Source organism: Micromonospora rhizosphaerae (genome assembly GCF_900091465.1).
GTDB classification, from domain to species: domain Bacteria; phylum Actinomycetota; class Actinomycetes; order Mycobacteriales; family Micromonosporaceae; genus Micromonospora; species Micromonospora rhizosphaerae.
In genome coordinates this window covers 2249036-2360925 of sequence record NZ_FMHV01000002.1, presented here as the reverse complement: position 1 = coordinate 2360925, position 111890 = coordinate 2249036, and the positions used below count along the sequence as shown (strand labels likewise).

Sequence of the window (111890 nt, the reverse complement as noted above, 5' to 3'; positions counted from 1 at the left end):
CCTCGGTGGTGATCTCCGTGACGCTGCCCGGCAGCAGCACGATCCCGTTGGTGCCGCCGACCTTGGCGTACTCGGAGATGAAGACCGACTGGTCTGGGAAGATGTTGCCCTCGTCGCCATGGATGTCGTTGAACTGCCACAGCCCATCGTCGAGGAAGCAGGGCGGCCCGGCGATCGGGAAGACGTGGTCGGCCTTCAGGTCGTCGATGTAGCGCCAGGTCCGGTCGAACTGCCGGTCCCGCTTCTGCTTGCCGAACGCGGTCTTCGCCGCCTGCGGCAGCTCGTAGACCATCGGGTACCAGATCGCGCCGGAGAACTGCAGCATGTGCGCGTGCACGTGGCCCAGCTCGGCGAAGACGCTCAGGTCGGTCGGGCGGGCGTCGTTCTGGTTGAGCAGCCGTACGCCGTCGTACTCCACCCACAGCGACGAGTCACCGATCGGGCCGTCGGTCGGGCTGGTCAGCGCCTGGATCATGATCTTCAGGCCGCCGCGCAGCTCCACCACCTGCTCGTTCGGCGCCCTGAGGAACCTGGTGAAGCCCAGCTCCCGCAGCTCGTCCTCCATCTCCGAGGTGGGGAACTCGGGGAGCAGGACGGTCGCGTCCTTCGACACGAAGTCACGCAGGTGCTTCGCGTCGAAGTGGTCGCGGTGCAGGTGGGAGACGTACAGGTAGTCAACCTGCCCGAGGGACTCCCAGTCGAGCTGGGAGTTGTCGGGGAAGGGGAACCACGAGGCGAAGTAGGCGGGATTGACCCACGGGTCGCACAGGATGCTGCCCGCGGCCGTGTCGATCCGCATGCTGGCGTGTCCCGTACCGGTCACTCGCACCGCAGTCCCCCTCAAGAAGGCAATCAAGGCGTACGTGAAGACGCTACCGGAGGCAGTGTGGTCGCCGACCCGCGACGGCGGTAGTGCCCTTCCGCCCCGCCGGAGACGGGTCCAACGGCCCCGGCGCTCAGGCCCCGGCCGGCCCCGTCCAGCGCCGCCGCGCCGGCGCGGCGGAGCGCCAGCGCTCCATCAGGCCTGGGATCTCGTCGACCGGGGCGGCGAGGTTCACCCCCTGCTCGCCGCCGACCTCGTGCTGAGCGTTCTGGGACACCCGGCCCTCGCTGCAGCAGGAGCAGATCATCCGGACCCCGCTCGACGGCTCGGCCGCGTAGCCGTGCGCGTCGAAGAGTGCGGCCAGGGCCCGCACGTCCTCGGCGTCGCCGACCACCGTCAGCGACGAGGTGGGCAGCTCGGACGCCCGGAACAACAGCAGTTCGTCGAAGACGGAGTACGTCCGGCCAGCGACCTCCCGCTCCCCGTTCGGGGCCCCGTCGTGCACCACGATCTCGCCGAACCGGCGCCCCGACTCCGGCGTCGGCACGTTCAGCACCCGCGCGCGGGCCGGACAGAGCCGCAGCGCCCAGACCACCTCGCCGCCGCTGCCCGGGTTCAGCCGGACCGGGGTGACCCCGTAGTCGCCCATGATCTCGCCGTCGCCGTCGGGGACCGTCAGGCCGTAGCCCCGCCAGGCGTTCCGGGCCGTGGCCCAGTCCTCCATGATCGTGGCCGCGATGCCGAGGTTCCAGAACGCCGGGTCCTGGGTGCCGGGCTCAGCCCGCGCCGCCGCCTCCCGGCCCAGCTCGTCCGCCTTCGCCCAGTTACGCAGGAACTTGTGGGCCAGCGCCGCGTCGTACCACCAGACCCCGGCCCGAGAATGGTCCGGATACCGCCGCGCCAACCGCTCCAGCAACTCACCGGCCACCGGCCAGTCCTCCGCGTCCCACGCCTGGTACGCCCTCTTGAGCAGTTCGCGGTCGTCCGCGCGGGTCATGCGTCCCCCATCAGGTCGGACCCTGCGCCGTGCCCGGCACGGGGCGTGCCAGACTAACCGGAGATCCGATCGCGAGGGAAGGACCGACAGTGGCAGGAAGCGAGCCGGTAACCGCGCCAGATCAGCACAAGCCCGGACACCGCAGGTCCGGACGGATCGGCGCGGTGCTCACCGCGCTGGCGCTGTTGGCGATGCTCTGCGGCAACCACCAGGGCAAGGTCGAGGACATCTGGCTGGTCGGGATCGCCGTGCTGCTGCTGGCCATCGTCATCGGCGACGTGGTGCTGCGCCGCAACGGCCTGCGGTCCTGACCTGCGGCAGACCGGCCCCGGTCGAGCGCCGACAGGAACGCACGAGGGCCCGCCCCCGGTCGGGGGCGGGCCCTCGTCGTCCTACCAGCTCAGCGGCCGAAGAGGATGTCCTGCACGTCCTTGAGCGCGGCGTCGACCTCGGCCTCGAAATAGCCGCCCTGCACCAGGCCGAAGCGCAGGGTGTCCAGGTCCTTCGGGTGGACCGGCATCGGGTTGCGGCCCTGCATGCCGCCGAGCAGGCTCTCGAAGAACCGGTCGACCTGGTCCGGGTCGTACCCGCTGCCGAAGCGACGCACCTGGAAGCTGCGACGGATCTGGTCCACCCGGTAGAGGTCGCTGCCGGGCGGCCCGGCCATCGGGGGGCCGACCATCGGCGGACCGCCCACGGGCGGGCCGGCCATCGGCGGGCCGGCCATCGCGGGGCCACCGCCCATGCCCTGCTGCGGCAGGTGCGGCGGACCGGCCGGGCCACCGCCGCGCAGGTCCCGATCGGGCATCCGCATCTCGGCGGTCATGTCCGGCCGGCCGTGCCGGCCGGCCTCGAACCCGTCGAAGCGCTGCTCGTCCGGGCCGTACCCGCCCGGGCCCGGCGGCAGGCCGCGCGACGGCGGGCCGCCGTGGCCCATCGGGGCGCCCGGTCCCATCGGGCCGGGGCCGCCCGGGCCGCGTGGGGCGTCGTAGCCGCCGCGAGGACCGTCGTACCCGCCGGCGAAGGCGCCGGTCGGCTCGTCGTACCTGCCGTAGGGCGGGCCGGCCTGCGCCGGCATGGCCCGGGGCGGCATCGGCGGCTGCGGCACCGGCGAGAGACCGCGGTCGTCCCGCATCGGGGGGCCGAGCCGATCGGCCATCCGAGGGTCGCCGCCCCGACCGCCGGGGCCGCGCTCCTCCAGCTCGGCGAGCTGCCGCTCGACGCGGTCCAGGTGCAGGTCGACCTGCCACTCGTCATAGCCGTTGAAGCGGACCCGGAAGACGACGTCGTGGACCTCCTGGGAGGCCACGGGGGCGCCGATCGGCTGGCCGGCAAGTGTCGCCTCGACCCGGTCCAGGAAGGCGTCCACCTCGTCGACCTTGTATCCCCGGCGGAGCGCCTTGCGCCGGAAACGCTGACCCTGACTCGCCACTATGTCTCCTGGTCTCGTTCGCTACGCCCGGTCACGCCGTTGCTTCGCGCGGCGGGTCGGTGTCCCTGTCCTCGGCGGCAGCGAGCTGCCCACACGCGCCGTCGATCTCGCGTCCCCGGGTGTCCCGCACCGTGGTCGACACCCCGGCGTCGCGCAACCGCCGGACGAACTCCCGCTCGACCGGCTTCGGGCTCGCGTCCCAGCGGCTGCCCGGAGTCGGGTTGAGCGGGATGAGATTCACGTGGGCAAGCTTGCCGGCCAGCAGCCGCCCGAGCAGATCGGCTCTCCACGGCTGGTCGTTCACGTCCTTGATCATCGCGTACTCGATCGACACGCGACGCCCCGTCCGAGCCGCGTAGTCCCATGCCGCGTCCAGCACCTCGGACACCTTCCAGCGCTGGTTGACCGGGACGAGTTCGTCGCGCAAGTCATCATCGGGGGCGTGCAGCGACAACGCAAGAGTCACTGAGAGGTCTTCGCTGGCCAGTCGGCGGATGGCCGGAACCAGGCCCACCGTGGAAACGGTGATGTGCCGCTGGGACAGGCCGAGCCCCTCCGGGGCCGGGGCGACCAGCCGGCGGATCGCCGCGATGACCCGCGTGTAGTTGGCCAGCGGCTCGCCCATGCCCATGAAGACCACGTGGGACAGGCGCGGCGGCGAACCGGCCACCGCGCCGGAGGCGGCCACGCCGGCGAGGTAGACCGCTTGGTCGACGATCTCGGCGGTGGAGAGGTTGCGGGTCAGCCCGGCCTGGCCGGTGGCGCAGAACGGGCAGGCCATGCCGCAGCCGGCCTGGCTGGAGATGCAGACGGTGACCCGGTCCGGGTAGCCCATCAGCACGCTCTCCACCAGCGAGCCGTCGTGCAGCCGCCAGAGCGCCTTGCGGGTGGCGCCGTCGTCGCAGGCCAGCTCGCGCACCGGGGTGAGCAGGGTGGGCAGCAGCGATTCGGCCAGCCGCTCCCGGGTGGCGGCCGGCAGGTCGGTCATCTGCGCGGGATCACGGACCAACCGGCCGAAGTAGTGGTTGGAGACCTGCTTGGCGCGGAACGCCGGCTCCCCCAGCTCGGCGACGAGCGCCTGCCGCCCCGGCAGGTCCAGGTCGGCAAGGTGCCGGGGAGGCATCGCGGGCCGGCGGCCGCGGGCGTCGGGGTCTACGGAGATCAAGGGCAGGCTCGTCATAGCGCGTCCAGTCTGACACGCCAGGAGCGGAGCGCAGCCGTCCGTAGGTGCCGAATCGGCCCCGACCGCGCGGAGGACTCGGGCCCACGGACGTGATTCATGCCTCAGTTCACCACCGGCACGAAGACCGCCAGCAGCAGGTACGCGGTCGGCACGGCGAAGAGGATCGAGTCGAGCCGGTCCATCAGGCCACCGTGCCCGGGGAGCAGGTTGCTCATGTCCTTCACCCCGAGGTCCCGCTTGATCATCGATTCGGCGAGGTCGCCGACGACCGCCGCGCAGGAGATCGCCACCCCGAAGATGGCACCCCACCACAGTGGCACGTGGAAGAGCAGCCAGATCAGCACGGCACTGCCGGCGGCCGCCGCCGTGACCGAACCGGCGAAGCCCTCCCAGGACTTCTTCGGGCTGATCGAGGGTGCCATCGGGTGCTTGCCGAACGCGACGCCGGCCGCGTACCCGCCGGTGTCGGAGAGGACCACGGCGACCAGGGTCACCAGCACCCGCAGGTGCCCGTCCCCGGGGACGGCGGCCAGCATCGCCGCGAAGCCGCCGAGGAACGGCACGTAGACCGCGATCAGGGTGGCCGCGGTCAGGTCGCGTTGATAGTTGCCCGGGCCGTCGCCCAGCCGCCAGATCATCGTGCCGAGCACGGTGACGAGCAGACCGAGGCTCAGCGCGTCCGGGCCGGCGAACCAGGCCAGCCCCACGGTGAGCACGCCGCCGGCGATCAGCGGCACCAGCGGCGGGTGCGCGCCGCCGCGGCGGACCGCCCGGGACATCTCCCAGGTGCCGACCGCCACGGCCGCGGCGATCACGCCGAGGAACGCCGGCCGGTAGAAGAAGAGCGGCACCAGGATCGCCGCGCCGAGGGCCAGTCCGACCGCGATGGCGGCCGGCAGGTTACGCCCGGCGCGGCCGGTCGGGGCCTGCTGGGTGGCCGGCCGGTCGGCGCTGGCCCGGCGTCGGCCGCGCTGGCGCCGGCCCGGCGGCCGCTCCGGCTCCGGGTCCGGCTCCGCCCGCACCGGCGCGATCTGGGCGGTCGGGTACTCGTCGTCCCGCGCGTCCGGGTGGGCCCGGCCCGGCTCGCCCCAGAAGCGGTCCTGACCCGGGTGGCCCGGGGTCTCGTCCCGGCCGGGATACCACCGGTCGTCGCGGCCGCCGTTCCGGTATCCCCGGTCGTTGTGGTCCCGGCCCGGAGGCCCGTCGCCGGGACCAGGTCGCTCGTCGTACGGGCCGGGTCGTCGGCCGTGCGGCGCGGCGTACCGGTCGTCGTCCGGCCGGGGCCGGGCATACGGGTCGCCGGTCGGGCGGACGCGCGGGTCGGCGTACGGGTTGGCCGTGGGCCGGGGGCGGCCATGCGGATCGGCGTACAACTCGGGGTTGTCGCCCGGTCGCCGCCACGGCCCCGGTCCGGGCTCAGGCTCCGGCCAGGGCGGCGCGGACGGGCGGTCCGGCCGGTCCCAGCCGTGCGGCTCGGTGCCGCCGTAGGGGTCGAGGTGGGACATCACGCACCGAGCGGAGCCGGTACGAGTTCCACCACATGACGCAAGACCAAGACATTCCCCTACAGGCGCGACTGTTCCGGTTGACCGGCCCGACGGCCGGCCGATCCCCGCCGTTCATTCGGTGGTGGTCGGGAATCGTGCCGAGCCTACTGCACCCGGGAACCCGGCACGGCGGACGATGGCCCCGGACGACGAAGGCACCGGCGTTCCACCACCTCGGAAGGCGGCGGCACACCGGTGCCACGGCAGGTCGTCGTGCGGGCTCAGACCTCGAGCAGCTCGTTCTCCTTGTGCTTGACCAGCTCGTCGACGGTCGCGACGAAGCGGTGGGTCAGGTCGTCGAGGTCCTTCTCGGCGCGGCGGCCCTCGTCCTCGCCCACCTCGCCGTCCTTGACCAGCCGGTCCAGCTCCTCCTTGCCCTTGCGGCGGATGTTGCGGATCGCCACCTTGGCCTCCTCACCCTTGTGCCGGGCGACCTTGATCATCTCGCGGCGGCGCTCCTCGGTCATCTGCGGGAGCAGGATGCGCAGCTGGTTGCCCTCGTTGTTCGGGTTGACGCCGAGGTCGGAGTCGCGGATCGCCTTCTCCATGGCGTTGATCTGCGAGTTGTCGTACGGCTTGATGATCACCATGCGCGGCTCGGGGATCGCGATGGACGCCATCTGGGGCAGCGGCGTGGGGCTGCCGTAGTAGTCGATGACGACCTTGGAGAACATGGCGGCATTGGCGCGACCGGTGCGGATGGCGCCGAACTCCTCCTTGGCGTGCTCGATGGCACGCTCCATCTTCTCCTCGGCCTCGAGGAGGGTGTCGTCGATCACCGGTCTCCTCGCCTCCTTCTGTTGCTCGTCGTGGGCTCTGTGTCGTTTCGGAGGACCGCTGCCGTCGGCAGGGCCGGTCAGGCGGTGATCAGAGTGCCGATCTTCTCACCGCCGACGGCCCGGACGATGGTGTCGTCGCCCTGCGCGCCGAAGACCAGCATCGGCAGGCCGTTCTCCATGCAGAGGCTGAACGCCGCGGCGTCGGCCACCCGCAGGTTTCGGCGCAGCGCCTCGGAGAAGGTGATCGAGTCCAGCTTGCGGGCCGTGGGGTCGACCCGGGGGTCGGCGGTGTACACCGCGTCCACGCCGTTCTTGCTCATCAGCACCACGTCCGCGCGGATCTCCAGCGCCCGCTGGGCGGCGACCGTGTCGGTGGAGAAGTACGGCATGCCGGCGCCGGCGCCGAAGATCACCACGCGGCCCTTCTCCAGGTGCCGGATCGCCCGCAGCGGGATGTACGGCTCGGCGACCTGGGCCATGGTGATCGCCGTCTGCACCCGGGTCTCGATGCCCTCCTTCTCCAGGAAATCCTGGAGGGCGAGGCAGTTCATCACCGTGCCGAGCATGCCCATGTAGTCGGCCCGGGCCCGGTCCATGCCGCGCTTCTGCAGCTCGGCGCCGCGGAAGAAGTTGCCGCCACCGACCACCACGGAGACCTGCACGCCGCGCCGGACCACGGTGGCGATCTGCCGGGCGATGGCCTGTACGACGTCCGGGTCGACGCCGATCGCGCCGCCGCCGAAGACCTCGCCGGAGAGCTTCAGCACCACCCGGCGAGCCCGGCCGGGCGGTGGGGCGGTCGGATCATCCGCCGCCAGGCTCCGGTCACTCACAACCTGCGTCATCCGACCCGCCCTTCCAGTCGCGCACCTCGCGTGCGCCGCGTACCGCATACCTGCCGCTGCCGACCCTATGCGACGAGGAGGCCGCGGTGCCTGTCATGTACACCGGCGGCCTCCTCGTCGACGTTCCATGCCCACGAACGCGTCATGCGCCCGATCTGGCGGCTCAGGCCTGGCCGACCTCGAACCGCAGGAAGCCGGTCACCTCGATGCCGGCCTCGGCCAGCACCTGCTTCACCGTCTTCTTGTTGTCGGCGACCGACGCCTGCTCGACCAGGACGAAGTCCTTGAAGAAGGCGTTCACCCGGCCCTCGACGATCTTCGGCAGCGCCGCCTCGGGCTTGTTCTCCTCGCGGGCGGTCTGCTCGGCGATGCGCCGCTCGGACTCGACGACCTCAGCCGGGACCTCGTCGCGGTTGAGGTACTTCGGCCGCATCGCGGCGATCTGCATGGCGACACCGCGGGCGTCCGAGTCGAAGGCCTCCTCGTCCGCCGTCGACCGGCCGGCGCTCGCCGGGGCGGCGGTGTACTCGACCAGCACGCCGACGGCCGGCGGCAGGTCCTGGCTCTTGCGGTGCAGGTAGACGGCGGTGTTGCCGTCCAGCCGGGCGAACCGGTTGAGCACGAGCTTCTCGCCGATCTTGGCGGACTGCTCCTGGATCAGGTCGGCGACCGGCTTGCCGTCGATGCTGCTGGCCAGCAGCTCCTCGGCGGTCCGCAGGCCGCTGCGCTCGCCGTGCTCGACCAGCTGCTGCGCCAGTGCGATGAAGGCGTCGTTCTTGGCGACGAAGTCGGTCTCGCAGTTGAGCTCGAGCAGCGACTTGCCGGAGTGCGCGATCAGGCCGTTGGCGGCGGTGCGGCCGGCCCGCTTGCCGACGTCCTTGGCGCCCTTGACGCGCAGGATCTCGATGGCCTTGTCGAAGTCGCCCTCGGCCTCGGTCAGCGCCTTCTTGGAGTCCATCATGCCGGCGCCAGTGAGGTCGCGGAGCTTCTTGACGTCCGCGGCGGTGAAGTTGGACATGACTCTCTCTTCGGTGTTGAGACTGCGGTGGGATGGTCTGGCTGCCGGGTTACCCGGATCCGGGCGGATTGTGCCCGGCGGATCCGCCGCGCCCCGCCGCCCGTGAAAACGGACGGCGGGACGCGGTGCGATCACTCCGCGGTGGCGGTCGCCGGCTGCTCCTCGGCCTTCTTCGGCTCCTCCAGCAGCTCGCGCTCCCACTCGGCCAGCGGCTCGTCGGCGCCGACCTGACCCGGCTCCGGCTTCTCCTCGGCGCCCCGGCGACGGCCGGAGCGGGCGATCAGACCGTCGGCGACGGCGGCGGCCACGACCTTGGTCAGCAGCTCGGCCGAGCGGATGGCGTCGTCGTTGCCCGGGATCGGGAAGTCGACCTCGTCCGGGTCGCAGTTGGTGTCGAGCACGGCGATCACCGGGATGCCCAGCTTGCGGGCCTCGTCGACGGCGATGTGCTCCTTCTTGGTGTCGACCACCCAGACCGCGGCCGGGAGCTTCTGCATGTCCCGCAGGCCACCGAGGGTGCGGGTCAGCTTGTCCTTCTCGCGGGAGAGCTGCAGGGTCTCCTTCTTGGTGTAACCGGCGGCGGTGCCGCTCAGGTCACCCAGGGCCTCCAGCTCCTTCATCCGCTGCAGCCGCTTGTACACCGTCTGGAAGTTGGTCAGCATGCCGCCGAGCCAGCGGTGGTTGACGTACGGCTGGCCGACCCGGGTCGCCTGCTCGGAGATGGCCTCCTGGGCCTGCTTCTTGGTGCCGACGAAGAGGATGGTGCCGCCCTCGGCCACGGTGTTGCGCACGAAGTCGTACGCCTTCTCGATGTAGTCGAGGGTCTGGCGCAGGTCGATGATGTAGATACCGTTGCGCTCGGTGAAGATGAAGCGCTTCATCTTCGGGTTCCAGCGCCGGGTCTGGTGCCCGAAGTGGACACCGCTCTCGAGCAGCTGGCGCATGGTCACGACGGCCATGGTGGGGTACTCCTTGCGATCCCTGGTTGTCCCGCCCGGCCGGCGGCCGGGCGTCCTGGCGCCCGGTCGCCGGCCGTGGCGGGCCCGACATGATCGGGACCAGGGAGGCCGTCGCCCCACGGGAAACCGTGGAAAGGGCGCGCGAGGTCGACCGCGCGAGGCGGTCGCCAGTTGACCAGTGTACGCCCCTGCTCTCCCCGCCAGCCCCCGGGTGGAAGGAAGGGCCACCTCCTGCCGCATTTCGCCCTAAAAGGGGCACCGCTGGACGACGGTGGGCGGTTGGTCGGCGCGGAACGGCCGGTGGGCCGGACGGCACTCAGCCGGCGGCGAGCGCGGCGGCCACGAAGAGCACCAGGCCGACGGTCAGGTACGCCGTCGGCGGGCGGAGCCAGCCGCGGGCGCCCTCGGCGAGGGCGAGCCCGCCGGTGCGCAGCCCGTACAGGCCGGCGGCGAAGATCGGCAGCCCGGCCACCAGGAAGGTGCCCACCACGACGTTGGGCGCCGAGACCGGGTCACCCACCAGCCCGTTGAGCAGGACCCGCACGGCGGGAAGCTCGAAGACCAGCACCAGCAGCGCCAGGAGCGCGGCCAGCGCCGGCCGCCGGGTCCGGTAGACGCCGTCGCCGGCCGCCGGGGCGTCCGGGCGCAGCGGGACCGCCGGCATCGGTCCGGTGGGCATCTCGAGCGGGTGCGGCATGGGGCCACCCGCCACCTCCGGCCCCGCCGTCGGGCCGGCCGGTCGGTCCCCGACGATGATCGGCGTCGGACCGGTGTGGGCCGGCTCGGCCGGGCGGGATGGCTCGACGATCGGGTAGCCACCACGGGGCCCGGGCCCCGCGTCGGGCACCCGGTCCGCGCCGAGCGGGTCGGCGGTTCCGAAGCGTCCCGAGTCGCCGTAACCGGCGGCGGCCGGGTCGGCGTGGCGGCCCACCTCGGAGCCGCCGCGCTGCTCCGGGATCCGGAAGTCGTCGTCGCGGTAGCGCGGGTCTCCCCCGCCGGTCCAGTCCGGCTCGCCGTACCCGCCGTCGCTCCAGCGCGACCCCTGCTGATCTTCGGGGAAGCTCCTACGTCCGTCCACGTCCGGCACCGTATGCGATCCGACTCCACGCGCGCCATCCGCCGGAAGGAGGCGCAACCGGTCGAGGCGGCACGAAGAGGACCATCATCGGTGCCCGATCCACGACGGCCGCCCGTCGGGTAGCACATCGCCAGCATGATCGTCGGCCCGTCCACAGGTCGCCCGGTTGTCCACAGATCCGGGCTCCGGGGCGGCCGGTCCGGCCCGGCGGGGCGCACCGTGGCCGCCATGACGAAGCAGAACCAGGCCGTCGGCGGGTACGGCGAGCGGTGCGCGATCCGGCACCTGATCGAGGCGGGACTGCGCCCGGTCGCCCGGAACTGGCGGTGCCCGGACGGAGAGATCGACATCATCGCCTGGGAGGGCGAGGTGCTCGCCTTCTGCGAGGTGAAGACGCGCCGTACGGGCGACTTCGGCAGCCCGGCCGAGGCGGTCGTACCGGCCAAGGCGCGCCGGCTGCGCGGCCTGGCCGCCCGGTGGCTGGCCGAGACCGGCACCACCGCCGACGAGGTGCGTTTCGACGTCCTCTCGGTCCACCTCTCCGGGGCCGGCGCGGCCCGGGTCGAGCATCTCAAGGGCGCGTTCTGAGATGGACGGCGCGGCATGAGCTACGCCAAGGTGCTCTGCGTGGGCCTGGTCGGGGTGACCGGGCACGTGGTGGAGGTGGAGGCCGACCTGGCGCCGGGACTGCCGGCCGTCGCCATCTCCGGCCTGCCCGACACCGCACTACACGAGGCCCGGGACCGGGTCCGCGCGGCGATCGTGAACTCCGGGCAGAAGTGGCCGAACCGCCGGATCACCCTCAACCTGCTGCCGGCCACCCTGCCCAAGTTCGGCTCCGCGTTCGACCTGGCCATCGCCACCGCGTTGCTCGGCGGCGCCGGGGAACTGCCGCTGCTGCCCCTGGAGCGGGTGGTGGTCCTCGGTGAGCTGGGGCTGGACGGCAGCGTTCGACCGGTCCGCGGTGTCCTGCCGATGGTGGCCGCCGCCGCCCGGGCCGGTCTGGAGCGGGTCATCGTGCCGGTCACCAACGCGGCCGAGGCGGCGGTGATCCCCGGCGTCCACGTCCGCGCGGTCGACACCCTGCACCGGCTGGTCAGCTACGTACGTGACGGCACACCGCTGCTGGAACCACCGGCCACCGGCCCGGCGCCGCGGGCGAGCGGGCCGGATCTGGCCGACGTGGCTGGCCAGGGGCTCGGCCGACGGGCGTTGGAGGTGACCGCGGCGGGCGGCCACCACCTCGCCCTGCTCGGGCCACCCGGCGCCGGCAAGACCATGCTGGCCGAGCGCCTTCCGTCGATCCTGCCGGAACTGGACGACGACGCCGCGCTGGAGGTCACCGCGCTGCACTCGATCGCCGGGCTCCTGCCCGGGGACGGGCGACTGCTGCGCCGTCCGCCGTTTCAGGCCCCACACCACACCGCCACCGTGCCGGCCCTGGTCGGTGGCGGTTCGGGGCTGGCCCGACCGGGCGCGGTGTCGCTCGCCCATCGTGGGGTGCTCTTTCTCGACGAGGCGCCCGAGTTCAGCAAGAGCGCGCTGGAGGCGCTGCGCCAGCCGCTGGAGCACGGCCGGATCCGGCTCGTCCGCACCCGGGGCGGCACGGAGTACCCGGCGGGGGTGCAGCTCGTGCTGGCGGCCAACCCCTGCCCGTGCGCGAAACCGGCCGGCGACACCCAGTGCGAGTGCAGCCCGTTGACCCGGCGGCGCTACCTGGGCCGGCTCTCCGGGCCTCTGCTGGACCGGATCGATGTGCAGGTGACCCTGCTGCCGGTGCGCGCGGCCGAGCTGATGGAGACGGGCGGGGCGAACGAGTCGTCGGCCACGGTCGAGGCCCGGGTGGCCAAGGCCCGCGCGGCGGCGGCCGGGCGGTGGGCCGCCATCGGCCGCCGGCTCAACGCCGAGATTCCCGGCCCGATTCTGCGCCGGGTGCCCTGGCGGTTGCCGGGCCGTGACACCGCCGAGCTTCGCGCGCGGCTGGACAGCGGGTCGCTGTCCGCCCGCGGCTTCGACCGGATCATCCGGGTGGCGTGGACGATCGCCGACCTGGACGGGCGGGACCGGCCGGATCAGGAGGACGTACGGGAGGCGATCGGACTGCGGACGGGAGAGGGAGCATGAACGTCGCCGAGAGGGCCGGCACGGAGGCACGCGCGGAGGACCGGCTGGCCCGGGTGGCGCTGACCTGGCTCACCGAACCGGGCACCTGGTCGGTGCACCGGCTGGTCGAGCGGCTCGGGGCGCCGGCCGCCCTGGCGCTGCTCCGCGATGGAGGTGCGCCGGAGGAGAAGCTGCGGGCCACGGTGGCCGCCCGCCTCACCGCCGGTGACCCACGGGTCGAGGCGGCGCGGGCGCTGGAGCGGGCGGACCGGCTCGGCGCGCGGGTCATCACGCCGGACGACGCCGAGTGGCCGATTCAACTCGAGGACCTGCGTCGACTCGCCCTGTCCGGCGCCAGCCGCCGGGTGGACACCGAGACCGCCCCCCCGCTCTGCTTCTGGGTACGCGGTGCCTGGCCGTTGGCCGAGGCGATGGAACGGTCGGTGGCGGTCGTCGGCGCCCGGGCCGCCACGCCGTACGGCGTGCACGTCGCCACCGAACTCGGGTACGGCCTGGCCGACCGGGAATGGGCCGTGGTCTCCGGGGGGGCGTTCGGCATCGACGCGGCCGCCCACCGCGGCGCGCTGAACTCCGGCGGGGTGACGGTGGCGGTGCTGGCCTGCGGGCTGGACCGCCCCTATCCGATGGGCAACACGGCGCTCTTCGACCGGATCGCCGAGACCGGTCTGCTGGTCAGCGAGTGGATGCCCGGCGAGGCGCCGCTGCGCCCCCGGTTCCTGATCCGGAACCGGGTGATCGCCGCCGCCACCCGGGGCAGCGTCCTGGTTGAGGCGTCAGCGCGGAGCGGGGCGACGCAGACCATGCGCCGCGCGCTGGCCATCGGCCGACCGGGGATGGTGGTGCCCGGTCCGGTCACGTCGGTCATGTCGGTCGGCGCCCACGAGCTGCTCCGGGACGAACCTGGGGCCCGCCTGGTCACCGGGGTCGCGCACGTGCTGGAGGAGGTGGGGCGGATCGGGGCCGACCTGGCCCCGCCGACCCGCGGCCCGCGGCGCCCCACCGACGAGCTCGACGACGAGGCGGCCCTGGTGCTGGAGTCACTGCCCCGCCGCGGTGTCCGATCCCCGGACGCCGTCGCCGCCCGGGCCGGGGTCAGCGTCCGGATCGCGCTGCGCAAGCTGTCCCTGCTGGAGGAGCTGGGGCTGGTGGTCCGCCGCGACGGCGGGTACGCCCTCGGCCCGCCATCGGATCGGGGTGCGGCTGATACGGAACCGGGAGGCCCTGCGGCACCCGAATGACGGTGGCGGACGTCGCCCGTCCACGGACAGGCTTGAGCCGGCCGGGGCTACGGTCGACTCAGTCCCCCTCGAAGCGGATCTCCACGTCCCGATTGGTCAGGCATCGCCTGGCGAGCAGTGTGATCCGGCGGACCTGGTCGACCTCGGCGGGCTCCCGGGCGACCTCGGTGAGGCAGCGCAGTTCCGTGATCAGCTGCGGCGCCGCCTCGGCGCCGACCACCAGCTCGCCGAGCGGGTCGACGCGGTCCAGCAGTGGCGTAGGGCCCCCGCCCCGCACCCGCTTGAGCAGGTCCAGCAGCACGTCGTCGGGATCGGGCACCACCTCGGCCGCGACGTACGACGGACGGCGCTGGCCGGGACCGGCCCGAACCAGTCGGTAGAGGACGGCATCCACACCCACGATCGGTCTCCTCCTCCGGTCGGCGTCACCTCGTCCGGGATCGACGCCCCTCCGTCCGCCCTCCGAGATCACCCCGGCCGGTACGCGTCCGGGGCGGCGTCGCCACCGTCCCCTTCGTACAAACAGTCTCCCCTGTTCGGACCGTTGCCTGCCAGCCCCGACGGCGTGCCGCGTCCACGTCGTAACCCGGGATCCTGTCCCTCGGCCGGCGCGGACGTAGGCTGAGCCGGTGCCGGCCGACAGCAGGATCACGACGCACCGCCCGGCCACCGGAGCCAGCGGGCCGCTGGTGACCGATCAGGCCCGCTGGCCCACGACCGGCGTGGGGCCGGGAAGCGCGAGTCGCGCCAGCGGAGCACCTCTTGCCGACCAGGTCGGCTGGCCCACGGCGGGCGTGGGGCCACGAAGCGGGAGTCCGCGGTGAGCGGCGGGGAGCGTCGCGGCACCCGAGCCACGCACGAGGCGCTTCCCCCGGCGATGCGGGAGGCGGTGGACGAATTCGCCGATCACCTGGCCCGGGTGCGCAACCGCTCGGCGCACACCGTCCGGGCATACGTCACGGACCTGGTCTCCCTGCTCGACCATGCCGTCCGGATGGGCTGCGCCGAACTCGCCGAGCTGGACCTGACGGTGCTGCGCAGCTGGCTGGCGAAGCAGCGGACGATGGGCGCAGCGCGGACGTCGCTGGCCCGCCGGGCCGCCTCGGCCCGTACCTTCAGCGCCTGGGCCCACCGCTCGGGCCTGCTGCCAACCGACGTGGCCGCCCCGCTGGCCAGCCCGAAGGCGCACCGCGAGCTGCCCACCGTGCTCCGCGCCGACCAGGCCGCCGCCCTGCTGGACGCCCCAGCCGTCGCGCCGGCCGTCGACCCGCGGGAGGCGGGTCCCGATGAATCCGCGACGCCCTCGGCCGCCGGGGCCGAGCACGATCCGGTCCTGCTGCGGGACCGGGCGCTGCTCGAACTGCTCTACGGCACCGGGGTACGGATCAGCGAGGCGTGCGGCCTGGACGTCACGGACGTCGACCACGGCCGCCGGGTGGTACGGGTCTTCGGCAAGGGCGGCCGGGAACGGGCCGTGCCGTACGGGGTGCCGGCGCAACGCGCGCTGGACGAGTGGCTGCGCCGGGGCAGACCCGAGCTGGTCGGCCCGGACTCCGGGAACGCGCTGCTGCTGGGCGCGCGCGGCGGGCGACTCAACCCGACCACGGCCCGGCGGATTGTCGCCGGCTACGCCGAGGCGGCCGGCCTCCCCAGGACCAGCCCGCACGGGCTGCGGCACTCGGCGGCCACCCACCTGCTGGAGGGCGGGGCGGACCTGCGGGCGGTGCAGGAGCTGCTCGGCCACTCCTCACTGGCCAGCACCCAGATCTACACGCACGTCTCGGTGGAGCGGCTGCGGGCGGCGTACCGGCAGGCGCATCCGCGCGCCTGACCGACCGGACCGGCCAGGGGGCGGCCGAGCTGATACGGCCATCACCGGGGCCGAACCGGGCCAGCCCCGACCGCGGCGCCGGACCGAGTACGTCGGCCGCCGAATCCGGGCGGCAGGCCTGCGTGGGAGCGTCCGGTGAACCGCAGGTTGATGATCGACGGCGGGCTACGATCTGCGAATGACGGTCCCGCAGCCGCCCGAGCCGATCCCCGGGGCTCGGCTGCTCTTCTCGCTCGATCCAGCGGTAAGTCACCTCAACCACGGATCGTTCGGCGCGGTCCCGATCGGGGTGCAGCGGGCCCAGCAGCGGCTGCGCGACGAGATGGAGGCGAACCCGCTGCGCTTCTTCGCCCAGGGCCTGGTCGACCGGATCGCTCACACCCGCCGGCACCTGGCCACGTTCCTGGGCGCCGACCCGGACGGCACCGCGCTGGTGGGCAACGCGACCACGGGGGTGGCCGTGGTGCTCCAGTCGCTCGGCCTGCGCCCCGGCGACGAGGTGGTCACCACCGATCACGGGTACGGCGCGGTCGGCTTCTCGGTGGAGCGGGAGTGCGGGCGGACGGGAGCGGTGTCCCGGACCCTCCGGGTGCCGCTGACCGCCAGCGACGAGGAGGTGGTCGAGATCGTCCGCACCGGCCTGCGCCCCGGCCGGACCAGGCTGCTCGTCATCGACCAGATCACCTCGGCCACTGCCCGGCTCTTCCCGACCGCCGCGATCGTCGGGGTGGCCCGGGAGCAGGGAGTGCCGGTGCTGGTCGACGCGGCGCACGCCCCGGGCATGCTGCCGATCACCGTGGCCTCCGTCGGCGCCGACTTCTGGGTCGGCAACCTGCACAAGTGGGCGTACGCGCCCCGCGGCACGGCCGTGCTGGTGGTGGCGGAGCCGTGGCGGGAGCGGATCCAGCCGCTGGTGGTCTCCTGGGAGCAGGACAGCGGCTTCCCCGCCCGCGTCGAGTGGCAGGCGACCCTGGACTACACCCCCTGGCTGGCCGCCCCGGTCGGGCTCTTCACCCTGCGCAGCCTGGATCTGGACCGGGTACGCGCGCACAACGCCGCGCTCGCCGCGTACGGGCAGCGGGTGGTGGGGGACGCGCTCGGGGTGGCGCCGGCCGACCTGCCGGAGCCCGGCGGACCGACGGTGTCCATGCGGCTCATCCCGCTGCCGCCCGGCGTCGCCACCACGATGGACGCGGCGACGGCGCTGCGGGCCCGGATCGCGGACCGGCTCGCCGCCGAGGTGGCGGTGATGGCGTGGAACGACCGGGGCTGGCTACGCCTCTGCGGCCAGGTCTACAACAAGCCGGACGAGTACGACCGGCTGGCCGTGCGGCTCTCTGCGCTGCTCGCCCAGGGCTGATCGCCCGGCCGGCCGCGGTCGCCGCTCCGGCGGGCTCGGCGGCCGCCGAGGCGTCGAGCGGGAGCAGCCGGACCGCTCCGAGGCCGAGCAGGGCCAGGGGGTCCAGGTACTCCTCGCCCCGGCGCAGGCCCCAGTGCAGGCACGCCGCCGCCGGGCAGTCGGGGTGCCCGGCGAGCAGGGTGCCGATCGGCGTTCCGGCGGTGACCCGGGCGCCGACGGCCAGTCGGGGGCGTACCGGTTCGTAGGTGGTCCGCAGCGCGCCGGCGTGCCCGACCGTGACCACCGGACGCCCGGCCACCATGCCGGCGAAGAGCACCACGCCCGCGCCGGCCGACCGAACCTCGACGCCCGGGACGGCGGCCAGGTCGACGCCGCGGTGACCGGGCAACCACGGCCGCGGCGGCGGATCGAACCGGCGCACCGGCCGCGGCACACCGGCGAGCGGCCAGCGAAACGCCGACCCGATCTCCGGGTAGCTTCCCCCCGCCGCCGAGATTCCCCGCGGCGCGATCGCGACCTCGATCGACATGGCCGAGACGGGCATGGGGCCGGACGTCGTCAGGGCCGCCGCCGGACCGGAAGCCGCCGGAACGACCACCGGACCGGACGCCGCCGGAAGGGTCAGCAGGAGGAAACAGAGGGCCATCGCGGCCGACCTCGGCAGTGTTCGCACGGCGGCAGCCTGCTCCCCAGAGCGCTGACCGCGCCACCACCGGCACCGCCGATTGTGGACGATGCTCCAGCTGTGGACACGCCTCGGCAGGAGAGTGGATCTGCTATGGGCCGTACGGCCACGCGGCGTGGTGTAGTCAGTGGCAGAAGCCGCCGTGAGCGATATGCGGCATATTTATGCCTCCGAGGCCTATCGCTCACTCGTTCAGGCAGCGCGGCCGGCGCTCGACCGGTTCGGTCGGATGCGTCAGCCGCCGAATCCGGAGTCTGCGGGAAGGGAAATGTCCGGCTTTTCGAGCTCTTCGACATTGACGTCCTTGAACGTCATTACCCGGACATTCTTGACGAAGCGGGCAGGGCGGTACATGTCCCATACCCAGGCGTCGTGCATCTCGACCTCGAAGTAGACCTCGCCGTCCGAGTTGCGCACGTGCAGGTCGACCTGGTTGGCCAGATAGAAGCGGCGTTCCGTCTCCACCACGTAGGAGAACTGGCGGACAATGTCGCGGTACTCCCGGTAGAGCTGCAGCTCCATCTCGGTCTCGTACTTCTCGAGATCTTCCGCGCTCATCGCACTCCGCCTTCCATGACCACATCTTCCCCCACCGGCGCCGGAGGTCGAGCCTGCTCGCCCAACGCCACGCCGACGGTACCCCCTGGCGCGCCGGATCGCCCCATCGCCTCATCCACGCCGATAACCGCCGGTCGTCGCCACCTGGCCGGCCGCCCGTCCCGCCCGGAGACCGCGGCGACGTTCACGTACGAGAAGCGGTGTTCCGCACAGGGGCCATGCTCCTGCAGGGCGGCGGTGTGCTCGGTCGTGATGTAGCCCTTGTGCTCGCTAAACCCGTAGCCGGGGTAGCGGCCGTCCAGCTCCACCATGATCCGGTCCCGGGTGACCTTGGCCAGCACGCTCGCCGCCGCCACGCAGGCGGCCACCCGGTCGCCCTTCCAGACCGCCAGCCCCGGCACGTCCAGGCCGTCGACGCCGAAGCCATCGGTCAGCACGTACTCCGGCCGGGTGGTCAGCGAGGCGAGGGCCCGCCGCAGCGCGGCCACGTTGCAGACGTGCAGCCCACGCGCGTCGACCTCCTCTGCGGGGATGACCACCACCGCGTACGCCAGGGCGCGCGCGACGACCTCCTCGTAGACCCGCTCCCGGTTGGCCGGGGTGAGCAGCTTGGAGTCGGCCAGCCCCTCGATCTCGCCACGCCGCCCCTCGGGCAGCACCGCCGCGGCGGCCACCAGTGGACCGGCGCAGGCGCCCCGGCCGGCCTCATCGGCGCCGGCCACGTGCCGGAAGCCGCGCCGCTGCAGCGCCCGCTCCAGCGCGTAGAGCCCAGCCTCGCGGCGCACCACGGTACGCGGGGGCGTCAGCATGCCACGCTCCCGTCACCGGCCGACCGGTCCGCCGCGAGCGCCCGGGTGAGCACGACCGGCAGGTCCTCCGGGTAGTACCGCTCCTCGGTGTGGGCCAGCTCGGCCAGCGACCACCACCGGTGACCGGAGACGCTGGCCCGTTCGATCTCGTTGAAGCCCGCGGTGTCCACCTCCCAGGCAGGCACCCGGACGATGAAGAACTCCTGCTCCTGCCGGTACCAGACGCCGTCGAACGGGAACTCCACCGTCTCGGACCACACCGGCACCCCCAGCTCGTCCGGGGTGAGCCGCAGGCCGGTCTCCTCGGCCAGCTCCCGGGCCGCCCCGTCGGCCGGGCTCTCCCCCGGGTCCAGCCCGCCACCCGGGGTGAACCAGTAGCTGTGGCCCGGTCGGGCCGGGTCGGTGCCGGCGAAGAGCAGCACCCGGTCGGCCGCGTCCACGAGCAGCACCCGGGCCGCGCGGCGGGGGGTGTAGACGGTCACCGCCCAAGCCTGCCAGATGCGTCCGGCGAACGCCCACGCCCTCCGGGGTCAGGGATTGGGGATCGCCGCGAACTGCTCCGGCACGGTGAGCCAGGTCGCCCGGTTGACCGGCCAGAAGATGGTGAAGGCCCGGCCGACCACCTCGTCCTCGGGGATGGTGGCGCTGGTCATGTCGTGGCCGGACTGCTGCCAGTGCTCCAGCGAGTCGCCGGAGGCTTCCCGGTGGTCACCCATGACCCAGAGCCGCCCCTGCGGGACGGTGATGTCGAAATCCTGGTCGGCCGGCTTGTTCCCCGGATAGAGGTACGGCTCGTCGAGCCGCTTGCCGTTGATGACCAGCTTGCCCGCGTCGCAGCAGATCACGTGGTCGCCGCCGACCCCGATCACCCGCTTGATGAAGTCCTCGCCCTCCGGGTTGCCGCTCCACTCGGTGGGCGCCTTGAAGACGATCACCTCGCCCCGGTGCGGCGCCCGGAAGTCGTACACCAGCTTGTTGACCAGCACCCGATCGTCGATCTGAAGAGTGTTCTCCATGGACGGGGAGGGGATGAAGAAGGTCTGCAGCACGAAGGCTCGCACCAGCACTGCGACCAGGATCGCCACACCCAGGAGGACGGGCAGTTCCTTCCAGAAGGAACTGCGCTGCTTATCGGTCTGCTCGTCAATCACGGGAGGAGCCTACGTTGCCGGGCGCGCCGGCGTCGCCCGGAAGCCGCGAGAACGGAGAGTGCCGCCGTAACCGGGAGAATCAGGACGACACCCCCCAGCGGGTCGGGGTCGACCGGAGCGGGCCCGGCCGGCGCCGCGGTGGCCCGGGGCAGGTTGGCGAAGGTGTCCGGGACCGACAGCGTGGTCCACCGCTCGGACGGCCAGACGATCATGAAGGCCCGGCCCACCACGTTGTCGATCGGCACCGGGCCCTGGCAACGGGCGTCCTGGGAGACCAGCCGGTGGTCGCCCATCACGAAGATCTGCCCGGGTGGCACGACGACCTCGGTGAACTGCCGGGACCGGCACTCCTTCGCGTTCGGCGGGAGCTCGGGCGGCGAATCCTCCGACACGTACGCCCGCTCGTCGAGCGGTGCGCCGTTGACCACCACCCGGCCCTGGTCACAGCACCAGATCTTGTCCCCGGGGACGCCGATCACCCGCTTGATGAAGTCCTTCTCACCCGGGCGACTGACCCCGACCAGGTCGCCGAGCGTGCGGCCCACCTTGCCGGCGAACCCGGGCTCGGGCTCCTGCACCTCCTGGGCGACCCACCGGTCGGTGCCCCGGAAGACCACCACCTCGCCCCGGGCCGGGTCCCGGACGTCGTAGACGACCTTGTTGACCAGCACCCGGTCGCCGATGAGCAGCGTGTTCTCCATCGACCCGGAAGGGATGAAGAAGGCCTGGAGCAGGAAGGTGCGGATCAGCACCGCGAGGCAGAAGGCGATCACCAGGAGGAGGGGCAACTCCTGCCAGAGGGGCATCTGCCGACGGGTGCGCCGGGCCCGCCGGCGCCACGGATCGACGGTGCCGTCCTCGTCAAGCATCTGCACCATGCCACTCTCCGGTCCGCGGAAACGACACTACCGCCCGGGAGTCTCGGCTGAGACCCCACGGGCGGTAGTGGACATCCGCTGCCGCGAGACGAGTTCGCGGCGAACGCTGCCCTGCTGCGCCCGTACGACCAGCGTAGTGTGCTCCGGTCGGTACGACATCCGCGCAGGTCAGGCGGCGTGCCGAGCGGAAAGTCAGCTGGGCTGCTTCTCGCGCAGCTCCTTGATCTTGGCCTTCTTGCCGCGCAGCTCGCGGAGGTAGTAGAGCTTGGCGCGTCGCACGTCACCGCGGGTCACGATCTCGATCCGGTCGATCGCCGGGCTGTTCAGCGGGTAGGTCCGCTCCACACCCACCCCGAAGCTGACCTTGCGGACCGAGAAGGTCTCGCGCAGACCGTCACCCTGGCGGCGGATGACGACGCCCTGGAAGATCTGGACACGGGACCGGTTGCCCTCGACGACCCGCGCGTGCACCTTCACGGTGTCACCGGCACGGAAGTCGGGGATGTCGACCCGCTTCGACTGGGCGTCAAGGGCGTCCAGGATGTTCATCGCTGTGTCCTCGTGAGGCTCACGGCGCACCGTCACTCGGTGCGCGGATGGGTGATTCTGACCCCCGGGTGGTGGCCGGCCGGACCGACCCCGGTCGAGGGTCCTCGCAGCCGCCCGCGGCGCGGACGGATGCGGCAACCCCTCTACTTTGCCACATCCCCCGGCGGCAACTGAAATCCGCCCCGGTCCAACGCGGCCCGGTCCCGCTTGTCCAGGCTCTCCGGGTCCAGCGCGGCGATCATGTCGGGCCGCCGCACGGCCGTCCGGAGCAGCGCCTCGTCCCGCCGCCAGCGGGCGATCCGCCCGTGGTCGCCGGAGCGGAGCACCTCCGGCACCTCATTCCCGCGCCAGCTCGCCGGCTTGGTGTACATCGGGGCCTCCAGCAGCCCGTGCGCGTGCGACTCCTCCTCCAGCGAGCCGACGTTGCCGAGCACCCCGGGCAGCAGCCGGGTGACCGCCTCCAGGATCACCAGCACCGCGACCTCGCCGCCGAAGAGCACGTAGTCGCCGATGGAGACCTCGGTCACCGGCATTCGGGTGGCGGCGTGGTCGAGCACCCGCTGGTCGATGCCCTCGTACCGGCCGCAGGCGAAGAGCAGATGCGACTCGGTGGCCAGCTCGTACGCCATGGCCTGGGTGAACCGGCCGCCGGCCGGTGACGGCACCAGCAGCCGGGGCGGGGTCGCCCCCGGCGGAGCGAGCGCGTCCAGCGCCTCGCCCCAGGGCTCCGGCCGCATCACCATCCCGGGCCCGCCGCCGTAGGGCGTGTCGTCCACCGTGCGGTGCACGTCGTGGGTCCAGGTCCGCAGATCGTGTACGGCCAGCCGCAGCGTCCCGTTCGCCCGGGCCTTGCCGATCAGCGACAGGTCCAGCGGGGCGAAGTACTCCGGGAAGATCGACACGATGTCGACGCGCATGCGGGTGCTCCAGCGGCCTAGAGATCGAGCAGACCGCCCGGCGGGTCGACCACGACGCGACCGCCGGCGAGATCCACCTCGGGAACGATCGCCTTGACGAACGGGATCAGCGCGGTACGCCCCTCGGGGCGACGCAGCACCAGCAAATCGGAGGCGGGGGCGTGGTCGATCGCGGTGACCTCGCCCAACCGCTCGCCGGTCGGGGAGACCGCGGTCAGGCCGACCAGCTGGTGGTCGTGGAACTCCTCCGGGTCCTCCGGGGGCGCGACGTCCTCGCTGTCCACACCGACCAGGGTGCCGCGCAGCGCCTCGGCGACGTTCCGATCCAGCACGCCCTCGAAGGTGACCAGGAGTCGCTCCTGGTGCCAGCGGGCCGACTCGACGGTCAGTTCGGCCGGAACCCGGTACGGCACGCCCGGCCCGGGCGCGGCCGGAGCGACCGCCCCCGGCTCGGTGCGCAGCACCGACCCGGGGGCGAATCGTGCTTCGGGCTCATCGGTCCGCACCTCCACGGTGACCTCACCGCGGATCCCGTGCGGCTTACCGATCCGGCCGACGATGAGCAGCATCAGTACGAGTCGACGATGTCGACGCGCACCCCGCGCCCCCCGATGGAGCCGATCACCTGGCGCAGCGCCTTGGCGGTCCGGCCGGACCGCCCGATCACCGTGCCCAGGTCCTCGGGGTGCACGCGGACCTCGAGCCGCTTGCCCCGACGGGAATCGACCATCCGCACCCGGACGTCGTCCGGGTGGTCGACGATGCCCTTGACCAGGTGCTCCAGGGCGGGACGCAGCGCCATGTCAGGCCTGCTCGCCGGACTCGGCACCGGTCTGCTCCTCGGCCGGCGCCTCGGCGGCCGGGGCCTCGGCCTTGGCGGCCTTCTTGGCCGGCTTGGCCGGGGTCTCCGCCAGGCCCGCGGCGGCCTTCGCCTCGGCCTCGTACGCCGCCTTGCGGTCGGCCCGCTCCGGGGCGACCTTCAGCGGCGGCGGGGCCGGCAGGCCCTTGAACTTCTGCCAGTCACCGGTCTTCTCCAGCAGGCGCTGAACCGCCTCGCTCGGCTGCGCGCCGACGGACAGCCAGTACTGGACCCGGTCCGACTTGACCTCGATCACCGAAGGCTCTTCCTTCGGCTGGTAGACCCCGACGAACTCGATCGCCCGGCCGTCGCGCTTGGTGCGCGAGTCGGCGACGACGATGCGGTACTGCGGGTTGCGGATCTTACCCATCCGCAGGAGCCGGATCTTTACGGCCACAGTTCTTTCGCTCCTGTTGCGATCTCACCAGCCCCGAAGGGGCGGTGCACGGGTGAGCGCCGACCGGCACAGTGGGGTTGGGCCGGAGACTGCTCGGTGGACTGGCGACGTGCCCGGGTTAGAGGGCGCCGGACGCGCGCCGGATACCAGCGAACCATTCTGCCAGATCCGGCGCCGATCTCTCACACCGGACCCGGACACGTCATCCGGGTCGGTACCAGAGTGACGGGGGACATCGTCAGCGGACCGGCGGGCGGTCCCATCCCGGCGGAAGCTCGTCCGGTATGTCCCAGTCCCCCGGCGGAGTGAAGTCGCACCAGGTGCCGTCGAAGGGGAACTCCCCCGCCTCGGCCAGGGCGATCACCCGCTCCCCCTCGGCCCGCACCGCCTTCTCATCGGTCACCCAGTAGTCGTCCGGGAAGGCGAGGCGCTCGACGAACTCCTCCTCGTCCTTCCACTCCCAGCTCAGGTCGGGCCGGACGACCACATCCAGGTCCTGGTCCACCAGGTCCACCCCGGCCACCGGGCCGTCGTCCCAGCGGACGCCCGGCTCCTCGAGGTTGACGTACCAGTTGCTGAACCGGCCCTGCGCGTCCCGGAACCACCAGACCGAGTGGGCCGCGCCGGTGGGCAGGAATTTCAGCACCGGCGGCCCATTCCACCGGCCCTGCGCCAGCCGGTAGGACAAGGTGATCCACTCGGCGAACGGCATCGCCCGCATGCCCAGTCCCGCCTCGGTGACCTCGTGCGCCACCGGCGAGTCCCGAGCGACCCAGAGGAGCAGGCCACGCTCGTCGTCGAGCACCACCCGGGCCGACCGAACCCAGCCGATCCGGCCGTGCCGCACGTTCCGGTGCATGATCAGCCGACCTGGCGCGAACCGGGCCGCGGGACCGCCGGGACGCACGTCAGTAGGCGCGGGCCAGGATGGCGACCAGGTCCGGCTCGTCCTCGGAGTCCGGGACCGACCCGTCGGCGCGAAGCAGGCAGCGCACCGTGACGCCCTGGGCGTTCGCCTCGGCCTCGCCCTGCGCGCCGACCGCCGACCACGGCACCCGGGCCCAGCCGGTGGCCGCCGCCTCGATCGCCTCGGCGAGCGTGGACACCTCCACGGTCCGCGACTCGCGGTGGGCCAGTGCCTGGTCGTGCAGCGCCTGCTGGTCGGCGTCGAGGGCCGCCAGCACCGCGCCGACCACGTCGGCCACCGGCACGGGGGACTTCGAGCCGTCCGTACGCCGGACCACGACCGCGTTGCCGGCGGCCAGATCGCGGGGGCCGACCTCGACGCGTACCGGATAGCCGCGCAGCTCGGCGTCGACGGCCCGGCGGCCGAACGGGGTGTCGGTGCGGTCGTCGAGCGCCACCCGGACGCCGGCGTCGCGCAGCGCGTCGCAGAGTTTTTGCGCCGCCTCGGCAGGGCCGCCAGGGCCCTCGCCATCCTTGACCACCATCACGTACGCCTGGACCGGCGCCAGCTTCGGCGGCACCCGCAGGCCGTTGTCGTCGCCGTGGCACATGATCAGGCCGCCGAGCATCCGGGTCGAGGTGCCCCAGGACGTCGTCCAGGCGTGCTCCCGGCCGCCCTCGGCCGAGGAGTAGGTGATGTCGAAGGCCTTGGCGAAGTTCTGCCCCAGCTCGTGGCTGGTGCCGAGCTGCAGCGCCTTGCCGTCGCCCATCATGCCTTCGCAGGTGTAGGTGGCGGTGGCACCGGCGAAGCGCTCCCGGGCGGTCTTCAGGCCGACCACCACCGGGATGCCGAGCACGTTGACCATCAGGTCCTCGTACGCCTCGTGCAGGATCCGCCGCGCGTAGGCCCGCGCGTCCTCGCGCGTGGCGTGCGCGGTGTGTCCCTCCTGCCAGAGGAACTCGCTGGTGCGCAGGAAGATCCGGGGGCGCAGCTCCCAGCGGACCACGTTGGCCCACTGGTTGAGCAGCAGCGGCAGGTCCCGGTACGAGTCGATCCACTTGGCCATGAACTCGCCGATCACCGTCTCGCTGGTGGGGCGCACCACCACGGGCTCGGCGAGCTGCTTGCCGCCAGCGTGGGTGACCACCGCCAGCTCCGGCGAGAAGCCCTCGACGTGCTCGGCCTCGCGCTTGAGGTAGCTCTCCGGAATGAAGAGCGGGAAGTACGCGTTCTCCGCGCCAGCCGCCTTGATCCGGGCGTCCATCTCGGCCTGCATCCGCTCCCAGATGGCGTAGCCGGCCGGTCGGATGACCATGGTCCCCCGGACCGGGCCGTTGTCGGCCAGCTTCGCCTTGGCGATCAGGTCCTGGTACCAGCGGGGAAAGTCCTCCGCACGGGGAGTGAGCACGCGTGCCATGACCGCACATCCTATGCGCTGCGGCGGCACCGCCCGCGCCCGGGCGCGGCGTCTGCCGTCCGGGTCCGTGTCCCCTTGTCGCTCTTGTCCTCTACTGGGCGCCCTGCCCTGCGATGCGACCAGGCTGCGACCCGTTCGCGACCACCTCGCTCCAGGCTGCGAAAAACGACCGGCGAACCGCCGGCACCACCGCAGGAGGAAGCGATGAACACACCGATCAGAGGCGGCCTCGCCGCACTGCTCGCGCTGGGCGCCGGCGTCGGCATGGCCGGGCCGGCGTACGCGGACACACCCGACCAGGAGAGAACCGTGATCCACTCGAGCCTGATGTGGGGGGACTGCGGATCTGTGACGGGCGGCGGCATGATCGTGGCCGAGGCCACGACCTACCTGCACTGGACCATCTTCCAGCAGGATGGCGAGTTCGTCCGGTGGGTGAGGCAGGGGTCGATGGACGCGGTCCTCCACGGGCCGCGGGGGGACGTGCTGTTCAACAAGGTCTGGCACGGGACCCTGGATGCCGGGAACATCGTCGAGGGCGAGGTCCGCGACATGTACCTCATCCCCGACCGGCCCACTTTGGTCCAAGCGGGCCGCTACGTCGTGGACCTGAACACCTCCGCGGCGGAGCTGACCCCCGGCCTCGGAGACCCCCATCGACCGCCGGCTGGGGAAGTGTGCGAGGCCATCGGCTGACGGACGATCACCCGCTTCAGCCAGGGACCGTAGACTTCCGCCACGATGAATGAGCTGCGGGACTCGGCACGGCAACGGTTGCGGGACGCCATCGTCGACGCCGCTCGCACGCAGACGGTCGCGGTCGGCTGGGACGCGGTCCGGATGGGTGCCGTGGCGGCCGCCGCCGGGGTGAGCCGGCAGACCGTCTACAACGAGTTCGGTAGCAAGGCGGGGCTGGCCGACGCGCTGGCCCGGCGCGAGGTCGACCGGTTCGTCGCGGCGGTCCGCGCGGCGCTGGACGAGCACGGCGCCGACGTCCGGGCCGGTGCGTACGCGGCCATCTCGCACACCCTGACCGAGGCGGCCGGGAACCCGCTGATCAAGGCGATCCTGACCAGCGCGCGGGGCGGCGCGGACGAGCTGCTGCCCTACCTGACCACCCGCTCGGAACTGGTGCTGGCCGAGGCCTCCGGCGCGCTGCTGGACTGGGCGAGGGTCCAACTGTCGACGGCCGAGCCGGCGGCGCTGGCGTTCGCCGCCGACTCCATCGTGCGCCTGGTGGTGAGCCACATCGTGCTCCCCCAGGCCCCGCCCGACCAGACCGCCGCGCGCCTGGCCGACCTCGCCCTGCATCTCTTCCTCACCGCCACCACCCCGACCACCTGACCCCCGACCGCCCAGGCATCCGTCTGCGTCGATCACGAAGTCGTTGTCACCCACGTCGGCGTGTCGTGACAACAACTTCATGATCATCGGCATCGGTCGGGGCGGCGGCGCTGGGGAAAGGGCAGTCAGCGGATGGGGCGGCCGCGGAGGACGATGCGGGACGGGGTGCGGACCACGCGCAAGTCGCGGCGGGGGTCCTCGGGGTAGACCACGAGGTCGGCGAGGCCGCCCTCGACCAGGCCGGGGAAGCCGAGCCACTCGCGGGCGCGCCAGGAGGCGGCGGCGAGGACGTCCACCGTGGACATGCCGGCCTGCTCGTGCAGCAGCAGCATCTCCTCGGCGGCCAGCCCGTGGTCGATGCCACCACCGGCGTCGGTGCCGACGTAGATCGGCACTCCCGCCTCGTGCGCGGCCCGGACCACCTCGGGGAAGCGGTCGCGCAGGGCGAGCATGTGGTCGGCGTACCCGGGGAACCTGGCGCGGGCCTGGTCGGCGATGCCGTCGAAGGTCTGAATGTTGATCATCGTGGGGACCAGCGCGGTGCCCTGCCGCGCCATCATGTCGATCATGTCGAGGCTGAGGCCAGTCCCGTGCTCCACCGAGTCCACCCCGGCGCGCACCATGATCTCCACGGCCGACTCGGAGAAGGTGTGCACCGCGGCGCGTACCCCGGCGGCGTGCGCGGCCCGGACGGCGGCGGTCATGGTGTCGGCGTCCCAGGCCGGCGCGAGGTCGCCCACGCCGCGGTCGATCCAGTCGCCGACCAGCTTGACCCAGCCATTGCCGGCGGCGGCCTGCTCGGCCACCGTCGCGGCCACCTCGGCCGCGCCGACCTCCACCCCGATGTCCCGCAGGTAGCGCTTGGGCGGCGCGACGTGCCGGCCCGCGCGGGCCAGTCGCGGCAGGTCCGGCGCGTCGTCGAGTTCCGGGTACGGGTACGGCGAGCCGGCGTCCCGGATCGCGAGCACCCCGGCGTCCCGGTCGATGCGGGCCAGTTCGCGGGCCTGGTGGAGGGAGGTGATCGGCACGCCGCCGCGCCCGATGCCGATGTGGCAGTGGGCGTCGGTCAGGCCGGGCAGCACGAAGCCACCGTCGACGATCGTCTCCGCCCCGGGCACCGGATCGAAGGTCACCCGGTCGCCGACCAGCCAGAGATCCCGGACCTCGTCGTCGGGCAGGAGCACACCGCGCACATGCAGAGCCATGTGCACAGTCCTACCGGATCACGCTCCGTCGCGACCAGCCCGGCCCGCGCGGTCCGCGCCGGCGAGCGATCTGCGGCATGTCGGGGGATCAGCGAGGACTGACACTCCGACATGCCGCATCTCGAGCGGCAAAACGGTCAGCGGGGGCGGTTCTCGCCCTTGCCGAGCTTGTTGAAGTCGATCTTCGGCAGCTTGAAGCCCGGAGGCAGGCCCTGGCCGCCGGCCAGGTCGCCGGGGTCGAGGCCCGGCGGGAGCTGCGGCATGCCGCCGGGGAAGCCCCCCGGCAGCCCGGCGCCCGCGCCGCTGCGCTGCCGGCCGCCCTTGGTGCCCTTGCGCTTGTTCTTCGGGCTCTTGGTCGCCTTGCGCCGGCCGCCGCCGGGCAGGCCCATCATGCCGCCCATCTGCTTCATCATCTTCTGCGCGTCGGCGAAGCGGTTGAGCAGCTGGTTGACGTCCATCACGGTGACGCCCGAGCCGTTGGCGATACGCGCCCGGCGGGAGCCGTTGATGATCTTCGGGTTGGTGCGCTCGCCCGGGGTCATCGACCGGATGATCGCGGTGACCCGGTCGAAGTGCTTGTCGTCCAGCTCGGCGAGCTGGTCCTTCATCTGCCCCATGCCCGGCATCATGGCCAGCACGTTGGCGATCGGGCCCATCCGGCGGACCGCGATGAGCTGGTCGAGGAAGTCCTCCAGGGTGAACTGCTCGCCGCCCATCAGCTTGGCGGTCATCTTCTCCTTCTGATCGGCGTCGAAGGCCGCTTCGGCCTGCTCGATCAGAGTGAGGACGTCGCCCATGCCGAGGATCCGGCTGGCCATCCGGTCCGGGTGGAAGACGTCGAAGTCCTCCAGCTTCTCGCCGGTGGAGGCGAAGAGGATCGGCTGCCCGGTGACCTCCCGGACCGACAGCGCGGCGCCACCGCGGGCGTCGCCGTCGAGCTTGGAGAGGACCACGCCGGTGATGCCCACGCCGTCGCGGAACGCCTCGGCGGTGCGGACGGCGTCCTGACCGACCATCGCGTCGATGACGAAGATGACCTCGTCCGGGTCGACCGCGTCGCGGATGTCGGCGGCCTGCTGCATCATCTCGGCGTCGATACCGAGGCGGCCGGCGGTGTCGACGATGACGATGTCCCGGGCGGCGCGCTTGGCGTGCTCGATCGAGTCGCGCGCCACCTGGACGGGGTCGCCGACACCGTTGCCGGGCTCCGGGGCGTACACCTCGACGCCGGCGCGGCCACCGAGCACCTGGAGCTGCCCGACGGCGTTCGGGCGCTGGAGGTCGGCGGCGACCAGCAGCGGCTGGTGACCCTGGGCCTTGAGCCAGCGGGCCAGCTTGCCGGCGAGGGTGGTCTTACCGGAGCCCTGGAGGCCGGCGAGCATGACCACGGTCGGCGGGTGCTTGGCGAACTGCAGCCGCCGCCCCTCGCCACCGAGGACGTTGATCAGCTCCTCGTTGACGATCTTGACGATCTGCTGCGCCGGGTTCAGGGCCTGGGAGACCTCGGCGCTGCGGGCCCGCTCCTTCACGTTCGCGATGAAGCCCTTGACCACCGGCAGGGCGACGTCGGCCTCCAGCAGCGCCATGCGGATCTCGCGCGCGGTGGCGTCGATGTCGGCGTCGGTGAGCCGACCCTTGCCGCGGAGCTTGGTGAAGATCCCGGACAGGCGGTCACTCAAGGTGTCAAACACACGAACATCCCGTTTGTCAGTGTTTCGGCGGGCACAAACTGGCCGGCACGCACAAGGCCGGCCACCCGCAAGGGTAACCGTCGGACGTCGCCACTGCTTCCCGCCGGCCCGGCCGCCCGTCCGGCCACCGTCTCAAGATCGCGGTGGTCACGGCCGCAGGATCACGACTCGACCAGTCCGGACTGGTATGCGAAGACCACCAACTGGGCCCGGTCCCGGGCACCCAGCTTCACCATCGCCCGGCTGACGTGGGTACGCGCCGTGGCCGGGCTGACCACCAGCCGGTCGGCGATCTCGCCGTTGCTCAGCCCCTCGCCGACCAGCCCCACCACCTCCCGTTCCCGGTCGGTGAGGGTGCCGAGGCGAGGGTGCGGGCGGGGCACCCGGGCCGGCCGGGTGGCGAACTCCCGGACCACCCGCCGGGTCACCGACGGCGACAGCAGCGCCTCCCCCTCGGCGACCAGCCGGATCGCCCGCAGCAGGTCGGCCGGGCGGGTGTCCTTGGTGAGGAAGCCGCTCGCCCCGTGGCGGAGTGCGTCGAAGACGTACTCGTCCAGCTCGAACGTGGTCAACACGATCACCCGGGTGCCGGTCAGCTCGGAATCCGCGACGATCCGCCGGGTCGCCTCGATGCCGTCGATGCCCGGCATCCGGACGTCCATCAGCACCACGTCGGGGCGCTCCCGCCGGGCCAGCTCGACCACGCTCAGCCCGTCGGCCGCCTCGCCCACCACGGCGAGGTCGTCCTCGCTCTCCACCAGGGCGCGCAACCCGATCCGGACCAGGTCCTGGTCGTCGGCGAGCAACACGGTGATCATTCAGCCTCCTCCACCGGCAGTGTCGCGTACACCCGGAAGCCCCCGCCGGGGACGGCGCCGGCGGTGAACGAGCCGCCCAGCGCGGTGACCCGCTCCCGCATGCCGGCGAGCCCGTACCCGCCGGCCTGCCCCGGCCCGGCGACCGGCCCACGGCCGGTGTCGGTCACCTCCACGGCGACCTCGCCCGGGGCGTACCGGAGTCGGACGGTGGCGGTGGCCGGGCCCGCATGGCGCAGCACGTTGGTCAGCGCCTCCTGCACCACCCGGTACGCGGCCAGGTCCACCGCGACCGGGAGCTGGCGCCGCTCCCCGCTGACCTCCACGGTGACCGGCACCCCGGCGCCGGCCAGCCGGTCGCGCAGCTGCGGCAGCTGGGCCAGCCCCGGGGCCGGCGCCCGCTCGTCGGCCGCCTCGTCCCGCCGGACCACGGTGAGCGTGACCCGCAGCTCGTCCAGGGCCTCCTTGCTGGTGCGGCTGATCGCGGTCAGCGCCGCCTCCGCCTGCTCCGGCTTCTTCCCAAGCAGGTGCAGGGCGATCTCCGCCTGCATGTGGATGGCCGCGAGGCCGTGCCCGACCACGTCGTGCACCTCCCGGGCCACCCGCAGCCGCTCGGCGTCGGCCAGCCGGCGGGCCTCGTCCACGCGGTCGCGGGCCGCGCTCTCCCGGATCAGCCGCACCGTGGTCCCGACCGCGAACGGCACCACCACCCAGGCGGCGGCGGGCATCAGGCCCAGCAGGCCGGGCGACCGGACGCCCACGAAGACGTGGACCAGCAGCACGGCCAGGGCCACGCCGCAGGCCACCGCCGCGGTGCGCAGCGGCCGGTACGCGGCGACCGTGTAGACCGCGACGAAGAACGAGAACAGGATCGGCCCGTACGGGTAGCCGAGCACCAGGTACGCCGTGACGGCCGCGGTGCCGACCGCCAGCGTCGCCAGCGGCCACCGCCGCCGGACCGCCAGGGCCAACGCGGCCGCCACCACCAGCGGATAGGTCGCCCGACCGGTGGCGATCCCCTCGTTCGCGCCGGCCGGACCGGTGCCGACCAGCCCGATCGCGACCAGCGCCAGAGCGACCAGGGCGTCGAAGAGCCCGTCGCGCCACCCGGTCCGGTTCCGGTCCACGCCCGTCCCTCCCCCGCCCGCCTAGCCGATGTCCCGTCGCTGCAGCAGCAGCCCGCCGACCGCCGCGAAGGCGACCAGGTAGCCGGCCACCACCAGCGCCGCCTGCCCGCCGCCGACCGCCGCCGCGACCCCCGGCGTGTCGCCGGGCGCGCCGAGCGCCGCCGCCAGCGACCCGGCGTTGGGCCCCGGCAGCCCCTTCTGCACCTGGGCCACCCAGTCCAGCAGGGGCGCGGCGATCGCGGCGAGCAGGTTCTGCACCGCGAGCATCCACACCAGCCCCAGCCCGACGGGCAGGGCCACCGCCCGCAGCGCGACGGCGAGCACGGCACCGAGCATGGCCCACATCGTCGCGATGAGCCACCCCGCCCCGATCCCGGTCAGCAGGTCGCCGGCCGAGGGCCAGTGCACCGGCTGCGACTCGGCGACCGCGATCAGCGCGCTGGAAACCGCCCCGACCGCGAAGACGGAGAGCACCACGACGAGGGCAGCGGCGGCCAGGGCGAGCAGCTTGCCGGCGTACACCTCCAGCCGGGTGGGGCCCTGGGAGAGCACGGTCTTCCAGGTGCCCCAGCCGTACTCGCCGCCGACGGCGAGCACGCCGAGGATCAGCACGATCGAGCCGAGGAAGACCGGCAGCCCGCCGAGCGAGTTGCCCACCAGCTGGTCGGGCAGCAGCATCGGCAGCGTCCGGTCGGTGTTCGGGCCGTCGGTCCCACCGGCGATGCTCGCGTACGGGAACAGGTAGGTGAAGATCAGGGCGAGCACCAGCGCGATGGCCAGCAGCAGCCAGGACGCCGGCCGACGGACGAGTTTGACCGCCTCGGCGTGGAAACTACGCAACATTGGCCGTTCCCTTCTCGATGAGGTCGAAGAAGACCTGTTCCAGGTCACGCTCGCGGGGACGCAGCTCGCGCACCGCCACCCCGGCGCCGACCAGTTCGGCGTTGAGCCAGGCGGCCTGGTCCGGCGCGACCGACAGCTCCAGCCCGCCGTCGACCACCCGCACCCGCTCGGCGCCGACCAGTTCCCGGGCCCGCGCCGCCGCGTCGTCGAGCGGGTCGGCGAGCACCCGCAGCCCGGCCGCGCCGCGCAGCTCGGCGACGCTGCCCTCGGCGATCAGCCGCCCCCGGGAGATCACCCCGACCCGGTCACAGACCTGCTCGACCTCGCCGAGCAGGTGGCTGGAGACCAGCACCGTGCATCCGGCCGCGCCGAGCCGGCGGATCAGCGTGCGCATGTCCGCCATGCCGGCCGGGTCGAGGCCGTTGGTCGGCTCGTCCAGGATCAGCAGGCGCGGGTCCTTGAGCAGGGCGGCCGCCACCCCGAGGCGCTGCTTCATGCCCAACGAGTAGCCGGCGTACCGGTCGCCGGCCCGCTCGGCCAGGTCGACCAGGTCCAGCACCAGCGACACCCGGTCGGCGCCGACCCCGCCGTAGCGGGCGAGCACCCGCAGGTTGTCCCGGCCCGACAGGTACGGGTAGAAGGCGGGTCCCTCGATCAGCGCGCCCACCCCGGTGAGCCGTCCGGCGCCGGGCGGCCGGCCGAGCAGCCGGACCGTGCCGGCGGTGGGCCGCACCAGCCCGAGCAGCATCCGCAGGGTGGTGGTCTTGCCGGCGCCGTTCGGGCCGAGGAAGCCGTACACCTCGCCGGCCCGGACGGTCAGGTCGAGATCTCGCACGGCGGTCAAGCCGCCGTACCGTTTCGTGAGCCCTTCGGTCTGCACTGGCAGGTTCATGCCCCGAGCGTGCCGCCCCGAGGGCCGGGGCACGTCGCCCGCCGAGCGGCTCCGCGACTACGCCCGCGGACGTAGTCGGCCCGCCCGCTGGCAGTCCCCGACGGCAGGCACCGGACTCAGACGGCGGCGAGGACGGCCGCTTCCAGGCGGGCCCGGTCGGCGTCGGAGGGCCAGCCGCCGACCAGGTAGAACGCGTCCACCACGTCGCCGCCGAGGGTGGAGATCCGGGCCGCGCGGACCTGGGCGCCGGCCTCGTCCAGCGCACAGGTGACCCGGTACAGCAGCCCGGCCGCGTCGGCGGCGCGCAGCTCCAGCAGCACCGCGTCGGTGGCCGCCTCCCGATGCCAGACCACCCGGGGCGCGGCCCCCGCGCCGCGCGCGGCCAACGCCCGGCCGCGCAGCCGCTGGGTGACCGAGACGTCGCCGGTGACCGCGCGGCGCAGGTCGGCGCTGAGCGCGATCGGGTCGGGCGCCAGCCCGTAGCGCGGCTGCACCCGGCACTCGACCAGGGCCCGGCCGTCGACCGTGGAGGCGTCCGCGGAGAGCACCTCAAGCCGGTGCAGGGCCAGGCAGCCGGCCACCGTCGCGAGCAGCCCCCGCCGGTCCGCCGCGGCCACCGCCACCCGGTCCTCGGCCAGGTGTACGACCGGCAGCGGCCCCGCCACCAGCGCTGGATCCGGGGCCGGCGGCGCGGGCAGCGCACCGGTGTCCAGCGCGGTGCGGACCCCGGCGACCAGCTCGGCGACCAGCCGCCCCTTCCAGTCCGACCAGGCGGCCGGACCGGTGGCCAAGGCGTCGGCGCGGACCAGGGCGTGCAGCAGGTCGAGGGTGGTGGTGTCGCCGACCAGCTCGGCCACGCCGGCGATGGTCACCGGGTCGGCGAGGTCCCGTCGGGTGGCCACGTCGGGCAGAAGCAGGTGCAGCCGGACCAGCCTGCCGATCAGCGCCACCTCCGGCTCGGGCAGGCCGATCCGGGTGGCCACCGCCTCGGCCAGCGGCGCGCCCACCGTGCTGTGGTCGCCCGGAAGTCCCTTGCCGATGTCGTGCAGGAGCGCGCCGAGCAGCAGCAGGTCCGGGCGGTCCACCTCGCGACTGTGCCGGCTCGCCTCGTACGCGGTCTGCACCAGGTGCCGGTCCAGCGTGAACCGGTGCACCGGGTTGTGCTGGGGCAGGCTGCGCAGTCGGGTCCACTCGGGCAGCCAGCCGTCGATCAGGCCGTACCGGTCGCAGGTCTCCCAGGCGGGCACCAGGCCCGGACCCGCCCCGAGCAGGGTGATCAGCGCGGCGCGGGCGGCCGGCGGCCAGGGCGCGGGCAGCGGCGGGCAGTACGCGGCCAGCCACTCGCAGGTGGCCCGGGCGATCGGCAGCCGGGTGGTGGCCGCGGCGGCGGCGACCCGCAGCGACAGGCTCGGGTCGGGGCGGGCGCCGATGGCGGTGCGGGCCAGCACCAGCTCGCCGTCGTGCTCGACCACGTCCCGGGCGACCGGGCGGCGGCCCGGACGGCCGTCGGCACCCCGGCGGCGGCCGGAGCGGAGCCGGTCGGCGGCCCGCCAGGCGTCGTCGAGGGCGTGGCTGACGGTCCGGGCGTCCCCGGCGACCCGGCGCAGCAGGACGTCGCCGTCGTGTACGACGGCTCCAGCGCCGGCTCCAGGTCGCTGCGCGGCGTCAGACGCGCCGAGCTGGTGTTGTCGCACGACGGCTCCAGGTCGCTGCGCGGCGTCAGACGCGCCGAGCTGGAGTTGTCGTAGGCCGAGCAGCGCGGCGACCCCGTCGCGTTCCTGGGCGACGAGCCGGTCGACCCGGCGGCCGACCTGCAGGTGCAGGGCGTCACGGGTGTCCAGCAGGCGCCGGTGGGCGGCGCGGACCGCGGGTCGCAGCGCGTCGGTGATGCCGGCGGTGGCGATGGCCCGGAGGATGCCGACGTCGCGCAGCCCGCCGGCAGCCTCCTTCAGGTCGCCCTCCAGCAGGAAGGCCAGCTCGCCGTGGGTCTCCCAGCGGGCGGCGGTGATCTCCCTGAGCCCGGGGAGCTGGCGGACGGCGGTACGCCGCCAGTGGTCGGTCGCGGTGCGGATCAGTGAGTCGGCGAGCGCCCGGTCCCCGGCCACGAAGCGGGCGTCGAGCAGGCCGAGGGCGACCTTGACGTCGTCCTGGGCCACCGAGAGCGCCTCGGCGACGGTGCGTACCGAGTGGTCCAGCCGCAGCCCGGCGTCCCAGATCGGGTACCACAGCGAGGCGGCCAGCTCGTCCGTCCCGGGCACCCCGGCGTGCAGCAGCACCAGGTCCAGGTCCCCGTACGGCGCGCACTGCCGCCGCCCGAGGCCGCCGACGGCGAGGAGGGCGACCCCGGGCCGCTCCGGCAGCAGCCGGCTGAGCCACCCGTCGAACGCCGCCGCCCGCGCCGCCCGCGCCTCCGCCCCGATCCCGCCCGGCACGCCGACGACCTCGTTGATCAAGAGGTCTGCGTCGCCGTTGCCGGGGTGTCCTGACGCATTCTTCTTGATCAACGAGGTCATCGAGGCGCGTTCCTCAGAGTGCGTCGAGACCGCGTTCGCCGGTGCGGACCCGGACGACCTCCTCGACACCGGTCACCCAGACCTTGCCGTCGCCGATCTTGCCCGTCCGGGCGGCCGCCACGACGGCGTCGACGATCTTGTCGACGTCCATCTCGTCGGTGAGCACCTCCACCCGGATCTTCGGCAGGAACTCGACCGTGTACTCGGCACCCCGGTAGACCTCGGTGTGCCCCTTCTGCCGGCCGTAGCCCTGGACCTCGCTGACGGTCAGGCCGGCCACGCCGAGGGCGTGCAGGGCCTCCTTCACCGCGTCCAGCTGGTACGGCTTGATGACTGCGGTCACCAGCTTCATGTCCAACCCCTCCATCACAGCAAAGTTAACCGGCGACCTTCTCGCTCACCGGCTCGGCGGGCTCCTCCGCCGGTTCGGCGGGCTCCGGGGCCGGCTTGGCGGCGCCGATCCCGGCCATGGCGAACGCTCCGCCGGCGCTGCCGCCCGTGGTGGGCGAGAGGTCGTACGCGCTCTCCGCGTGCTCGGCGACGTCGATGCCGGCGACCTCGTCGTCGGGGTCGGAGCGCAGGCCGATCAGGGCCCGGACCGCCAGCGCGATCAGCGCGGCCACGCCGAACGAGTAGACCGAGACGATGCCGCTGGCCAGGGCCTGGCGGCCGAGCTGGGTGAGCCCGCCGCCGTAGAAGAGGCCCTCGCTGGCGCCCAGGCCCTCGATGGCGGAGTTGACCTGGAGGGTGGCGAAGAGGCCGATGAACAGCGAGCCGATCCAGCCGGCGACGAAGTGCACGCCGACCACGTCGAGCGAGTCGTCGAAACCGAGCCGGTACTTCAGGCCGACCGCGACCGCGCAGACCGCGCCGGCGAGGAGACCGAGCAGCACCGACGGCAGCGGGGCGATGAAGCCGCAGGCCGGGGTGATGGCGACCAGGCCGGCCACGGCGCCGGAGGAGGCGCCGACCAGGGTCGGCCGGCCGCTGCGCAGCCACTCGACGAGGACCCAGCCGACCAGCCCGGCGGCCGTGGCGACCTGGGTGTTGACGAAGGCCACCGCGGTGGTGGTGTCCACGGTCAGCTCGGAGCCGGCGTTGAAGCCGAACCAGCCGAACCAGAGCAGACCGGCGCCGAGCGCGACCAGCGGGACGTTGTGCGGCTTGAAGCTCTCCTTCGGCCAGCCGATCCGCTTGCCGAGCACCAGCGCCAGGCCGAGCGCGGCCGCGCCGGCGTTGATGTGGACCGCGGTGCCGCCGGCGAAGTCGAGCGCCTTGATCTTGGCACCGATGAAGCCGCCACCCCAGACCCAGTGCGCGACCGGAACGTAGACCAGGGTGAACCAGGCGAAGGCGAAGAGCAGCCAGCCGGAGAACTTCAGCCGGTCGGAGACCGCGCCGCTGATCAGGGCGACCGTGATGATGGCGAACATCATCTGGAACACCATGAACACGTACGTGGGGATGCCGGTCCCCGTGCCGAGGAAGAGCCACTCCTCGCCGATGAACCTGGTCTCGGTGCCGAGGTACTGGGTGAAGCTGCCGATCACGTTGTTGACGCCGGCGCTGTCGTTGGTGCCGAACGCCAGGGTGAAGCCGTAGATGACCCAAAGAACGGAGATGAGCCCGATCGCGGAGAAGCTCATCATCATCATGTTGAGTACGCCCTTGGACCGGTTCAGGCCGCCGTAGAACAGGGCCAGACCCGGCGTCATGAGCAGCACGAGCGCAGACGACAGGAGCAACCAGGCGGTGTTGCCGGTGTTGATCTCCACGCTGCCTCCTCTCGGTGTGGAAGTCCTCCCTCCGACTGAGACCTGGCAGCATCGCCCGTCAGCCGGTTGCGCGGAAGCTTTCTCGCCGGCTGTTTCACCCACCGTCCCGGACCGGTTTCCGGCCGGTGACGGCTTGTTTCATACGTGTGAAGAAACCCGCACAGTCGCCGGCATGGACCGCGGTGGATCCGCCTTACGGCAGGCGTCGATGGCCGGCGGACTACCGGAGGGCGTACTCGAGGGCGTGCCGCTCGTAGTCGAGCAGCCGCAGGTCGCGCATCGGGCGACGGAGGTGCCCCTTGTGCACGATCCGGACGAACGCCGGATCGCCGGCCGCGGCCATCCGGCGGATCCCCTCGACGTGGTCCACGATCCGCTTGCGGATGGTCCGGATCAGCCGGTGCCGGTCCCGCGGGATCAGCCCGTACGCGTCGGCGAAGAGCCGCAGCCGGCGCGTCCGGTCCGGATGCTTCCAGCCGAGGGTGATCGAGTCGCGGTCGGAGAAGATCGGCACCCAGGTCCAGGCCGCGTACGCCACGTCGTAGATCCGCGCGCCGGGCGAGGCGAGGTCGAAGTCGATCAGGCTGAGGGTGCCGTCCGGCCGCCAGATCACGTTGTGCGGGGCGGCGTCGTGGTGGCAGATCACCTCGGTGTCCGGCGGGGGCGGGCCGAACGAGCGCCAGACCGCCCCCGGCGGCGGGGCGAAGCCGTACTGGGCGTCGTGGAACATCCGCAGCATGGTCGCCACCGTCACCAGCGCCTCGTCGGTGACCCAGTGCGGGGCGAGCGGGTACTCCCCGCACTCCCCCTCCAGGTACGACAGGACCTCCCGGTTGCGCTCGTCCATGCCGAGGGCGCGCGGGGCGCCGGTGAACCCGACGTACTCCAGGTGCCGCAGCAGGGCGTGCACGGAGGGGGTCCACGGCCCGGCGTTGCGCCGGACCGTGTCGCCCACCCGGACCACGGTGCTCACGTTCCCACCGTGCAGCGGGATCTCCTGCGAAGTCACGTACGGTCTCCCGAGGCGCGGCGACGGGTGGCTGGGGCCACGCCACCCCGCGTAGGCGCGATCGTCAGTCGTCACTCGAGGTTACGCGCCCCGGGCGAGCGGCTCGGTGCCGAGCAGCGCGTCGACGAACTGCGCCGGGTCGAACGGGGCCAGGTCGTCCGGGCCCTCGCCGAGGCCGACCAGCTTGACCGGGATGCCGAGCTTGCGCTGCACGGCGATCACGATGCCACCCTTGGCGGTCCCGTCGAGCTTGGTGAGCACCACGCCGGTCACGTTGACCACCTCGGTGAAGACCCGCGCCTGCTCCAGGCCGTTCTGGCCGGTGGTGGCGTCGAGCACCAGCAGGGTCTCGTCGATCGGGCCGTGCTTCTCCACCACCCGCTTGACCTTGCCCAGCTCGTCCATCAGGCCGACCTTGTTCTGCAGGCGGCCGGCGGTGTCGACCAGCACCGTGTCCACGCTGGTGTCGATGCCGCGCTTGACCGCGTCGAAGGCGACGCTGGCCGGGTCGGCGGCCTCGGGCCCGCGGACGGTCTCCGCGCCGACCCGGCCGCCCCAGGTCTCCAGCTGGTCGGCGGCGGCGGCCCGGAACGTGTCGGCGGCACCGAGCAGCACCGTGTGCCCGTCGGCGATCAGCACCCGGGCGATCTTGCCGCAGGTGGTGGTCTTGCCGGCGCCGTTGACACCGACCACCAGGAGCACCGCCGGCATCCCCACCTTCGGGTCGGCGTTCAGCGACCGGTCCAGCGTCGGGTCGAGTGCGTTGACGAGTTCGGCGGCGAGCAGGGCGCGCAGCTCCCCGACCGACCGGGTGCCGAGCACCCGGGTCCGCTCGCGGAGCCGGTCGACGATCTCGCGGGTGGCGTCGATGCCGACGTCGGCGGTGATCAGGCTGTCCTCGATCTCCTCCCAGGTGTCCTCGTCGAGGTGGTCGCGGCTGAGCAGGCCGAGCAGGCCCTTGCCGAAGACGTTCTGCGAGCGGGACAGCCGGGAGCGCAGCCGGACCAGCCGGCCGGCGGTGGGCTCGGGGACCTCGATGGGGGGCGCGGGCGGGGCCTCGATCACCGGTGGCGGCTCGACCAGGATCCCGGTGGAGACCTCGGATGGCGGCGCCTCGACGGGCGGGGCCTTCAGTTCCTCCTCAGGCCGGGCTTCGACCTCGGTCTTCGGCGTTGGCGGCTCGGGGCGCCGGCGCAGCCGGGGCACCACGAGGCTGAGGCCGCCGAGGATCAGCACGCCAAGCAGGGCGAGTACGACGAGGAGGTATTCCTTCATGCCGAAATCCTGTCAGATGCCGGCGGCGGCGTCCCAATCAGCGCCTCCGCACGTCGGCGAGCTGCGGGTAGGCTCGCCGCAGCCAGGCGTGCCGAATCCGCCGTCCGGGTAGAAAAGGTGAGCCGCTGCTCTTCTCGGAGGTACCCGTGCCCAGTTCCCGCCTGCTCATCGGCCCGTTGCTGCGCCGGGTCGTCGGCACGCGGGCGACCGTCTGGGTGGAGACGAGCGGGCCCGCCGTGGTCACCGTCCGCACGGCCGACGGCGCCTCCGGGGTCGCGCCGACCTTCACCGCGTACGACCACCACTACGCGATCGTGGTGGTGGAGGGGCTCACCCCGGACAGCGCCACCACGTACGAGGTGCTGATCGACGACGAGGTGGCCTGGCCGATGCCGGAGAGCGGCTTCCCGGCCAGCGTGATCCGCACCCGGGCCGCCGACGACCGGGACCAGCCGGTGACCCTGATCTTCGGCTCGTGCCGGGAGACCACCCAGCACGCCACCGCCCGGAAGCTGCCGCCGGACGCGCTCGACGCGTACGCCCGGCGGCTGATGGCCGACCCGGACCCAGCCGCCCCGCCGGACCTGCTGGTGCTCCTCGGCGACCAGGTGTACGCCGACATCACCTCGCCCACGGTGCGCAAGCTGCTCAAGCGGCGCCGGCGCCGGCCGAAGGGCGCCCCGACGACCCAGGTGGTCAGCTTCGACGAGTACACCAAGCTCTACCTGGAGTCCTGGCGCGACCCGGAGATCCGCTGGCTGCTCTCCACCGTGCCGAGCGTGATGATCTTCGACGACCACGAGGTCATCGACGACTGGAACACCTCCGCGGCCTGGCGGGCGGACATGCGCGAGCAGCCGTGGTGGGCGGAGCGGATCCGCAGCGGCCTCGCCTCGTACTGGGTCTACCAGCACCTGGGCAACCTCTCCCCGGACGAGATCGCCGCCGACCCGGTCTACGCCAAGGTGGCCGCCGCCGAGGACGCCACCGGGGTGCTGCGGGAGTTCGGCGAGCGGGTCGACAAGGAGGCCGACCTCGCACACGACACCGAGCGCTGGCGGGCGGTGCAGTACCAGTGGAGCTACGCCCTCGACCTGGGCCGGACCCGCCTCGTCATGCTGGACAACCGGTCCAGCCGGGTGCTCGAGGCGGGCAACCGGGCGATGCTGCCGCCCGGTGAGTGGTCCTGGTTCGTCGACCGCGCGCACGGCGTCTACGACCATCTGGTGGTCGGTAGCTCGCTGCCCTGGCTGCTGCCGCCGGGCATCCACCACGTGGAAGCCTGGAACGAGCGGCTCGTCGACTCCCGCCGGCCCTGGCTGGGGAAGGTCTCCGAGCGGATCCGGCGGGCGTGCGACCTGGAGCACTGGGCGTCGTTCGGTCGCTCCTTCGAGGCGCTCGGCGAGCTCTTCGCCCGGATCGGCAGCGGCACGCCGGGCCGCTCCGGGGACCGGGTCGGCGCCGGGCCGGCGTACGCGCCACCGGCGTCGATCAGCGTGCTCTCCGGTGACGTGCACCACTCGTACGTGGCCCGGGCCCGGTTCGCGGACTCGACCGTCCGCACGCCGGTGCACCAGCTGACCTGCTCCCCGATCCACAACCAGGTGCCGGCCGGGATGCGCCCGCTGATGAAGCTGGGCTGGTCGCCCGGGCCGGCGGCGGCCACCCGGGCCCTGGCCCGCTCGGCCGGGGTACGCGGGCCGGCGGTGCGCTGGCGGAAGCTGGCCGGGCCGTACTTCGGCAACGCGGTGGCCACGCTGACCCACCGGGGCCGGTCGGCCGACGTGGTGATCGAGGGGACCACCGACGACGGTCATCTCCGTCCGGTGGCGCAGCACCGGCTCACGGACGCCGCCTGAGTACGCTTTCTCCCGTGGATCAGCAGCTGCCGGAGACCGTGCGCGAGGTGGAGCACGAGCTGACCGCGCTGCTGCGGCGCGGTCGGGCGCTCTCCTGGGAGATCGCCCGCGAGGTGCACCCCAACCTGGAGCCGAACACGTACGGGCTGCTGCTCTGGCTGCGCCGGTGCGGGTCGGTCCGGCTCACCGAGTTGGCCGCCCGGCTGGGCATCGGCAAGGGCACGCTCAGCCGGCAGATCCACGGGCTGGAGACGCTCGGGCTGGTCCGCCGCGACCCGGACCCGACCGACCGGCGGGCGGCCCAGCTCAGCCTCACCGAGGAGGGCATCCGCCGCTTCGACGCGGCGCGCGCCGCCCGGCTCGGCCCGATCCTCCGCACACTGGAGAGCTGGCCGAAGCAGGACGTGGCGGACTTCGCCCGTCTGCTGCACCGGTTCAACGAGACCTTCTGAGCCACCCGGGACGGAATAGATCTCCGCCACGCGATGTTGTTGCTTTAGGCAACAAAGCCCTACGGTTGCCTGCGGCAACCCATCTTTCTTCTCCCCGGAGGCACCCCACGATGACCCAGGCGACAGCGCCCAGTCGGGCGACCGGCGTCGACATGAGCCACCGGCAGATCCTGGAGGCGCTCTCCGGCCTGCTGCTGGGCATGTTCGTCGCGATCCTCTCCGGCACGGTCGTCTCGAACGCGCTGCCCCGGATCATCACCGAGCTGCACGGCGGCCAGTCCGCGTACACCTGGGTGGTCACCTCGTCGCTGCTGGCGACCACCGCGACCACCCCGGTCTGGGGCAAGCTCGCCGACCTGACCAGCAAGAAGATCCTGGTCCAGCTCGCCCTGGCAACCTTCGTGCTGGGCTCGGTGCTGGCCGGGCTCTCCCAGTCCACCGGGCAGCTCATCGCCTGCCGGGTGCTCCAGGGCGTCGGCGCCGGCGGTCTCACCGCCCTCGCCCAGGTGATCATGGCGACGATGATCGCTCCGCGGGAGCGGGGCCGCTACAGCGGCTACCTCGGGGCGGTGATGGCGGTCGGCACCATCGGCGGCCCGCTGATCGGCGGCGTCATCGTCGACACCGACTGGCTCGGCTGGCGCTGGTGCTTCTACGTCGGGGTGCCGTTCGCGATCCTCGCCCTGATCGTGCTCCAGAAGACCCTGCACCTGCCCGTGGTCAAGCGCGCGGTGAAGATCGACTGGTGGGGCGCCACCCTGATCACCGCGGCCGTCTCGGTGCTGCTGATCTGGGTCTCCCTCGCCGGCGACAAGTACGACTGGATGTCCTGGCAGAGCGCGGTCATGGTGGCCGGCGCGCTGCTGCTCGGCGCCCTCGCGGTCCGCGTCGAGACCCGGGCCGGCGAGCCGGTCATCCCACCGCGGCTGTTCCGTAACCGCACCATCACCCTTGCCGTGCTGGCCAGCATCGCGGTCGGCGTGGGCATGTTCGGCGCCTCGGTCTTTCTCGGCCAGTACTTCCAGATCAGCCGCGGTGTGAGCCCGACCATGTCCGGCCTGATGACCCTGCCGATGATCCTCGGCCTCCTGGTCTCCTCCACGGTCGTCGGCCGGATCATCACCAACACCGGCCGCTGGAAGCGCTACCTGGTCGCCGGCTCGGCCCTGCTCACCGTCGGCTTCGCGCTGATGGGCACGCTCCGCGCGGACACCCCGTACTGGCGGCTCAGCATCTTCATGGCGCTGATCGGCATCGGCGTGGGCATGACCATGCAGAACCTGGTGCTGGCCGTGCAGAACACCGTCGGCGCGCACGAGCTCGGCGCGGCCAGCTCGGTGGTCGCCTTCTTCCGCAGCCTCGGCGGCGCGATCGGCGTGAGCGCGCTCGGCGCGGTGCTCGGCCACAAGGTCAAGGACTACATCGCCGACGGGCTGGCCGGCCTGGGCATCAAGGCGTCCAGCTCGGGTAGCGGCGGGACCCTGCCGGACGTGCACACCCTGCCCGCCCCGATCCGGGCGGTGGTGGAGTCCGCGTACGGCCACGGCGCCGGCGACATCTTCCTGGCCGCCGCCCCGTTCGGGCTGATCGCGCTGATCGCGGTCTGCTTCATCAAGGAGGTGCCGCTGCGGCGGCACACCGGCGACCAGCTCGCCGCCGAGGTCGAACGGGAGTCAACGGTGGCCACCGGTGGCGGGACCGCCGTGGTCCGGACCGGTATCCACGACTGAGCGAGGTGATGGCATGAGCGTCGGAACACCACTGGACCGCGAGGACTACGGCCCTCGGGCCCGCCTGCTGCCGTACGAGCGGGGCACCGACGGGCCCCGGGTGGTGCTGGTGGGGGTGGACGGCACCCGTACCTCGCTCCGCGCCGCCGCGTACGCCGCCGGGCTGGCCCGCCGGCAGGGCGCCGGCCTGGTGGTGGTCTTCGTCAGCTCCCCGGCCGCCTACACCGGGATCATGTCGGGTGTGGTGGCCGGGGCCGTCCAGCAGACCCACGACGAGCTCGCCGCCGAGCTGCGGGCTGAGTGCCGTCGGGGAGCCGAGGAGCTGGCGGTGCCGGTGACCTTCCTGTGCCGACGCGGGGACGCCTACACCGAGCTCTGCAAGGCGGCCGACGAGACCCGGGCCGACCTGGTGGTGGTGGGGTCGTCCGAGCAGGCCGGGCACCGGCTGGTCGGCTCGGTCGCCACCCGCCTGGTCCGCACCGGCCGCTGGCCGGTCGTCGTGGTGCCCTGAGCGCGGCCGGCGGCCAGCAGGCTCGTCCTCGACTCTGGCTTGCCTGCCGTTGGCCTCGGACAGCCACATCATTCCGAGCCTTATGACTGTCGGTCATGTTTATGACCGACAGTCATAAGAGTCAGAGACGAACTCATGGCCAGCGGGACAACCGCGTCCGGGAGCTGCGGCGACCCGTGTCCCGGCCCAGTCGGGGCACTGCGCAGCTCAGCGGCTCGCGCTAATCCGGTCGCGACTGTCGAACTCGACGGCCAGGATGGCGGGATGACCTGGAGAGCGCCGGAGATTGTCCGGAAGAACGAGCCCTACGTCGGCGACGAGCGCACCATGCTCGAAGGCTGGCTCGACTACCACCGCGACACCCTGCTACTCAAGTGCGCGGGCCTGACCTCCGAGCAGTTGAGGACGCCGAGCGTCGAGCCGTCCGGGCTCACTCTGCTCGGCCTCGTCCGGCACATGGCCGACGTGGAGCGCTGGTGGTTCCGGATCCGAGCCGCCGGCCAGGATATCGGCGGCATCTACGGCACGGATGAGGACCCGGACGCGGACTTCAACGCCGTCGCCAACGCCGACGCGGAGGGCGACTTCGCCACCTTCGTCGCCGAGGTCGAGGCCGCCCGGAAGGCCGCCGCCGGCCTCTCGCTTGACCAGACGTTCACGCGCCGTCGCCGGGACGGCGGCAGCGACGAGATCAACGTCCGGTGGGTCTACGTGCACATGATCGAGGAGTACGCCCGGCACAACGGCCATGCCGACCTGATCCGCGAGCGCATCGACGGCGTCACCGGCGACTGAGGCCGCGTTGATCCCGTCAGTACGCCAGCGCCGCCCGCAGATAGCGCAGGTCGCTCGGCCCACCCCAGCGGTGCGCGGACAGGCCGGCGGCACGGGCGCCGGAGACCGCCCGGTCCTCGTCGTCGACGAAGAGCACCCGCGAGGGCGAGGTCTCCAGCGCCTCGCAGGCCGCCTGGAAGTACTCGGGGGCCGGCTTGTGCACGCCGACGACCGCGGAGTTGACCACCACGTCGAACTCGTCGGTCAGGCCGAGCGAAGCCAGATCGGCGTCGAGCAGGTCGGTGGCGTTCGTGCCCAGGCCGACCCGCACGCCGGCCGCGCGGACCTGGCGGATGAAGGCCAGCACCTCGACGTCGACCTCGCCCCGGTAGCGCTGCCACTCCTCCACCGCGGCGCGGGCCCGCTCGGGGCTGCCGAGCGACGGGGTCAGGGCATCCGCCACGCTGGTCACCCACTCGGCATGGCTCACCTGGCCGGTCAGCACCGGCTGCAGCCGGCCCCACTGCATGGCGATCTCGCCGAGGACGCCCTCGGAGAGCCCGTACTCGCGCTCGACCCCGGCGGCCACCGCCGGGTCCCACTGGCGCAGCACGCCGTCGAAGTCCATCAGGAGCGCCGTCGCGCGTTCCCGAGCCACTACCCGTTCTCCTCGCCGCGGCCAGGCCGCTCGTCGTCGTCGGCCCGGTCGAGCCGTTGGCTGATCACCTGGGTGACCCCGCTGCGCATGGTCACGCCGTAGAGGGCGTCGGCGATCTCCATCGTCCGCTTCTGGTGCGTGATGACGATCAGCTGACTCTTCTCCCGCAACTGTGCCAGCAGCGTGAGCAGCCGTCCCAGGTTCACGTCGTCGAGGGCCGCCTCCACCTCGTCCATGATGTAGAACGGGCTCGGCCTCGCGCGGAAGATCGCCACCAACATGGCCACCGCGGTCAGCGAACGCTCACCGCCGGAGAGCAGCGACAGCCGCTTGATCTTCTTGCCGGGCGGCCGGGCCTCGACCTCGACGCCGGTGGTGAGCAGGTCCTCCGGGTCGGTGAGCACCAGCCGCCCCTCGCCACCGGGGAAGAGCACGCTGAAGACCTGCTCGAACTCCCGCGCGGTGTCGGCGAACGCGCTGGCGAAGACCTCCAGGATCCGGTCGTCCACGTCCTTGACGACGGTGAGGAGGTCCCGGCGGGTGGCCTTCAGGTCCTCCAGCTGCTCGGAGAGGAACTTGTAGCGCTCCTCCAGCGCGGCGAACTCCTCCAGCGCGAGCGGGTTGACCTTGCCGAGCAGGGCCAGCTCACGCTCCGCCTTGGCGGCGCGCTTCTCCTGCACCGGCCGCTCGTAGCGGACCGGCTCGGGCACCGGCAGGCCGTCCTTCTCGGCGGCCGCGATGTCCACCTGGGTGGGCGGGACGGGCTGGGTCGGGCCGTACTCGGCGATCAGGGTCTCGACGTCGAGGCCGAAGTCCTCGGCGGCCTTCGCCTCCAACTGCTCGATGCGCAGCCGCTGCTCGGCGCGGGCCACCTCGTCCCGGTGCACCTGGCTGGTCAGCCGCTCCAGCTCGGCGCCGAGGCGCTTGGCCGCGCCGCGTACCTCCTGGAGCTCGGCCTCCCGGGCGGCGCGCTCGCGCGCCACGGCGTCGCGCTGCTCCTCGGCCTCGGCGATCGAGGCGGTGAGCCGGGTGAGCGCCTCGCGGGCGCCGCCGACCACGGCCCGGGCGATCGTGGCGCCGCGGGTCCGCGCCGCCCGCCGGGCCGCCGCGCGCTCCCGCGCGGCCCGCTCGGCGGTGGCCTGCCGCGCCAGCGAGTCGGCCCGGCCGGCGATGGAGGCGACCCGCTCCTCGGCGGTACGCACCGCGAGCCGGACCTCCATCTCGTTCTGCCGCGCCTGCGGCACCATCGCGGCGAGCTGATCGCGTTCCTCGGTGGACGGCTCGGCGTCGATCGGGGTGGCCTCGGCCAGCCGCAGCCGCTCCTCCAGCTCGGCCAGGGCGGCCAGGTCCCGCTCCCGCGCCGCCTCGGCGCGGGCCCGGGACTCGCCCAGCCGGTCGGTCTCCGCCTTCGCCGATCGCGCGGCGGCGCCCAGCTCGGCCAGCCGGCGGGCGGCGGCGTTGCGGTGGCTCTCCGCCTCCCGCTTGGCGGCGGCGGCGTGCTGCACCGCCTCCTTGGCCGCGGCGACCTCGGCGCGTGCCTCGACCAGCTGCTCGCGCAGTTCGGCGCTGGTCCGCTCGGCGGCGAGCCGGTTGGCCCGGGCCTCCTCGACGGCCGCCTGCACCTCGATGTAGCTGGGCGCCTTGGCCGATCCACCGGCCGCCGCGTACGCACCGACCACGTCGCCGTCCGGGGTGACCGCCCGCAGCTCCGGGTTGCTGGCGACCAGCTCGGCCGCGGCGGCCAGGTCGTCGACCAGCACCACATCGCGCAGCGCGCGGTGCACGGCCGGGCGGATCTCGGCCGAGCACTCCACCAGGTCGGGCGCCCAGCGGGCGTTCGCCGGCAGCTTGGGGCGCAGCGCGTCGGCGGGACCGTCCATGCCGGGGCCGGCGGGGCTGCCCACCAGCAGTCCGGCTCGCCCGGCGTCGGAGATCTTGAGCAGCCGCATCGCCTCGACGGCCTCGTCCACCCCGCTGACCGCCACGGCGTCGGCGAGCCCGCCGAGCGCGGCGGCGAGCGCCGCCTCGTGGCCCGGGGCGACGGTGAGCAGACCGGCCAGGCTGCCGAGCAGGCCGGGCACCTCGTCGGCCCGGGCGAGCAGCGCGCCGGCGCCGTCCTTGCGCCGCAGGCCGAGGGCGAGCGCCTCCTCGCGGGCCTTCCAGGTGGCGGCGTCCTTCTCGGCGGCCCGCTCGGCGTCGGAGAGCCCCCGGACGGTCGCCTGCGCCCGCTCGTGCACCCCCACCGCCTCGGCGTGCCGGGCATCCAGGTCGGCGTTGTCCCGGTCCGCCTCGGTGGACTGCTCGGCCACCGCGTCCAGATCGGCCTGGGCCTTCTCGGCGCGGGCCATGGCGTCGGCGTGCGCGGCGGCGAGCCGTTCGATCTCCTCGCCGGCGCTGGTGGTCCGGGCCCGCGCCGAGTTGACCTGGCCGGTCAGCCGGGCCAGCCCCTCCCGCCGGTCGGCGATCGCCTTGGCGGCCGCGACCAGCTCACGCTCGGCGGCGGCGAGCTGCCGTTCCAGCTCCTGCCGGTGCTCGACGGCCTCGGCCAGCCGGATCTGGTCCTCGGTCAGCGCGGCGCGCAGCTCCTCCTCCTGCTCGCGGACCCGCTGCGACTCGGCCTCCAACTGGTCGGGGTCGCGACCGGGGCGCTCGTTGTCCGGGGTGGCGCTGAGGTGGCGCAGCCGCTCGCGGGCAAGCTGCTCGATGGAGCGGAACCGCTCCTGGAGGGCGGAGAGCTTGTACCAGGTGTCCTGGGCGGCCGCGAGCAGCGGCGCGTCCTCCGCGAGGGCGGCCTCCAGCTCGCCGAGCCGGGCCTGCACCTCGGTGTGCTCCGCCTCGACCTGCTCACGCCGCTCGCGCAGGGCGGTCTCGTCGGCGATCTCCTTGTCGAGTGTGGTGCGCAGGGTGGACAGGTCGTCGGCGAGCAGCCGCAGCCGGGCGTCGCGCAGGTTGGCCTGGATCGCGGCCGCCCGGCGGGCCACCTCCGCCTGCCGGCCCAGCGGCTTGAGCTGGCGGCGCAGCTCGGCGGTGAGGTCGGTGAGCCGGTTGAGGTTGGTCTGCATCGCGTCGAGCTTCCGCAGCGCCTTCTCCTTGCGCTTGCGGTGCTTGAGGACGCCGGCCGCCTCCTCGATGAACGCCCGCCGGTCCTCCGGCTTCGCGTGCAGCATGCCGTCGAGCCGCCCCTGGCCGACGATGATGTGCATCTCCCGGCCGATGCCGGAGTCCGAGAGCAGCTCCTGGATGTCGAGCAGGCGGCAGGAGTCGCCGTTGATCTCGTACTCGCTCTCGCCGGAGCGGAACATCCGGCGGGTGATGGAGACCTCGGTGTACTCGATCGGCAGCGCGCCGTCGGTGTTGTCGATGGTGAGGGTGACCTCGGCCCGGCCCAGGGGCGCCCGTCCGGCGGTGCCGGCGAAGATGACGTCCTCCATCTTGCCGCCGCGCAGCGCCTTGGCGCCCTGCTCGCCGAGCACCCAGGCGATGGCGTCGACGACGTTGGACTTGCCGGAGCCGTTCGGGCCGACCACGCAGGTGATCCCCGGCTCCAGCTTCAGCGTGGTCGCGGAGGCGAAGGACTTGAAACCCTTCACCGTCAGGCTCTTGAGATGCACCTTCTCGATCCTCGTCCGGTGGCCGCCGTACCGTCGCCGGCTGCGCGGACCTGGTGAACCCGCAGACTAACCCGGGGGCCGAGGGACCGCGGCACGCGACCCACCCCGCGCGGGGGTCGAGTCTTGATCGAGGGGGAGTCGTCGCGGTGCGGGGAACTACAAGATCCCTATTCGCCTTCCCCCGCCCGCCGGTCACGCATCTCGCGTCGATTCACGGGATCTGAGAAGCGATCCGGAAATGGGTGTGGACAAAGCTGCGCGCCGGCACTTCGGTGTCGGCGCGCGTTTTTTGTGGTGCGATTCAGTTTTCGGACAACCGGGGATCAGGTCAGCGCCGGCTCGGCCAGCCGGAGGAGGTCGTCGGCCTCCGCCGCAGCCGCCGCAAGCCGATCATTGTCGGCGCGCAGACGCGTGATCTCGAACTCCAGTGCCTGAACCCTGGCACGCAATCGGGTGACCTCGTCGAGCAGACGCCGGTCGGGCGCTGCACCTACGTGGCCGTAGAGGGCCTTCGCCATGCTGACTCCTTGATATGCGCTGCCGGAAGGCCGGCCAACGCGCGCCCTTGGTGTTCGCGGCTGCCATCCCGGGTAATTCGGGCATGGCCGGGCGCGACTGGCGACACCTATATATTGAGCCGATAACCCCTCCTTCGTCAAGTTCCCACAGGCCGTAGATCATCTTTTCGTCGACCTGTCCACTTGTCGGGGGGCTGCCGTGAGGCGCGGACACGCTCTGTCCGGACGTCTTAACTCTACGCCTTGGCTTGCGCGAACGCCTCACCCCGGGTGTCCGCTTCGCCTTAACTCTTTCTTAGCCACGTTGCCGCAGCTAGCGGCGCACACGTAGCGTCACCCGCGCCCGCAACCGACCCCGTGGAGGCGACAGCGCGTGTACGGCTGGACCGATCCGATCGACCCGGACGGCGCTCCCAAGCGCCCCGAGCCGCCGACCGATCAACCGCCGGCGTGGCTCACCGATCGACCGGAGCCGCGGTCGTCGTACCTCTTCGGGGAGGAGCCGGAGGAACCGGTCGACACCTGGCGGGAGCAGCCGACCGAGCGGTGGCACCCCGAGCGCACCGGAGAACTCCCCTTCCCGGTGACGCCCACCGAGCGGCCGGACGTGCAGCCGGGCGAGCGGCCTGATCTCGAGATGACCGCCCGGCAGCCCGCCGATCTGACCGCGTTCCGGGCCGCCGGTGCCGCCACCCCCGCCCGCACGGGCGAGGGACGGCACCGGCGGCAGCCCGGCCGCCGGTTCCCCCGTCCTCTCCTGATCGGTGGGGCCGCCGCCGTGGCGACGCTGGTGGTGAGCCTGGGAGTGGGTGCGCTGATGCTGCCGGGCAGCGACCAGCGGACCGATCCGACCGCGGTCGACGACGGGGTGGCCGCCGCCCCGGCCCTGCCGAGCACCGGCGCCGCCCCGGGCGACGCGGTCGCCCCGGCCTCGCCGACGGCGTCGCCCAGCACCGCCCGGCCCACCCCGTCGGCCAGCCGGACCGGCACGCCGACCCCCGCGCCCAGCCGGACCACCGCACCGTCGCGCCAGCTCCAGCGCATCCCGTCGCCGAGCAGCACCACCGCGCGGACCACCTCGACCGGCCGGATCAGCGCCGAGCTCCAGGCGGTGGTCGACCTGGTCAACGCCGAGCGGACCAAGGCCGGCTGCAAGGCGCTGACCATCGACGACAAGCTGATGCTGGCGGCCCAGCGGCACAGCCAGGACCAGGCCGACCACCAGACCATGACGCACGACGGCAGCGACGGCAGCGACGTCGGCGACCGGCTCGACCGGGTCGGTTACGACTGGCGGTCGTACGGCGAGAACGTCGCCTGGAACCAGCAGACGCCGGCCGCGGTGATGGATGCCTGGATGAACAGCCCGGGGCACCGCGCCAACATCCTGAACTGCTCCTTCACCGAGATCGGGGTCGGCGTCGCGCGGAGCAACGGGCCGTACTGGACGCAGGACTTCGCCACCCCGCGCTGAGCGCGAGTCGTCGACGGGTCCGCGCTCGTTTGACCGGGTGAGGTGCGCCGGGGCTGTCCGGGCGTACCGGCACAGGCGGCAGGATGCCGCCGGCGACCCGGGAGCTGCCGATGCGGATCCGGCCGGCCTGGCCCGTGCCGCGGGTCCGGCCAGCGCGCGCCGCCCGGTGCGGGCTGCACCGGGCGCTGCCGGCGGTCGTCGGGCTGCTGCTGCTCGCCCCGGTGTCCGGCTGCCGGACGGAACTCGTCCCGCCCGGGGCGCCCACCCCGTGGCCGGTGGAATCGGGCCGGCGATGGCAGTGGCAGTGGCAGCTCAGCGGCCCGCTCGACGTGACCGTCGACGCGGACGTCTTCCTGCTCGACCCGGCCCGTACCACCTCCACCGAGACCGCCGCGCTGCGCGCCCGGGACCGACGGCTGATCTGCCAGGTCAACGTCGGGTCGTACGCGGGTACCGACCCGGACGCGACCCGCTTCCCGGTGGCGGTCCGCGGCGCGGCGGTGGCGGGACGGCCGGGCAGTCGCTGGCTCGACGTACGGCAGTGGGACGCGCTGAAGCCGGTGCTGGCCGACCGGTTCCGGCTCTGCCGCGGGAAGGGCTTCGGCGCGGTCGCGCTCGCCGACGCCGACGGCTACCTGCACCGGTCCGGCTTCCCGCTCGGCTTCGACGACCAGCTGCTGTTCAACCGGCGGCTGGCCGCGCTGGCCCGCTCGCTCGACCTCTCCCCCGGCCTGGTCAACGACCTGCCGCAGGTCGCCGCCCTGGCGCCCGACTTCGACTTCGCGGTCAACGAGGAGTGCGTCCGGCGGCGCGAGTGCGCCAAGCTGCTCCCCTTCGCCGACGCCCACAAGCCGGTCTTCCATGTGGAGTACGCCGGCAGCCCGACGCAGTTCTGCGTGACCACCGTCGGGTACGGGTTCGCCTCCATCCGCAAGGACCGCGACCTGGACGCCTGGCGGGAGCCCTGCCCGCTGCCCTGACACCAGAGGCCCTGCTGTCGCCGGGCGACAACAGGGCCCCTCGTTCCGCCTCAGCGGGCGCCGACCAGCTCGGGCGCCGGGGCGGGCGGGTCGGCGGGCGGGGTGGCCGACCGGGCGCGGAGGAAGCGCGGCGCCCACCAGTTCCGGTCGCCCAGCATGGTCATCAGCGCCGGCAGCACCACCGCCCGGATGATCGTGGCGTCCAGCAGGATCGCCGCCGCCAGACCGATGCCGAGCTGCTTGAAGTCGATCGTGCTGAGCGTCGCGAAGATCGAGAAGACCCCGACCATCACGATCGCGGCGCTCGTCACCACGCCGGCCGACGAGGTGATGCCGTACGCCACCGCCTCGCGGTTCGACATCCCGGCCCGCACCCCCTCGCGGATCCGGCTGACCACGAAGACGTGGTAGTCCATCGAGAGCCCGAACAGCACCACGAAGAGGAAGAGCGGCAGCCAGGCCACGATCGCGCCCATCGAGGTGAAGCCCAGCAGGCCCTCGGCCCAGTCGCCCTGGAAGACCAGCACCAGCAGCCCGTACGCGGCGCCGGCGGAGAGCAGGTTGAGCAGGATCGAGCTGAGCGCGATCACCACCGAACGGAAGGTCAGCACCATCACCAGGAAGGTCAGCACCAGCACGAAGCCCATGACGATCGGCAGCTTCTCCCGGATGTGCTGCGCGTAGTCCTCGCTGTCGGCGATGTCGCCGCCGACCGCGTACTCCGCCTCGGGGATCCCGCCGAGTGCGGCCGGAACCAGGTCCCGGCGGAGCCGGTCCAGCGACTGCCCGGCCTTGTCGTCCCGGCTGACGTACGGGGTGGCCACCTCCAGCACGGACACCCGCCGGTCGGCCGACACCCGGATCTTCGGGCCGTCCGCCTCGGTCGGCGCGAAGAGCGGGTCGGCCGACGCCCGGCCGGCCAGGTCGGTCAGCGCCGCCTTCACCCGGTCCGCCTCAGCCGCGGGCGCCCGGACCGCCACCGTGTGGCTGGTGCCGTTGCTCGGGAAGGCCGCGGTGAGCCGGTCGTACGCCTGCATCGCCGGCGTGCTGCGCGGCACGTCCTCCATGCCGGGGAACTTCAGCTGCATGCCGAGCGCGGGCGCGGCCAGGGCGAGCAGCAGCCCGACCGAGATCACCAGGGTCGCCACCGGCGCCCGCAGCGCCGGCTTCAGCACGGCCGGCCAGAACCGCGGCTTCGCCGGTTCCCCGTGCCGCCCGGTACGCGGCGCGGTCAGCCGCCACAGCAGCGGCACCCGGGGCCGGTCGACCCAGCGGCCGAGCTTGGCCAGCAGGGCCGGCAGCACGGTCAGCGAGCCGGTCACCGCGACCGCCACCACCAGGATCGAGCCCACCGCGAGGGAGGAGAAGACCGCGTCGTTGGCGAGCAGCAGGCCGGCCATCGAGATGATCACGGCGAGGCCGGAGACCACCACGGCGTGCCCGGAGGTCTCCGCAGCGATCTCCACCGCGTCGAGCCCGGAGCGTCCCTTGGCCCGTTCCTCCCGCTCCCGTCGCACGTAGAACAGCGAGTAGTCGACCCCGACCGCCATGCCGATCAGCAGGATGACGCTGGACGTGACGTCGGTCGCCGGCACCAGGTGCGAGGCGAGGGTGGACAGCCCCATGGCGGCGGCCACTGAGGAGAGCGCGAGCAGCACCGGCACGCCGGCGGCGATCAGCGCCCCGAACGCGATGATCAGGATGGCCAGGGTGACCGGCAGGCTGAGCAGCTCCGCCCGCTTGAAGTCCTTGCCGAGCGTGTCGTCCAGCGCCCTGCCGATCGACGGCCCGCCGACCTGCTCGATCCGCAGCTGCGGGTGGTCGTCCTGTACCCCGGCCGTGGCGTCGCGCAGCGGCTGCACGCGGTCGGACGCGGTCTCCGGGTCACCGGACATGGTGATCGGCACCAGCAGCGCGGAGCCGCCCCGGGCCGGCACCGGCTGGCCGACCGAGGCGACCCCGTCGACCCCCCGAAGCCGGGCGGCCGCCTCGTCGGCCGCGGCCTTCGCCGCGGCCGGGTCGAGCGTGCCGCCGCGCGGCGTGATGAGGATGTTCTCCATCGCCGGATCGTCGAACTTCCCGGTCTCCACGATCAGCCCCGCCCGGCCCGACTCGCCGACGGCCTGGTCGGCGTAGGTGGCCTCGTTGAGGCCGGCGGCGTTCCCTCCGACGAAGCACACCGCCACGAACACCACCCACAGCGCGATGGCCCGCCACGGGTGCTCCGCACTCCACCGCGCCAACCGCACCGTCACCGGTCTGCTGCCCATCTCCGGGTCCCCCTCCAGACGTCGGTCCTCTGCCGACGGTCCCGACGCTAGGCGTGGCGACGTGGGCGGACATCCGGGTTCGGCCCCGGTTCGTCCCCCATCCGGAACGACCCGGCCGGCCGGATCAGGCCGGATCGGCCAACCGGACAGAGGGGAAGGAAACGGGCGACCGTCGCGGACCCGCCAGGAACGGTCGGGTGCGGCACACCGGCGCAACCCCGAGTCGCCTCGGGGTCATCCCCGGAGGGCCCCCCGGGGCCGCGGCTGGCAGCGCGGGCAGCTGTACGACGACCGGTTCATGAACGGCTCGCGGCGGATCGGCGTGCCACAGCGACCGCAGGGCTCGCCCTCCCGGCCGTACACGTTCAGCGACCGGTCGAAGTAGCCGCTCTCGCCGTTGACGTTGACGTAGAGGGCGTCGAAGCTGGTGCCGCCCTCGTTGATCGCCTCGCGGAGCACGTCCCGGACGTGCCCGAGCAGCCGCAGCGCGGCTGGGCCGGTGAGCGCGTCGGTGGGTCGGCCGCCGTGCAGCTTCGCCCGCCAGAGCGCCTCGTCGGCGTAGATGTTGCCGACGCCGGAAATCAGGGTCTGGTCGAGCAGGGCCCGCTTCACCTCGGTACGCCGCCGGCGCAGCGCCGCCACGAACCCCGCGTCGGAGAACTCCGGATCCAGCGGGTCCCGCGCGATGTGCGCGATCTCGCTGGGCAGCGCGGCGCCACCCTCCGACACGGACAGTCCGCCGAACGTGCGCTGGTCGACGAAGCGCAGCTCCGGGCCGTCGTCGGCGAACCGGAACCGGACCCGCAGGTGCAGCTCGTCGGCCGCCCCGACGGGCTGGAGCAGCAGCTGGCCGGACATGCCGAGGTGGCCGATGAGCGCGTCACCGCTGTCCAGCGGCAGCCAGAGGTACTTGCCCCGGCGCCGGACGTCGGTCACCGTCCGGTCCTTCAACACGTCGGCGAAGTGCGCCCCGCCGGGCTGGTGCCGGCGTACCGCGCGGGGGTGGCGCACCTCGACCGAGGCGATCCGGCGCCCGATGACCCACTGGGCCAGCCCCTGCCGGACCGTTTCGACCTCGGGCAGCTCAGGCACGGTGCGAGCCCGCCGCGGCGGGGTCGGTCCCGCGCCCGTCGTCGGCCGTCGCAGCGCCGCCGGCCGCCTCGGCGGTGGCCGCCTCGGCGGTGGCCGCCTCGGCCTGCTCGGTGAGCGTCCGCCAGGCCGACTCCGCGGCCCGCTGCTCGGCCTCCTTCTTGCTCCGGCCCTCGGCGCCGCCGTACCGGTTGCCGGCCACCACCACCCAGGCGGTGAAGGTCTTGAGGTGGTCCGGACCGGTGCCCTCGATGCGGTACTCCGGGACGCCCAGCCCCAGCGCGGCGGTCAGCTCCTGGAGGCTGGTCTTCCAGTCCAGGGCCGCGCCCCGGCCGGCCGACTCGGCCATCAGCGGGTCGAAGAGCCGGTGGATCACGATCGCCGCGGTGTCCAGGCCGTACTGGAGGTAGATCGCGCCGAGCAGCGCCTCCAGGGTGTCGGCCAGGATGCTCGCCTTGTCCCGGCCGCCGGTGGCCTCCTCGCCCTTGCCGAGCAGCAGGTAGAGGCCGAGGCCCTCCGGGCCGAGGCCGCGCGCCACGTCGGCGAGGGCGCGCATGTTGACCACGCTGGCCCGCAGCTTGGCGAGCTGCCCCTCGGGCAGGTCCGGGTGGTTGTGGAAGAGCGCCGTCGTGATCACCACGCCGAGCACCGAGTCGCCCAGGAACTCCAGCCGCTCGTTGGTGGGCAGGCCGCCGTTCTCGTACGCGTACGAGCGGTGGGTCAGCGCGCGCTCCAGCAGCTCCGGGTCGAGCGACACCCCGAAGGCCGCCTCCAGATGACCGACGGGAGCACGCCGCCGCTTGTCGTTCGTCATGCTGCTACCTCTTCATTCGCGACTGCGGGGCTCGCAAGCTCACTCCTCGCGCTCATGGCTACCTCTTCATTCGCGACTGCGGGGCTCGCAAGCTCACTCCTCGCGCTCATGGCTACCTCTTCATTCGCGACTGCGGGGCTCGCAAGCTCACTCCTCGCGCTCATGGCTACCTCTTCATTCGCGACTGCGGGGCTCGCAAGCTCACTCCTCGCGCTCATGTGGTCACCTCGTTGCTGTCACTGGGTGCGGGATCCTGCGGAGTGCCATGGAGCAGGGCGGAGACCAGGTAGGTGGCGCCGCGCCGCCACAGGTGGGCGGCGAGGGCGATGCCGGAGGCGACATCGTCGGGACGGGCCGCGCCGTGGCAGACGACCACCGTGCCGGCCACGCCGAGCACCGCGGCGGCCCTGGGGGCGCCGCCGCTGGCGGGGGGCCCACCGGCCATCGCGTACGCGCCCTCGATCGCCTTGAGCAGCACGTTACCGGTGAAGCCGTCGGTTACCACGACATCGGCGCGCGCGCCGAGCGCGACGTCGTACCCCTCGACGAGGCCGACATAGCGGGCGCCGCACGGCAGCGGCACGGCGGCGAGCGCGGGATCGGCGGCGCGGCGCAGGCGGTCGCCCTTGCCCGCCTCGGTGCCGACGGAGAGCAGCCCGATCCGGGGCTCGGCCACGCCGTGCGTCACCGCGGCGTAGGCGGCGCCGAGCACGGCGTGCCGGGCGAGGGTGGCCGGGCCGGGCTCCAGCGTGCCGCCGACGTCCAGCAGGATCACCGGGCCGGCGACCGCCGGCAGCGTCGCCACCAGGGCCGGCCGGCGTACGCCGGTCCACCGGCCGAGGCCGAGCGCGGCGGCGGTGACGGTGGCGCCGGTCGCGCCGGCGGAGACGAGCGCATCCGCGATGCCGTCGCGGACCGCGCTGACGGCCGCGCGGACGGTACTCTCCGCGCGCGCGGCGCTGGGATGGTCGGTCATGCCGACGGCGGTCCGGACCGGCCGGACCGTCACCCGGGCGCGCTGCGCCGGATCGAGGGCGTCGATCAGCCCGCCGGCGACCTCGGCCGGGCCGACGAGCAGCAGGTGCAGGTCGGGGTCGGCGCGCACGGCCCGCAGAGCGCCGTCAACCACGACGGCGGGAGCCTCGTCCCCGCCGAGGAGGTCAACGGCGATCCGCGCGGTGCCCGGCTCCATCGGTACGGCGGCCGCAGGGCGGCCGGCGGCGGAGGGAGCCGGGGCACCGGGCGATTGCCAGGGTGCGCGCGTCACCCGACCCGTGGTCGGGGGCGTCACTCGGCGTCCAGGTCAGACCTCGAGGACCTGGCGGCCGTTGTACGTGCCGCAGACGGAGCACGCGGCGTGCGGCAGCTTCGGCGACTTGCACTGCGGGCAGGCCACGGTCGCGACCGCCGCGGTCTTCCACTGCGCCCGGCGGGACCGGGTGTTGCTGCGCGACATCTTGCGCTTGGGGACGGCCACGGTTGTTACTCCTCTTTACGGGTCAGTTGCGACAGGGCCGCCCAACGCGGGTCGACCTGCTGGTGACTGTGGTCAGCTGGCAGTTCATCCCAGTGCACCCCACATTCGGGGCACAGCCCTGGGCAGTCCTCCCGGCAGAGCGGGTTGGTCGGCAGTGTGAGCACCACCGCGTCCCGCAGCGCCGGCTCCAGGTCGATCAGATCGCCCTGCATCCGGCCCACCTCGTCCTCGTCGGCCGTGATGTCCGTGGTGCTGTTCTCGTACGCGTACAGCTCCTGGATCCGGACGACCACCGAGTCGTTGATCTCGCGCAGGCAGCGGCTGCACTCGCCCTTGATGGGACCGCTGATGGTCCCGGAGACAAGTACACCCTCGGACACCGACTCCAACCTCAGGTCGAGGTCGAGATCCGCGCCCTCCGGCACGCTGATCAACTCCACGCCGAGGTCCGCCGGTGCCGGCACGACCCGCTGGACCGTACGCAACGCACCAGGCCGACGCGGCAGGTCCCTCGTGTCGAGGACCAGCGGCGACCTGGGGTCGAGTGGGGATGGCGAGTGTTTGGGCATAGTCAGACTCCGGCCGGTGAGAGGCCGACAAAAAGGTTACCTGGGCGACGGCCCGACCGTCGAACCGGGGCGTCGCCCGCCCCCCGCCTGTCGGCTGGTGGGGTGCCGTTCAGAAGGGTAGCGGGCGGTCGGCCTCGTCACCGGCGAAGGTGCCGATCTCGCGCAGCGCGTGCATCTTGTCCCGGCCGCGCTCTATCGAGGCGAGTGCCCGGGTGAGGAACTGCTCGAAGTTGGCCAGCGCGGTGTCGACGTAGTCGTCCACCTCCTCGCGAAGGCGCTGCGCCTCGGCGCGGGCCTCGGCGATGATCCGCGCGCCCTCGTGCTCGGCGGAGACCGTGATCTCGTTCACCGAGACCAGCCTGGCGTGTTCCGCCTCACCCTCGCTGATGATCCGGTCGGCCTCGCGCTTGCCGGCCTCCATGATCTTGTCTCGCTCCTCCAGCAGCGCGGCGGCCCGGCGCAGGTCGGCAGGGAGTTCGGCGCGCAGCTCGTCGAGGGCCGCGATCATCTCGCCCCGGTCGACCATGCAGTTGTTGCGCGACATCGGGACGGAGCGTGCCTGCTCCACCATCGCGATCAGTTCGTCGATGCGATCGAGCGGGTCCACCGGTGCCTCACCCCTGTCGTTCGTCGGCCGACCTCCATGATGCGGGCTACGGCCGGGTTCCCGCTCCACCAATGATGTCGTGCGCGGGCGACAGGTGGCCCATCCGCCCCGGTCCGGCGCGTCGCGCCGGACCGCGAGGCGGGGGTCAGCCGGGCTGCTGTGGCGCCAGCCGGGCGCGCAGCTGCTCGCGGACCACGTCCGGCACGTGGGCCGAGATGTCCCCGCCCCACTTCGCCACGTCCTTGACCAGGCTGGAGGAGAGGAACGAGTAGAGCGGGTTGGTCGGCATGAAGAGCGTCTCCACGCCGGCCAGGCCGATGTTCATCTGCGCCATCTGCAGCTCGTAGTCGAAGTCGCTGACCGCCCGCAGGCCCTTGATCAGCACGCTCGCCTGCTGGGCGCGGCAGAAGTCCACCAGCAGCCCACGGAACGACTCGACCCGCACGTTGTCGTATGACTTGGTCACCTCGCGGAGCATGTCGATCCGCTCCTCGACGGTGAACAGGCCGCGCTTCGACTGGTTCACCAACACGCCGACGATCACCTCGTCGAAGAGCCGGCTGGCCCGTCCGATGATGTCGAGGTGTCCGTTGGTGACCGGATCGAACGAGCCGGGACAGACCGCACGTCTCATGATCGGCGACCGTACCAAAGGGTGGTCTCGCCGTAGCGCCGGCTGCGCTCGGCAGTGATGCCCTCCACCCAGATGACCGGTCCGCTCCGGCTGGAGCGTTCCACCACCACCAGGGCGTCCGGGGCCAGCCAGCCCCGGTGGACCAGCGGGGCCAGCATCGCGGTGACCTCCTCGTCTCCGAGGGCGTACGGCGGGTCGGCGAAGACCACGTCGTACGGGTCGCCGGCCGGGCCGGCCGCGAGCACGGTGGCCACCTTGCCGGTGGCCAGCCGGGCGGCCGGGGCGGCCCCCAGCGCGGTGATGTTCTCCCGGATCACCCGGGCCGCCCGCGGGTCGGACTCGACCAGCAGCACGTGCTCGGCCCCCCGGGACAGCGCCTCCAACCCCACCGCCCCGGATCCGGCGTACAGGTCGGCGAAGCGGGCGCCGACCAGGTCGATCTCGGCCTGCACGGCGCTGAACAACGCCTCCCGGACCCGGTCGGAGGTCGGCCGCGTGCCGGCGCCGGGCGGCGCCGCGATCCGCCGCCCGCCGAGCGTCCCGGCCACGATCCGGGTCACCGTCTGCTCCTGCTCATGGCCCTGACGCTACGCGACGGCCGGACGGGCCCGGGCGACACGGCGCGTACCACTGGACGCAACGAATGATCACCGGGCGTGGATCAATGATCTCAAATTAATAACATCAGCTCGACGTGCCGTCGGTCGATGTAACGCAACCGGTGGCGATATCGCTAGGGTCTGCCCGGTTGTTGGGCGCGAGGCTTCGGTCCCCCGCCACACCCACCGAATTCCCCCCTCATCAGGAGTAGACGTGAACCGTCTGAACCTCCGGCGCGTCACGGCGGTCGCCGCCGGCGCGCTGCTCGGCCTCGCGGGCGTCGCCGCGGTGGCCGCCCCCGCCAGCGCCCACCACAGCGAGGTCAAGGTCACCGCCGAGTGTGACACCGCGAAGGGCGAGTGGGTCACGACCTGGACCGTGCAGACCTACGCACCGGAAGGGGTGAACAACTACCGGCTCGTCAAGGCGGAGGCCACCAGCCGGACCGGCGAAACCACCGCCCCGTTCACCGTCGAGGGCATCAATGTCACCGAGGACGGCGCGAACCCGCTGTACCCGCACTCGGTCTCGCAGCCCCTGGTCGGCAAGGTCCGCCTGGCGGGCAACGTCACGGGGGCCTCGCTGAGCGTCCGCGCCCAGTGGGACAACACGTTCCAGGAAAACGATGACAGGAGCGCCTCCATCAAGTTCAGCGAGAGCTGCGACAAGGTGGTGACGCCACCGCCGGCCGAGGCCAACCCCAAGGCCACGGTGACCGCCGACTGCACCGGCGACGTGGCGGTCACGCTCGAGAATGGCCGCGAGGCCACCAAGGACGCCTCCTTCACCGTGACGGGCACCGACGGCTTCACGAAGACCGCGACCGTGGGGCCGGGCAAGGACACGACGATCACGGTTCCGGCCAAGAACGCCGGCCGGATCAAGGTCACCGAGGCGGGCCAGGAGCAGCCGCTCTTCGACGACAAGCCCGCCGAGGCGAAGGACTGTGTCGAGCCGGGAGAGCCGGCGGGCAGCTACCGGTCCACCTGCGACGAGCTGATCTTCCAGGTCGAGAACCCGAAGGACGGCAAGACCGTCACCGTCACCTTCACCCCCAGCAGGGGCGAGCCGCAGACGCTGGTCGTGGCGCCGGGCGAGACCAAGACCGTGAAGTTCCCGGCCTCGGAGGGTCTGACGGTCACCCCGAAGGCCGAGGGCCTGGACGACACGTCGCCGATCGCCTGGGAGAGGCCGGCTGACTGCACCCCGGGCGGGGGCGGCGGCGACCAGGGCGGCCCCACCCTGCCGCTGACCGGTGCCGCGACGGGCGGCATCGTCGCGGGCGCGCTCGTGCTGCTGGCCGCCGGGGCAACCCTGTTCGTGGTGGCCCGCCGGCGTCGGGTGCGCTTCACCGCCTGAGCCGAGCTGAGCTGATCCGAGGGCGCACCGACCACCCGGTCGGCGCGCCCTCGGTGCGTGGGGCTCCCCTTCCGTAAGAACCCACCCGGGGCCGGGATGTGGCACCGGGTGATCGACTCAGGGTGCGAAACATCGGGGCATCCCGGCAGTGGGACAGCGCGAGGTGCCGCACCGCGAGTCGATCACGCAAGCCCGGTCAGCCCTTCTCCAGGTATTCGGCGCGTTCCTCGTCGACCAGGGCGGCCACCGAGGCCGCCAGCGCCGGGTGCCGGGTCAGCTCCGGGTCCTCCTCGACCAGCGCGATCGCCTCGGCCCGGGCGTCCCGGATCAGGTCGGCGTCGCGCAGCAGTGAGAGCAGCCGCAGGTGGGACCGGCGCCCGGACTGGGTGGCGCCGAGCACGTCCCCCTCCCGGCGCTGCTCCAGGTCCAGCTCGGCCAGCTTGAAGCCGTCGGTGGTGGAGGCGACCGCCTCCAGCCGCTCCCGGGCCGACGAGCCCTCCGCCGCCTCGGTCACCAGCAGGCAGAGCCCTGCGGCGGCGCCCCGCCCGACCCGGCCGCGCAGCTGGTGCAGCTGGGACACGCCGAACCGGTCGGCGTCGAGCACGATCATGACGGTGGCGTTCGGCACGTCCACGCCCACCTCGACCACCGTGGTGGCCACCAACACGTCCAGGTCGCCGGCGGCGAAGGAGCGCATCACCGCGTCCTTCTCGTCCGCGGGCAGCCGGCCGTGCAGCACCCCGATCCGCAGCCCGTGCAGCGGTCCGTCGGCGAGCAGCGGGGCGACCTCGGTCACCGCCAGCGGCGGTCGCCGCGCCGACTCGTCCGCCGGCGGCGCCTCCTCGTCCGACGCCGGCCCGTCACCGATCCGTGGGCAGACCACGTACGCCTGGTGGCCGGCGGCCACCTCCTCGCGCAGCCGGCGCCAGGCGCGGTCCAGGAACGCCGGTTTCTCGGCGGCCGGCACCACGTGCGAGGCGATCGGCGAACGGCCCTGCGGGAGCTGGGACAGGGTGGAGATCTCCAGGTCGCCGTAGACGGTCATCGCCACCGTGCGCGGGATCGGGGTGGCGGTCATCACCAGCACGTGCGGCGGCTGGTCGGCCTTGGCCCGCAACGCGTCGCGCTGCTCCACGCCGAAGCGGTGCTGCTCGTCGACCACCACCAGGCCCAGATCGGCGAAGTCGACCCCCTCGTAGAGCAGGGCGTGGGTGCCGAGCACGATCCCGGCCCGCCCCTCGGCCACCTCGGCGAGGGCCCGCCGCCGCGCTGCCGCGCCGAGCGAACCGGTCACCAGCTCGACCCGGGTGGCCTCGTCGGCGGCGGCCAGCTCGCCGGCCCGGCCCAGCGAACCGAGCAGGTCGAGCATGCCCCGGTAGTGCTGGGCGGCGAGCACCTCGGTCGGGGCGAGCAGGGCCGCCTGGCCACCGGCGTCAACCACCTGCAGCATGGCCCGCAGTGCGACCACGGTCTTGCCCGAGCCGACCTCGCCCTGGAGCAGCCGGTGCATCGGATGCGCGGTGGCCAGGTCGGTGGCGATCTCCGCGCCGACGGCCCGCTGGCCGGGCGTCAGCTCGTACGGCAGGCGGGCATCGAAGGCGTCGAGCAGCCCGCCCGAGCGCCCCGGGCGGGGACGGGCGGGCCAGTCGGCGGCGCGGTGCTTGCGCTCCACCAGGGTGAGCTGCACCGCGAACGCCTCGTCCCACTTGAGCCGCCGCCGGGCCCGGTACAGCTCCTCCTTGCTGGACGGTCGGTGGATCTCGCGCAGCGCGGTGTCGAGGCCGACCAGGTTGCGGCTGGCCCGGACGGTCGCCGGCAGCGGGTCCTGCGGCGGGGTCAAGGTGTCCAGCACGACCCGGACGCAACGGGCGATCACCCAGGTCGGCACCGCGGCGGCGGCCGGGTAGACCGGGATCAGCGCGCCGGCGAACTCCTCGACCTCCTCGTTGGCCGCCGCCTCGCCGTCCCCGCCCTCGCCGAGCAGCACGTACTCCGGGCCGTTGAGCTGCCGCTTGCCCCGGAACTCGGTGACCTTGCCGGCGAACAGCCCCCACCGCCCGGGGCGCAGCTCCCGCTCCCGCCAGGCCTGGTTGCCGAAGAAGGTGAGGGTGAGCACACCGCCGGAGCCGTCGCCAACGGTCACCTCGAGCAGATTGCCCCGCCGCTGCCGCATCGGCCGGACCGCGGTGCGCTGCACCTGGGCCAGCACGGTGACCTGCTCGCCCACGTCCAGCGAGCGGATGTCGGTGTGCTCGCCCCGCTCGTCGTACCGACGGGGGAAGTGGTAGATCAGGTCGCCGGCGGTGTGCAGGTCGAGGTGACTCGCCAGGGCCTTGGCGGTCTTCTCCCCGACCAGCTTCTTCAGCGGCGTCTCCATGGTGGCGGACTGCGACGTCATCATTCGACCCCAACCACGAGCGGATAGTTCGGCTGCCCGCCCTCGTACGCCTGGACCTCGACGAACGGCCAGGCCCGCTCGACGTGCTCGCGCACCCGGTCGGCCAGCCCCGGCGGGGCGTCCGCCCCGCAGAGCAGGGTGACCAGCTCGCCGCCGCCGCCGAGCATCCGGTCGACCACGGCGACGCAGGTCTCGAGCAGGTCGGCGCCGATCAGATGCACCTCCCCCTCGACCAGCGCCAGCACGTCGCCCGGGCGACACGGCCCGGCGACGGTGAGCGCCTCCCGGCTGGCGTGGGAGACCTCCGCGTACCGGCAGGCGCCGGCCGCCTCGGCCATGGCGATGACGTCGTCCTCGAACCGCCGGGCCGGGTCGCGGACGGCGAGGGCGGCCAACGCCTGCACCGGCGACCGGGTGGGCACCACGCTGACCTTGACGCCCAGCCCGTGCGCCTCCTTGGCGGCCGCGCTCGCCACCGCCTGGGTGTTGGGGTCGTTGGGCAGCACCACCACCCGGGCCGCGCCGGTGGCCCGGATGGCGTCGAGCAGCTCACCGGTGGAAGGGTTGGCGGGCACCACCGTGGCGCCCTCGGCGGCGAAGAGCTCGGCGATGCCGGCTCCGGTCGCCACCACCACGGCCGCCCGGCCGTCCGGCAGCAGCGTCGGCGGGGCTGGGGCCGGCGCCACCTGGTCGGCGAAGCGGGTCACCGAGATCCGGTGCGGGCGGCCGGCGACCACTCCCGCCTCGATCGCCGCGCCGACGTCGTTGACGTGCACGTGAACGTTCCAGGTGCCGCCACCGCCGTCGCCGACGATCACCAGCGAGTCGCCCAGCGCGTCCAGCTCGGCCCGCAGCCGGCCCACCGCCTCCGCGCCGGCGTCGAGCAGGAACTGCACCTCGTACGCGTACTCCGCCGAGCCGGTCTCCCGCACGGCGGTGGCCGGCGGGCGGACCGCGCGCGACGCGGGCGCCGGCTGCTGCAGGCTCTCCCCGGTGATCACCTCGACCAGCGCGTCCAGCAGCAGGCAGAGCCCGCGCCCGCCGGCGTCCACGACGCCCGCCCGGGCCAGCGCCGGCAGCTGCTCCGGGGTACGCGCGAGGGCGCGCGTCGCCCCGGTGGCCGCCGCCCTGGCGACCGTCCGCAGGTCGTCGCTGTCCGCCTGCTCGGCGGCGCGGGCGGCGGCGGCGACCACGCTGAGCAGGGTGCCCTCGACGGGCCGGGCGACCGCGGCGTACGCGGCGGTGGCCGCGTCCCGGAGCGCGGCGGTGAGCTGACGACCGCGGACCGCCGGGGCGGCGGCGAGTGCGTCGGCGAGGCCGCGCAGGATCTGCGACAGGATCACCCCGGAGTTGCCCCGGGCGCCGAGCAGCGCCCCCCGGGCCATCAGCCGCAGCGCGTGCCCGTGCGGGGTGTGCCCGTCCTCGGGGAGGGTGTCCAGGTCCATCGCCAGGGCCTGCTGCGCCGAGGTGAGGGTGAGCACCAGGTTGGTCCCCGTGTCCCCGTCCGGGACCGGGTAGACGTTGAGATCGTCGATCTCGCCCTGGTGCCGCTGGAGGGCGGCCAGCCCGTTCGCGCACCAGCGGCGCACCGCGGCGGCGTCGAGGGTGTCCAGCACGTCGGGAAGCCTACTGGCGGGAACCGACACCCGCCCGCGTCGGACGGCCCTCACCGGCGTGTCCGCCGCCCCGGACCCCCGGTCGCGCGACGGCCCGCACGGGTAAGCTGGGGCTGCCGCCACCGCGGTCGAGCGGGCCCGTTGGGCGGACCGGCGGCTCATCGGGTAACCTGGCCAGGTTGCCCGGGCAGCGCCTGGCGGCGACCTCATGAACGTTTCAATCCCAGGAGTATCCCGTGGCTAGCGTGTGCGACGTCTGTGGCAAGGGGCCGGGCTTCGGCCACAACGTGTCCCACTCGCACCGGCGGACCAACCGCCGCTGGAACCCGAACATCCAGTCGGTGCGTACCCCGGCCGGTGGCGGCACCACCAAGAAGATGCAGGTCTGCACCTCGTGCATCAAGGCCGGCAAGGTCACCCGCGCCTGACGCGGTAACGCCCGACCCAGTATCTCGTCAGTGCCGGCGGACCCGAGCGGTCCGCCGGCTCTGTCGTGTCCGCGGACAGGGCAACCGGGTCATGATCGATGCCGCGTCGGCCGGCGGGACGCCCGCCGGCCGACGCGCGGAAATGCCTCAGAGGGTGCGGCCGAAGGAGAGGCAGCCGGGGGCGTCCTGGTAGAAGCCGAAGTTCGGGATCCGCTCGTAGCCCGCCGAGGTGTACATGGCGATCGCCTCGGGCTGCTTGTCGCCGCACTCCAGGATGACCCGCTTGCGGCCCTGCTCCCGGGCCGACCGCTCGATCGCGACCAGCACCGAGCGGGCCACGCCCCGACCCCGGGCGACCGGAGCGGTGTACATCCGCTTCAGCTCGGCCGTGTCGCCGTCCTCGCCGTGACTACGCCAGCCGCCGCAGCCCACCGGCTCCCCGCCGAGGTAGGCCACCAGGAAGGCGCCGGCGGGTGGCACGAACTCCGACGCGTCGACCGGCGTGTCGTCGCCGCTGCCGCCGTACCGCTGGCCGAGATCGGCCAGGGCCGCCCGGATCAGCGCCTGCGACTCCGGCGCGTCGAAGCGCTGCACCCGGATCTCGATCTCACCCACCCATGAAGGGTACGACCGGCGCCGGCCCCGATCCCGGGCCGGCCACGCGCCTTGGTCGTACGTCACTCGCCACCGGTCAGCGGAAGTGGTCCCAGCCGGTGCGACCCTCGTACGCCGCGCCGTCCACGGTCACGCCGGCGCCCTCCACCACCCGGCCGACCGGCCGCCATTCCTCGGGCAGCGCCACCGACCGGGGGAAGGTCGCGGCCAGGGCGTGGTCGTCGCCACCGGTGAGGATCCAGGAGTACGGGTCGACGCCGAGCGCCTGCGCGGCGTCCCGCATCTGCCGGGGCACCTCGAAGGAGTCCCGGTGCACGTCGATGGCGACCCCGCTGGCCTTCGCCACGTGGCCCAGGTCGGCCAGCAGCCCGTCAGAGACGTCGATCATGGCGGTGGCGCCGAGCCGGGCGGCGTGCGGGCCCGCCGGGTAGGGCACCTCGGGCCGCCGGAACGCCTCGACCAGCAGCCGGGGCGTGCGGAAGCCACGGGAGAGGACGGTGTACCCCGCCGCCGCCCAGCCGGTCCGGCCGGCCAGGGCGACCACGTCCCCCGGCCGGGCGCCGGAGCGGACCACCGGCGGCCGCTCGGCCAGATCGCCGAGGGCGGTGACCGCGATGGTCAGGGTGGGGCTGGCGGACATGTCCCCGCCGACCACGCTCGCGCCGACCTTCGCCGCCTCCGCGCCGAGGCCGTCGGCGAGTTCCTCCGCCCAGATCGTCTCCAGGTCCGCCGGGATGCAGAGGGCGACCAGCAGGGCGGTCGGGGTGGCCCCCATTGCCGCGATGTCGGCGAGGTTGGCCGCCGCCGCCCGGTGCCCGACGTCCCGCGCACTGGACCAGTCCCGCCGGAAGTGCCGCCCCTCGACCAGCACGTCCGTCGAGGCGACGACCCGCCGGTCCGGCGCCGCGACCACGGCGGCGTCGTCACCGGGACCGAGCAGGCAGCTCTCCCCGTGCGTCAGCCGGGCGGTCACCCGGTCGATCAACCCGAACTCCCCGACACCCGCGACCGTCATCCCGTCCCCTCGCCGCGCTCGCTCACGCCCGCTCCTCCACGACGCCCGCCCACCTCCACCGTCCGGAGGCGCCGGGTGCGCTCGCTCACCGTCTTCGCCCGACCACCGATAGCGGTCGGAGCCGCTCCGTAAGGTAGTTTCACCCTTCGGGCCGCCCAGGGCGGCGACGGACGGAGGTCGAGTCGTGGTACAGGCGTACATCCTCATCCAGACCGAGGTCGGCAAGGCGCGTGACGTGGCCGATCAGATCTCGGACCTTTCCGGCGTGGTACGGGTCGACGCCGTCACCGGGCCGTACGACGTGGTCGTTCTCACCGAGGCGAACACGGTCGACGAGCTCGGCAAACTGATCGTCAGCAAGGTGCAGATGGTGCCCGGCATCACCCGCACCCTCACGTGTTCGGTGGTGCGCCTGTAAGTGGACAAGATCACGTCAACCCCCGCTCCCGCCGCGGCCGAGCCGACCCCGGCCGACGAGGCGACGACCCCGCGCCGGGACCGGTCCACCCGCAGCGCCGCGCTCTGGGCGACGCTGATCGCGCTGCCGGTGACAGTGGCGGTGGCCGGGTTCACCTTCGCCAAGCTCTCCCCGGACGAGCCGGCCGCCGCCCCGAGCGCGTCGGCGAGCGCGGCCCGGCCGCAGTCCACCGCCCCGGTGGAGATGGCCGCGCCGACGCTGGCCGAGCGGCCCGCCACGGTCTGCCGGGCCCTGCTGTCGCAGCTGCCGCCGAGCGTGCGCGAGCTGCAGCAGCGGCCGGTCACCGCGGGACACGAGCAGAACGCCGCGTACGGGGACCCGGCGTTGACCGTCGCCTGCGGCGGCACCCCGCCGATCGTCCAGCCCACGGACGACGTCTGGACGGTCAACAAGGTCTGCTGGCACGCGGTCGAGGAGGCCGACGCGACCGTGCTGACCGCGGTCGACCGGGAGACCCCGGTGCGGGTGCGGGTGCCGCGGGCGTACGAGCAGCCGCTGCAGTGGGTCACCCCGATCTCCGACGCGATCGTCGCCTCGGTCCCGTCGGCGAAGTCCGCCCCCGCCGGCTGCGCCGGCTGACCCAGCGTCTTGCCGTCCCGTGACGGGGCGCTTTCCCGGAAAGAGTGGCCATTCCCGCTCGGGAGGCCACTCTTTCCGGGAATCTGCGCGGATCTCGGGCGGCCGGTGCCCGGGCCGGACGCGTCAGCGGCCGGCGCGGCGCAGGGCGGTGCGGATGAGGCGGTTGACCAGCTTCGGGTACTCCAGGCCACTGGCCGCCCACATCCGGGGGAACATCGAGGTCGGGGTGAAGCCCGGCATCGTGTTGATCTCATTGAGGTAGACGTCCAGCTCCGGGGTGACGAAGAAGTCGACCCGGGCCAGGCCGGAGCAGTCCAGCGCGGTGAAGGCCCGGGTGGCGTACTCCTGCACCTGCCGGGTGACCCGCTCGGGCAGGTTGGCCGGGATGTCGTACTCGCAGGCGTCGTCGATGTATTTGGCCTCGAAGTCGTACCAGTCGTGCCCGGAGATCACCCGCACCTCGGCGAGCACGGAGGCCTCGGGCGCGCCGCCGGCCTCGCCCTCCAGCACGCCGCACTCGATCTCCCGGCCGACGATCGCGCCCTCCACCAGCACCTTGGTGTCGATCTCGCGGGCGGTGGCGACCGCCGCGTCGAGTTGCGACCAGTCGTCGACCTTGGTGATGCCGAAGGACGAGCCGGCCCGGGACGGCTTGACGAAGACCGGCAGGCCCAGCCGCGCCTTGTCCTCCTCGCTCAGCGTCATCCCGTTGCGCAGCACCACGTACGGCCCGACCGGGATGCCCTCGGCGGCGCAGAGCTTCTTGGTGAACTCCTTGTCCATCGCGGCGGCGGAGGCGAAGACGTTCGCCCCGACGTACGGGATGTCGGCCATCTCCAGCATCCCCTGGATCGTGCCGTCCTCGCCGTACGCGCCGTGCAGCACCGGGAAGACCACGTCCACGTCGGCCAGCGCCCGGGGGCCCTCCGCCGGGTCGAGCACCATCAGGCCGCTCGCGGTCGGGTCGGCGCGGAGCACCAGCTCGGCGCCGGAGCCGGAGGTGATCTCCGGCAGCTTGCGGTCCTGGATCGAGAGCTGGCCCGGGTCGCCGCTGGCCAGCACCCACTGCCCCTGCCGGGTGATGCCGACCGGCACCACCTCGAACTCGTCCGGATCGAGGGCGCCCAGCACACTGCCGGCGCTGACGCAGGAGATGCCATGCTCGGGGCTGCGGCCGCCGAAGACGATCGCCACACGGGTCTTGCCTGGGGTGCTCACTCCGGTCACCTCTTCGTTCGCGACTGCGGCTGGCCGTGCTCGCCCGTGGCGCTCACCCGGTTGACCTTACTGTGCGTGGCGAGAACTCGATGCCGATACCCGGGGACACGAGCCGGGACAGCGCAACCGGTCAACGAGTCGTATACGGGGAGTAACTGCAACCGATCCCCGCGCGCGGCGCGGGTGAGCGGATCGGCCGGCGCCGGCACTACGCTGCTCGTCCTATGAGCGCCGATCCCCTCATCGACAGTCTGCTGGCCGCCCTCGACGCCCGCCCGGACGACCTGCCGCTGCGCCTGCACCTGGCCGGGCTGCTGCTGGACGCCGACCGGGGCGCGGAGGCGATCGCCCAGATCGGGCAGGCGCTCGCCCGCGATCCGGGCAACGACCAGGCTCAGGCCCTGATGCAGCGGGCGCTCGGGGCGTCCGTGGCCGATCCGGCGTCCTCGGCCCGGCCGCCGGCGCCGCGGGCGGCGCCCGCCGGGCCCACGCCGCCCGGGGACGATCCGCTGGCCGCGTACGAGCACGAGCTTGCGGACATCGTGCCGCCGCGCTTCGCCCGGGCCGGCGACGAGCCGGAGCCGGTCGTCGGCGAGGCGGACCGGGTGTACGACGTCGAGTCCGCCACGGTACGGCTGTCCGACGTGGGTGGCATGGCGGCCGTGAAGGAACGCCTGGAGCTGGCCTTCCTCGGCCCGCTGCGCAACCCCGAGCTGCGCCGGATGTACGGCAAGAGCCTGCGCGGCGGGCTGATGCTCTACGGCCCGCCCGGCTGCGGCAAGACCTTCCTGGCCCGGGCCGTCGCCGGCGAGATGGGCGCCAAGTTCCTCTCGCTGTCCATCGTCGACGTGCTCGACATGTGGATGGGCAACTCGGAGCGGAACCTGCACGAGCTGTTCGAGGCGGCCCGGCGCAACGCGCCGTGTGTGCTCTTCCTCGACGAGATCGACGCCCTCGGCCACAAGCGCTCGCAGGTCGGATCGAGCTCGATGCGGACGCTCGGCAACCAGCTGCTGGCCGAACTTGACGGCATGGAGGGCAGCAACGAGGGGGTCTTCGTGCTGGCCGCGACGAACACCCCCTGGGACGTGGACCCGGCACTGCGCCGACCGGGCCGGCTGGACCGGGTGGTGCTGGTGCTGCCGCCGGACGCCGAGGCCCGCGCGGCGATCCTGGAGTACCACCTGCGGCAGCGGCCGATCGCCAACATCGACCTGCGCAAGGTGGTCGCCTCGACCGAGGACTTCTCCGGCGCCGACCTGGCCCACCTCTGCGAGACCGCTGCCGAGTTCGCGATGGCCGACTCGGTACGCACCGGCGAGGTGCGGATGATCGAGCAGCGGGACCTGGAACGGGCGCTGAAGGAGGTCCGGCCGTCCACCCGGCCATGGCTGTCCACCGCCCGCAACGTCGCCATGTTCGCCAACGAGGGCGGCGTGTACGACGACCTGGTGGCGTACCTGAAGCGACGCAAGCTGCTCTGAGCCCGACGGGGACGGCCGCGGCTGCCGGTTCAGCCAGCGACGACCGCCGGCGGGGTCGGCGCGGCACGCAGCGCCTCCAGCGCCGCGATGGCCACCCCGCGTGACCCGGCCATGTCCCGGTCCGGCACCAGAGCGAAGGTGGCGACGGCGGCCTGCTCGGCGCGGAGCACGGTGTGCGCGCGGACCGTGGCGAGGAACCAGTCCCGGAACTCCGGCGCCGCCTCCACCACCCCTCCGCCGACGAAGTACGCGTCCGGGTCGGTGAAGTTGGCCGCGATCGTGAAGAGCCGCCCCAACGCCATCGCCTGCTGGGCGAAGACCTCCCGGGCCAGCGGGTCGCCGCGCTCGCCGTACCCGCGGACCAGCTTCGCCGCCCGGCCCGGCTCCTCGGCCGCGAGCGGGTGTCCCGGGTGCCGGGCCAGAAAGTACGGCAGCAGGTTCCGCTCGATGGCGGTCAGCGAGGCGACGCTCTCCGCGTCCCCGGCGAAGCCGCAGGCGCAGCTGGGCACCGGCTGGCCGGGCGCCAGCAGCCCGTCCAGCGGGATGTGCACGTGCCCGAACTCCCCCGCCATGCCGGCGGCGCCGGTTACCACCCGGCCGCCCTCGACCACCCCGCCGCCGAGGCCGGTGCCGACGATCGCGGCCACCGAGGAGCGGCTCATCGCGTCCGCTCCGAAGTGGACGTGGTGGGCGTAGAGGGCGGCCGCGTTGCCGTCGTTGTGGTAGATCACGGGCAGGCCGAGCCGGCGCTCCAGCGCGCCGCGCACGTCGTACCCCCGCCAGGCCGGCTGGGAGAAGTTGGTCGAGCCCCGGGATGAGATGACGCCGGTGGCGCTGGCCGGGCCCGGGGTGTCCAGTCCGACGGCGCGGACCAGCTCGCGGGCGACGCCGGTCAACGCGAGGACGCCGTCCAGCGCCCGGGCCAGCGCCTCGATCGCCGCCTCCGGGCCGGCCTGGACCTCGCTCGGGATCTCCACCAGCCCGTCCACCAGAAACCGCCCGTCGACGGTCAGGACGGTCGCGTTGTTGCTGTTCCCTCCGTTGTCGAGGCCCACCACCACCGGCACACCCGCGCTACCCACCGCACCGCCTCCCGCCGACCGATTGATCCGAGGCTAGTTCCACCGTCAGCGTCCCGCCATGCCTCGAACCTCCGCCCGCCACCCCGGCTGCCGGTGCGCACCGGACTCCGCGGCCGGTGTCGCGGGTGCCGGAGGTGGCACCGGCGAGCTCTGCAAGGCGGTGCTCGCCCAGCGAGCCACCCGCGGGCGGCATATGCCCTGCGAGCGAATCGGCGACCACTGCCCCGCCGCCATAGGCCGAAGCCGGCGTGCGGTGGGCGGGGCAGGGCGCAGCGCCGGTGCGGTCACTCAGACCGGGCGGCGGGCGGTGACGGCAGTGGCGTCCAGGTCGTGGTCGTGCACCACCGCCGGCTCCAGACCGCGCCCGGCCAGCACCGCGCAGAGCGCGTCGGCCTGCCCGACGCTGATCTCCACCGCCAGGTGACCGCCCGGGGCGAGCCATTCCGCCGCGCCGGCCGCCACCCGGCGCAGCACGGCCAGCCCGTCCGCACCGCCGTCGAGCGCCATCGGCGCCTCGTGCAGCCGCGCCTCCGGTGGCATCAGCGCCACCGCCCCGGCCGGCACGTACGGGGCGTTCGCGACCACCAGGTCGAGCCGTCCCCGCCAGCGCGTGGGGAGCGGCTCGAACAGGTCACCCTCGAACACCGGCACGCCGAGTGGGGCGAGGTTGCGCCGGGCGCAGGCCACCGCGGCCGGGTCGAGGTCGGTGGCGGCCAGCCAGCGGGGCGCGAGCCGCCGGGCCAGCACCAGCGCGGCGGCGCCCGACCCGCAGCACAGATCCAGCACGGCGGGCGCGGGACCGGCCACCGCCGCGGCGGCGGAGACCAGCAGGGCGGTACGACCGCGGGGCACGAAGACGCCCGGATCGAGGGCCACCCGCAGGCCGCAGAACTCGGCCCAGCCGAGCAGGTGCTCCAGCGGCAGGCCGGCGACCCGGCGGTCGACCAGGTCGGCCAGCGCCTCGGGCGAGTCGGCGGCGTCGATCAGCAGTTCCGCCTCGTCCTCGGCGTAGACGCAGCCGGCGGCGCGCAGACGGGTGACCAGGGCGGGACGGTCGGGAGAGAGGGGGGACGGTGCCATGGGAAGCCTCCGGGAATGCTCTTCGGCACTCCCGGCGTCGCCTATCGGCGGGGCGACGCGGACTCGGAGGGGAGCGCCGGTCCTGTCTGATGGATCGGACTCACCTCCTCCGGTCGGGGCCCGCGCGGGCCGTGGCTGCCCGTACGGGCCGGGGTCACGATAGCTCAGCCGGCCCTCGTCGCGCCGCCCGGATTCGCGACCCGACCACCGGGAAGGCTGGCGTCCAGCGCGGCGGCGATGTCGGCCACCAGATCGGCGGGGTCCTCGATGCCGCAGGAGAGCCGCACGAAGCCGGGCGGGGTGTCGTCGCCCCACTGGGCCCGCCGGTCGGCGCTGGTGTGCAGCCCGCCGAACGAGGTGGCGGCGGCGACCAGCCGGGCCGCGTCGAGGAACCGGGCGACCCGGTCCGCGTCGCCGAGGTCGAAGGAGAGCACCCCCGGCATCCGTCGCATCTGGACCGAGGCAACCGGGTACGCCGGGTCGTCGGGCAGTCCGGGCCAGCGCAGGCCGGTCACGTCGGCGCGCCCGGAGAGCAGCCGGGCCACCGCCTCCGCGTTGGCGGACTGCCGGGCCAGCCGCAGGTCCATGGTGGCCAGGGACCGGTGGGCCAGCCAGGCGTCGAAGGCGCCCGGGACGGCCCCGGTGGTGGTCCGCCACGCGGTCACCGGGTCGAGCAGTTCGGCCGAGCGGGTGGCCACGTAGCCGAGCAGCAGGTCCGAGTGGCCGGTCAGCGCCTTGGTGCCGGAGGCGACCACGACGTCGGCGCCCAGGTCGAGCGGGCGCTGTCCGAGCGGGGTTGCGGTGGTGTTGTCGACCGCGACGAGGGCGCCGGCGGCGTGCGCCCGGGCGGCCAGCTCCGGCACGTCGGCCACGTCCAGGCCCGGGTTCGCCGGGGTCTCCAGCATCAGCAGCCGGACGCCCTCGAACGACGGGTACGGCCCGGCGGTCGGCACGAACCGTACCCGCACCCCGATGCCCTCCAGGGTGGCCGTGGCGAAAGCGCGCACCGGGAAGTACCCGTCGGCCGGGAGCAGCACGGTGTCGCCGGGGCGCAGCAGCGCCAGCAGCAGCCCGGTGATGGCCGCCTGGCCGCTGGCGAAGACGCGGCACTCGCCGCCCTCCAGCTCGCCGATGGCCGCCTCCAGCAGCCGGCGGGTGGGGTTGTCCGGCCGCCCGTACCCGTTCGGCGTCGCCGACGGCCCCTGCCACGGATCGAGGTGGTACGGCGCGGCGAAGACCGGACCGGGCAGGAACGGCTCCCCGGGCGCCGGCGCCGGCAGCCCGGCGTGCGCGCACCGGGTGCCGTCGGACCAGCCGTTCCGCTCGGTCATCCCGGCCTCACTCGTACGACTCGGGCTTGGCGGTCCGGCTCATCAGCGCGTCCACGGCGAGCCGCGGGTTCATCCCCTCGTGGCAGATCCGCTCGACCTGCTCGGTGATCGGCATCTCCACGCCGTGGGCCCGGGCCAGGTCGCGGACGGCGAGGGCGCTCTTGACCCCCTCGGCGGTCTGCCGGGTCGCCCGCTGGGCCTGCTCCAACGTGGCGCCCCGGCCCAGGTGCTCGCCGAAGGTGCGGTTGCGGGCGAGCGGCGAGGAGCAGGAGGCGACCAGGTCGCCCATGCCGGCCAGGCCCGCGAAGGTGATCGGGTCCGCGCCGAGCGCCACGCCCAGCCGGGCGGTCTCGGCCAGTCCCCGGGTCATCAGCATCGCCCGGGTGTTGTCGCCGAAGCCCATCGCGGTGGCGATCCCGTACGCGAGGGCGATCACGTTCTTGACCGCCCCGCCCAGCTCGCAGCCGATCACGTCGTCGTTGGTGTACGGCCGGAGGTACGACGTCCGGATGGACGACTGCACCAGGGCGGTGCGGCGGCTGTCGGTGCCGGCGACCACGGTCGCGGCCGGCTGCTCGGCGGCGATCTCGGGGGCCAGGTTGGGCCCGGAGACCACCACCACGCGGTCCGGGGTGACCCGGGCGGCCTCCACGATCACCTCGCTCATCCGCCTGGTGGTGCCCAGCTCGATCCCCTTCATCAGGGAGACCAGGGTGGCGTCCGGGGCGAGGTGCACCGCCCACTCGGCGAGGTTTCCCCGCAGCGTCTGCGAGGGCACCGAGAGGACGACCAACTCGGCGCCGGAGATGGCCTTGGCGGCGTCACCGGTCGCAGTGACCCGCTCGGGCAGCCGCAGTTCGGGCAGATAGTCCGGGTTGCGCCGGGTTGAGCGGATCGCCTCGGCCACCGACTCCCGGCGGGCCCAGATCGTCACGTCCCGGCCCGCGTCGGCGAGGATCTTGGCGAACGCGGTCCCCCACGACCCGGCGCCCAGCACCGCCACGTGTCCGCTCATGCCACACCGTCCTGCTGCCGCGGCTCGACGCGCGAACGGGCCGGTCGTTCCCAGAGCGGCGGTGGCGTGCCGCCCCGGATCTCGGCGACCAGGTCGCGCACCCGCAGCATGATGGTGTCGGTCATCTCCTCAAGGATCGCCCGGGTCGGCGTGGCTCCGGCCCACCGGCTGAGGTCGATCGGCGGGCCGGCGACCACGGTGACCGGGATCCGGGGCCGCAGGCTCAGCCGGTTGGTCCGCGGGTCGAAGATCTTCTCCGGGCCCCACATCGCCAGCGGGATCACCGGCGCGCCCGTGGCCAGCGCCAGCCGGGCGGCGCCGGTCTTGCCCTTCATCGGCCACAGCTCCGGCTCCCGGGTGGTCGTCCCCTCCGGGTAGATCACCACCGCGCCACCCTCGCGCACCGCGGCGACCAGCTTGTCCAGCGACCTGGCCGCGTCCATCGTGCCGCGCTCGACCGGGATCTGCTTGCACCGGTGCAGGATCCAGCCGATCACCGGCACCCGGAAAACGCTGGCCTTGCCCAGGTACTGCGGCCAGCGCCCCGCGTCGTGGATGAAATGCGCGGAGACCAGCGGGTCGGCGTGCGAGATGTGGTTGGGCACGATGATGATGCCGCCCTCGCGGGCCAGGTGCTCCGCCCCGCGCCAGGTGCGCCGGGTCCAGACGGTCAGCACCGGCTTGACCAGCGCCACGGCGAACCGTCGCCAGAATCCCAGCCTCCGCCGTGCCACCCTGCCTCCTCGTAGTGCCCCGACCCGCGCACCCGCGCCCGCGCCCCCGCGACGAAATCATGCCTGCTCGCCCCGGGCCCGGCCAGTGAGGGTACCGCCGTCCGACTGGCAGGATTGTCACGTGCCTGAGCCGACGTGGAGCGTGGTGGTTCCGGTGAAGCGCCTCCCCGCGGCGAAGAGCCGCCTGCGGGGCGCGCTGCCGGCCGTACCCCATGAGGAGCTGGCGCTGGCCCTGGTGGCCGACACGGTCCGCGCGGTGCTGGCCTGCGCCGCGGTGGCCGAGGTCCTGGTGGTGACCGACGACGCGCGGGCGGCGGCGGAGCTGGGCCGGACCGGCGCCCGGGTCGTGCCGGACGCCCCGGACGCCGGGCTGAACGCCGCGTTCCGGCACGGCGCCGCGGCCGCCGGCCGGCATGCCCGGGTGGCCGGCCTCACCGCCGACCTACCGGCCCTGCGCCCGGCCGAGCTGGCGGCGGCGCTGCGGGCCGCCTCCGCCGGTCCGCCGGGGGTACGCCGGTTCGTGGCCGACGCCCCGGGCAGCGGCACGGTGCTGCTCACCGCGCCGGCGGGCGTGCCGCTGGACCCCCGGTTCGGGGTGGCCTCGGCGGCCGCGCACGCGGCGAGCGGGGCGCTGCCGCTCGGCGGCGACTGGCCGACCCTGCGCCGGGACGTGGACACCGCCGAGGACCTGGCCACGGCGGCCCGGCTCGGCCTCGGACCGCGCACCGCCGCGCTCACCGGCGCCCGCCCCGCGGCCGCCACGCCGGGCTGACCCGGCCCCCGGTGTACGGTGCTGGCATGCAGGGCACGGTGGCCACCTTCGACGCGTCGAACCGCAACGGGGTGCTGCTCCTCGACGACGGCACCGAGCTGGCCTTCCCGGCCCACGCCTTCGACGCCTCCGGGCTTCGACTGCTCCGGCTCGGCCAACGGGTCCGGGTCGACCGGGACGCCGCGGGCGAGATCATCCGGGTGACGTTGCCGACGATGGCCTGAGCCGCCCGAGCGAAGTTCATTTTCCGTTCACCGAATTCGGGTGATTATGAGGTGGTGAGCACCCCTCGCGAACACCCCGAACGTACCCCGCACGCGTCTGACGCGGTCGAACGCCGCAACGGCGTCCCCACCCGCGGCGCCGGCGGCCGGTTCCGCTCCACCAGCGCCCCCGTGGAGAGCGTCCCGGCCACGCCCGAGTCCCCCGGCACCGACGCCGCGGCCGCCTCCGCGGGGCTGGAGGAGGTGCTCGATCCGGCAACCCGCCGGCCCGCACCGAGCGCGGAGGACGCCGCGCCACCGGCGGCCCCGCCGCTGCCCGAGGACCGGTTCCTCAACCGGGAGCTCGCCTGGCTCGACTTCAACGCCCGGGTGCTGGCGCTGGCCGAGGACCCGCGCACCCCGCTGCTGGAGCGCGCCAAGTTCCTGGCCATCTTCGCCAGCAACCTGGACGAGTTCTACATGGTGCGGGTGGCCGGGCTGAAGCGCCGGCTCTCGGCCGGCCTGCCGATTCGCGGCGGCGACCGGCTTCCGCTGCGTACCCAGCTGGAGCTGATCGCGGAGAAGACGGCCGGCCTGGTCGCCCGGCACGCCGCCTGCTTCGTCGACGACGTGCTGCCGAAGCTGGCCGGCGAGGACATCCGGATCCTGCGCTGGACCGACCTGGACGACGCCGAGCGGGAGCGGCTGCGCACCTGGTTCCGGGAGCACATCTTCCCCGTGCTCACGCCGCTCGCCGTCGACCCGGCGCACCCCTTCCCGTACATCTCGGGGCGGTCGCTCAACCTGGCCGTGTCGGTCCGCGATCCGGACGGCGGCTCGGAACTCTTCGCCCGGGTCAAGGTGCCGAACAACGTGCCCCGCTTCGTCCGGGTCGCACGGGACTCCGCCGGCGTCCGGTTCCTCCCGGTAGAGGACCTCATCTCGGTGCACCTCGGGCAGCTCTTCTCCGGGATGCAGGTGGTGGAGTGCCACCTGTTCCGGGTGACCCGCAACGCGGAGGTGGAGGTCGACGAGGACCGCGACGAGGACCTGCTCCAGGCCCTGGAACGGGAGCTGGCCCGGCGCCGGTTCGGCCCACCGGTACGCCTGGAGGTCGCCGCCTCCATCTCCGACCACATGCTGGAGCTGCTCGTCCGCGAGCTGGACATGGACGCCCACGACGTGCTGCGGGTGCCCGGCCTGCTGGATCTCTCCGCGCTCTGGCAGGTCTACGGCGAGGCCGACCGCCCCGAGCTCAAGGACCCACCGTTCGTGCCGGCCACCCACCCCCGGCTCGTCGAGGGTGAGGTGCCGCGCAGCGTCTTCGCCACCCTCCGGGACGGGGACATCCTGGTGCACCACCCGTACCACTCGTTCGCCACCAGCGTGCAGCGCTTCATCGAGCAGGCCGCCGCCGACCCGGACGTGTTGGCCATCAAGCAGACGCTCTACCGCACCAGCGGCGACTCCCCGATCGTCGACGCGTTGGTCGACGCTGCCGCCGCCGGCAAGCAGGTGGTGGTGCTGGTCGAGTTGAAGGCGCGCTTCGACGAGGTGGCCAACATCGGCTGGGCCCGGACGCTGGAACGCGCCGGCTGCCACGTCGTCTACGGCCTGGTGGGCCTCAAGACGCACTGCAAGACCGCCCTGGTGGTACGCCAGGAGGGCAACCAGATCCGCCGCTACTGCCACATCGGCACCGGCAACTACCACCCGAAGACCGCCCGGCTCTACGAGGACTTCGGCATGCTGACCGCCGACCCGGAGATCGGCGCCGACCTGACCGACCTGTTCAACGTGCTCACCGGCTACAGCCGGCAGACCGCGTACCGGCGGCTGCTGGTGGCCCCGCAGGGCATCCGAAGCGGGCTGATCGAGCGGATCGAGCGGGAGATCGCCCACGTCCGGCTCGGCGTGCCGGGGCTGGTGCAGATGAAGGTGAACGCCCTGGTGGACGAGGAGATCATCGACGCGCTCTACCGGGCCTCTCAGGCCGGCGTCCACGTCGATCTGCTGATCCGGGGCATGTGCACGCTCCGCCCGGGTGTCCCGGGCCTGTCGGAGAACATCCGGGTCCGGTCGATCCTCGGCCGGTTCCTGGAGCACTCGCGGGTCTTCCGGTTCGGCAACAACGGCGACGCCGAGTTCTGGATGGGCTCGTCCGACCTGATGCACCGCAACCTGGACCGGCGGGTGGAGGCGCTGGTGCAGGTGAGCGACCCGGTCGCCCGGGCCGAGCTCGACTACGTGCTCAGCGCCGCGATGAGCTCGGAGGTGGACGCGTTCGAGCTGGCCGCGGAGGGCACCTGGAGCCGGCGTACGAGCACGGCGGAGACGCCGCTGATCGACCTGCAGGAGCTGTTGCTGCGCCGGGCGGGCGGGACGGCCGGCTGAGCGGGCCACAGCGTGCCCCGGCCGGGCTTACGGTGACCAGGTGACGATCGACGAACCGGTGGACGTCCGGGCGGCGGGCGGGGTCGTCTGGCGGCCGGGTGCCCGGGGCGTCGAGGTCTGCCTGGTGCACCGCCCCCGGTACGGCGACTGGTCGCTGCCCAAGGGCAAGCTGGAGTCCGGCGAGCACCCGCTGCGGGCGGCCGTCCGCGAGGTGGCCGAGGAGACCGACGTCCGAGCGGTGCCGCAGGTGCGGCTGCCGACCATCCGCTACCGCAGCCAGGGTCGTCCCAAGGCGGTCGACTACTGGTCGATGCGGGCCGTGGCGGAGGGCGGCTTCCAGCCGGACACCGAGGTGGACGAGGTCCGCTGGCTCCCGGTCGACGAGGCGGTACGCCTGATCAGCTACCCGCACGACGCCGAGGTGCTCGCCGGGTTCGCGGCGCTGCCCCCGGTCACCGCCACGATGGTGCTGGTCCGGCACGGGCAGGCCGGCAAGCGGGGCATCTGGTCCGGGCCGGACTCCGGCCGGCCGCTGGACGCCATCGGCTGGGCGCAGGCCCACGCCCTGGGCGAGCTGGTGGCCCTGGTCCGCCCGGTACGCCTGCTGTCGGCCTCGGCCCGTCGGTGCGTGCAGACCCTGGACCCGGCCGCCGCCCTGCTGGACCTGCCGATCGAGGTGGTCGGCGACCTCGACGAGCCGAAGCCGGGCCAGCAGCCGGAGGAGTGCGTGCTGGCCGCCGCCGCCCGTCTCGTCGAGCTGGCCGGCGCCGGGGAGCCGGTCGCGGTGTGCAGCCAGGGCAAGGTGATCCCCGGCGCCCTGGAACGGCTGACCGGCCGGGCGGACGACTTCGCCACCCCGAAGGGCGGCGGCTGGCTGCTCGCCTTCACCGGCGACCGGCTGCTCGCCGCCGACCGGCTGTAACGGCCGCAGCCGACGCCCGCCCACGGGGCACCCGCCGCGTCGTACCGGAAAAGGGCGCCCACCACCGCGGGTGGACGCCCTTCGGGCCGGGGCGGTCAGCGCCTGGCGGCCGCCTTCTTGGCCGGCGCCTTCTTCGCCGGCGCCTTCTTTGCCGGCGCCTTCTTTGCCGCGGTGGTCTTCTTCGCTGCGGTGGTCTTCTTCGCCGGCGCCTTCTTTGCCGCGGCGGCCTTCTTGGCCGGCGCGGCCTTCTTCGCCGGAGCCGCCTTCTTCGCCGCGGCGGCCTTCTTCGCCGGAGCGGCCTTCTTGGCCGGCGCGGCCTTCTTCGCCGGAGCCGCCTTCTTCGCCGGGGCGGCCTTGGCCGCGGCGGCCTTCTTTGCCGGAGCGGCCTTGGCGGCGGCGGTCTTCTTGGCGGCGAGCGTGTTCTTCGGCACCTTGCCGCTGGCCACCATTTCCTTGAAGCCAGCGCCCGGACGGAAGGTCGGGACGGAGGTCTTCTTGACCTTCACCGCCTCGCCGGTCCGTGGATTGCGCGCTGTTCGGGCACCCCGGACGCGCTTTTCGAATGCTCCGAATCCGGTGATCGCCACCTTCTCGCCCTTGGTGACCGCCCCCTGGACCTCAGCGAGGACCGCGTCGAGCGCGGCCGTCGCCGTCTTCCGGTCCCCCAGGCGAACGGCGAGCGCCTCGATGAGCTCGGCCTTGTTCACGACTTCCTCCCGATTGTGCAACTGACTCGACGCGAGCCATTCTGCGCGCACGGTATGCCCTGTGCTGCCGGGACACAAACATTCGGAGGAAAAAAGCCCTTGTGTCCTAACGGATTCACCCCCGCCAGCGGCGCCGGCGGGGGCGAAAACCGATGTGCGGTCGGGCGTACGGCTATCCGACCGAGGGCAGGAACGACGGCCGGGACGCCTCGAAGGCGCTGATCTCGGCCTCGTGTCGGAGGGTTAGTCCAATGTCATCCAAGCCCTCCATCAGCCGCCAGCGGCTGTGGTCGTCGAGCGGGAACGCCCACGTGGCGGCCCCGGCGTGGACCTGGCGGGCGGTGAGGTCCACGATGATCGGGGTGGTCGGGTCGGATTCCACCAGATCCCAGAGCTCCTCCACCGCTTTCAATTCCAACTCCACCGGAAGGAGCCCTTCCTTGAGGGCGTTGCCGCGGAAGATGTCACCGAAGCGGGGCGAGATCACGGCCCGGAAGCCCCAGTCGCGCAGCGCCCAGACGGCGTGCTCCCGGGAGGAGCCGGTACCGAACTCCGGACCGGCCACGAGAATCGACGCACCGGAATGGACGGGATCGTTGAGCACGAATGTCGGGTCCTCCCGCCACGCGTTGAAGAGCCCGTCCGCAAAGCCCGTCCGGGTCACCCGCTTGAGGTACACGGCCGGGATGATCTGATCGGTGTCCACGTTGGAACGGCGCAGCGGCACGGCGGTGCCGGTGTGGGTGGTGAACTTGTCCATGGCTCGCAAGCTGCCCTTCTACAGGTCGGCGGGGGCGGCCAGCCGGCCGACCACGGCAGTGGCGGCGGCGACCGGCGGGGACACCAGGTGGGTACGCCCGCCCCGACCCTGGCGCCCCTCGAAGTTGCGGTTGGAGGTCGAGGCCGAGCGCTGGCCCGGCGAAAGGGTGTCCGGGTTCATCCCCAGACACATGGAGCAGCCCGCGAAGCGCCACTCGGCGCCGGCGTCGGTGAAGACCTTGTCCAGCCCCTCCGCCTCGGCCGCCTCGCGCACCGCCGCGGATCCGGGGACCACCAGCATCCGTACGCCGTCGGCGACCCGGTGCCCGCGCAGCACGTCGGCGGCGGCGCGCAGGTCCTCCAGCCGGCCGTTGGTGCAGGAGCCGACGAAGACCACGTCGACCGCGAGGTCGCGCAGCGGCGTACCCGGCTTCAGATCCATGTATTCGAGGGCCCGGCGGGCGGCGGCCCGCTCGGACTCCGTGACGAACTCCTCCGGGTCCGGCACCGCGGACCCCAGCGGCGCGCCCTGACCCGGGTTGGTGCCCCAGGTGACGAACGGGGTGATCCGGCTCGCGTCCAGGGTCACCTCGGCGTCGAAGGTCGCCCCCTCATCCGTGGGCAGCGTCCGCCAGTACGCCACCGCGGCGTCCCAGTCGGCCCCCTGCGGCGCGTTCGGCCGCCCCTTCAGGTACGCGAAGGTGGCCTCGTCCGGCGCGATCATGCCGGCCTTGGCGCCCCACTCGATGGACATGTTGGCGATGGTCATCCGGCCCTCCATGGAGAGGGCCCGGATCGCCTCGCCCCGGTACTCCACGATGTGGCCGCGGCCCCCGCCGGTGCCGACCTGGGCGATCAGCGCGAGCACCAGGTCCTTCGCGGTGACCCCCGGGCCGAGCTGGCCGGTGACGTTCACCGCCATCGTCTTCGGGCGGCTCTGCGGCAGCGTCTGGGTGGCCAGCACGTGCTCCACCTCGCTGGTGCCGATGCCGAAGGCGAGCGCGCCGAACGCGCCGTGGGTGGCCGTGTGCGAGTCACCGCAGACGATCGTCGTGCCCGGCTGGGTGAGACCGAGCTGCGGGCCGATGACGTGCACGATGCCCTGGTTCTCGTCGCCGAGTGGGTGCAGGCGTACGCCGAACTCGGCGCAGTTGCGGCGCAGCGTCTCGATCTGGGTGCGGGAGGTGGGGTCCGCGATGGTGAGCAGGTCGCCGCGCCGCTCGCGGAACGCGGGGTCGGCGTATCCGGTCGGGGTGTTGTGATCCTCGGTCGCGATCGTCAGGTCGGTGCGGCGGACCCGGCGGCCGGCCAGCCGCAGCCCGTCGAAGGCCTGCGGGCTGGTGACCTCGTGCAGCAGGTGCAGGTCGATGAAGAGCAGATCCGGCTCGCCCTCGGCGGACCGCACGACGTGCGCGTCCCAGACCTTCTCGGCCAAGGTCCTGGGCTCAGGAGTGACTCCCACCATCTGGACATCCTAAATTCTGGGAGGTAAGTTTCGGCTTGTGGGACACAGTATGAGCGGTGTCGGTGTTCTCGACAAGGCGGTGGTCATCCTGGCCGCCTGCGTCGACGGCGCCAGCCTGGCCGAACTCGTTGAACGCACCAAGCTGCCCCGGGCCACCGCGCACCGGCTGGCACAGGCGTTGGAGATCCACCGGATGCTGGTCCGGGACACCCAGGGGCGCTGGCGCCCGGGCCCCCGGCTCGGCGAGCTGGCCAACGCCGCGCCGGACGTGCTGCTGACCGCGGCCGAGCCGCTGCTCGGCGCGCTGCGCGACGCCACCGGCGAGAGCGCCCAGCTCTACCTGCGCCGGGCCGACGAGCGGATCTGCGTGGCCGCCGCCGAGCGGGCCAGTGGCCTGCGGGACACCGTGCCGGTGGGCTCGGTGCTGCCGATGACGGCCGGTTCGGCGGCACAGATCCTGCTCGCCTGGGAGCCACCGGAGGCGGTCATGCCGCTCCTGCCCCGCTCCAAGTTCACCGGCCGCACCCTGGCCGAGGTACGCCGCCGCGGCTGGGCGCAGAGCGTCGCCGAACGGGAGGCGGGTGTGGCGAGCGTCTCGGCCCCGATCCGCGACCGCACCGGCCGGGTGATCGCCGCCATCAGCATCTCCGGCCCCATCGAGCGCCTGGGCCGCCGCCCCGGCGAACGCCACGCCATGGCCGTCGTGCGAGCCGGCCAACGCCTCTCCGGCCTCTAACCCCCACCCCGCCTGCCCACACCCGCCCCGCCCCGCCCCGCCCGGCCCGGCCCCGATGATCATGAAGTTGTTGTCAGGACACGCCGATTTCGATGACAACAACTTCATGATCAAGGGCACGGGTGGAGCGGGGCCGCAGGCCGGGAACGGGAGCGGCCCGCCTCGCGGGAGCGAGGCGGGCCGATTCCGTGGTAGCCCCGACCGGATTCGAACCGGCGCTACCGCCTTGAGAGGGCGGCGTCCTGGGCCGCTAGACGACGGGGCCAGGGATTTTCCTGCTTCACCGCCCCGGCGGGCGGTGTGGCGGTAGTCTACCGGCACCGCCTCGGGCGTCCGCCGACGGGGCCGGACGGCGCACCCCCGGGACCAAACCGCCCCGGGGACAAAACAGGAGGCGGGACGGGCCGAAAACGCGAAGAAGCCCGTCCCACCGTGATGGAACGGGCCGTCAGCGCTGTAGCCCCGACCGGATTCGAACCGGCGCTACCGCCTTGAGAGGGCGGCGTCCTGGGCCGCTAGACGACGGGGCCAGAACTTGTGCCTCCCCACCCTGCGGGCGAGGACACTGCACTCTATCAGAGATCACCCGCCGCCCCCACACGAGGGACGGAACCGAACTCCGCCAGAATCCAGCGACCGTGGATTCTCGCGAACCCACGGCTGCGCTGGGGTACCAGGACTCGAACCTAGACTAACTGAACCAGAATCAGTCGGGCTGCCAATTACCCCATACCCCATTGGCCCCTTGCGGCGCCGGGAATGAACTTTACCCTCCCGGTGCCGACAGGCCAAATCCAATCCCCCGAACCGCCTCTGACCTGCGGTTTCGGGCGATCGAACGGATCAGGCGACCGAGACCACCGGGTTGGTGAGCTCGCCGATCCCCTCGATCCGCACGGTCACCGTATCCCCCTCAGCGAGCGGGCTAACCCCGGCCGGGGTGCCGGTCAGCACCACGTCGCCGGGGAGCAACGTCATCACGTGCGAGATGTACGACACCAGGGCCGGCACGTCGAAGACCATGTCCTTGGTCCGGCCGAGCTGGCGTACCTCCATCTCCTCGGGGTTGCGACCAACCTCACACCGGACCTCCAGGTCGGAGACGTCCAGCCCGGTGGTGATCCACGGTCCGATCGGGCAGAACGAGTCGAAGCCCTTGGCCCGCGTCCACTGCCCGTCCGAGCGCTGGAGATCCCGCGCGGTCACGTCATTGGCGCAGGTGTAGCCGAAGATCGCCCGCTCGGCGGCGGCGCGGTCGGCCCGGCGGGCGCCCGGCGCGCCGATCACCACGGCCAGCTCCGCCTCGTGCTCGACCTGCCTGGAGAAGATCGGCAACCGGATCGCGTCGCGCGGCCCGATCACCGAGGTGGAGGGCTTCAGGAAGAGCAGCGGCTCCTTGGGCACCTCGCTGCCGTGCTCGGCGGCGTGCTCGGCATAGTTGCGGCCGACGCAAACCACCTTGCTCGGCAGGATCGGCGAGAACAGCCGGACGTCGGAGAGCGCCCAACGGGCACCGGAGAAGGTGATCTGGCCGAACGGGTGCCCCTCGATCTCGGCGATGGTCAGGCCCTGCGGCCCGGCCTCCGGCTCGCCCTCGACGACCCCGAACGACATTCCCTTGGCATGAGCAAAACGAGCGATACGCACCCGGCCAATCTATCCCCGACGCCAGGCCGGTGACCCGGGCGCGGCCGGCGCCACGCCGCCGACGCGGGGCCGACGTGGCCGGGCGCGGCACAATACCCGCCCCGCCGCCTGATCGGGCGGGAATGCCGACTTCGTACCCGCACGGCGGTCCCGGACCCATAGCTTCGGGTCCGGAGGTTCGTTCGTATGCCTGCATCGAGACGACACCACAGAGTCCTCGCAGTGTTCGTGCACTGTCTCGGCGTCCTCGCCGCCGTGCCGGCACTGCCCGCCACCGCGCCCCGGGCCGCGGCGGCACCCGCCCACGCCGCACCGGCGCCGGCGGCACCCGCCACACCGGCACAGGCGACACCGGCCGCGCCGGCTCCCGCGGCACCGTCCGGGCCACCGGCCGTGCCCAGCACGCCCGTGCCGCTCCGGCCGCTGCCCTCACCGGTCACCGTGGCGGTGGCACCCGCCAGCACCCCGGCGCCCGCCTACCAGATCCAGGTCCGCAACGCGACCAGCACCCCGGTCGACACCACCGTGCGGCAGGCAGTGCCGCCCGGATCGTCGGCGACCATCGTCACCGCCGGCGGCCGGGCCAGCCGCCCGACCGGACCGGCCGCGGCCAGCGAGGTGACCTGGCGGCTGAAGCTGCCGGCGCGGAGCTCCACCACGCTGAACACCGCGCTCAAGATGACCGCGCCGGGACGGCCGGTGACCGCGCCGGCCTGCGCGTACGGCATCGACGGCACCCGGCCGTACGACTGTGGCACCGCCACCTGGAAGGCGGCGGGCCCGGCGCCGGTGGCGAAGGTGACCGGCGCGCCCGCGTGGCGCCGACCGCCGGTGCTGCTCGGCGCGTTTGCCGCGTTCCTGGTCATCACCGGCGGCGCGCTCTGGTGGTGGAGGCAACGTCGCCGGCGCTCGGCCGTCGCCCCGGCCGTCGCGGCCACCGCCGGGGGGTCGCCGATGGCCGGCGGGGCCGGTGGCCCGGGGGGCCCCGGAACCGTCTACCCGCGCCGGGCCATGCCCCCGTCAGCGGGACGACGGCGCACCCCGCCGGTCTGGCTGGTGGTGGGGGTCGCGGCGGTGGTGGTGGCCGGCGTGGTCGGCACGGCGACCTGGACGGCAACCCGGCGAGCCGCCTCGATCGACACGAAGCAGCAGCCGACCAGCGGCGCCTGGACGGGGAAGACCGTCAGCGGCAGCGTCGGCGTGCCGCTGCGCGAGTCGGCCTTCGAGTTCACCGTCTACCGGGTCGCCTGCGCGATGGCGGGCCAGCCGATCGGCACGACCGGCGGCCGGCAGTGCCAGGCCACCGTCGGGGTGCGCAACCTCACGCCCGAGGAGCAGTCCTGGCACGGCCAACTGCAGCGGGCGTACCTGCCCGGGGGCAACTGGGTGAGCACCGACGAGAACGCCACCCGGGTGGCCAACCTGGGACGGGACGTCTTCGCCGCGCCCGTCGCGGCGGGCAGCCGGGTCGTGCTGCCGCTGGTCTTCACGCTGAACGGCGCACAACCGCCGAAGCAGTTGGAGCTGCGCAGCGGGGTCTTCTCCGCCGGGGTGCGGGTGGACGTGCCCTGACCGGTGGTCGGGCGACGGTCGTACCCTTGGGTCCGTGACCGCCGCCCTCGCCCCCGCCCTCGACGTGGCCGACTGGCAGGCCCGGCGGCGGGCGCACGAGGAGCGGGTGGACGCCTGGCTCGCGCCGCACCTGGCTCGCCGGCGCACCGGGGCGACGCACCCGGTGGAGGACTTCCTCTTCAGCTACTACTCCCACCGCCCCGCCCAACTGCGCCGCTGGCACCCGGGCGCCGGGGTACTGCTGCGCGGGGCGGGCCCGGCCGAGTTCGGCCGGGACTACCTGACCACCGCCGCCGGCCGCACCCTCGACACCGAGGGGGTACGCGCCCGGCGCGCGGAGTCGATCCGGTGGATCCGCACCCTGCTCGCCGCGACCGCCGGCCGTCCGGCGCACTTCGGCTGCTTCGGGATGCACGAGTGGGCGATGGTCTACCGGCAGACCCAGGACGAGGTACGCCACAACGCCTGGCCGCTGCGGCTGAGCCCGGCCGAGACCGCCGCCGTCGTCGAGGAGCGGGGCGTGCGGTGCAGCCACTTCGACGCGTACCGGTTCTTCACCCCGCCGGCCCGCCCGCTGAACCTGCTCACCCCGACCCGGGAGACCCAGTACGCCCTGGAGCAGCCGGGCTGCCTGCACGCCAACATGGACCTCTACAAATGGGCGTACAAGCTCTCTCCGCTGGTGCCCTCGGAGCTGGTCGCGGACTGCTTCGCGCTGGCCCGGGAGATCCGCACGCTGGACATGCGGGCCAGCCCGTACGACCTCGCTGACCTCGGATACCCGCCGGTGCGGGTGGAGACGCCGGAGGGCCGGGCCGAGTACGCCGCCGCGCAGCGCGGCTTCGCCGAGCGGGCCGCCCCACTGCGGGCCCGGCTGCTGGCCGCGCTCGACTGACGGACCGGTCAGCCTGCCCACAGCCCGCGCAGCAGCATCTCGATCACCGCGTCAGGGCAGCCCGCGGGTGGCCGCGGTGCGCCGCCCACTCCGGGGCGAGGATCGACATGACGGTGGCGTCCACGGCTGCCGTACCAGGCCCGCAGCCGCTCGGTGTCGAAGCCGCCGTCGGGCGGGCTGCCGGTGAGCCGGGCGACCTCCGGGTCGGCCAGCGCCACCTCGAAGGCCGCCAGGTCGTCGTCGACGAACGGGCGTAGCACCACGCGCCCGCCGGTGAGCGTGGGCTTGACCGAGAAGCCGGGCGCCTGGTGGTCGACGGACATCCGGCGATTGTCGGCGTCGCCGAAGCCGCCCTCAAACCGTTTTCCGGAGCCGCTCGTCGAGCTCGGCGGGGCTGGCGAGGAACCAGAGCTGGCGGCCCCGGTTGGACTCCCGGACGAAGTCCCGCAGCGGCGCGCTGTCGGCCAGATGCCCAGCGATGTCGCCGACCACGGCCAGCCGCAACCGGTAGTTGACGAACTTCTGCGCGATCTCCCCGGCGACCCCGCTGCGCAGCCGGAAGAAGTCGCCGGTCAGCCGCTCCACCGGCAACACCACCAGCTCGGCGCCGGCGCCGAGGGCCGCCCCGACCACCTCGAGGGCGTCCGCGCCGTCGCGCAGCGGCGCCCCCTCCGCGGGGCAGGCGTACACCGGGATCCCGTGCCGCGTTTCGGTGGTCATGGTCGTGGACCATAGGCCCCGTGCCGGGCCGACCGCGCGCGATTATCGGCTCAGTCGCCGTCGACGCGGCGCTCGCGCTTGCGCTGGGACTGGCGCTTCTTCTCGGCGAGCCGGCGTTCCTTGGCCGCCCGGGAGGGACGGGTGGGGCGGCGCGGCTTCGGCGGCGGGGCGATCGCGTCGCGCAGCAGGGCGACCATCCGTTCCCGGGCCGCCTCCCGGTTGGACAACTGGGTCCGGTGCTCGCTGGCGGCGATGGTCAGCACGCCGTCGACCAGCCGGTTGGCGAGCCGCTCCAGCGCCCGGGCCCGCAGCGGCTCGGGCACGCTCGGCGAGCCGGCCAGGTCGAAGCTCAGCTCGACCCGCGAGTCAGCGGTGTTGACGCCCTGCCCGCCCGGCCCCGAGGAGCGGGAGAAGCGTTCCCGCAGCTCGGCGGAGGGGACCAGCAGCTGGTCATTCACCCGCAGTCCGTCGTCCACCCACTGAGGCTAGCGGTCCGCCCGGACGGTGGGGGTGGGCGACGGCGTCACCGACGGAGCCGGACCCGGATCTGCCCGCTCGTGATCGGGACCGACGGCGGCGTAGGCCACCGCTCCGAGAAGCAGCAGCGCGACCACCCCGATCCTCGTGGTTACCAACCGGATCAGCAACCAGGCGGTGCGGCGAGAGCCCGGCACGCTCTTCTTGATGGTCTGGTAGTCGGCCCATCCGCGGCGCGCCCGTGCGTAGGCCGCACCCAGCAGGCAGCCCATCACGACCCCGAGGGCGAGCAGGACGGAGAAGAGAGGTCGCTCCACCCAAGACAGTATCCACACTCAGCGTGATATTTCCATGGCCCCATGGCGTCGCGCCCGATATCCGACAGCCTCCCTCGCCCGCGCCCGGCCGGGAACTCCGGCAGGTCAGCCACCCCGGCCGATGATGGTGTCGGCGGTCTGCTGAACCTGGTCGATCGGGATGGCGAAGCCGATGCCGATCGAGCCGTTGCCGTCGATGGTGGCGATGGCCGTGTTCACCCCGACCACCTCACCCCGGGCGTTGACCAGCGGTCCCCCGGAGTTGCCGGGGTTGATCGAGGCGTCCGTCTGCACCGCGCTGTGCCGGCCGGAGCCGAGCCGGACCGGCCGGTTGAGCGCGCTGACGATACCGGCGGTCACCGTGCCGGACAGGCCGAGCGGGGAACCGACCGCGAGTACCGGCTCGCCGACCCGGGTGGAGTTCGGCTTGGCCAGCGGCAGCGCGGTGAGCCGGGCCGACGCGGGCACCTTGAGCACGGCGAGGTCGCTGCCCGGCTCCCGTCCCACCACCTCCGCGGTGAGCCGGCGGCCGTCCGGCATCTCCACGGTGACCGGTCCCCCGCCGCCGCGGGCCAGGATGTGGTCGTTGGTGATGATGTGCTGCTGGTCGTCGATGGCGAACCCGGAGCCGGTGGCCCCCGAGCCACCGCCACCGACCATCACCGAGACCACCCCCGGCACGGTCTTCTCGGCGGCGGTGACCAGCTCCGCCGGGACGGGCGCCGCGGAGGCCGCGGTGGGCCCCGGGGCGCCGTCCCGGCTGGCGACCCAGCCGCCGGCCGCCGCGCCGGAGACCGTGGAGAGGGCGATCACCGCCAGCGCGGCCAGCAGCCGGCCGCGCCAGCTCCGCCGCCGCCCCGGGTCCCGACCCGATCCGGGTACGTCCCACCGGATGCGCCCGTCCGGATCGAGGTCCGGCGAGACGAACCAGGGACCGCGCGGCTCGCCCAGCCCGCTCTGCACTGCCATCCGTGCGCTCCTCACCTGTCGTGCGGTCATCACGTGTCGTGCGGTTCAGGGCAGCCGGGAGAACCACCGCAGGGATCCGGCCGCGGCGCCCATCGCGAAGACCAGCCCGAGGCCGATGAACCGGGCCGAGATGTCCTGCCGCTCGGTGCGGTAACCGACCGAGGTCCCGAGGTCCTCGTAGACGGCGCGCAGTTCGGCGCTGCTCGACGCCTCGTGGAAGCGGCCGCCGGTCTCCTCGGCGACCGCCTTGAGGGTCTGCCCGTCGACCGGCACCTGGATGGCCCGACCGCCCCGATCCACCGAGCCGGACGGGGTGCCGAACGAGATGGTGTGCACCGGCACCTGGACCGCCACGGCCTGCGCGGCCGCCTCCATCGGGTCCATGCCGGAGGTGTTCGCCCCGTCGGAGAGGAGGATGATCCGGGCCGGCGGCGGATCCTTCGCGGCCTTGCTGTCCAGGCTCTTCACCGCGGCCAGCGAGGTGCTGATCGCCTCCCCGATGGCGGTCCCCTGCACCCCGGTCAACCCCTCGGCCAGCCGCTCGATCCCCTCGTGCAGCGCCTCCCGGTCGGTGCCCGGCGGAACCATCACCGCGGCGCTACCGGCGAAGGCGACCAGCCCGACGTTGAACTCGTCCGGCAGGCCGTCGACGAAGCGTCGGGCGGCCTCCTTGGCGGCGGTCAGCCGGTCCGGGTCGACGTCGGTGGCGAGCATCGAGGTGGAGACGTCCACCGCGACCATCACGGTGGCCCGTTCCCGGGGCACCCGGACCTCGGCGCTGGGCCGGGCAAAGCCCACCACCAGTAGCGCGAGCATGGCCAGGAAGAGCCCCGCCGGGACGTGCCGGCGCCAGGCCGGTCGCTGCGGCGCCACCCGGTCAAGCAGCCGCAGGTTGGTGAACCGGACGGCGTACCGGCTGCGCCGACGCTGCATCATCAGGTAGCCGGCGACGAGGGCGAGCACGCCGAACAGCAGCCAGAGCCGGGCCGGGGACTGCCAGGTCACGCGCCACCTCCCCGGGCCGCGGCCGGAGCGGCGGCCAGCCGGCGCTGGGCGTGCACGTGCCGGACGATGTCCGCGGTCCAGTCCCGGTCGGTGCGCAGCAGCAGATGGGTCGCCCCGGCCCGGCGCAGCGCCTGGCGTACCTGGTCACGCTGGGCGGCGGCGGCCGCGGCGTACCGCTCCCGCAGCGCGCGGTCGCCGGTCCACACCTCGCGCCGCCGGCCGGTCTCGGGGTCGACCAGGGTGATCAGGCCGACGTCCGGCAGCTCCAGCTCACGCGGGTCGGTCACCTCGACCGCGAGCACCTGGTGCCGGGCGGCGAGCCGGCGCAGGGTCAACTCCCAGGGCGGAGCCCCATCCGGGTCGTCGGGCAGCCCGTCGAGGAAGTCGGAGACCACCACGACCAGGCCGCGCCGGGCGGCCACCCGCTGCACGCCGTCCAGCCCGTCGACCAGCGTCGGCGGGGCGACGACGGCTCCAGCGACGGCTTCAGGTCGCGGCGCGGCGTCAGAGGCGCCGAGCTGGAGTTGTCGAGCCGGGGCGGACTCCTCGTCGTACCCGCCGGTGCGGGGGGCGGCGAGCAGCGCGCGGAGCAGCCCCAGCAGGTGGGTACGCCCGCCGCGGGCCGGGAACCGGCGCAGGCCGCCTGGGCCGAGGATCTGCGCGCCGAGCCGGTTGCCCGCTCCGGCGGTGAGGAAGCCGACGGCGGCAACGGCGGCCACCGCGAGCTCCCGTTTGTCCAACGTGGCCGTGCCGTACTCCATGCTGGGGCTGGCGTCCACCAGCAACCAGGTGGTCAGCTCCCGGTCGGCGTCGACCTCGCGGACGTGCGGAACGGTGGTGCGGGCGGTCACCGCCCAGTCCATCCGGCGCACCTCGTCCTCGCCGGGGCGGTACTCCCGGCTGCCCGCGAATTCGCTGCCCGGACCGGGTAGCAGGCCCCGGTGCTGGCCCTGCAGCAGCCCGTCGAGCCGGCGGGTGACGGTCAGTTCCAGCCGGCGCAGCCGCTGGTCGGGGGCGAGGTCGGCCAGACCGGGGTCGGCCGGGTGGCGCGGTGGCGCCGGGGCGGCGCGGCGCCTCATGCCGCCGCCAGGTCGGGCGCCGCCTCGGGGTGGCCGGTGACGACCCGGGGCGGTGGCACCGCCTCGATCAGCCGGCCGACCACGGACTCGGCGGAGACCCCGTCGGCGACCGCGTCGAAGGAGAGCACCAGCCGGTGGGCGAGCACGTCGACGGCCAGCTCCCGTACGTCCTCCGGCAGCACGTACTCCCGGCCGCGCAGCAGGGCCTGGGCCCGGGCTGCGGCGACCAGGCCGAGGGTGGCCCGGGGGCTTGCCCCGTACGCCAGCAGCGGCGCCATCTCCGGCAGCCCGAACCGGCCGGGATCCCGGGTGGCGAGGATGAGCCGAACGACGTACTCGGCCAGGGCGTGGTGCACGAAGACGTGGCCGGCACGGCGCTGCAGCTCGCGAAGCCGGGCGGGGTCGAGCACCTGGCGGGGTGTCGGCCGGTCCGTGCTCATCCGGTAGAGGATGGCCAGCTCGTCGGCGTCGCTCGGGTAATCGACCACGATCTTCATGAGGAACCGGTCGCGCTGCGCCTCCGGAAGCTGGTACACCCCCTCCGATTCGATCGGGTTCTGGGTGGCGAGCACCAGGAACGGGTCAGGGACCTCCCAGCTGCGCCCGCCGATCGAGACCTGCCGCTCGGCCATCGCCTCCAACAGCGCCGACTGCACCTTGGCCGGCGCCCGGTTGATCTCGTCGGCCAGCACCAGATTGGCCATGATCGGGCCCAGCTCGACGTCGAAGGTCTCGGTCGACGCCCGGTAGATCCGGGTACCGACGATGTCGGAGGGGACCAGGTCGGGGGTGAACTGGATCCGGGAGAAGGTGCCGCCGACCACCGTGGCGAGGGTCTGCGCGGCCAGGGTCTTGGCCACGCCCGGCACGCCCTCGAGCAGGCAGTGTCCGTCCGCGATCAGGGCCGTGAGCAGGCGTTCGACGAGCTGATCCTGCCCGACGATCACGCGTTTGATCTCGAAGAGGGTCTGTTCCAGCTCAACGCCGCTCGCGTCGGCATCGACCGGGCTGGGCAAGCTGGCCAGGGTGTCCGAGATGTCCGTCACGGTGCTTGCTTCCCGTGCCGGTGGGCCGACAAACGTCGGATTATCGGCCCCTCAGCGGCCCTTTGCGGCCGGATCAGGACGACTCGCCCGGGCGCCCCGCAAAGGGGCTCCCGGTACGGCCCGGCCCAGATCCGCCCAGACGGCACGGGCGGCCACAGTCCGCGGCGCGCCGGATGTTCGGGCAACGGCCGGGCGGCGGCAGGAAGGAGGTCAGCGGCGAGCGGCGGGGAGGCACCGGCGGGCAGCGCCGACCCGTACGGTGACCGCCGTGATCCTGTTGACACGGGGGCGGGTCGGCAGCCGGGCCCAGCGGGTGGCGACGGCGGGGTGCTGGCTCACGGTGGTGCCCGGAGTGGCCTGGGCCGCCGTCCGGCTTCCCGGGCTGGAACGGGGACCGCTGGTGCAGGTGGTCGCCTTCACTCCGTACGTCGCCGCCTGGACGCTGGTGCCGCTGGTGCTGGCGCTCGCCCTGCGGCGCCGCTGGCCCGCGGTCGTCGCGGCCGTCACGGCGCTCGCGCTGGCCGCCGCGGTGGCGCCCCGCGCGCTCGCCTCCGGGCAGCCGGCGGCCGGCGGGCCCACCCTGCGGGTGCTCACCGCCAACCTGCTCAAGGGCGCGGCGGATCCGCGCGTGGTGGTGGATCTGGTCCGGGCGCACCGGGTGGACGTGCTGACCGTGCAGGAGTTCACCCCGGCCATCGCGGCCGAGCTGGACCGGCTCGGGTTGGCCGGGCTGCTCCCCTATCGACAGTTGAACGCCGAGGTGGGCACCACCGGCTCCGGGCTCTACGCCCGCTTCCCGATCTCGGAGGTGGGCGTGCGGCGCAACCAGGGCTTCGGCTTCAGTCAGGCGTACGGCACGCTGGCCGTGCCGGGCGCGCCGCCGCTGCGGGTCGAGTCGGCGCACCCGGCCGCCCCGTACGCCGTCGAGGTGGTCCCGGACTGGTGGACCGACCTGCGGGCACAGCCCGCGGCCACCCCGAACGGCAGGCTGAGCATCCTGGCCGGGGACTTCAACGCCACCCTCGACCACGCGCCGCTGCGCGCCCTGCTGCGCACCGGGTACGTCGACGCCGCCGACGCGGCCGGCGCGGGGCTCACCGGCACCTGGGGCCCGTACGACGGGGACCCGATCCCCCCGGTCACCATCGACCACGTCCTGGTGGACCGCCGCATCGCCGTCGGTTCGGTCCAGGTGCACCCCCTCCCCGGCAGCGACCACCGCGCCGTCCTGGCGGAGGTGCGCCTCCCCACGGCACCCTGACCGACCATCGGGAGGCGTCAGACGCGGGCCCGGTCGAGGCCGTAGGTGAGGGCGTCGACGAGGGCGTGCCAGGACGCCTCGACCACGTTCGGATGCACGCCCACCGTGGTCCAGTCCCGGCCCGCACCGGCGGTCTCCACCAGCACCCGGGTCACCGCGCCGGTGCCGTGGCTGCCCTCCAGGATGCGAACCTTGTAGTCGGCCAGCTCGAAGTCGCGCAGCTCCGGGTAGTGCCGGGCGAGCCCGACCCGCAGCGCCTCGTCCAGGGCGTTCACCGGGCCGTTCCCCTCGGCGGTGGCGATCACCCGCTCGCCGCGTACCCGGATCTTGACGGTGGCCTCGGAGACCACCGCGCCGTCCTCGCGGTGCTCGACCAGCACCCGGTACGACTCCAGGGCGAACGGCCGGGGCGCCGCCCGGTCCGGCAGCTCGGAGCGGACCAGCAGTTCGAACGACGCGTCGGCGGCCTCGAACGACCACCCGCCGGCCTCCAGGTCCTTCACCCGCTTCGTCACCCGGGACAGGGTCTCGGGATGGCCGGCCAGGTCCAGGCCCAGCTCGCGGCTCTTGAGCTCGATGCTGGCCCGGCCGGCCATCTCGGTCACCAGGATCCGCATGTCGTTGCCCACCACCGACGGGTCCACGTGGTTGTAGAGCAACGGGTCGACCTTGATCGCGCTCGCGTGCAGCCCCGCCTTGTGGGCGAAGGCGGCGGCCCCGGCGTACGCCTGGTGGGTGTCGGGGGCGATGTTGGCGATCTCGGCGATGGCGTGCGAGACCCGCACCATCTGTTCCAGGCAGCCCTCCGGCAGGATGGGCAGCCCGAGCTTGAGCTGGAGGTTGGCCACCACCGCGAAGATGTCCGCGTTGCCGGGGCGCTCGCCGTACCCGTTGGCGGTGCCCTGGAAGTGCCGCACCCCGGCCTCGACGGCGGCGATGGTGTTGGCCACCGCGCAGGCGGTGTCGTTCTGGCAGTGGATGCCGAGCAGTTCCGGACCGACGCCGAGCCGGCCGGTGAGGTCGGCGATGGCTGCGGTCACCTGGGACGGCAGCATCCCGCCGTTGGTGTCGCAGAGCACCATGCGCTCGGCGCCGGCGGCCAGCGCCGTCTCCACCACCGCGGCGGTGTACGCCGGGTCGTGCCGGTACCCGTCGAAGAAGTGCTCGCCGTCGACGAAGACCCGGCGCCCCTCTCGCACCAGGTGGGTCACCGTGTCGTGGATCATCGCCAGGTTCTCGGCGGCGGTGGTGCGCAGCGCCCGCTCGACGTGCCGCAGGTCAGCCTTGGCGACCAGGGCGATCGCCGGGGTCTGCGCGTCCAGCAGGCCGCGCACCTGCGGGTCGGCGTCCACCGCGATCCCGGCCTTGCGGGTGGCGCCGAACGCGACCAGCACCGCGTGCCGCAGGTCCAGTTCGGTGCGGGCGCGGCGGAAGAACTCGGTGTCCTTCGGCACGGCGCCCGGCCAGCCGCCCTCGATGAAGCCGACCCCGAAGTCGTCGAGCAGGCGGGCCACCGCCAGCTTGTCGACCACTGAGTAGCTGAGCCCCTCGCGCTGAGCGCCGTCGCGCAGCGTCGTGTCGTACACCTGGAAGGTCATGGGAGTCCTCTTCTCGAACCACTACGGGAGCAACAAAAAGACCCCCCGCGGATGCGGGAGGTCTGCGCGCTCGGCGAGGGGAGGGCCGGCGCGCTAGGTGCCAATAATCAGAACGGAGCTGGTCACGATGGGTACTCTGCCATCCCGGTCCTGGGTTTGGGAGGCACAATCCACATATCGGGATGGCGACAGAGGGTTGCCAACACCGGATAGCCGGCCGGGTTCGTCGCGGAACCCGTAGCTGGTGATCGACTTCACAAGTCACTCGGCCGCTGTCCGGCGGAAACAACGCTGCGGAAATATCTGGAACTGATCCAGTTACCGGCCTCGCGCCGCTGACCAGCCGCTGCCAAGGAGGACCTGTGCTCACCGTGGGTGACCGTTTCCCCGAGTACGAACTCACCGCCTGCGTGTCGCTCGACCCGGACAAGGCGTTCGAGACGATCGATCACAAGTCGTACCAGGGTAAGTGGCGGGTGGTCTTCTTCTGGCCGAAGGACTTCACCTTCATCTGCCCGACGGAGATCGCCGAGTTCGGCCGCCTCAACGGTGAGTTCGCCGACCGGGACGCCCAGGTGCTCGGTGTGTCGGTGGACAACGAGTTCGTCCACTACGCCTGGCGCAAGGACCACCCCGACCTGCGGGACCTGCCGTACCCGATGCTCAGCGACATCAAGCGGGAGCTGACCACCGCCTGCGGCGTGCTCGGCGAGGACGGCGTCGCCCAGCGGGCCACCTTCATCGTGGACCCCGACAACGAGATCCAGTTCGTCATGGTGACGGCCGGCTCGGTCGGCCGGAACGTCTCCGAGGTGCTGCGGGTGCTCGACGCGCTGCAGACCGACGAGCTCTGCCCCTGCAACTGGAACAAGGGCGGCGAGACGCTCGACGCCAACGCGCTGCTCGCCGGCGCCGGGGCCTGATCATGGGTCTGGACGCGGTCAAGGCGGCCCTGCCGGAGTACGCCAAGGACATCAAGCTCAACCTCGGCTCGACCATCGCCACCTCGACGCTGACCCCGGTGCAGGCCTGGGGCACCGCCCTGGCCTGCGCGGTGGCGGCGCGCAACCCGATGGTGCTGCGGGAGATCGCCGCCGAGGCGGCCACCCAGCTCAAGCCGGAGGCGATCGAGGCGGCCAAGGGCGCCGCCACGATCATGGCGATGAACAACGTCTACTACCGGGCCAAGCACCTGATCGGCGACGAGCAGTACGCCTCGATGCCGGCCCGGCTGCGGATGCAGATCATCGCCCGTCCCGGCGTGGAGAAGGCCGACTTCGAGCTCTGGTGCCTCGCCGTCTCGGCGATCACCGGCTGTGGAGTGTGCCTGGAGTCGCACGAGAAGACGCTGCGCGGCGCCGGGTTCACCCGGGAGCAGGTGCACGAGGCGCTGCGGATCGCGGCCGTCGTGCACGCCGCCGCGGTGGCCCTCGACGCGGAGGCCGCGCTGGGCTGAACCACCTGGTGTATCGATCTCCGCAATCGGGTAGCAAGGATCCCGACAGGGCACATCCCCGAGAAAGTCGAGAAAGGGAGTGAACGCCATGGAGCGGCTCGACCCTCGAACGACCCACGGGACGCCGGACCCGCTCACCCACGGTGGCGAGGGCGCCTTCGCGGGCGGCGCGCCCGCCGGGCGCTTCGATCCGTGGAGCTACCGGGACGAGGCCGGAGTGACCGGCGTCGACCTGGTCGGCTACAAGGTGGAGGCGAGCGACGGCAGCATCGGCAAGGTGGACCGGGCCAGCTACGAGGTGAACTCCAGTTACCTCGTGGTCGACACCGGGCCGTGGATCTTCGGCAAGAAGGTCATGCTCCCTGCCGGCACCGTCAATCACGCCGACCACGACGAGCGGAAGGTCTACGTCGACCGGAGCAAGGACCAGATCAAGGCCGCGCCCGAGTTCGACGAGACCGTCGACGCCGACCCGGCGTACCGGGACAAGCTCGGCGGCTACTACGACGACACCTACTCGTCGATTCCGCCGGGTACCGCCCGGTAACGGAGGAACCTGCACCGACGGCCGGTGGGGCACCGCCCCGCCGGCCGTTACGGTGTCTGGGTGGACGCCATCGAAACCAGCCGCCGGATCCCGTTCTCCGCCACCTTCAACTTCCGCGACGTCGGCGGATATCCGGGTCACGACGGGCGCACCGTCCGCTGGGGCCGGCTCTACCGGTCCGACTCGCTGCACCGCATCGACGAGACCGACCGGGCGGCGTTCGCCGCGCTCGGCGTCCGCACCGTCATCGATCTGCGCCGTCCGACCGAGGTGGAACGGGACGGCCGGGTCCCCGCGTACGACGGGCTGACCTACCGGCACATCCACCCGGAACACCGGGACTGGGCCGAGATCCGGTACGACCCGGCGCAGAGCCTGGCCCGCTGGCTCGCCGACCGCTACGCGGCCCTCGCGGAGACCGGCACGGCCGGGCTGGCCGAGGCGGTCGGGCTGATCGCCGACAGCGCGAACGCGCCGGTGGTGGTGCACTGCGTGGCCGGCAAGGACCGCACCGGTATCGTCTGCGCGCTGACCCTCGCCGTGCTCGGCGTGGCCGACGACGACATCGCCGCCGACTACGCGCTGAGCACCGAAGCGTCGGAGCGGTTCAGCGCCTGGCTCGCCGCCACCACCCCGGACGGCGGGAAGCTGCCCAAGCCGTTCCTCGCCTCGCCCGCCGAGGCGATGACGCTCTTCCTCGCCGAACTCCGCGCGGGGTACGGCTCGGTGGAGGGCTACCTGCGCCACGCCGGGGTGACCGACGCCCAGCTCGCCGCCCTCCGCGACCATCTGCTCGACTGATCGGGGACGCGGCCCGACGTCAGCGCCGTCCCGCCGGCCACTGCATGAGTGACCGGAGGGACGGCGCGAGTGGAGCTACAGGACCCGCTGGACCCAGCCGTGCGGGTCCTCGGCCCGGCCACGCTGGACGTCGACCAGCCGCTGACGCAGATCCATCGTGGACCGGCCCGGCTCGCCGCCCCCGATGAGGAACTCGCCGTCCGGGAAGCGCACGCAGCCGATCGGCGTGATCACGGCGGCGGTGCCGCAGGCGAAGACCTCACGCAGCCGCCCGCTGGCGGCGTCCGCCTGCCAGTCGGCGAAGCTGATCGGCCGCTCCTCGACCCGATGCCCCGCCTCGGCGGCCAGGGTGAGGATCGCGTCCCGGGTGATCCCGGGCAGGATCGTGCCGGTCAGCGGCGGGGTGACCAGGGTGTTGTCGTCGTAGACGAAGAAGACGTTCATGCCGCCCAGCTCGTCGACGAACCGGCGCTCCACCGCGTCCAGGAAGACCACCTGGTCGCAGCCGGCGTCGATCGCTTCCGCTTGGGCGACCAGCGAGGCGGCGTAGTTGCCGCCGCACTTCGCCGCGCCGGTGCCGCCCGGGGCGGCGCGGGTGTAGTCCGGCGAGACCCAGACCGTGATCGGCTTGACCCCGCCCGGGAAATACGCCCCGGCCGGCGAGGCGATGACCAGGTAGAGGTACTCGTTGGCCGGCCGGACGCCGAGGAAGACCTCGTTGGCGAACATGAACGGCCGCAGGTAGAGGCTCGCGTCCTCCTGCTCGGGGATCCAGTCCCGGTCGATCTCGACCAGCCGGCGCAGCGACTCGACGAAGGTCTCCGCCGGCAGCTCCGGCATCGCCATCCGCCGCGCGGAGGCGGCGAAGCGGGCCGCGTTGGCCTCCGGTCGGAACATGGTCACCGCACCGTCGGCGGTGCGGTACGCCTTGAGCCCCTCGAAGATCTCCTGGGCGTAGTGCAGGACCGCGCTCGCCGGGTCCAGCGGGATCGGTCCGCGCGCCTCGACCCGGGCGTCGTACCAGCCCTTCCCCTCGGCGTAGCGGATCGTCACCATGTGGTCGGTGAAGACCCGGCCGAACCCGGGGTTGGCCAGCAGGGCGGCCCGGTCGGCGGCGGATACCGGCGCGGGATTCGGACGGATCTCGAATTCGAGCTTGTCACCACCGCTCATCGCGCTGACCTCCCTGCGGGTTCACGGCACGCGGGACCGCACGCCGACGTCACTGGTGCCAGAAACTTACCCCGAACGGTCGTTCAGGGGATAGCCGCGCCCGGACAGATCCAGTGCTCCGCATGGCGGACACGGCGGCGTTCACCGCCACCTCGACCAGGGGCGGACAGGTCCGGACCCGGGTCTGGCCACCCGGATCCGGGCCGGCCGAGCGGCCCGGTCAGGCTACGGCGTACCCGGCGAGCCGGTCGCCGACCTCGTCCGTCCGCAGCGACGCGCCCGGGGTCCGGCCGGCCAGCTCGGTGGCGACGGCGGCGGTGACCCGCGCGGCGGCGTCGGCGTGACCGAGCTGGTCGAGCAGGAGCGCGGCGGAGAGCACCGCGGCCACCGGGTCGGCGACGCCCCGGTCGGCGATGTCCGGGGCCGAGCCGTGCACCGGCTCGAACATCGAGGGGTAGCGCCCCTCCGGGTTGATGCAACCGCTGGCCGCCAGCCCGATGCCGCCGGTCACCGCGGCGGCGATGTCGGTGAGGATGTCGCCGAAGAGGTTGTCGGTGACCACCACGTCGTACCGCTGGGGCTGGGTGACCAGGAACATCGCCGCCGCGTCGACGTGCTGGTATTCCGTGGTGACGTCCGGGTGCTCGGCGGCGACCGCCTCGAAGGTGCGGGCCCAGAGCGAGCCGGCGTGGGTGAGCACGTTGGTCTTGTGCACCAGGGTGACCTTGCGCCGCTCCCGGCGGCGGGCCCGGGCGAAGGCGTCGCGGATCACCCGCTCCACGCCGTGCCGGGTGTTCAGGCTCTCCTCGGTGGCCACCTCGGCGGGGGTGTCCCGGTGCAGCGATCCGCCGGCGCCGGCGTAGAGGCCCTCGGTGCCCTCGCGGACCACGACCAGGTCGACCTCGCCGGGCTTGACGCTGGCCAGCGGGCCGGAGATCCCCGGCCAGAGCCGGGACGGGCGCAGGTTGACGTACTGGTCGAAGGCGAACCGCAGCTTGAGCAGCAGGCCCCGTTCCAGCACCCCCGGCGGGACGGTCGGGTCGCCGACCGCGCCGAGCAAGATGGCGTCGTGCCCGGCCAGCTCGGCCAGCACCGAGTCGGGCAGCACCTCACCGGTGCGGTGGTAGCGGGCGGCGCCGAGGTCGTACTCGGTGGCCTCGACCCCGGGGAGCACGGCGTCGAGGACCTTGCGGGCCTGCGCGACCACCTCGGGTCCGATCCCGTCCCCGGCCACCACCGCGATCCGTGCCACCTGCGCTCCTCACCTCGTCGTTCCCGTGAACGGTACGTCCACGTCCCGGCTCCCGGTACGCATCTTCCACTATTCGGGATATCGGGATGCTCAGGAGGCTCCCAGGTGACATTCATGGTGCGGTCATCTCCGCTGCCTATGGTCGGAGACGAAACGGGTCACGGGGGCCCGTGACGGGCTTCGCCGCGTCGCCGCGGCGCCGTCAGCGAAGGAGCAGGTGCCATGCGGATCGACGAGCAGCCACGGGCCCGATGGGCCAACGAGCAGCCCCGGACCCGGTGGGTGGACCAGGGGGCGTTCCTGAGCCGCCGTCCCGACCTGCGGCTGGGCACGCGCAGCCACCGGCTGGACCGGGCGGGCGGAACCGCCGTCGACCGGATCAGCGTGCAGCACACCGTCCGCACCTCCACCGCGGAGTACTCGCTGCTGCTCAACGCGCCCGAGTGGCTCGGCCGGCGGGGCGTCGGGGAGGCGCTGCGGGATGCGGTGGCCGAGCTACGCGCCATCGACCTGACCTACGGGCCGGCCCGGCCGGACAGCCTGGTCTCCCGGCTGCGCCGGGGCGAGATCGCCCCGGAGTCGTACCCGCCGCTGGCCGATCTGGTGGACCGCTGCGCCGCGATGCGGGCGGCAACCGACGGCTGGTTCGACGCCTGGGCGGTGCCCGGCGGCTTCGACCCGGGCGGCCTGCTCGGCGGCTGGGCGGTGGAACGGGCCGCGGCCCGGCTGCGCGCCGGCGGCATCCACGACTACGCCGTGCTCAGCGGCGCCGACCTGGTGGTACGCGGCCACGCCGCGCACGGCGGCCCCTGGCGGGTCGCGGTGCACCACCCGACCGACGCCCGGCGGACCCCGCTGGTGCTGGAGATGACGGCCGGCGCGGTGGGCACCTCCGGAGTGACCGGCCGCCACGGGCACGTGGTGGACCCGCACACCGGCGAGCCGGCCGACCAGCTCGTCGCCGCCACCGTTGTCGGGCCCGATCTGGCGGTCGCCGACGCCTACGCCACCGCGCTCTACGCCGCCGGCCCGGCCGGGCTGGACTGGTTCCGCAACGGCTCCGACTACCGGGCGCTCTTCGCCCACCGCCGCCGCTGACGGCGGCTACACCTCGACCCTCCCGCAGCCCGGCCTCGCATTCCGGACGCGGGCCGCGATCGACCCCCACGGTCTCGGCAACGACCGTGGGGGTCGGTCAGCGACGAGTGCGCGTGGCTCGCGCAATCGAGGGGTGCGGACCGGTTGGCCGGACGCCCGACCACGCCACCCGAAGACGGGCCGACGCCACGACTCAGCCAGTGACCGCACCGGTACGCTAGCCAATTGACGCAACTGGAGCAAGACTCTCCACAACGGACCGTCGCGCGGCCCGATCGGCAGCCCGGGGGCTGGCCTGCGGTGGGGCAGGCGTGACGCCGAGGGCCGAGGATGGCACGCTGTCCGCCGTGAGTTTCGATCTGAGCGTGTGGGCCCTGCCGGACGGGGCCACGCCCGACGAGGTGCGGGCAGCGGTGCAACGGTGCCGCGAGGGGCGGCACGGCGAGCGTCACCCCGACCCACGGGTGGTCGGCTTCTACCGGGCGATCACCGCCGCCTATCCCGACCGCCCGGCCGGGCCGGGCACCCCCTGGGAGGTCACGCCGCTGCACGCGGCCGGCGACCACGTCGAGATGAACCTCTTTCCCACTTGCGCGGACCAGGTCCTGCTCGACATCGAGCGGCTGGCCGGCGAGCACAACCTGATGCTCTTCGACGCCCAGGACGGCTCGGTCTACCCACCGCCCGCCCGCGCCACCCCCTGACCCCTCTCCCTCCCCCGTCCACCCGCCCCACCCGTCGCTGGGCGCGTCGCGCGCTTTCCCGGAAAGCATGGCCATTCCCGCCGGCAGAGCCCCTGTTTCGGAGAAGGTGGCGTCTGAGGGGAGGCGGAGGGTCGCGGAGACGACGAGGGGCCCGGCCGCACGGCCGGGCCCCCGATGTGTCGTGTGTGGACTACTCGTCGCGAAGGTCCGCGGCGCTGGCCGCGACCGCGCCGATCGAGTCGGCCGCCGAGGTGAGCAGGTCCGCGCCGAGCGCCTGGTCGACGGTGAGCGTCATCAGGGTCTCGCCGCCGGCCTCCCGACGGGCGACCTGCATCGCGGCGATGTTGATGCCGGCCTCGCCGAGCAGGGTGCCGACGGTGCCGACCACGCCCGGCCGGTCGACGTAGCGCAGGAAGACCAGGATGCCCTCCGCGCCGATCTCCACGTCGAAGCCATCCACCTCGGTCAGCTTGATGACGTCGCGGGTGCCCGTCTGCGTCACCGTGCCGGAGACGCTGACCGTCCGGCCGTCCGGCAGCGCGCCGCGGACCGTCACCAGGTTGGCGTGGTCGACCGTCTCGGAGTGGGTCGTCAGGGTCACCTCGACCCCCCGCTCGGCGGCCAGGTGCGGTGCGTTGACGTAGGTGACCTGCTCCTCCACCACCGAGCTGAACAGCCCCTTGGTGGCGGCGAGCTTGAGCACCGATACGTCGTTGTTGACGATCTCGCCGCGCACCTCGACGGTGACGCTGGCGGCCACCCCGCCGGCCACCGCGGTGAAGGCCCGGCCTAGCTTCTCGGCCAGCGGCAGCAGCGGGCGGACGTCCTCGGCGACCACGCCGCCGGCCTGCACGTTGACCGCGTCCGGCACGAACTCGCCCTGCAGCGCCAGCTTCACGCTCCTGGCCACGGCCAGGCCGGCCTTGTCCTGCGCCTCGTTGGTGGAGGCGCCCAGGTGCGGGGTGGCCACCACGTTGTCGAACGCGAACAGCGGCGAGGAGGTGCAGGGCTCCTTGGCGTACACGTCGACGCCGGCGCCGGCGACCCGACCCTCGGCGATCGCGTCCGCCAGGGCCTGCTCGTCGACCAGCCCGCCCCGGGCGGCGTTGATGATCCGGACGCCCGGCTTGACGATCGACAGCTCCTTCTCGCCGATCAGGCCCACGGTCTCCGGGGTCTTGGGCAGGTGGATCGAGATGAAGTCGCTCTCCCGCAGCAACTCCTCCAGCCCTACCAGGCGGACGCCGAGCTGCGCGGCCCGGGCCGGCTGGATGTACGGGTCGTACGCGATCAGCCGGGTGCCGAAGGCGGCGATCCGCTGCGCGAAGAGCACGCCGATGCGGCCGAGGCCGACCACGCCCACGGTCTTGCCCTGCAGCTCGACGCCGGTGTACTTGGACCGCTTCCACTCCCCCGCCTTCAGTGCGGCGCTGGCGGCGGCGGTGTTCCGCGCGACGGCGAGCAGCAGCGCGACGGCCTGCTCGGCGGCGGAGACGATGTTGGAGGTGGGGGCGTTGACGACCATGACGCCCCGCGCGGTGGCGGCCGGCACCTCGACGTTGTCCAGGCCGACGCCGGCCCGGGCGACCACCTTCAGGCGCGGCGCGGCGGCGATCGCCTCCGCGTCGATCTGCGTGGCGCTGCGTACGATCACCGCGTCGGCCTCAGAGAGCGCGGAGAGCAGGGCCGGGCGGTCGGTGCCGTCGACGTGGCGGACGTCGAAGTCGTGCGCGAGCACCTCGATGGCGGCGGGAGCGAGTTCTTCGGCGATCAGTACGACAGGATTCATTGGTCCTCGTAGACGTCGTATGCGGTCGGCTCGGGGCGACGGGACGCCGCGCTGCGCCCTGCGCTGATCCGTGCCATGGCCGTTCGGTGCCGGCTATGCACCTATCAGGGATGGTAGGGGGCTCACCGGCCGGCGTGTCCCGGACCGTGGGGTGAGGGCCCTCACACAGGGTTATCGCACGGCGTAGTCCCCCCACTCGCCCGGCTCGACCCCCTCCGGTACGACCCACGGCTGGCCGAGGCGTTGGTCACCCGGTCCCACCAGGTGAGCGGACTGCCCGGCTCGACCGTGCGCCGCACGGCGGTGGCGGAGGAAGCGGCCGGCCAAGCCACGCGGTTCGCGGGATGTCGCGCTGTCCGGCGGTCGGAAGACGCCGACATCCCGTACGTCGAGTAGCTCAGCGCCGCATACGGCGGCGGCCCGCGGCCCGACGCCGGGGAGAGCGTCGGGTCGCGGGCCGCCGGTGGGCCGCCGGGGCCTCGCGGCGGCCGACGGGACCGCTCAGGCGGTCTCGGTGATGGGCCGGTCGACCCAGCTCATCATGGAGCGCAGCTTCTGCCCGGTCTCCTCGATCGGGTGCGCCGCCCCCTCGGCCCGCCACTTGGCGAAGTTCGGCCGGCCCGCCTCGTCCTCGGCCACCCACTCGCGGGCGAACTCGCCGGACTGGATCTCGCCGAGGATCTTGCGCATCTCCTCCTTGACCCGGGCGTCGATGACCCGGGGGCCGCGGGAGAGGTCGCCGTACTCGGCGGTGTCGGAGACGCTGTAGCGCATCCGGGCGATCCCGCCCTCGTACATCAGGTCGACGATGAGCTTCAGCTCGTGCAGGCACTCGAAGTAGGCCACCTCGGGGGCGTAGCCGGCCTCGGTGAGCACCTCGAAGCCGGTCTGCACCAACGCCGCCGCGCCGCCGCAGAGCACCGCCTGCTCGCCGAAGAGGTCGGTCTCCGTCTCCTCCTTGAAGGTGGTCTTGATCGCGCCGGCCCGGGTGCCACCGATCGCCTTCGCGTACGACAGGGCCAGGGCGAACGCGTTGCCGCTCGCGTCCTGCTCCACGGCGACCAGGCAGGGCACACCCTTGCCGTCCACGTACTGGCGGCGGACCAGGTGACCGGGGCCCTTCGGGGCGACCATCGCCACGTCGACGTCAGCCGGGGGCTTGATCAGGTCGTACCGGATGTTGAAGCCGTGGCCGAAGAAGAGCGCCTTGCCGGAGGCGAGGTTGGGCGCGATCGCCTCGGCGTAGAGGGCGCGCTGGGCGGTGTCCGGCGCCAGGATCATGATGACGTCGGCCTCGGCCGCCGCCTCGGCCGGGGTGAGCACGCGCAGGCCCTGTTCCTCGGCCTTCGGCCGGCTCTTCGAGCCGACCGGCAGGCCGACCACCACGTCGACGCCGGAGTCGCGCAGCGACAGCGCGTGGGCGTGGCCCTGGCTGCCGTACCCGATCACGGCGACCTTGCGGCCCTGGATCAGGCCCAGGTCGGCGTCGTCGTCGTAGTACACCTCAACGGTCATTTGACTTCCCTTTCGTACGGCGGTCCGGACGGCCCGTCGGTGGACGTGCGGTTGGGTCAGGCGGCCCGCAGGGCCGGCCGGCAGTGGGTCAGGCGGCGCGCAGCGCCGGTCCGGCGGTGATGGAGCGCGAGCCGCGCCCGATCGCCACCGTGCCGGACTGGACCATCTCCTTGATGCCGAAGGGCTCGAGGTCGCGCAGCAGCGCATCGAGCTTGTCGGGGGTGCCGGTGGCCTCGATGGTCAGCGTGTCCGGCGCGACGTCGACCACCCGGGCGCGGAACAGGTTGACCGTCTCCAGCACCTGCCCCCGGGCGTTGCGGTCCGCGCGGACCTTGACCAGCAGCAGTTCCCGGGCCACCGAGACCTGCGGGTCCAGCTCGACGATCTTGAGCACGTTGACGAGCTTGTTGAGCTGCTTGGTGACCTGCTCCAGCGGGGACGACTCGGCGTTGACCACGATGGTGATCCGGGAGACGTCCGGGTTCTCGGTCTCGCCGACGGCCAGGCTGTCGATGTTGAAGCCGCGTCGGGGGAAGAGGCCGGAGACCCGGGCCAGGACACCGGGCTTGTTCTCCACCAGGACGGAGAGGGTGTGCATGGTCATGGCAGTGCCTTCCTCGTCATACCCTCACGGCCCTCGCTGCGCTCGGTGCGATCGGCCATGACTAGTGCCTTCCTCGTCATGCCCTCACGGCCCTCGCTGCGCTCGGTGCGATCGGTCATGACTAGTGCCTTCCTCGTCATGCCCTCACGGCCCTCGCTGCGCTCGGTGCGATCGGTCATGACTACAGCTCGTCCTCGTCGAAGGCGGGGCGGACGCCCCGGGCGAACATGATCTCGTCGTTGCTGGTCCCGGCGGCCACCATCGGCCAGACCATGGCGTCCTTGCCGACCACGAAGTCGATCACCACGGGCGCGTCGTTGATCGCCATGGCCGCCTCGATGGTCTTGTCCACGTCGGCGGCGTTCTCGCAACGCAGCCCGACGCAGCCGAGCGCCTCGGCGAGCTTGACGAAATCCGGGATGCGGTGCTTGTGAGTGCCCAGCTCGGTGTTGGAGTAGCGCTCGCCGTAGAAGAGCGTCTGCCACTGCCGGACCATGCCCAGGTTGCCGTTGTTGATCACAGCGACCTTGATCGGGATTCCCTCCAGCGCGCAGGTGGCCAGCTCCTGGTTGGTCATCTGGAAGCAGCCGTCGCCGTCCACCGCCCAGACCGTGGTGTCCGGCTTGCCGACCTTGGCGCCCATCGCCGCCGGCACCGCGTACCCCATGGTGCCGAGGCCGCCGGAGTTGAGCCACGTGTACGGCTTCTCGTACGAGATGAACTGGCTGGCCCACATCTGGTGCTGACCGACCCCGGCCACGAAGACCGTGTCCGGGCCGGCGATCTCGCCCAGCCGCTTGATCACGTACTGCGGGGAGAGGGTGCCGTCGGCCGGCTCCTCGTACCCCAGCGGGTAGCGCTTGCGCAGGTCGTCGAGCTGGGTCCACCAGTCGCCGAGGTCGGCGGCCGGGTGGGCGGACTTCTCGGCGGTGACCGCGGCGATCAGCTCGTCGATCACGTGCCGGGCGTCGCCGACGATCGGCACGTCCGCGTGCCGGTTCTTGCCGATCTCGGCCGGGTCGATGTCGGCGTGCACCACCGCGGCGTCCGGCGCGAACGAGTCCAGCCGGCCGGTGACCCGGTCGTCGAACCGGGCCCCGAGCGCCACGATCAGGTCGGCCTTCTGCAGGCCGTAGACCGCGGCCACGGTGCCGTGCATGCCGGGCATGCCCAGGTGCTGCGGGTGCGAGTCGGGGAACGCGCCGAGCGCCATCAGGGTGGTGACCACCGGGATGCCGGTCAGCTCCGCCAGCCGACGCAGCCCCTCGGTGGCCCCGGCCTTGAGCACGCCGCCGCCGACATACAGCACCGGGCGGCGGGCGTTGGTCATCAGCCGGGCCGCCTCCCGGATCTGCTTCCCGTGCGGGTGCAGGGTCGGCCGGTAGCCGGGCAGGTCGAGGGTGGGCGGCCAGGAGAAGGTGGTCGGCGCCTGGAGGACGTCCTTGGGGATGTCCACCAGGACCGGGCCGGGCCGGCCGGTGGACGCCAGGTGGAACGCCTCGGCCAGCACCTGTGGGATCTCCTCGGCGCTCTGCACCAGGAAGTTGTGCTTGGTGATCGGCAGGGTGATGCCCTGGATGTCCGCCTCCTGGAAGGCGTCCGTGCCGATCGCCGGGCGCGCGACCTGGCCGGTGATCGCCACCAACGGCACGGAGTCCATGTACGCGTCGGCGATCGGGGTGACCAGGTTGGTCGCGCCGGGGCCCGAGGTGGCCATGCAGACGCCAACCTTGCCGGTCGCCTGGGCGTACCCGGTGGCGGCGTGCCCCGCGCCCTGCTCGTGCCGGACCAGGATGTGCCGGACGGTGGAGTCGTAGAGCGGGTCGTACGCCGGCAGGATCGCGCCGCCCGGAATGCCGAACACCACGTCGACGCCGAGCGCCTCGAGCGACCGCACCAGCGATCCGGCGCCGGAGACCTGCGCCGGCGCAGGCTGCCGTTCAGTCGCGGTGCGTCCGTCCGCGCCGGCCGGGGCGCCCCTTCCCGCTACGGCCGGGGCGGCCGGGACGGCCCCGTTGCGGGGGGCGGGGGCGTGCTCGACGTCGGTCGCCGGCTCGGCGGCCGAGCGAGCTCGCCGGACGGAGTGGGCGAGGGTCTCTGGCGTGGGTCTCGTCATGGCGGTTCAGGCCTTCGGCTGGAGTGGGTGAGGCTCTTCACAAGGTGGGACGCGGGCGCCCCGATGAGGTCCGACGGCAATAAAAACGGCCCACGTGCAGATGCACGGGGCCAGCGCACTCTCGATCAGGGAGAGTGCGCTCAGGTAAGTACTCGCAGCGACCAGTTCGACGACATGTGGCTAAGCCTGACGCATCTCACGCGATGAGTCAACTGATCCCACATTCTGGTTAACAGACGTCGGCGTGTCGCCTCCCGACGCGCCCTGCGCGGCCGGTCCCACCTGCGGAGATCCCGCCGCCGAGGCGCGTGGGGCGGGCACCGGCGGGGCCGGGTGCAGCCCGAAGCGCGGGAACGGCGCCGGGGGGCGGGTCGGGGCCGCCGTCGGGCCCGGCGGCAACGA

The 111890-nt window shown here is 73.2% G+C and carries 110 protein-coding genes, 3 tRNA genes and 2 pseudogenes (2 of these 115 running past the window's edge); 34 read left to right on the top strand and 81 right to left on the bottom strand.

The genetic code is table 11. The features are described from left to right. Together GA0070624_RS11490 and GA0070624_RS11485 are read right to left on the bottom strand one after the other, a co-directional pair. A protein-coding gene (locus GA0070624_RS11490) for a Rieske 2Fe-2S domain-containing protein (RefSeq protein WP_091340087.1) crosses the window boundary here: on the bottom strand, window positions 1-829 show its 5' portion. 761 nt of this gene lie to the left of the window's left edge; the window shows 829 of its 1590 coding nt (coding positions 1-829); the start codon lies at window positions 827-829; its stop codon lies beyond the left edge, outside the window. A gap of 127 nt (window positions 830-956) precedes the next feature. Further along, window positions 957-1820 carry a tetratricopeptide repeat protein gene (locus tag GA0070624_RS11485; protein ID WP_091340084.1) on the bottom strand — a complete coding sequence of 288 codons (864 nt, stop codon included), beginning with the start codon at window positions 1818-1820 and terminating at the stop codon, window positions 957-959. A gap of 89 nt (window positions 1821-1909) precedes the next feature. Between GA0070624_RS11485 and GA0070624_RS11480 the strand changes: the two genes are divergently transcribed. Then, on the top strand, window positions 1910-2131 hold the full coding sequence (locus GA0070624_RS11480; protein ID WP_091340081.1) for a DUF2631 domain-containing protein: 222 nt from the start codon (window positions 1910-1912) through the stop codon (window positions 2129-2131). An 89-nt stretch (window positions 2132-2220) separates the two neighbouring features. On the opposite strand, the gene GA0070624_RS11475 is transcribed toward GA0070624_RS11480, so the two are convergent. The 8 genes from GA0070624_RS11475 to GA0070624_RS11440 all read right to left on the bottom strand — a co-directional run bounded on the left by GA0070624_RS11475 (window position 2221) and on the right by GA0070624_RS11440 (window position 10661). Beyond that, entirely contained in the window at window positions 2221-3252 is a 1032-nt protein-coding gene (locus GA0070624_RS11475; RefSeq protein WP_091340078.1) for a DivIVA domain-containing protein, read from the bottom strand. A gap of 31 nt (window positions 3253-3283) precedes the next feature. Continuing rightward, window positions 3284-4432 (bottom strand): dual-specificity RNA methyltransferase RlmN, encoded by a 1149-nt coding sequence (gene rlmN, locus GA0070624_RS11470; protein ID WP_091340075.1) that lies wholly within the window; start codon window positions 4430-4432, stop codon window positions 3284-3286. A 104-nt stretch (window positions 4433-4536) separates the two neighbouring features. After that, on the bottom strand, window positions 4537-5940 hold the full coding sequence (locus GA0070624_RS11465) for a phosphatidate cytidylyltransferase (RefSeq protein ID WP_091340072.1): 1404 nt from the start codon (window positions 5938-5940) through the stop codon (window positions 4537-4539). 263 nt (window positions 5941-6203) lie between these two features. Then, window positions 6204-6761: a ribosome recycling factor gene (gene frr, locus GA0070624_RS11460; RefSeq protein ID WP_091340068.1), complete on the bottom strand. Its 558-nt coding sequence runs from the start codon at window positions 6759-6761 to the stop codon at window positions 6204-6206. A 77-nt stretch (window positions 6762-6838) separates the two neighbouring features. Next, window positions 6839-7606 carry a UMP kinase gene (gene pyrH, locus GA0070624_RS11455; RefSeq protein WP_091340066.1) on the bottom strand — a complete coding sequence of 256 codons (768 nt, stop codon included), beginning with the start codon at window positions 7604-7606 and terminating at the stop codon, window positions 6839-6841. Window positions 7607-7769: 163 nt separating this feature from the next. After that, a complete protein-coding gene (gene tsf, locus GA0070624_RS11450) occupies window positions 7770-8624 on the bottom strand; it encodes a translation elongation factor Ts (RefSeq protein ID WP_091340063.1) in 855 nt (284 codons plus the stop codon). A 131-nt stretch (window positions 8625-8755) separates the two neighbouring features. Continuing rightward, window positions 8756-9583 carry a 30S ribosomal protein S2 gene (gene rpsB, locus GA0070624_RS11445; RefSeq protein WP_091340060.1) on the bottom strand — a complete coding sequence of 276 codons (828 nt, stop codon included), beginning with the start codon at window positions 9581-9583 and terminating at the stop codon, window positions 8756-8758. Window positions 9584-9899: 316 nt separating this feature from the next. Next, window positions 9900-10661, bottom strand: a complete 762-nt coding sequence (locus tag GA0070624_RS11440; protein WP_245718747.1) for a hypothetical protein — start codon at window positions 10659-10661, stop codon at window positions 9900-9902. Window positions 10662-10889: 228 nt separating this feature from the next. On the opposite strand from GA0070624_RS11440, the gene GA0070624_RS11435 reads away from it, so the two are divergent. Genes GA0070624_RS11435 through GA0070624_RS11425 form a run of 3 tightly spaced genes read left to right on the top strand, consistent with a single transcriptional unit; the run spans window position 10890 to window position 14023 of the window. Beyond that, window positions 10890-11249 carry a YraN family protein gene (locus GA0070624_RS11435; protein WP_091340053.1) on the top strand — a complete coding sequence of 120 codons (360 nt, stop codon included), beginning with the start codon at window positions 10890-10892 and terminating at the stop codon, window positions 11247-11249. 15 nt (window positions 11250-11264) lie between these two features. Further along, window positions 11265-12785, top strand: a complete 1521-nt coding sequence (locus GA0070624_RS11430) for a YifB family Mg chelatase-like AAA ATPase (RefSeq protein ID WP_091340050.1) — start codon at window positions 11265-11267, stop codon at window positions 12783-12785. Further along, a complete protein-coding gene (locus tag GA0070624_RS11425; protein WP_091340047.1) occupies window positions 12782-14023 on the top strand; it encodes a DNA-processing protein DprA in 1242 nt (413 codons plus the stop codon). Before GA0070624_RS11430 ends, GA0070624_RS11425 begins: the two co-directional genes overlap by 4 nt. A gap of 58 nt (window positions 14024-14081) precedes the next feature. On the opposite strand, the gene GA0070624_RS11420 is transcribed toward GA0070624_RS11425, so the two are convergent. Then, on the bottom strand, window positions 14082-14423 hold the full coding sequence (locus GA0070624_RS11420; RefSeq protein WP_091340046.1) for a hypothetical protein: 342 nt from the start codon (window positions 14421-14423) through the stop codon (window positions 14082-14084). 477 nt (window positions 14424-14900) lie between these two features. Between GA0070624_RS11420 and GA0070624_RS11415 the strand changes: the two genes are divergently transcribed. Both GA0070624_RS11415 and GA0070624_RS11410 read left to right on the top strand, forming a co-directional pair. Next, window positions 14901-15854, top strand: coding sequence for a tyrosine recombinase XerC (locus GA0070624_RS11415; RefSeq protein ID WP_091340043.1), 954 nt, complete (start codon window positions 14901-14903; stop codon window positions 15852-15854). 178 nt (window positions 15855-16032) lie between these two features. Beyond that, window positions 16033-17214: an aminotransferase class V-fold PLP-dependent enzyme gene (locus tag GA0070624_RS11410; RefSeq protein WP_091340041.1), complete on the top strand. Its 1182-nt coding sequence runs from the start codon at window positions 16033-16035 to the stop codon at window positions 17212-17214. 46 nt (window positions 17215-17260) lie between these two features. Here GA0070624_RS11410 and GA0070624_RS11405 read toward each other — a convergent pair. The 13 genes and pseudogenes from GA0070624_RS11405 to proS form a co-directional block, all read right to left on the bottom strand. Continuing rightward, window positions 17261-17860, bottom strand: a pseudogene (locus tag GA0070624_RS11405) (murein hydrolase activator EnvC family protein); the annotation flags it as partial. Between the two features lie 273 nt (window positions 17861-18133). Next, window positions 18134-18457 (bottom strand): DUF2469 domain-containing protein, encoded by a 324-nt coding sequence (locus GA0070624_RS11400; protein ID WP_007075222.1) that lies wholly within the window; start codon window positions 18455-18457, stop codon window positions 18134-18136. Then, the gene (locus GA0070624_RS11395; RefSeq protein ID WP_091340038.1) at window positions 18454-19266 is read right to left on the bottom strand and encodes a ribonuclease HII; all 813 of its coding nucleotides are present in this window, start codon (window positions 19264-19266) and stop codon (window positions 18454-18456) included. The genes GA0070624_RS11400 and GA0070624_RS11395 overlap by 4 nt, the downstream gene beginning before the upstream one ends. Beyond that, window positions 19260-19748 (bottom strand): NUDIX hydrolase, encoded by a 489-nt coding sequence (locus GA0070624_RS11390; RefSeq protein WP_091340035.1) that lies wholly within the window; start codon window positions 19746-19748, stop codon window positions 19260-19262. The genes GA0070624_RS11395 and GA0070624_RS11390 overlap by 7 nt, the downstream gene beginning before the upstream one ends. A gap of 48 nt (window positions 19749-19796) precedes the next feature. After that, the gene (lepB, locus tag GA0070624_RS11385) at window positions 19797-20417 is read right to left on the bottom strand and encodes a signal peptidase I (protein ID WP_091340032.1); all 621 of its coding nucleotides are present in this window, start codon (window positions 20415-20417) and stop codon (window positions 19797-19799) included. Window positions 20418-20426: 9 nt separating this feature from the next. Beyond that, window positions 20427-21295: pseudogene (lepB, locus tag GA0070624_RS11380) on the bottom strand (signal peptidase I). A 192-nt stretch (window positions 21296-21487) separates the two neighbouring features. Further along, window positions 21488-21844: a 50S ribosomal protein L19 gene (gene rplS, locus GA0070624_RS11375; protein ID WP_091340026.1), complete on the bottom strand. Its 357-nt coding sequence runs from the start codon at window positions 21842-21844 to the stop codon at window positions 21488-21490. 143 nt (window positions 21845-21987) lie between these two features. Next, on the bottom strand, window positions 21988-22761 hold the full coding sequence (gene trmD, locus GA0070624_RS11370; RefSeq protein WP_091340024.1) for a tRNA (guanosine(37)-N1)-methyltransferase TrmD: 774 nt from the start codon (window positions 22759-22761) through the stop codon (window positions 21988-21990). 17 nt (window positions 22762-22778) lie between these two features. Then, a complete protein-coding gene (gene rimM / locus GA0070624_RS11365) occupies window positions 22779-23327 on the bottom strand; it encodes a ribosome maturation factor RimM (RefSeq protein ID WP_176732002.1) in 549 nt (182 codons plus the stop codon). A gap of 2 nt (window positions 23328-23329) precedes the next feature. Beyond that, window positions 23330-23590 carry an RNA-binding protein gene (locus GA0070624_RS11360; RefSeq protein ID WP_030500803.1) on the bottom strand — a complete coding sequence of 87 codons (261 nt, stop codon included), beginning with the start codon at window positions 23588-23590 and terminating at the stop codon, window positions 23330-23332. Further along, window positions 23565-24017, bottom strand: a complete 453-nt coding sequence (gene rpsP / locus GA0070624_RS11355) for a 30S ribosomal protein S16 (RefSeq protein WP_091340019.1) — start codon at window positions 24015-24017, stop codon at window positions 23565-23567. Before rpsP ends, GA0070624_RS11360 begins: the two co-directional genes overlap by 26 nt. Before the next feature lie 238 nt (window positions 24018-24255). Beyond that, window positions 24256-24876, bottom strand: coding sequence for a ribonuclease FAU-1 family protein (locus GA0070624_RS11350; RefSeq protein ID WP_091348616.1), 621 nt, complete (start codon window positions 24874-24876; stop codon window positions 24256-24258). 49 nt (window positions 24877-24925) lie between these two features. Continuing rightward, window positions 24926-26341 (bottom strand): proline--tRNA ligase, encoded by a 1416-nt coding sequence (proS, locus tag GA0070624_RS11345; protein ID WP_091340016.1) that lies wholly within the window; start codon window positions 26339-26341, stop codon window positions 24926-24928. Between the two features lie 204 nt (window positions 26342-26545). On the opposite strand from proS, the gene GA0070624_RS11340 reads away from it, so the two are divergent. Beyond that, window positions 26546-27037, top strand: coding sequence for a hypothetical protein (locus GA0070624_RS11340; protein ID WP_091340014.1), 492 nt, complete (start codon window positions 26546-26548; stop codon window positions 27035-27037). 45 nt (window positions 27038-27082) lie between these two features. Then, entirely contained in the window at window positions 27083-27685 is a 603-nt protein-coding gene (locus GA0070624_RS11335; protein ID WP_091340011.1) for a TetR/AcrR family transcriptional regulator, read from the top strand. 125 nt (window positions 27686-27810) lie between these two features. Here the strand turns inward: GA0070624_RS11335 and GA0070624_RS11330 are convergent, their stop codons facing one another. From GA0070624_RS11330 to ftsY, 11 genes are all read right to left on the bottom strand, one after another. Beyond that, complete coding sequence (locus tag GA0070624_RS11330; protein WP_091340009.1) at window positions 27811-28890, bottom strand: amidohydrolase family protein; 1080 nt, start codon at window positions 28888-28890, stop codon at window positions 27811-27813. A 137-nt stretch (window positions 28891-29027) separates the two neighbouring features. After that, the gene (gene ffh, locus GA0070624_RS11325) at window positions 29028-30581 is read right to left on the bottom strand and encodes a signal recognition particle protein (RefSeq protein WP_091340006.1); all 1554 of its coding nucleotides are present in this window, start codon (window positions 30579-30581) and stop codon (window positions 29028-29030) included. 161 nt (window positions 30582-30742) lie between these two features. Next, entirely contained in the window at window positions 30743-31399 is a 657-nt protein-coding gene (locus tag GA0070624_RS11320; protein WP_091340003.1) for a response regulator transcription factor, read from the bottom strand. Further along, window positions 31396-32523: a sensor histidine kinase gene (locus tag GA0070624_RS11315; RefSeq protein WP_091340000.1), complete on the bottom strand. Its 1128-nt coding sequence runs from the start codon at window positions 32521-32523 to the stop codon at window positions 31396-31398. Before GA0070624_RS11315 ends, GA0070624_RS11320 begins: the two co-directional genes overlap by 4 nt. A gap of 21 nt (window positions 32524-32544) precedes the next feature. Beyond that, window positions 32545-33366, bottom strand: coding sequence for an ABC transporter permease (locus GA0070624_RS11310; protein ID WP_091339997.1), 822 nt, complete (start codon window positions 33364-33366; stop codon window positions 32545-32547). Next, window positions 33356-34258, bottom strand: coding sequence for an ABC transporter ATP-binding protein (locus GA0070624_RS11305; RefSeq protein WP_091339994.1), 903 nt, complete (start codon window positions 34256-34258; stop codon window positions 33356-33358). The genes GA0070624_RS11310 and GA0070624_RS11305 overlap by 11 nt, the downstream gene beginning before the upstream one ends. Window positions 34259-34374: 116 nt before the next feature. After that, window positions 34375-36771, bottom strand: coding sequence for a [protein-PII] uridylyltransferase (locus GA0070624_RS11300; RefSeq protein ID WP_091339990.1), 2397 nt, complete (start codon window positions 36769-36771; stop codon window positions 34375-34377). 13 nt (window positions 36772-36784) lie between these two features. Next, on the bottom strand, window positions 36785-37123 hold the full coding sequence (locus GA0070624_RS11295) for a P-II family nitrogen regulator (protein ID WP_176732001.1): 339 nt from the start codon (window positions 37121-37123) through the stop codon (window positions 36785-36787). A gap of 25 nt (window positions 37124-37148) precedes the next feature. Beyond that, entirely contained in the window at window positions 37149-38546 is a 1398-nt protein-coding gene (locus tag GA0070624_RS11290) for an ammonium transporter (RefSeq protein ID WP_091339983.1), read from the bottom strand. A 220-nt stretch (window positions 38547-38766) separates the two neighbouring features. Next, a complete protein-coding gene (locus GA0070624_RS11285; protein ID WP_176731666.1) occupies window positions 38767-39630 on the bottom strand; it encodes a phosphotransferase in 864 nt (287 codons plus the stop codon). A 6-nt stretch (window positions 39631-39636) separates the two neighbouring features. Continuing rightward, window positions 39637-40830, bottom strand: coding sequence for a signal recognition particle-docking protein FtsY (gene ftsY / locus GA0070624_RS11280; RefSeq protein ID WP_091339977.1), 1194 nt, complete (start codon window positions 40828-40830; stop codon window positions 39637-39639). A 146-nt stretch (window positions 40831-40976) separates the two neighbouring features. On the opposite strand from ftsY, the gene GA0070624_RS11275 reads away from it, so the two are divergent. From GA0070624_RS11275 to GA0070624_RS11255, 5 genes are all read left to right on the top strand, one after another. After that, on the top strand, window positions 40977-42689 hold the full coding sequence (locus GA0070624_RS11275) for an alkaline phosphatase D family protein (protein ID WP_091339974.1): 1713 nt from the start codon (window positions 40977-40979) through the stop codon (window positions 42687-42689). A 14-nt stretch (window positions 42690-42703) separates the two neighbouring features. After that, window positions 42704-43141: a MarR family winged helix-turn-helix transcriptional regulator gene (locus GA0070624_RS11270; protein WP_245718746.1), complete on the top strand. Its 438-nt coding sequence runs from the start codon at window positions 42704-42706 to the stop codon at window positions 43139-43141. A gap of 110 nt (window positions 43142-43251) precedes the next feature. Further along, window positions 43252-44871: an MDR family MFS transporter gene (locus GA0070624_RS11265; protein WP_091339971.1), complete on the top strand. Its 1620-nt coding sequence runs from the start codon at window positions 43252-43254 to the stop codon at window positions 44869-44871. Window positions 44872-44884: 13 nt separating this feature from the next. Next, window positions 44885-45382, top strand: coding sequence for a universal stress protein (locus tag GA0070624_RS11260; RefSeq protein WP_091339967.1), 498 nt, complete (start codon window positions 44885-44887; stop codon window positions 45380-45382). Between the two features lie 264 nt (window positions 45383-45646). Then, a complete protein-coding gene (locus GA0070624_RS11255; RefSeq protein WP_091339964.1) occupies window positions 45647-46177 on the top strand; it encodes a DinB family protein in 531 nt (176 codons plus the stop codon). Between the two features lie 16 nt (window positions 46178-46193). Here the strand turns inward: GA0070624_RS11255 and GA0070624_RS11250 are convergent, their stop codons facing one another. The 3 genes from GA0070624_RS11250 to GA0070624_RS11240 form a co-directional block, all read right to left on the bottom strand. Continuing rightward, window positions 46194-46814, bottom strand: a complete 621-nt coding sequence (locus GA0070624_RS11250; RefSeq protein ID WP_091339962.1) for an HAD family hydrolase — start codon at window positions 46812-46814, stop codon at window positions 46194-46196. Continuing rightward, window positions 46814-50425, bottom strand: coding sequence for a chromosome segregation protein SMC (smc, locus tag GA0070624_RS11245; protein ID WP_091339959.1), 3612 nt, complete (start codon window positions 50423-50425; stop codon window positions 46814-46816). The genes GA0070624_RS11250 and smc overlap by 1 nt, the downstream gene beginning before the upstream one ends. 323 nt (window positions 50426-50748) lie before the next feature. After that, window positions 50749-50943: a hypothetical protein gene (locus GA0070624_RS11240; RefSeq protein WP_007456482.1), complete on the bottom strand. Its 195-nt coding sequence runs from the start codon at window positions 50941-50943 to the stop codon at window positions 50749-50751. A gap of 373 nt (window positions 50944-51316) precedes the next feature. Here GA0070624_RS11240 and GA0070624_RS11235 point away from each other — a divergent pair, with 373 nt between their 5' ends. Then, window positions 51317-52417, top strand: coding sequence for a CAP domain-containing protein (locus GA0070624_RS11235; protein WP_091339955.1), 1101 nt, complete (start codon window positions 51317-51319; stop codon window positions 52415-52417). 83 nt (window positions 52418-52500) lie between these two features. Beyond that, entirely contained in the window at window positions 52501-53397 is an 897-nt protein-coding gene (locus tag GA0070624_RS11230; RefSeq protein ID WP_245718745.1) for an endo alpha-1,4 polygalactosaminidase, read from the top strand. A gap of 50 nt (window positions 53398-53447) precedes the next feature. Here the strand turns inward: GA0070624_RS11230 and GA0070624_RS11225 are convergent, their stop codons facing one another. The 9 genes from GA0070624_RS11225 to rsmD all read right to left on the bottom strand — a co-directional run bounded on the left by GA0070624_RS11225 (window position 53448) and on the right by rsmD (window position 61417). Then, window positions 53448-55667: an MMPL family transporter gene (locus GA0070624_RS11225; RefSeq protein ID WP_091339952.1), complete on the bottom strand. Its 2220-nt coding sequence runs from the start codon at window positions 55665-55667 to the stop codon at window positions 53448-53450. Window positions 55668-55901: 234 nt separating this feature from the next. Then, window positions 55902-56759 carry a bifunctional DNA-formamidopyrimidine glycosylase/DNA-(apurinic or apyrimidinic site) lyase gene (gene mutM / locus GA0070624_RS11220; protein WP_091339950.1) on the bottom strand — a complete coding sequence of 286 codons (858 nt, stop codon included), beginning with the start codon at window positions 56757-56759 and terminating at the stop codon, window positions 55902-55904. Then, window positions 56752-57570, bottom strand: coding sequence for a ribonuclease III (gene rnc, locus GA0070624_RS11215; protein ID WP_091339947.1), 819 nt, complete (start codon window positions 57568-57570; stop codon window positions 56752-56754). Before rnc ends, mutM begins: the two co-directional genes overlap by 8 nt. Window positions 57571-57784: 214 nt before the next feature. Further along, a complete protein-coding gene (locus tag GA0070624_RS11205; protein ID WP_091339940.1) occupies window positions 57785-58762 on the bottom strand; it encodes a phosphate acyltransferase PlsX in 978 nt (325 codons plus the stop codon). A gap of 111 nt (window positions 58763-58873) precedes the next feature. Further along, on the bottom strand, window positions 58874-59047 hold the full coding sequence (rpmF, locus tag GA0070624_RS11200; RefSeq protein ID WP_076470490.1) for a 50S ribosomal protein L32: 174 nt from the start codon (window positions 59045-59047) through the stop codon (window positions 58874-58876). Window positions 59048-59052: 5 nt separating this feature from the next. Beyond that, a complete protein-coding gene (locus tag GA0070624_RS11195; RefSeq protein ID WP_091339935.1) occupies window positions 59053-59616 on the bottom strand; it encodes a YceD family protein in 564 nt (187 codons plus the stop codon). 109 nt (window positions 59617-59725) lie between these two features. Beyond that, window positions 59726-60223, bottom strand: a complete 498-nt coding sequence (locus GA0070624_RS11190) for an SPFH domain-containing protein (protein WP_018786307.1) — start codon at window positions 60221-60223, stop codon at window positions 59726-59728. Window positions 60224-60368: 145 nt separating this feature from the next. Next, a complete protein-coding gene (coaD, locus tag GA0070624_RS11185) occupies window positions 60369-60857 on the bottom strand; it encodes a pantetheine-phosphate adenylyltransferase (RefSeq protein WP_091339933.1) in 489 nt (162 codons plus the stop codon). Continuing rightward, window positions 60854-61417, bottom strand: a complete 564-nt coding sequence (rsmD, locus tag GA0070624_RS11180; protein ID WP_091339930.1) for a 16S rRNA (guanine(966)-N(2))-methyltransferase RsmD — start codon at window positions 61415-61417, stop codon at window positions 60854-60856. Before rsmD ends, coaD begins: the two co-directional genes overlap by 4 nt. A 253-nt stretch (window positions 61418-61670) precedes the next feature. On the opposite strand from rsmD, the gene GA0070624_RS11175 reads away from it, so the two are divergent. Then, on the top strand, window positions 61671-62816 hold the full coding sequence (locus GA0070624_RS11175) for a cell wall anchor protein (RefSeq protein WP_091339924.1): 1146 nt from the start codon (window positions 61671-61673) through the stop codon (window positions 62814-62816). Window positions 62817-63012: 196 nt separating this feature from the next. Here GA0070624_RS11175 and recG read toward each other — a convergent pair whose 3' ends face one another. Both recG and GA0070624_RS11165 read right to left on the bottom strand, forming a co-directional pair. Beyond that, complete coding sequence (recG, locus tag GA0070624_RS11170; RefSeq protein ID WP_091339921.1) at window positions 63013-65214, bottom strand: ATP-dependent DNA helicase RecG; 2202 nt, start codon at window positions 65212-65214, stop codon at window positions 63013-63015. Next, window positions 65214-66830, bottom strand: coding sequence for a DAK2 domain-containing protein (locus tag GA0070624_RS11165; RefSeq protein ID WP_091339918.1), 1617 nt, complete (start codon window positions 66828-66830; stop codon window positions 65214-65216). Before GA0070624_RS11165 ends, recG begins: the two co-directional genes overlap by 1 nt. A 236-nt stretch (window positions 66831-67066) precedes the next feature. Between GA0070624_RS11165 and rpmB the strand changes: the two genes are divergently transcribed. Continuing rightward, the gene (rpmB, locus tag GA0070624_RS11160; protein WP_073832489.1) at window positions 67067-67258 is read left to right on the top strand and encodes a 50S ribosomal protein L28; all 192 of its coding nucleotides are present in this window, start codon (window positions 67067-67069) and stop codon (window positions 67256-67258) included. Window positions 67259-67405: 147 nt separating this feature from the next. Here the strand turns inward: rpmB and GA0070624_RS11155 are convergent, their stop codons facing one another. Next, the gene (locus GA0070624_RS11155; RefSeq protein WP_091339915.1) at window positions 67406-67873 is read right to left on the bottom strand and encodes a GNAT family N-acetyltransferase; all 468 of its coding nucleotides are present in this window, start codon (window positions 67871-67873) and stop codon (window positions 67406-67408) included. A 76-nt stretch (window positions 67874-67949) separates the two neighbouring features. Next, window positions 67950-68888, bottom strand: a complete 939-nt coding sequence (locus tag GA0070624_RS11150; protein WP_091339912.1) for a thiamine-phosphate kinase — start codon at window positions 68886-68888, stop codon at window positions 67950-67952. Between the two features lie 184 nt (window positions 68889-69072). Here GA0070624_RS11150 and GA0070624_RS11145 point away from each other — a divergent pair, with 184 nt between their 5' ends. Together GA0070624_RS11145 and GA0070624_RS11140 are read left to right on the top strand one after the other, a co-directional pair. Then, complete coding sequence (locus tag GA0070624_RS11145) at window positions 69073-69306, top strand: Lrp/AsnC ligand binding domain-containing protein (protein WP_091339910.1); 234 nt, start codon at window positions 69073-69075, stop codon at window positions 69304-69306. Continuing rightward, window positions 69307-69945, top strand: a complete 639-nt coding sequence (locus GA0070624_RS11140; protein ID WP_176731665.1) for a DUF3515 family protein — start codon at window positions 69307-69309, stop codon at window positions 69943-69945. A 123-nt stretch (window positions 69946-70068) separates the two neighbouring features. Here GA0070624_RS11140 and GA0070624_RS11135 read toward each other — a convergent pair whose 3' ends face one another. After that, window positions 70069-71163, bottom strand: coding sequence for a D-alanine--D-alanine ligase family protein (locus tag GA0070624_RS11135; protein ID WP_091339907.1), 1095 nt, complete (start codon window positions 71161-71163; stop codon window positions 70069-70071). A 224-nt stretch (window positions 71164-71387) separates the two neighbouring features. Here GA0070624_RS11135 and GA0070624_RS11130 point away from each other — a divergent pair, with 224 nt between their 5' ends. Beyond that, entirely contained in the window at window positions 71388-72647 is a 1260-nt protein-coding gene (locus GA0070624_RS11130) for an ATP-binding protein (RefSeq protein ID WP_091339904.1), read from the top strand. 29 nt (window positions 72648-72676) lie between these two features. Here the strand turns inward: GA0070624_RS11130 and GA0070624_RS11125 are convergent, their stop codons facing one another. From GA0070624_RS11125 to GA0070624_RS11105, 5 genes are all read right to left on the bottom strand, one after another. Then, complete coding sequence (locus GA0070624_RS11125; RefSeq protein WP_091339901.1) at window positions 72677-73729, bottom strand: ROK family protein; 1053 nt, start codon at window positions 73727-73729, stop codon at window positions 72677-72679. Between the two features lie 288 nt (window positions 73730-74017). Then, window positions 74018-74809: a putative protein N(5)-glutamine methyltransferase gene (locus GA0070624_RS11120; protein WP_091339898.1), complete on the bottom strand. Its 792-nt coding sequence runs from the start codon at window positions 74807-74809 to the stop codon at window positions 74018-74020. 164 nt (window positions 74810-74973) lie between these two features. Further along, complete coding sequence (locus tag GA0070624_RS11115; protein ID WP_091339897.1) at window positions 74974-76140, bottom strand: cystathionine gamma-lyase; 1167 nt, start codon at window positions 76138-76140, stop codon at window positions 74974-74976. A gap of 7 nt (window positions 76141-76147) precedes the next feature. Then, window positions 76148-77155, bottom strand: coding sequence for an NAD(P)H-dependent glycerol-3-phosphate dehydrogenase (locus GA0070624_RS11110; RefSeq protein ID WP_091339894.1), 1008 nt, complete (start codon window positions 77153-77155; stop codon window positions 76148-76150). Continuing rightward, window positions 77152-77889, bottom strand: a complete 738-nt coding sequence (locus GA0070624_RS11105; RefSeq protein ID WP_091339891.1) for a lysophospholipid acyltransferase family protein — start codon at window positions 77887-77889, stop codon at window positions 77152-77154. Before GA0070624_RS11105 ends, GA0070624_RS11110 begins: the two co-directional genes overlap by 4 nt. 121 nt (window positions 77890-78010) lie before the next feature. Here GA0070624_RS11105 and cofC point away from each other — a divergent pair, with 121 nt between their 5' ends. From cofC to GA0070624_RS11085, 4 genes are read left to right on the top strand one after another with little or no spacing between them, the layout of a single operon-like run. Continuing rightward, window positions 78011-78661, top strand: a complete 651-nt coding sequence (gene cofC, locus GA0070624_RS11100; RefSeq protein ID WP_176731664.1) for a 2-phospho-L-lactate guanylyltransferase — start codon at window positions 78011-78013, stop codon at window positions 78659-78661. 26 nt (window positions 78662-78687) lie between these two features. Beyond that, complete coding sequence (locus GA0070624_RS11095; RefSeq protein ID WP_091339886.1) at window positions 78688-78885, top strand: cold-shock protein; 198 nt, start codon at window positions 78688-78690, stop codon at window positions 78883-78885. Window positions 78886-78939: 54 nt separating this feature from the next. Then, window positions 78940-81258 carry an RNA degradosome polyphosphate kinase gene (locus GA0070624_RS11090; RefSeq protein ID WP_176731663.1) on the top strand — a complete coding sequence of 773 codons (2319 nt, stop codon included), beginning with the start codon at window positions 78940-78942 and terminating at the stop codon, window positions 81256-81258. Between the two features lie 40 nt (window positions 81259-81298). After that, the gene (locus GA0070624_RS11085; protein WP_091339881.1) at window positions 81299-82180 is read left to right on the top strand and encodes an NUDIX hydrolase; all 882 of its coding nucleotides are present in this window, start codon (window positions 81299-81301) and stop codon (window positions 82178-82180) included. Window positions 82181-82275: 95 nt separating this feature from the next. Here GA0070624_RS11085 and GA0070624_RS11080 read toward each other — a convergent pair whose 3' ends face one another. The 3 genes from GA0070624_RS11080 to leuC form a co-directional block, all read right to left on the bottom strand. After that, window positions 82276-82887: an HU family DNA-binding protein gene (locus GA0070624_RS11080; RefSeq protein WP_091339878.1), complete on the bottom strand. Its 612-nt coding sequence runs from the start codon at window positions 82885-82887 to the stop codon at window positions 82276-82278. Between the two features lie 172 nt (window positions 82888-83059). Then, complete coding sequence (gene leuD, locus GA0070624_RS11075; protein WP_091339875.1) at window positions 83060-83647, bottom strand: 3-isopropylmalate dehydratase small subunit; 588 nt, start codon at window positions 83645-83647, stop codon at window positions 83060-83062. Between the two features lie 18 nt (window positions 83648-83665). Further along, window positions 83666-85111 (bottom strand): 3-isopropylmalate dehydratase large subunit, encoded by a 1446-nt coding sequence (leuC, locus tag GA0070624_RS11070; protein WP_091339872.1) that lies wholly within the window; start codon window positions 85109-85111, stop codon window positions 83666-83668. A 49-nt stretch (window positions 85112-85160) separates the two neighbouring features. Between leuC and GA0070624_RS11065 the strand changes: the two genes are divergently transcribed. Beyond that, window positions 85161-85847 (top strand): IclR family transcriptional regulator, encoded by a 687-nt coding sequence (locus GA0070624_RS11065; RefSeq protein ID WP_091339869.1) that lies wholly within the window; start codon window positions 85161-85163, stop codon window positions 85845-85847. 189 nt (window positions 85848-86036) lie between these two features. Here the strand turns inward: GA0070624_RS11065 and GA0070624_RS11060 are convergent. The 4 genes from GA0070624_RS11060 to GA0070624_RS11045 all read right to left on the bottom strand — a co-directional run bounded on the left by GA0070624_RS11060 (window position 86037) and on the right by GA0070624_RS11045 (window position 87494). Beyond that, a tRNA-Glu gene (locus GA0070624_RS11060) sits at window positions 86037-86112 on the bottom strand. Window positions 86113-86304: 192 nt separating this feature from the next. Then, window positions 86305-86377, bottom strand: a tRNA-Glu gene (locus GA0070624_RS11055). Between the two features lie 135 nt (window positions 86378-86512). Continuing rightward, a tRNA-Gln gene (locus GA0070624_RS11050) sits at window positions 86513-86584 on the bottom strand. Window positions 86585-86690: 106 nt separating this feature from the next. Continuing rightward, the gene (locus tag GA0070624_RS11045; protein ID WP_091339865.1) at window positions 86691-87494 is read right to left on the bottom strand and encodes a fumarylacetoacetate hydrolase family protein; all 804 of its coding nucleotides are present in this window, start codon (window positions 87492-87494) and stop codon (window positions 86691-86693) included. Window positions 87495-87680: 186 nt separating this feature from the next. Between GA0070624_RS11045 and GA0070624_RS11040 the strand changes: the two genes are divergently transcribed. Continuing rightward, complete coding sequence (locus GA0070624_RS11040; protein WP_091339862.1) at window positions 87681-89066, top strand: hypothetical protein; 1386 nt, start codon at window positions 87681-87683, stop codon at window positions 89064-89066. 34 nt (window positions 89067-89100) lie between these two features. Then, on the top strand, window positions 89101-89961 hold the full coding sequence (locus GA0070624_RS11035) for a 3-methyladenine DNA glycosylase (RefSeq protein WP_091339860.1): 861 nt from the start codon (window positions 89101-89103) through the stop codon (window positions 89959-89961). Between the two features lie 8 nt (window positions 89962-89969). Here GA0070624_RS11035 and GA0070624_RS35670 read toward each other — a convergent pair whose 3' ends face one another. From GA0070624_RS35670 to GA0070624_RS10995, 8 genes are all read right to left on the bottom strand, one after another. Further along, complete coding sequence (locus GA0070624_RS35670; RefSeq protein WP_245718744.1) at window positions 89970-90284, bottom strand: GNAT family N-acetyltransferase; 315 nt, start codon at window positions 90282-90284, stop codon at window positions 89970-89972. Window positions 90285-90315: 31 nt separating this feature from the next. Then, complete coding sequence (locus GA0070624_RS11025; RefSeq protein WP_091339859.1) at window positions 90316-90681, bottom strand: DUF4180 domain-containing protein; 366 nt, start codon at window positions 90679-90681, stop codon at window positions 90316-90318. A 50-nt stretch (window positions 90682-90731) separates the two neighbouring features. Continuing rightward, window positions 90732-91157 (bottom strand): alternative ribosome rescue aminoacyl-tRNA hydrolase ArfB, encoded by a 426-nt coding sequence (gene arfB / locus GA0070624_RS11020; RefSeq protein WP_091339856.1) that lies wholly within the window; start codon window positions 91155-91157, stop codon window positions 90732-90734. A 9-nt stretch (window positions 91158-91166) separates the two neighbouring features. Beyond that, window positions 91167-91475 carry a hypothetical protein gene (locus GA0070624_RS11015; RefSeq protein ID WP_091339854.1) on the bottom strand — a complete coding sequence of 103 codons (309 nt, stop codon included), beginning with the start codon at window positions 91473-91475 and terminating at the stop codon, window positions 91167-91169. 105 nt (window positions 91476-91580) lie between these two features. Next, window positions 91581-92444, bottom strand: coding sequence for a S1C family serine protease (locus tag GA0070624_RS11010; protein ID WP_091339851.1), 864 nt, complete (start codon window positions 92442-92444; stop codon window positions 91581-91583). 45 nt (window positions 92445-92489) lie between these two features. Beyond that, window positions 92490-93449, bottom strand: a complete 960-nt coding sequence (locus tag GA0070624_RS11005) for a VWA domain-containing protein (protein WP_091339848.1) — start codon at window positions 93447-93449, stop codon at window positions 92490-92492. Then, on the bottom strand, window positions 93446-94528 hold the full coding sequence (locus GA0070624_RS11000; RefSeq protein ID WP_091339847.1) for a DUF58 domain-containing protein: 1083 nt from the start codon (window positions 94526-94528) through the stop codon (window positions 93446-93448). The genes GA0070624_RS11005 and GA0070624_RS11000 overlap by 4 nt, the downstream gene beginning before the upstream one ends. Next, entirely contained in the window at window positions 94525-95574 is a 1050-nt protein-coding gene (locus tag GA0070624_RS10995) for an AAA family ATPase (protein WP_091339844.1), read from the bottom strand. The genes GA0070624_RS11000 and GA0070624_RS10995 overlap by 4 nt, the downstream gene beginning before the upstream one ends. A gap of 277 nt (window positions 95575-95851) precedes the next feature. On the opposite strand from GA0070624_RS10995, the gene GA0070624_RS10990 reads away from it, so the two are divergent. Then, window positions 95852-96835: an endonuclease/exonuclease/phosphatase family protein gene (locus tag GA0070624_RS10990; RefSeq protein WP_245719141.1), complete on the top strand. Its 984-nt coding sequence runs from the start codon at window positions 95852-95854 to the stop codon at window positions 96833-96835. Window positions 96836-96852: 17 nt separating this feature from the next. Here GA0070624_RS10990 and cimA read toward each other — a convergent pair whose 3' ends face one another. Then, window positions 96853-98433, bottom strand: a complete 1581-nt coding sequence (cimA, locus tag GA0070624_RS10985) for a citramalate synthase (RefSeq protein ID WP_091339839.1) — start codon at window positions 98431-98433, stop codon at window positions 96853-96855. Window positions 98434-98795: 362 nt separating this feature from the next. Here cimA and GA0070624_RS10980 point away from each other — a divergent pair, with 362 nt between their 5' ends. The 4 genes from GA0070624_RS10980 (at window position 98796) to GA0070624_RS10965 (ending at window position 101237) form a co-directional block, all read left to right on the top strand. Then, window positions 98796-99356 (top strand): peroxiredoxin, encoded by a 561-nt coding sequence (locus tag GA0070624_RS10980; protein WP_091339836.1) that lies wholly within the window; start codon window positions 98796-98798, stop codon window positions 99354-99356. Between the two features lie 2 nt (window positions 99357-99358). After that, on the top strand, window positions 99359-99889 hold the full coding sequence (ahpD, locus tag GA0070624_RS10975; RefSeq protein WP_091339834.1) for an alkylhydroperoxidase, AhpD family: 531 nt from the start codon (window positions 99359-99361) through the stop codon (window positions 99887-99889). Window positions 99890-99977: 88 nt separating this feature from the next. Next, complete coding sequence (locus tag GA0070624_RS10970; protein WP_091348601.1) at window positions 99978-100436, top strand: PRC-barrel domain-containing protein; 459 nt, start codon at window positions 99978-99980, stop codon at window positions 100434-100436. Window positions 100437-100496: 60 nt separating this feature from the next. After that, the gene (locus GA0070624_RS10965; RefSeq protein WP_091348598.1) at window positions 100497-101237 is read left to right on the top strand and encodes a tyrosine-protein phosphatase; all 741 of its coding nucleotides are present in this window, start codon (window positions 100497-100499) and stop codon (window positions 101235-101237) included. Window positions 101238-101312: 75 nt separating this feature from the next. Here GA0070624_RS10965 and GA0070624_RS10960 read toward each other — a convergent pair whose 3' ends face one another. Together GA0070624_RS10960 and GA0070624_RS10955 are read right to left on the bottom strand one after the other, a co-directional pair. After that, on the bottom strand, window positions 101313-102410 hold the full coding sequence (locus tag GA0070624_RS10960) for a branched-chain amino acid aminotransferase (protein WP_091339831.1): 1098 nt from the start codon (window positions 102408-102410) through the stop codon (window positions 101313-101315). A gap of 220 nt (window positions 102411-102630) precedes the next feature. Continuing rightward, a complete protein-coding gene (locus GA0070624_RS10955) occupies window positions 102631-103662 on the bottom strand; it encodes a 3-isopropylmalate dehydrogenase (protein WP_091339829.1) in 1032 nt (343 codons plus the stop codon). Window positions 103663-103884: 222 nt separating this feature from the next. On the opposite strand from GA0070624_RS10955, the gene GA0070624_RS10950 reads away from it, so the two are divergent. Both GA0070624_RS10950 and GA0070624_RS10945 read left to right on the top strand, forming a co-directional pair. After that, entirely contained in the window at window positions 103885-104760 is an 876-nt protein-coding gene (locus GA0070624_RS10950) for an FAD:protein FMN transferase (protein ID WP_091339826.1), read from the top strand. A 347-nt stretch (window positions 104761-105107) separates the two neighbouring features. After that, window positions 105108-105464: a hypothetical protein gene (locus tag GA0070624_RS10945; protein ID WP_176731662.1), complete on the top strand. Its 357-nt coding sequence runs from the start codon at window positions 105108-105110 to the stop codon at window positions 105462-105464. 190 nt (window positions 105465-105654) lie between these two features. Here GA0070624_RS10945 and serA read toward each other — a convergent pair whose 3' ends face one another. From serA to GA0070624_RS10915, 6 genes are all read right to left on the bottom strand, one after another. Then, window positions 105655-107253, bottom strand: a complete 1599-nt coding sequence (gene serA / locus GA0070624_RS10940; RefSeq protein ID WP_091339821.1) for a phosphoglycerate dehydrogenase — start codon at window positions 107251-107253, stop codon at window positions 105655-105657. Window positions 107254-107754: 501 nt separating this feature from the next. Further along, window positions 107755-108768, bottom strand: a complete 1014-nt coding sequence (ilvC, locus tag GA0070624_RS10935; protein WP_091339820.1) for a ketol-acid reductoisomerase — start codon at window positions 108766-108768, stop codon at window positions 107755-107757. A gap of 88 nt (window positions 108769-108856) precedes the next feature. Continuing rightward, entirely contained in the window at window positions 108857-109372 is a 516-nt protein-coding gene (gene ilvN / locus GA0070624_RS10930; protein WP_091339816.1) for an acetolactate synthase small subunit, read from the bottom strand. Next, entirely contained in the window at window positions 109369-109551 is a 183-nt protein-coding gene (locus tag GA0070624_RS10925) for a hypothetical protein (RefSeq protein WP_091339813.1), read from the bottom strand. Before GA0070624_RS10925 ends, ilvN begins: the two co-directional genes overlap by 4 nt. 2 nt (window positions 109552-109553) lie before the next feature. Then, window positions 109554-111488 (bottom strand): acetolactate synthase large subunit, encoded by a 1935-nt coding sequence (locus GA0070624_RS10920; protein ID WP_091339811.1) that lies wholly within the window; start codon window positions 111486-111488, stop codon window positions 109554-109556. A gap of 180 nt (window positions 111489-111668) precedes the next feature. Then, window positions 111669-111890, bottom strand: the final stretch of a protein-coding gene (locus GA0070624_RS10915; RefSeq protein ID WP_425413546.1) for a putative bifunctional diguanylate cyclase/phosphodiesterase. It continues 2208 nt past the right edge of the window; 222 of the gene's 2430 nt are visible here — the last part of the coding sequence; the start codon falls outside the window, past its right edge; it ends in the stop codon at window positions 111669-111671.

What these genes read in the sequence shown, in the direction of transcription:
- GA0070624_RS11430 (WP_091340050.1), top strand. Translation starts at nt 11,265, where the DNA reads ATGAGCTACGCCAAGGTGCTCTGCGTGGGCCTGGTCGGGGTGACCGGG.
- GA0070624_RS11265 (WP_091339971.1), top strand. Translation starts at nt 43,252, where the DNA reads ATGACCCAGGCGACAGCGCCCAGTCGGGCGACCGGCGTCGACATGAGC.
- GA0070624_RS11255 (WP_091339964.1), top strand. Translation starts at nt 45,647, where the DNA reads ATGACCTGGAGAGCGCCGGAGATTGTCCGGAAGAACGAGCCCTACGTC.
- GA0070624_RS10960 (WP_091339831.1), bottom strand. Translation starts at nt 102,410, where the DNA reads ATGAGCGGTGGTGACAAGCTCGAATTCGAGATCCGTCCGAATCCCGCG.
- GA0070624_RS11395 (WP_091340038.1), bottom strand. Translation starts at nt 19,266, where the DNA reads ATGCTGACGCCCCCGCGTACCGTGGTGCGCCGCGAGGCTGGGCTCTAC.
- cimA (WP_091339839.1), bottom strand. Translation starts at nt 98,433, where the DNA reads ATGACCTTCCAGGTGTACGACACGACGCTGCGCGACGGCGCTCAGCGC.
- GA0070624_RS11435 (WP_091340053.1), top strand. Translation starts at nt 10,890, where the DNA reads ATGACGAAGCAGAACCAGGCCGTCGGCGGGTACGGCGAGCGGTGCGCG.
- GA0070624_RS11240 (WP_007456482.1), bottom strand. Translation starts at nt 50,943, where the DNA reads ATGGCGAAGGCCCTCTACGGCCACGTAGGTGCAGCGCCCGACCGGCGT.
- leuC (WP_091339872.1), bottom strand. Translation starts at nt 85,111, where the DNA reads ATGGTGGGAGTCACTCCTGAGCCCAGGACCTTGGCCGAGAAGGTCTGG.
- GA0070624_RS11150 (WP_091339912.1), bottom strand. Translation starts at nt 68,888, where the DNA reads ATGACGGTCGCGGGTGTCGGGGAGTTCGGGTTGATCGACCGGGTGACC.
- ftsY (WP_091339977.1), bottom strand. Translation starts at nt 40,830, where the DNA reads ATGAAGGAATACCTCCTCGTCGTACTCGCCCTGCTTGGCGTGCTGATC.
- ilvC (WP_091339820.1), bottom strand. Translation starts at nt 108,768, where the DNA reads ATGACCGTTGAGGTGTACTACGACGACGACGCCGACCTGGGCCTGATC.
- ahpD (WP_091339834.1), top strand. Translation starts at nt 99,359, where the DNA reads ATGGGTCTGGACGCGGTCAAGGCGGCCCTGCCGGAGTACGCCAAGGAC.
- GA0070624_RS11410 (WP_091340041.1), top strand. Translation starts at nt 16,033, where the DNA reads ATGACGGTCCCGCAGCCGCCCGAGCCGATCCCCGGGGCTCGGCTGCTC.
- GA0070624_RS11335 (WP_091340011.1), top strand. Translation starts at nt 27,083, where the DNA reads ATGAATGAGCTGCGGGACTCGGCACGGCAACGGTTGCGGGACGCCATC.
- rlmN (WP_091340075.1), bottom strand. Translation starts at nt 4,432, where the DNA reads ATGACGAGCCTGCCCTTGATCTCCGTAGACCCCGACGCCCGCGGCCGC.
- serA (WP_091339821.1), bottom strand. Translation starts at nt 107,253, where the DNA reads ATGAATCCTGTCGTACTGATCGCCGAAGAACTCGCTCCCGCCGCCATC.
- GA0070624_RS11465 (WP_091340072.1), bottom strand. Translation starts at nt 5,940, where the DNA reads ATGTCCCACCTCGACCCCTACGGCGGCACCGAGCCGCACGGCTGGGAC.
- GA0070624_RS11230 (WP_245718745.1), top strand. Translation starts at nt 52,501, where the DNA reads ATGCCGCCGGCGACCCGGGAGCTGCCGATGCGGATCCGGCCGGCCTGG.
- GA0070624_RS11295 (WP_176732001.1), bottom strand. Translation starts at nt 37,123, where the DNA reads ATGAAGCTGGTGACCGCAGTCATCAAGCCGTACCAGCTGGACGCGGTG.
- GA0070624_RS10970 (WP_091348601.1), top strand. Translation starts at nt 99,978, where the DNA reads ATGGAGCGGCTCGACCCTCGAACGACCCACGGGACGCCGGACCCGCTC.
- trmD (WP_091340024.1), bottom strand. Translation starts at nt 22,761, where the DNA reads ATGCGCGTCGACATCGTGTCGATCTTCCCGGAGTACTTCGCCCCGCTG.
- GA0070624_RS11260 (WP_091339967.1), top strand. Translation starts at nt 44,885, where the DNA reads ATGAGCGTCGGAACACCACTGGACCGCGAGGACTACGGCCCTCGGGCC.
- leuD (WP_091339875.1), bottom strand. Translation starts at nt 83,647, where the DNA reads ATGGACAAGTTCACCACCCACACCGGCACCGCCGTGCCGCTGCGCCGT.
- tsf (WP_091340063.1), bottom strand. Translation starts at nt 8,624, where the DNA reads ATGTCCAACTTCACCGCCGCGGACGTCAAGAAGCTCCGCGACCTCACT.
- recG (WP_091339921.1), bottom strand. Translation starts at nt 65,214, where the DNA reads ATGACGTCGCAGTCCGCCACCATGGAGACGCCGCTGAAGAAGCTGGTC.
- GA0070624_RS11095 (WP_091339886.1), top strand. Translation starts at nt 78,688, where the DNA reads ATGCAGGGCACGGTGGCCACCTTCGACGCGTCGAACCGCAACGGGGTG.
- GA0070624_RS11025 (WP_091339859.1), bottom strand. Translation starts at nt 90,681, where the DNA reads ATGACCACCGAAACGCGGCACGGGATCCCGGTGTACGCCTGCCCCGCG.
- GA0070624_RS11310 (WP_091339997.1), bottom strand. Translation starts at nt 33,366, where the DNA reads ATGTTGCGTAGTTTCCACGCCGAGGCGGTCAAACTCGTCCGTCGGCCG.
- proS (WP_091340016.1), bottom strand. Translation starts at nt 26,341, where the DNA reads ATGGCACGCGTGCTCACTCCCCGTGCGGAGGACTTTCCCCGCTGGTAC.
- pyrH (WP_091340066.1), bottom strand. Translation starts at nt 7,606, where the DNA reads ATGACGCAGGTTGTGAGTGACCGGAGCCTGGCGGCGGATGATCCGACC.
- GA0070624_RS11415 (WP_091340043.1), top strand. Translation starts at nt 14,901, where the DNA reads ATGCGGGAGGCGGTGGACGAATTCGCCGATCACCTGGCCCGGGTGCGC.
- coaD (WP_091339933.1), bottom strand. Translation starts at nt 60,857, where the DNA reads ATGAGACGTGCGGTCTGTCCCGGCTCGTTCGATCCGGTCACCAACGGA.
- GA0070624_RS11110 (WP_091339894.1), bottom strand. Translation starts at nt 77,155, where the DNA reads ATGAGCGGACACGTGGCGGTGCTGGGCGCCGGGTCGTGGGGGACCGCG.
- GA0070624_RS11115 (WP_091339897.1), bottom strand. Translation starts at nt 76,140, where the DNA reads ATGACCGAGCGGAACGGCTGGTCCGACGGCACCCGGTGCGCGCACGCC.
- GA0070624_RS35670 (WP_245718744.1), bottom strand. Translation starts at nt 90,284, where the DNA reads ATGTCCGTCGACCACCAGGCGCCCGGCTTCTCGGTCAAGCCCACGCTC.
- rplS (WP_091340026.1), bottom strand. Translation starts at nt 21,844, where the DNA reads ATGAACATCCTGGACGCCCTTGACGCCCAGTCGAAGCGGGTCGACATC.
- GA0070624_RS11120 (WP_091339898.1), bottom strand. Translation starts at nt 74,809, where the DNA reads ATGGCACCGTCCCCCCTCTCTCCCGACCGTCCCGCCCTGGTCACCCGT.
- GA0070624_RS11330 (WP_091340009.1), bottom strand. Translation starts at nt 28,890, where the DNA reads ATGGCTCTGCATGTGCGCGGTGTGCTCCTGCCCGACGACGAGGTCCGG.
- GA0070624_RS10925 (WP_091339813.1), bottom strand. Translation starts at nt 109,551, where the DNA reads ATGACCGATCGCACCGAGCGCAGCGAGGGCCGTGAGGGCATGACGAGG.
- ilvN (WP_091339816.1), bottom strand. Translation starts at nt 109,372, where the DNA reads ATGACCATGCACACCCTCTCCGTCCTGGTGGAGAACAAGCCCGGTGTC.
- GA0070624_RS11320 (WP_091340003.1), bottom strand. Translation starts at nt 31,399, where the DNA reads ATGATCACCGTGTTGCTCGCCGACGACCAGGACCTGGTCCGGATCGGG.
- GA0070624_RS11485 (WP_091340084.1), bottom strand. Translation starts at nt 1,820, where the DNA reads ATGACCCGCGCGGACGACCGCGAACTGCTCAAGAGGGCGTACCAGGCG.
- rnc (WP_091339947.1), bottom strand. Translation starts at nt 57,570, where the DNA reads ATGACGAACGACAAGCGGCGGCGTGCTCCCGTCGGTCATCTGGAGGCG.
- GA0070624_RS10950 (WP_091339826.1), top strand. Translation starts at nt 103,885, where the DNA reads ATGCGGATCGACGAGCAGCCACGGGCCCGATGGGCCAACGAGCAGCCC.
- GA0070624_RS11305 (WP_091339994.1), bottom strand. Translation starts at nt 34,258, where the DNA reads ATGAACCTGCCAGTGCAGACCGAAGGGCTCACGAAACGGTACGGCGGC.
- GA0070624_RS11400 (WP_007075222.1), bottom strand. Translation starts at nt 18,457, where the DNA reads ATGAGCGCGGAAGATCTCGAGAAGTACGAGACCGAGATGGAGCTGCAG.
- GA0070624_RS11010 (WP_091339851.1), bottom strand. Translation starts at nt 92,444, where the DNA reads ATGGCAGTGCAGAGCGGGCTGGGCGAGCCGCGCGGTCCCTGGTTCGTC.
- GA0070624_RS11000 (WP_091339847.1), bottom strand. Translation starts at nt 94,528, where the DNA reads ATGAGGCGCCGCGCCGCCCCGGCGCCACCGCGCCACCCGGCCGACCCC.
- GA0070624_RS11425 (WP_091340047.1), top strand. Translation starts at nt 12,782, where the DNA reads ATGAACGTCGCCGAGAGGGCCGGCACGGAGGCACGCGCGGAGGACCGG.
- GA0070624_RS11350 (WP_091348616.1), bottom strand. Translation starts at nt 24,876, where the DNA reads ATGCACCGGAACGTGCGGCACGGCCGGATCGGCTGGGTTCGGTCGGCC.
- rpsB (WP_091340060.1), bottom strand. Translation starts at nt 9,583, where the DNA reads ATGGCCGTCGTGACCATGCGCCAGCTGCTCGAGAGCGGTGTCCACTTC.
- GA0070624_RS11205 (WP_091339940.1), bottom strand. Translation starts at nt 58,762, where the DNA reads ATGGAGCCGGGCACCGCGCGGATCGCCGTTGACCTCCTCGGCGGGGAC.
- GA0070624_RS11340 (WP_091340014.1), top strand. Translation starts at nt 26,546, where the DNA reads ATGAACACACCGATCAGAGGCGGCCTCGCCGCACTGCTCGCGCTGGGC.
- GA0070624_RS11130 (WP_091339904.1), top strand. Translation starts at nt 71,388, where the DNA reads ATGAGCGCCGATCCCCTCATCGACAGTCTGCTGGCCGCCCTCGACGCC.
- GA0070624_RS11225 (WP_091339952.1), bottom strand. Translation starts at nt 55,667, where the DNA reads ATGGGCAGCAGACCGGTGACGGTGCGGTTGGCGCGGTGGAGTGCGGAG.
- GA0070624_RS11195 (WP_091339935.1), bottom strand. Translation starts at nt 59,616, where the DNA reads ATGCCCAAACACTCGCCATCCCCACTCGACCCCAGGTCGCCGCTGGTC.
- GA0070624_RS11065 (WP_091339869.1), top strand. Translation starts at nt 85,161, where the DNA reads ATGAGCGGTGTCGGTGTTCTCGACAAGGCGGTGGTCATCCTGGCCGCC.
- GA0070624_RS10920 (WP_091339811.1), bottom strand. Translation starts at nt 111,488, where the DNA reads ATGACGAGACCCACGCCAGAGACCCTCGCCCACTCCGTCCGGCGAGCT.
- GA0070624_RS11300 (WP_091339990.1), bottom strand. Translation starts at nt 36,771, where the DNA reads ATGACCTCGTTGATCAAGAAGAATGCGTCAGGACACCCCGGCAACGGC.
- GA0070624_RS11040 (WP_091339862.1), top strand. Translation starts at nt 87,681, where the DNA reads ATGCCTGCATCGAGACGACACCACAGAGTCCTCGCAGTGTTCGTGCAC.